Source organism: Bradyrhizobium sp. USDA 327 (assembly GCF_041262065.1).
Lineage (GTDB): Bacteria > Pseudomonadota > Alphaproteobacteria > Rhizobiales > Xanthobacteraceae > Bradyrhizobium > Bradyrhizobium liaoningense.
Genome location: NZ_JBGCCW010000001.1, coordinates 4,262,568 through 4,376,970, shown reverse-complemented (window position 1 = coordinate 4,376,970; position 114,403 = coordinate 4,262,568). Strand labels below are relative to the sequence as shown.

Annotated in this window: 98 protein-coding genes and 3 pseudogenes (2 of these 101 only partly in view); 60 read left to right on the top strand and 41 right to left on the bottom strand. The window is 65.5% G+C overall.

Annotation, left to right across the window (positions count from 1 at the left end):
- The 3 genes from ABIA42_RS20560 to ABIA42_RS20550 all read left to right on the top strand — a co-directional run.
- Positions 1–1,856: the 3' portion of a xanthine dehydrogenase family protein molybdopterin-binding subunit gene (locus tag ABIA42_RS20560; protein WP_370121846.1), read on the top strand. It extends 454 nt beyond the left edge of the window; only the last 1,856 of its 2,310 coding nucleotides appear in the window; its start codon lies beyond the left edge, outside the window; the stop codon is at positions 1,854–1,856.
- Positions 1,857–2,016: 160 nt separating this feature from the next.
- Positions 2,017–2,463 (top strand): cytochrome c, encoded by a 447-nt coding sequence (locus ABIA42_RS20555; protein WP_271533249.1) that lies wholly within the window; start codon positions 2,017–2,019, stop codon positions 2,461–2,463.
- Positions 2,464–2,745: 282 nt separating this feature from the next.
- Entirely contained in the window at positions 2,746–4,029 is a 1,284-nt protein-coding gene (locus ABIA42_RS20550) for a cystathionine gamma-synthase family protein (protein WP_370121849.1), read from the top strand.
- Positions 4,030–4,102: 73 nt separating this feature from the next.
- Here ABIA42_RS20550 and ABIA42_RS20545 read toward each other — a convergent pair whose 3' ends face one another.
- Positions 4,103–4,519 (bottom strand): CHRD domain-containing protein, encoded by a 417-nt coding sequence (locus ABIA42_RS20545; protein WP_028182282.1) that lies wholly within the window; start codon positions 4,517–4,519, stop codon positions 4,103–4,105.
- Positions 4,520–4,674: 155 nt separating this feature from the next.
- On the opposite strand from ABIA42_RS20545, the pseudogene ABIA42_RS20540 reads away from it, so the two are divergent.
- Positions 4,675–5,602: pseudogene (locus ABIA42_RS20540) on the top strand (c-type cytochrome).
- A gap of 101 nt (positions 5,603–5,703) precedes the next feature.
- Here the strand turns inward: ABIA42_RS20540 and ABIA42_RS20535 are convergent.
- On the bottom strand, positions 5,704–5,949 hold the full coding sequence (locus ABIA42_RS20535; protein WP_018642903.1) for an Lrp/AsnC family transcriptional regulator: 246 nt from the start codon (positions 5,947–5,949) through the stop codon (positions 5,704–5,706).
- A 127-nt stretch (positions 5,950–6,076) separates the two neighbouring features.
- On the opposite strand from ABIA42_RS20535, the gene thiD reads away from it, so the two are divergent.
- From thiD to ABIA42_RS20515, 4 genes and pseudogenes are all read left to right on the top strand, one after another.
- A complete protein-coding gene (gene thiD / locus ABIA42_RS20530; RefSeq protein WP_370121856.1) occupies positions 6,077–6,877 on the top strand; it encodes a bifunctional hydroxymethylpyrimidine kinase/phosphomethylpyrimidine kinase in 801 nt (266 codons plus the stop codon).
- Between the two features lie 319 nt (positions 6,878–7,196).
- Positions 7,197–8,010 (top strand): annotated as a pseudogene (locus ABIA42_RS20525) (UDP-2,3-diacylglucosamine diphosphatase).
- Between the two features lie 13 nt (positions 8,011–8,023).
- Positions 8,024–9,067 (top strand): glycosyltransferase family 4 protein, encoded by a 1,044-nt coding sequence (locus tag ABIA42_RS20520; protein WP_370124025.1) that lies wholly within the window; start codon positions 8,024–8,026, stop codon positions 9,065–9,067.
- Positions 9,068–9,131: 64 nt separating this feature from the next.
- Positions 9,132–10,115: a threonine/serine dehydratase gene (locus tag ABIA42_RS20515; RefSeq protein ID WP_271533245.1), complete on the top strand. Its 984-nt coding sequence runs from the start codon at positions 9,132–9,134 to the stop codon at positions 10,113–10,115.
- Between the two features lie 366 nt (positions 10,116–10,481).
- Here the strand turns inward: ABIA42_RS20515 and ABIA42_RS20510 are convergent, their stop codons facing one another.
- Positions 10,482–12,227, bottom strand: coding sequence for a caspase domain-containing protein (locus tag ABIA42_RS20510; RefSeq protein WP_370121861.1), 1,746 nt, complete (start codon positions 12,225–12,227; stop codon positions 10,482–10,484).
- 165 nt (positions 12,228–12,392) lie between these two features.
- Here ABIA42_RS20510 and ABIA42_RS20505 point away from each other — a divergent pair, with 165 nt between their 5' ends.
- On the top strand, positions 12,393–12,836 hold the full coding sequence (locus ABIA42_RS20505; protein ID WP_370121863.1) for an RbsD/FucU family protein: 444 nt from the start codon (positions 12,393–12,395) through the stop codon (positions 12,834–12,836).
- A 138-nt stretch (positions 12,837–12,974) separates the two neighbouring features.
- Positions 12,975–13,334: a hypothetical protein gene (locus ABIA42_RS20500; RefSeq protein WP_370121866.1), complete on the top strand. Its 360-nt coding sequence runs from the start codon at positions 12,975–12,977 to the stop codon at positions 13,332–13,334.
- A 167-nt stretch (positions 13,335–13,501) separates the two neighbouring features.
- On the opposite strand, the gene ABIA42_RS20495 is transcribed toward ABIA42_RS20500, so the two are convergent.
- Positions 13,502–14,866, bottom strand: coding sequence for a hypothetical protein (locus tag ABIA42_RS20495; RefSeq protein WP_370121868.1), 1,365 nt, complete (start codon positions 14,864–14,866; stop codon positions 13,502–13,504).
- 75 nt (positions 14,867–14,941) lie between these two features.
- Between ABIA42_RS20495 and ABIA42_RS20490 the strand changes: the two genes are divergently transcribed.
- Complete coding sequence (locus ABIA42_RS20490) at positions 14,942–16,138, top strand: MFS transporter (protein ID WP_370121871.1); 1,197 nt, start codon at positions 14,942–14,944, stop codon at positions 16,136–16,138.
- Here ABIA42_RS20490 and dgcA read toward each other — a convergent pair.
- A complete protein-coding gene (dgcA, locus tag ABIA42_RS20485) occupies positions 16,108–17,103 on the bottom strand; it encodes an N-acetyl-D-Glu racemase DgcA (RefSeq protein ID WP_370121874.1) in 996 nt (331 codons plus the stop codon). The two genes, ABIA42_RS20490 and dgcA, sit on opposite strands and share 31 nt — an antisense overlap.
- A 134-nt stretch (positions 17,104–17,237) precedes the next feature.
- Between dgcA and ABIA42_RS20480 the strand changes: the two genes are divergently transcribed.
- The 3 genes from ABIA42_RS20480 to ABIA42_RS20470 are packed head-to-tail and all read left to right on the top strand — an operon-like array spanning position 17,238 to position 20,040.
- Positions 17,238–18,371: an ABC transporter permease gene (locus tag ABIA42_RS20480; RefSeq protein WP_271533238.1), complete on the top strand. Its 1,134-nt coding sequence runs from the start codon at positions 17,238–17,240 to the stop codon at positions 18,369–18,371.
- 2 nt (positions 18,372–18,373) lie between these two features.
- On the top strand, positions 18,374–19,144 hold the full coding sequence (locus ABIA42_RS20475; protein ID WP_271533237.1) for an ABC transporter ATP-binding protein: 771 nt from the start codon (positions 18,374–18,376) through the stop codon (positions 19,142–19,144).
- Between the two features lie 29 nt (positions 19,145–19,173).
- The gene (locus ABIA42_RS20470) at positions 19,174–20,040 is read left to right on the top strand and encodes an MlaD family protein (protein WP_271533236.1); all 867 of its coding nucleotides are present in this window, start codon (positions 19,174–19,176) and stop codon (positions 20,038–20,040) included.
- A 556-nt stretch (positions 20,041–20,596) separates the two neighbouring features.
- Here ABIA42_RS20470 and ABIA42_RS20465 read toward each other — a convergent pair.
- Together ABIA42_RS20465 and ABIA42_RS20460 are read right to left on the bottom strand one after the other, a co-directional pair.
- On the bottom strand, positions 20,597–21,796 hold the full coding sequence (locus ABIA42_RS20465) for an IS256 family transposase (RefSeq protein WP_370121878.1): 1,200 nt from the start codon (positions 21,794–21,796) through the stop codon (positions 20,597–20,599).
- Between the two features lie 333 nt (positions 21,797–22,129).
- The gene (locus ABIA42_RS20460; protein ID WP_370121881.1) at positions 22,130–27,769 is read right to left on the bottom strand and encodes a negative regulator of septation ring formation; all 5,640 of its coding nucleotides are present in this window, start codon (positions 27,767–27,769) and stop codon (positions 22,130–22,132) included.
- A 396-nt stretch (positions 27,770–28,165) separates the two neighbouring features.
- Between ABIA42_RS20460 and ABIA42_RS20455 the strand changes: the two genes are divergently transcribed.
- Together ABIA42_RS20455 and ABIA42_RS20450 are read left to right on the top strand one after the other, a co-directional pair.
- Positions 28,166–28,540, top strand: coding sequence for an Hpt domain-containing protein (locus ABIA42_RS20455; RefSeq protein WP_370121884.1), 375 nt, complete (start codon positions 28,166–28,168; stop codon positions 28,538–28,540).
- Between the two features lie 170 nt (positions 28,541–28,710).
- On the top strand, positions 28,711–29,031 hold the full coding sequence (locus tag ABIA42_RS20450) for a 2Fe-2S iron-sulfur cluster-binding protein (protein ID WP_008143731.1): 321 nt from the start codon (positions 28,711–28,713) through the stop codon (positions 29,029–29,031).
- 15 nt (positions 29,032–29,046) lie between these two features.
- On the opposite strand, the gene ABIA42_RS20445 is transcribed toward ABIA42_RS20450, so the two are convergent.
- A complete protein-coding gene (locus ABIA42_RS20445) occupies positions 29,047–29,514 on the bottom strand; it encodes an acyl-CoA thioesterase (RefSeq protein ID WP_370121887.1) in 468 nt (155 codons plus the stop codon).
- A gap of 182 nt (positions 29,515–29,696) precedes the next feature.
- Here ABIA42_RS20445 and ABIA42_RS20440 point away from each other — a divergent pair, with 182 nt between their 5' ends.
- The 3 genes from ABIA42_RS20440 to ABIA42_RS20430 all read left to right on the top strand — a co-directional run bounded on the left by ABIA42_RS20440 (position 29,697) and on the right by ABIA42_RS20430 (position 32,127).
- Positions 29,697–30,725 carry an NAD(P)/FAD-dependent oxidoreductase gene (locus tag ABIA42_RS20440; protein ID WP_028177428.1) on the top strand — a complete coding sequence of 343 codons (1,029 nt, stop codon included), beginning with the start codon at positions 29,697–29,699 and terminating at the stop codon, positions 30,723–30,725.
- A 105-nt stretch (positions 30,726–30,830) separates the two neighbouring features.
- Positions 30,831–31,421, top strand: coding sequence for a DUF2147 domain-containing protein (locus tag ABIA42_RS20435; protein ID WP_028177427.1), 591 nt, complete (start codon positions 30,831–30,833; stop codon positions 31,419–31,421).
- Between the two features lie 349 nt (positions 31,422–31,770).
- A complete protein-coding gene (locus ABIA42_RS20430; RefSeq protein WP_028177426.1) occupies positions 31,771–32,127 on the top strand; it encodes a hypothetical protein in 357 nt (118 codons plus the stop codon).
- 141 nt (positions 32,128–32,268) lie between these two features.
- Here ABIA42_RS20430 and ABIA42_RS20425 read toward each other — a convergent pair whose 3' ends face one another.
- Together ABIA42_RS20425 and ABIA42_RS20420 are read right to left on the bottom strand one after the other, a co-directional pair.
- Positions 32,269–33,633, bottom strand: a complete 1,365-nt coding sequence (locus ABIA42_RS20425) for a sensor histidine kinase (RefSeq protein WP_370143629.1) — start codon at positions 33,631–33,633, stop codon at positions 32,269–32,271.
- On the bottom strand, positions 33,630–34,310 hold the full coding sequence (locus tag ABIA42_RS20420; protein ID WP_370143628.1) for a response regulator transcription factor: 681 nt from the start codon (positions 34,308–34,310) through the stop codon (positions 33,630–33,632). The genes ABIA42_RS20425 and ABIA42_RS20420 overlap by 4 nt, the downstream gene beginning before the upstream one ends.
- A 343-nt stretch (positions 34,311–34,653) precedes the next feature.
- Here ABIA42_RS20420 and ABIA42_RS20415 point away from each other — a divergent pair, with 343 nt between their 5' ends.
- Together ABIA42_RS20415 and ABIA42_RS20410 are read left to right on the top strand one after the other, a co-directional pair.
- A complete protein-coding gene (locus ABIA42_RS20415; RefSeq protein WP_370121894.1) occupies positions 34,654–35,541 on the top strand; it encodes a MipA/OmpV family protein in 888 nt (295 codons plus the stop codon).
- Between the two features lie 6 nt (positions 35,542–35,547).
- Positions 35,548–36,288: a hypothetical protein gene (locus ABIA42_RS20410; protein ID WP_370121897.1), complete on the top strand. Its 741-nt coding sequence runs from the start codon at positions 35,548–35,550 to the stop codon at positions 36,286–36,288.
- A 4-nt stretch (positions 36,289–36,292) separates the two neighbouring features.
- On the opposite strand, the gene garD is transcribed toward ABIA42_RS20410, so the two are convergent.
- The 6 genes from garD to ABIA42_RS20380 form a co-directional block, all read right to left on the bottom strand.
- Positions 36,293–37,834 carry a galactarate dehydratase gene (gene garD, locus ABIA42_RS20405; RefSeq protein WP_370121900.1) on the bottom strand — a complete coding sequence of 514 codons (1,542 nt, stop codon included), beginning with the start codon at positions 37,832–37,834 and terminating at the stop codon, positions 36,293–36,295.
- A 119-nt stretch (positions 37,835–37,953) separates the two neighbouring features.
- The gene (locus ABIA42_RS20400; protein WP_370121903.1) at positions 37,954–39,402 is read right to left on the bottom strand and encodes an aldehyde dehydrogenase family protein; all 1,449 of its coding nucleotides are present in this window, start codon (positions 39,400–39,402) and stop codon (positions 37,954–37,956) included.
- A gap of 79 nt (positions 39,403–39,481) precedes the next feature.
- Positions 39,482–40,825: a glucarate dehydratase gene (gene gudD, locus ABIA42_RS20395; protein WP_370121905.1), complete on the bottom strand. Its 1,344-nt coding sequence runs from the start codon at positions 40,823–40,825 to the stop codon at positions 39,482–39,484.
- 26 nt (positions 40,826–40,851) lie between these two features.
- Positions 40,852–41,796 (bottom strand): 5-dehydro-4-deoxyglucarate dehydratase, encoded by a 945-nt coding sequence (gene kdgD / locus ABIA42_RS20390; RefSeq protein WP_370121908.1) that lies wholly within the window; start codon positions 41,794–41,796, stop codon positions 40,852–40,854.
- 124 nt (positions 41,797–41,920) lie between these two features.
- The gene (locus tag ABIA42_RS20385; protein ID WP_028177417.1) at positions 41,921–42,826 is read right to left on the bottom strand and encodes a LysR substrate-binding domain-containing protein; all 906 of its coding nucleotides are present in this window, start codon (positions 42,824–42,826) and stop codon (positions 41,921–41,923) included.
- 121 nt (positions 42,827–42,947) lie between these two features.
- Positions 42,948–44,300, bottom strand: a complete 1,353-nt coding sequence (locus ABIA42_RS20380; RefSeq protein ID WP_370121912.1) for an MFS transporter — start codon at positions 44,298–44,300, stop codon at positions 42,948–42,950.
- Positions 44,301–44,362: 62 nt separating this feature from the next.
- Here ABIA42_RS20380 and ABIA42_RS20375 point away from each other — a divergent pair, with 62 nt between their 5' ends.
- Positions 44,363–44,821 carry a hypothetical protein gene (locus ABIA42_RS20375; RefSeq protein ID WP_370121915.1) on the top strand — a complete coding sequence of 153 codons (459 nt, stop codon included), beginning with the start codon at positions 44,363–44,365 and terminating at the stop codon, positions 44,819–44,821.
- A 37-nt stretch (positions 44,822–44,858) separates the two neighbouring features.
- On the opposite strand, the gene ABIA42_RS20370 is transcribed toward ABIA42_RS20375, so the two are convergent.
- Both ABIA42_RS20370 and ABIA42_RS20365 read right to left on the bottom strand, forming a co-directional pair.
- Positions 44,859–46,811 carry a hypothetical protein gene (locus ABIA42_RS20370; protein WP_370121918.1) on the bottom strand — a complete coding sequence of 651 codons (1,953 nt, stop codon included), beginning with the start codon at positions 46,809–46,811 and terminating at the stop codon, positions 44,859–44,861.
- 84 nt (positions 46,812–46,895) lie between these two features.
- A complete protein-coding gene (locus ABIA42_RS20365) occupies positions 46,896–47,978 on the bottom strand; it encodes a YbhN family protein (RefSeq protein WP_370121921.1) in 1,083 nt (360 codons plus the stop codon).
- Positions 47,979–48,406: 428 nt separating this feature from the next.
- Here ABIA42_RS20365 and ABIA42_RS20360 point away from each other — a divergent pair, with 428 nt between their 5' ends.
- Complete coding sequence (locus ABIA42_RS20360) at positions 48,407–48,913, top strand: ferritin-like domain-containing protein (RefSeq protein ID WP_370121924.1); 507 nt, start codon at positions 48,407–48,409, stop codon at positions 48,911–48,913.
- A 97-nt stretch (positions 48,914–49,010) separates the two neighbouring features.
- On the opposite strand, the gene ABIA42_RS20355 is transcribed toward ABIA42_RS20360, so the two are convergent.
- Positions 49,011–49,445 carry a hypothetical protein gene (locus tag ABIA42_RS20355; RefSeq protein WP_035671880.1) on the bottom strand — a complete coding sequence of 145 codons (435 nt, stop codon included), beginning with the start codon at positions 49,443–49,445 and terminating at the stop codon, positions 49,011–49,013.
- Positions 49,446–49,510: 65 nt separating this feature from the next.
- On the opposite strand from ABIA42_RS20355, the gene ABIA42_RS20350 reads away from it, so the two are divergent.
- Together ABIA42_RS20350 and ABIA42_RS20345 are read left to right on the top strand one after the other, a co-directional pair.
- On the top strand, positions 49,511–50,092 hold the full coding sequence (locus ABIA42_RS20350) for a hypothetical protein (protein ID WP_370121927.1): 582 nt from the start codon (positions 49,511–49,513) through the stop codon (positions 50,090–50,092).
- A gap of 62 nt (positions 50,093–50,154) precedes the next feature.
- Positions 50,155–50,754, top strand: coding sequence for a YdcF family protein (locus ABIA42_RS20345; RefSeq protein ID WP_370121929.1), 600 nt, complete (start codon positions 50,155–50,157; stop codon positions 50,752–50,754).
- A gap of 1 nt (position 50,755) precedes the next feature.
- On the opposite strand, the pseudogene ABIA42_RS20340 reads toward ABIA42_RS20345, so the two are convergent.
- A pseudogene (locus tag ABIA42_RS20340) lies at positions 50,756–52,100 on the bottom strand (PLP-dependent aminotransferase family protein).
- 184 nt (positions 52,101–52,284) lie between these two features.
- On the opposite strand from ABIA42_RS20340, the gene ABIA42_RS20335 reads away from it, so the two are divergent.
- Entirely contained in the window at positions 52,285–52,521 is a 237-nt protein-coding gene (locus ABIA42_RS20335; protein ID WP_271533179.1) for a DUF1127 domain-containing protein, read from the top strand.
- Positions 52,522–53,455: 934 nt separating this feature from the next.
- Here the strand turns inward: ABIA42_RS20335 and ABIA42_RS20330 are convergent.
- Complete coding sequence (locus ABIA42_RS20330) at positions 53,456–53,881, bottom strand: universal stress protein (RefSeq protein ID WP_035707892.1); 426 nt, start codon at positions 53,879–53,881, stop codon at positions 53,456–53,458.
- A 49-nt stretch (positions 53,882–53,930) separates the two neighbouring features.
- Positions 53,931–54,467, bottom strand: a complete 537-nt coding sequence (locus ABIA42_RS20325) for a histidine phosphatase family protein (protein WP_370121934.1) — start codon at positions 54,465–54,467, stop codon at positions 53,931–53,933.
- Between the two features lie 221 nt (positions 54,468–54,688).
- Here ABIA42_RS20325 and ABIA42_RS20320 point away from each other — a divergent pair, with 221 nt between their 5' ends.
- The 9 genes from ABIA42_RS20320 to ABIA42_RS20280 all read left to right on the top strand — a co-directional run bounded on the left by ABIA42_RS20320 (position 54,689) and on the right by ABIA42_RS20280 (position 68,392).
- The gene (locus ABIA42_RS20320) at positions 54,689–56,173 is read left to right on the top strand and encodes an FAD-binding oxidoreductase (RefSeq protein ID WP_271533175.1); all 1,485 of its coding nucleotides are present in this window, start codon (positions 54,689–54,691) and stop codon (positions 56,171–56,173) included.
- Positions 56,174–56,261: 88 nt separating this feature from the next.
- On the top strand, positions 56,262–56,774 hold the full coding sequence (gene msrB / locus ABIA42_RS20315; RefSeq protein ID WP_035671899.1) for a peptide-methionine (R)-S-oxide reductase MsrB: 513 nt from the start codon (positions 56,262–56,264) through the stop codon (positions 56,772–56,774).
- Between the two features lie 288 nt (positions 56,775–57,062).
- Complete coding sequence (locus ABIA42_RS20310; protein ID WP_028177405.1) at positions 57,063–59,315, top strand: flagellar hook-basal body complex protein; 2,253 nt, start codon at positions 57,063–57,065, stop codon at positions 59,313–59,315.
- Positions 59,316–59,350: 35 nt separating this feature from the next.
- Positions 59,351–61,234, top strand: coding sequence for a flagellar hook-associated protein FlgK (flgK, locus tag ABIA42_RS20305; RefSeq protein ID WP_370121939.1), 1,884 nt, complete (start codon positions 59,351–59,353; stop codon positions 61,232–61,234).
- Between the two features lie 21 nt (positions 61,235–61,255).
- Positions 61,256–63,139 (top strand): flagellar protein, encoded by a 1,884-nt coding sequence (locus tag ABIA42_RS20300; protein ID WP_370121942.1) that lies wholly within the window; start codon positions 61,256–61,258, stop codon positions 63,137–63,139.
- A 71-nt stretch (positions 63,140–63,210) separates the two neighbouring features.
- Complete coding sequence (locus ABIA42_RS20295; RefSeq protein ID WP_131872826.1) at positions 63,211–63,996, top strand: hypothetical protein; 786 nt, start codon at positions 63,211–63,213, stop codon at positions 63,994–63,996.
- A gap of 10 nt (positions 63,997–64,006) precedes the next feature.
- Positions 64,007–65,641, top strand: coding sequence for a hypothetical protein (locus tag ABIA42_RS20290; protein WP_370121944.1), 1,635 nt, complete (start codon positions 64,007–64,009; stop codon positions 65,639–65,641).
- A 1-nt stretch (position 65,642) separates the two neighbouring features.
- On the top strand, positions 65,643–66,896 hold the full coding sequence (locus ABIA42_RS20285) for a hypothetical protein (RefSeq protein WP_370121947.1): 1,254 nt from the start codon (positions 65,643–65,645) through the stop codon (positions 66,894–66,896).
- Positions 66,893–68,392, top strand: coding sequence for an aspartate aminotransferase family protein (locus ABIA42_RS20280; protein ID WP_370121950.1), 1,500 nt, complete (start codon positions 66,893–66,895; stop codon positions 68,390–68,392). The genes ABIA42_RS20285 and ABIA42_RS20280 overlap by 4 nt, the downstream gene beginning before the upstream one ends.
- 87 nt (positions 68,393–68,479) lie before the next feature.
- Here ABIA42_RS20280 and flbT read toward each other — a convergent pair whose 3' ends face one another.
- Positions 68,480–68,920, bottom strand: coding sequence for a flagellar biosynthesis repressor FlbT (gene flbT, locus ABIA42_RS20275; protein ID WP_035671936.1), 441 nt, complete (start codon positions 68,918–68,920; stop codon positions 68,480–68,482).
- 321 nt (positions 68,921–69,241) lie between these two features.
- Between flbT and ABIA42_RS20270 the strand changes: the two genes are divergently transcribed.
- The 5 genes from ABIA42_RS20270 to flaF all read left to right on the top strand — a co-directional run bounded on the left by ABIA42_RS20270 (position 69,242) and on the right by flaF (position 79,840).
- Positions 69,242–71,488: a DUF1522 domain-containing protein gene (locus tag ABIA42_RS20270; protein WP_370121953.1), complete on the top strand. Its 2,247-nt coding sequence runs from the start codon at positions 69,242–69,244 to the stop codon at positions 71,486–71,488.
- A gap of 360 nt (positions 71,489–71,848) precedes the next feature.
- The gene (locus tag ABIA42_RS20265) at positions 71,849–74,095 is read left to right on the top strand and encodes a DUF1522 domain-containing protein (protein WP_370121955.1); all 2,247 of its coding nucleotides are present in this window, start codon (positions 71,849–71,851) and stop codon (positions 74,093–74,095) included.
- 327 nt (positions 74,096–74,422) lie between these two features.
- Entirely contained in the window at positions 74,423–76,669 is a 2,247-nt protein-coding gene (locus ABIA42_RS20260; protein ID WP_370121958.1) for a DUF1522 domain-containing protein, read from the top strand.
- 219 nt (positions 76,670–76,888) lie between these two features.
- On the top strand, positions 76,889–79,177 hold the full coding sequence (locus ABIA42_RS20255) for a DUF1522 domain-containing protein (protein ID WP_370121961.1): 2,289 nt from the start codon (positions 76,889–76,891) through the stop codon (positions 79,175–79,177).
- A 294-nt stretch (positions 79,178–79,471) separates the two neighbouring features.
- Positions 79,472–79,840 (top strand): flagellar biosynthesis regulator FlaF, encoded by a 369-nt coding sequence (flaF, locus tag ABIA42_RS20250; protein WP_028181463.1) that lies wholly within the window; start codon positions 79,472–79,474, stop codon positions 79,838–79,840.
- Positions 79,841–79,991: 151 nt separating this feature from the next.
- On the opposite strand, the gene ABIA42_RS20245 is transcribed toward flaF, so the two are convergent.
- The 4 genes from ABIA42_RS20245 to ABIA42_RS20230 all read right to left on the bottom strand — a co-directional run bounded on the left by ABIA42_RS20245 (position 79,992) and on the right by ABIA42_RS20230 (position 82,510).
- Positions 79,992–80,351 (bottom strand): hypothetical protein, encoded by a 360-nt coding sequence (locus ABIA42_RS20245; RefSeq protein WP_028181462.1) that lies wholly within the window; start codon positions 80,349–80,351, stop codon positions 79,992–79,994.
- Between the two features lie 157 nt (positions 80,352–80,508).
- Positions 80,509–81,006, bottom strand: coding sequence for a hypothetical protein (locus ABIA42_RS20240; protein WP_271533151.1), 498 nt, complete (start codon positions 81,004–81,006; stop codon positions 80,509–80,511).
- An 11-nt stretch (positions 81,007–81,017) separates the two neighbouring features.
- Positions 81,018–81,386 (bottom strand): flagellar assembly peptidoglycan hydrolase FlgJ, encoded by a 369-nt coding sequence (gene flgJ, locus ABIA42_RS20235; RefSeq protein ID WP_271533149.1) that lies wholly within the window; start codon positions 81,384–81,386, stop codon positions 81,018–81,020.
- A complete protein-coding gene (locus ABIA42_RS20230; RefSeq protein ID WP_028181459.1) occupies positions 81,386–82,510 on the bottom strand; it encodes a flagellar basal body P-ring protein FlgI in 1,125 nt (374 codons plus the stop codon). Before ABIA42_RS20230 ends, flgJ begins: the two co-directional genes overlap by 1 nt.
- Positions 82,511–82,792: 282 nt before the next feature.
- On the opposite strand from ABIA42_RS20230, the gene ABIA42_RS20225 reads away from it, so the two are divergent.
- On the top strand, positions 82,793–83,209 hold the full coding sequence (locus ABIA42_RS20225; RefSeq protein ID WP_370121967.1) for a flagellar assembly protein FliX: 417 nt from the start codon (positions 82,793–82,795) through the stop codon (positions 83,207–83,209).
- 39 nt (positions 83,210–83,248) lie between these two features.
- On the opposite strand, the gene ABIA42_RS20220 is transcribed toward ABIA42_RS20225, so the two are convergent.
- Positions 83,249–83,620, bottom strand: coding sequence for a helix-turn-helix domain-containing protein (locus tag ABIA42_RS20220; RefSeq protein WP_061023262.1), 372 nt, complete (start codon positions 83,618–83,620; stop codon positions 83,249–83,251).
- Positions 83,621–83,767: 147 nt separating this feature from the next.
- Here ABIA42_RS20220 and ABIA42_RS20215 point away from each other — a divergent pair, with 147 nt between their 5' ends.
- Both ABIA42_RS20215 and dksA read left to right on the top strand, forming a co-directional pair.
- On the top strand, positions 83,768–84,379 hold the full coding sequence (locus ABIA42_RS20215; protein WP_370121971.1) for an NAD(P)-dependent oxidoreductase: 612 nt from the start codon (positions 83,768–83,770) through the stop codon (positions 84,377–84,379).
- A 216-nt stretch (positions 84,380–84,595) separates the two neighbouring features.
- Complete coding sequence (dksA, locus tag ABIA42_RS20210; protein ID WP_085966600.1) at positions 84,596–84,961, top strand: RNA polymerase-binding protein DksA; 366 nt, start codon at positions 84,596–84,598, stop codon at positions 84,959–84,961.
- Positions 84,962–85,241: 280 nt separating this feature from the next.
- Here the strand turns inward: dksA and ABIA42_RS20205 are convergent, their stop codons facing one another.
- Positions 85,242–85,640 carry a winged helix-turn-helix transcriptional regulator gene (locus ABIA42_RS20205; protein WP_370121974.1) on the bottom strand — a complete coding sequence of 133 codons (399 nt, stop codon included), beginning with the start codon at positions 85,638–85,640 and terminating at the stop codon, positions 85,242–85,244.
- Positions 85,641–85,736: 96 nt separating this feature from the next.
- On the opposite strand from ABIA42_RS20205, the gene ABIA42_RS20200 reads away from it, so the two are divergent.
- Entirely contained in the window at positions 85,737–86,765 is a 1,029-nt protein-coding gene (locus ABIA42_RS20200; RefSeq protein WP_370121977.1) for an SDR family oxidoreductase, read from the top strand.
- Between the two features lie 78 nt (positions 86,766–86,843).
- Entirely contained in the window at positions 86,844–87,623 is a 780-nt protein-coding gene (locus ABIA42_RS20195) for a 2-keto-4-pentenoate hydratase (protein ID WP_271533138.1), read from the top strand.
- A gap of 302 nt (positions 87,624–87,925) precedes the next feature.
- Here the strand turns inward: ABIA42_RS20195 and flgH are convergent, their stop codons facing one another.
- The 4 genes from flgH to flgF are packed head-to-tail and all read right to left on the bottom strand — an operon-like array spanning position 87,926 to position 91,416.
- Entirely contained in the window at positions 87,926–88,690 is a 765-nt protein-coding gene (flgH, locus tag ABIA42_RS20190; protein WP_370121980.1) for a flagellar basal body L-ring protein FlgH, read from the bottom strand.
- Between the two features lie 3 nt (positions 88,691–88,693).
- Complete coding sequence (gene flgA, locus ABIA42_RS20185; RefSeq protein ID WP_370121983.1) at positions 88,694–89,839, bottom strand: flagellar basal body P-ring formation chaperone FlgA; 1,146 nt, start codon at positions 89,837–89,839, stop codon at positions 88,694–88,696.
- Positions 89,840–89,849: 10 nt separating this feature from the next.
- Positions 89,850–90,638: a flagellar basal-body rod protein FlgG gene (gene flgG, locus ABIA42_RS20180; protein ID WP_271533132.1), complete on the bottom strand. Its 789-nt coding sequence runs from the start codon at positions 90,636–90,638 to the stop codon at positions 89,850–89,852.
- A 16-nt stretch (positions 90,639–90,654) separates the two neighbouring features.
- Positions 90,655–91,416 (bottom strand): flagellar basal-body rod protein FlgF, encoded by a 762-nt coding sequence (flgF, locus tag ABIA42_RS20175; RefSeq protein ID WP_370121986.1) that lies wholly within the window; start codon positions 91,414–91,416, stop codon positions 90,655–90,657.
- A 383-nt stretch (positions 91,417–91,799) separates the two neighbouring features.
- Between flgF and fliL the strand changes: the two genes are divergently transcribed.
- From fliL to ABIA42_RS20150, 5 genes are all read left to right on the top strand, one after another.
- Positions 91,800–92,297: a flagellar basal body-associated protein FliL gene (gene fliL / locus ABIA42_RS20170; protein WP_131874774.1), complete on the top strand. Its 498-nt coding sequence runs from the start codon at positions 91,800–91,802 to the stop codon at positions 92,295–92,297.
- Between the two features lie 19 nt (positions 92,298–92,316).
- Positions 92,317–93,519: a flagellar motor switch protein FliM gene (gene fliM, locus ABIA42_RS20165; RefSeq protein ID WP_061883026.1), complete on the top strand. Its 1,203-nt coding sequence runs from the start codon at positions 92,317–92,319 to the stop codon at positions 93,517–93,519.
- The gene (locus ABIA42_RS20160; RefSeq protein WP_035675328.1) at positions 93,516–93,962 is read left to right on the top strand and encodes a DUF6468 domain-containing protein; all 447 of its coding nucleotides are present in this window, start codon (positions 93,516–93,518) and stop codon (positions 93,960–93,962) included. The genes fliM and ABIA42_RS20160 overlap by 4 nt, the downstream gene beginning before the upstream one ends.
- A 9-nt stretch (positions 93,963–93,971) precedes the next feature.
- Positions 93,972–94,727, top strand: a complete 756-nt coding sequence (locus tag ABIA42_RS20155) for a MotE family protein (RefSeq protein WP_370121991.1) — start codon at positions 93,972–93,974, stop codon at positions 94,725–94,727.
- A 102-nt stretch (positions 94,728–94,829) separates the two neighbouring features.
- Positions 94,830–98,537: a tetratricopeptide repeat protein gene (locus ABIA42_RS20150; RefSeq protein ID WP_370121994.1), complete on the top strand. Its 3,708-nt coding sequence runs from the start codon at positions 94,830–94,832 to the stop codon at positions 98,535–98,537.
- 9 nt (positions 98,538–98,546) lie between these two features.
- Here ABIA42_RS20150 and fliP read toward each other — a convergent pair whose 3' ends face one another.
- Both fliP and ABIA42_RS20140 read right to left on the bottom strand, forming a co-directional pair.
- Positions 98,547–99,305, bottom strand: coding sequence for a flagellar type III secretion system pore protein FliP (gene fliP / locus ABIA42_RS20145; protein ID WP_239625093.1), 759 nt, complete (start codon positions 99,303–99,305; stop codon positions 98,547–98,549).
- Positions 99,302–100,276 carry a flagellar biosynthetic protein FliO gene (locus ABIA42_RS20140; protein ID WP_370121998.1) on the bottom strand — a complete coding sequence of 325 codons (975 nt, stop codon included), beginning with the start codon at positions 100,274–100,276 and terminating at the stop codon, positions 99,302–99,304. The genes fliP and ABIA42_RS20140 overlap by 4 nt, the downstream gene beginning before the upstream one ends.
- A gap of 353 nt (positions 100,277–100,629) precedes the next feature.
- On the opposite strand from ABIA42_RS20140, the gene flgB reads away from it, so the two are divergent.
- The 9 genes from flgB to ABIA42_RS20095 all read left to right on the top strand — a co-directional run bounded on the left by flgB (position 100,630) and on the right by ABIA42_RS20095 (position 109,058).
- On the top strand, positions 100,630–101,034 hold the full coding sequence (gene flgB, locus ABIA42_RS20135; protein ID WP_271533118.1) for a flagellar basal body rod protein FlgB: 405 nt from the start codon (positions 100,630–100,632) through the stop codon (positions 101,032–101,034).
- A gap of 36 nt (positions 101,035–101,070) precedes the next feature.
- Positions 101,071–101,496 carry a flagellar basal body rod protein FlgC gene (gene flgC / locus ABIA42_RS20130; protein WP_028180906.1) on the top strand — a complete coding sequence of 142 codons (426 nt, stop codon included), beginning with the start codon at positions 101,071–101,073 and terminating at the stop codon, positions 101,494–101,496.
- Between the two features lie 16 nt (positions 101,497–101,512).
- On the top strand, positions 101,513–101,821 hold the full coding sequence (fliE, locus tag ABIA42_RS20125) for a flagellar hook-basal body complex protein FliE (RefSeq protein WP_028180905.1): 309 nt from the start codon (positions 101,513–101,515) through the stop codon (positions 101,819–101,821).
- A 107-nt stretch (positions 101,822–101,928) separates the two neighbouring features.
- Complete coding sequence (fliQ, locus tag ABIA42_RS20120) at positions 101,929–102,192, top strand: flagellar biosynthesis protein FliQ (RefSeq protein ID WP_028180904.1); 264 nt, start codon at positions 101,929–101,931, stop codon at positions 102,190–102,192.
- A 17-nt stretch (positions 102,193–102,209) separates the two neighbouring features.
- Positions 102,210–102,980, top strand: a complete 771-nt coding sequence (gene fliR, locus ABIA42_RS20115; protein ID WP_194393047.1) for a flagellar biosynthetic protein FliR — start codon at positions 102,210–102,212, stop codon at positions 102,978–102,980.
- 13 nt (positions 102,981–102,993) lie between these two features.
- The gene (gene flhB, locus ABIA42_RS20110; protein WP_370122004.1) at positions 102,994–104,073 is read left to right on the top strand and encodes a flagellar biosynthesis protein FlhB; all 1,080 of its coding nucleotides are present in this window, start codon (positions 102,994–102,996) and stop codon (positions 104,071–104,073) included.
- A 154-nt stretch (positions 104,074–104,227) separates the two neighbouring features.
- The gene (gene cckA / locus ABIA42_RS20105; RefSeq protein ID WP_271533111.1) at positions 104,228–106,807 is read left to right on the top strand and encodes a cell cycle histidine kinase CckA; all 2,580 of its coding nucleotides are present in this window, start codon (positions 104,228–104,230) and stop codon (positions 106,805–106,807) included.
- A 285-nt stretch (positions 106,808–107,092) separates the two neighbouring features.
- On the top strand, positions 107,093–108,100 hold the full coding sequence (locus ABIA42_RS20100; protein WP_370143627.1) for a Tim44 domain-containing protein: 1,008 nt from the start codon (positions 107,093–107,095) through the stop codon (positions 108,098–108,100).
- Between the two features lie 250 nt (positions 108,101–108,350).
- Positions 108,351–109,058, top strand: coding sequence for a glutathione S-transferase (locus tag ABIA42_RS20095; RefSeq protein WP_370122008.1), 708 nt, complete (start codon positions 108,351–108,353; stop codon positions 109,056–109,058).
- 28 nt (positions 109,059–109,086) lie between these two features.
- On the opposite strand, the gene ABIA42_RS20090 is transcribed toward ABIA42_RS20095, so the two are convergent.
- The 3 genes from ABIA42_RS20090 to ABIA42_RS20080 all read right to left on the bottom strand — a co-directional run bounded on the left by ABIA42_RS20090 (position 109,087) and on the right by ABIA42_RS20080 (position 110,836).
- Complete coding sequence (locus tag ABIA42_RS20090) at positions 109,087–109,761, bottom strand: isoprenylcysteine carboxylmethyltransferase family protein (protein ID WP_370122011.1); 675 nt, start codon at positions 109,759–109,761, stop codon at positions 109,087–109,089.
- 116 nt (positions 109,762–109,877) lie between these two features.
- Positions 109,878–110,051, bottom strand: coding sequence for a hypothetical protein (locus tag ABIA42_RS20085; protein ID WP_194393053.1), 174 nt, complete (start codon positions 110,049–110,051; stop codon positions 109,878–109,880).
- Positions 110,052–110,362: 311 nt separating this feature from the next.
- Entirely contained in the window at positions 110,363–110,836 is a 474-nt protein-coding gene (locus ABIA42_RS20080; RefSeq protein ID WP_271533103.1) for a hypothetical protein, read from the bottom strand.
- Between the two features lie 210 nt (positions 110,837–111,046).
- Here ABIA42_RS20080 and ABIA42_RS20075 point away from each other — a divergent pair, with 210 nt between their 5' ends.
- Entirely contained in the window at positions 111,047–112,702 is a 1,656-nt protein-coding gene (locus ABIA42_RS20075; protein WP_370122016.1) for a fumarate hydratase, read from the top strand.
- A gap of 170 nt (positions 112,703–112,872) precedes the next feature.
- On the opposite strand, the gene ABIA42_RS20070 is transcribed toward ABIA42_RS20075, so the two are convergent.
- The 3 genes from ABIA42_RS20070 to ABIA42_RS20060 form a co-directional block, all read right to left on the bottom strand.
- Positions 112,873–113,796, bottom strand: coding sequence for an SH3 domain-containing protein (locus ABIA42_RS20070; protein ID WP_370122019.1), 924 nt, complete (start codon positions 113,794–113,796; stop codon positions 112,873–112,875).
- A gap of 17 nt (positions 113,797–113,813) precedes the next feature.
- Positions 113,814–114,110, bottom strand: coding sequence for a hypothetical protein (locus tag ABIA42_RS20065; protein WP_370122022.1), 297 nt, complete (start codon positions 114,108–114,110; stop codon positions 113,814–113,816).
- A gap of 205 nt (positions 114,111–114,315) precedes the next feature.
- Positions 114,316–114,403, bottom strand: partial view of an inner membrane-spanning protein YciB gene (locus ABIA42_RS20060; protein WP_028181201.1) — the 3' end only. It continues 467 nt past the right edge of the window; the window shows 88 of its 555 coding nt (coding positions 468–555); the start codon falls outside the window, past its right edge — the gene reads right to left on this strand; it ends in the stop codon at positions 114,316–114,318.

Genomic DNA, 114,403 nt, shown 5'->3' with positions numbered 1-114,403 from the left:
AGGTCTGGCCGGACAAGCCCGGCAACGTGCTGTTCGACGTCTCGATCGGCGACAAGGCTGCGACGGAAGCCGCCTTCGCCAAGGCGCATGCGGTGGCCGAAATCTCGATCGTCAATCCGCGCGTGGTTGCGAGCTTCATGGAGACGCGCGCGGCCGTCTGCGAATACGATGCCAAGCGCGATCACCTGACGCTCACCATCGGCAGCCAGGGCAGCCATCGGCTACGCGACATCCTGTGCCAGAACGTGCTCAAGATCCCGACCGACAAGATGCGGGTGATTTGCCCCGATGTCGGCGGCGGCTTCGGCACGAAGCTGTTCCCGTACCGCGAATACGCCCTGATGGCGGTCGCGGCCAAGAAACTGAAGAAGACGGTGAAATGGGCGGCCGACCGCACCGAGCATTTCATGGGCGACGCGCAGGGTCGCGACAACGTCACCACCGCGAAGATGGCGCTGGCCGAGGACGGCAAGTTCCTGGCGATGGATTGCGACCTGATGGGCGACATGGGCGCATATCTGTCCACCTTCGGGCCCTACATCCCGCATGGCGGCGCCGGCATGCTGCCGGGCCTCTATGACATCCAGGCGTTCCACTGCCGGGTGCGCACCATCTTCACCAACAGCGTTCCGGTCGACGCCTATCGCGGCGCGGGCCGGCCTGAGGCGGCCTATGTCATCGAACGCCTGGTCGATGCCTGCGCGCGAAAGCTCGACATGACGCCGGACGCGATCCGCCGCAAGAACTTCATCCAGCCGAAGGCGCTGCCGTACAAGACCGCGACCGGCAAGGTCTATGATTCCGGTGACTTCGCCGCGCATCTGAAGCGCGCGATGGAGATCGCCGAGTGGAAGGAGTTTCCCAAGCGCGCGAAACTCGCCAAGAAGCATGGCCTGATCCGCGGCATCGGCCTTGCGAGCTATGTCGAGGTGTGCGGCACCATGGGCGAGGAGACCGCCAATGTGCGGCTCGATCCCAATGGCGACGTCACTGTCCTGATCGGCACGCAATCGAGCGGGCAGGGGCACCAGACAGCCTATGCGCAGATCGTCGCCGAGCAGTTCGGCGTCGCGCCCGAGCGCGTCCACATCCACCAGGGCGACACCGACGAGATCGCAACGGGCCTCGGCACCGGCGGCTCGGCCTCGATCCCCTCGGGCGGCGTCAGCGTCGAGCGCGCCACGCGCGAGCTCGGCCAGAAGCTGAAGGAGATCGCGGCGCAGGCGCTGGAGGCCAGCGCGGGCGACCTCGAGATCTCCGAGGGCGTGGTGCGCATCGCCGGCACCGACCGCTCGATCTCGTTCGCCGATCTCGCCAAGCGGCCGGGCGTCGATCCATCGAAGCTGAAAGGCAGCGCGACCTTTGCCAGCGCCGACGGCACCTATCCGAACGGCACCCATGTCGCGGAGGTCGAGATCGATCCGGCCACAGGCATCATCAAGATCGTCAACTACGTGATCGTCGACGATTTCGGCAAGACGCTCAATCCGCTGCTGCTGGCGGGACAGGTGCATGGCGGCGCCATGCAGGGTATCGGCCAGGCGCTGATGGAGCAGGTGGTGTATGGCGCCACCGACGGCCAGCTGATTACCGCGACCTTCATGGACTATGCGCTGCCGCGCGCGGCGGATGGGCCGGCCTTCGTGTTCGAGACCAACAACATCCCCTGCAAGACCAATCCGATGGGGGTGAAGGGGGCGGGCGAGGCCGGCGCGATCGGCTCCTGCCCGGCGATCGTCAACGCCATCGTCGATGCGCTCTGGCGCGAATACAAGATCGACCACATCGACATGCCGGCAACGCCGGAGCGGGTGTGGATCGCAATCAACGAGCACCATCGCCGCCACAGCCTGTGATACCAAGCAAACGCGGAGCGCGTTTGCAGGGAAATCATCCTCAACAATCATCCGGAGCGTGACGATCTGTCGTCGCGCTCTGGATGGAATGAAACCTGCCAAACGGTGTTGGCCCATTGAGGGGTCGGCACGATCATGCATCGGGAGAAGGATTTTGCGAATGAAGCGAGTGTTGGTTGTCGGGGGCGCGCTGCTGCTCGGCATGGGTGCGGTTTGGGCGCAGCAGGATTCCGTGAAGGAGGTCCAGACCCTGATGAAGGGCAACGGCAAGAACGCCGGCGCGATGTCGGCGATGGTCAAGGGCGACAAGCCCTACGACCAGGCCACGGTGAACAGTGCGCTGGCGCAGTTCGAGGATACCGCCAAGAAGCTGCCGAACCTGTTTCCGGCCAGCGCCAAGGGCGTGAAGCTCGACGGCGACTACAGCCCCTCGCCGAAGGTCTGGGAGGACAAGGCCGGCTTCGATGCGAAGATCGCGAGCTTCGCCAAGGTCGTCGGCGAAGCCAAGGCCAAGATCAAGGATCTCGACTCGCTCAAGGCGAACATGTCTGCGATCGGCAAGGAATGCGGCGGCTGCCACGAGACTTATCGCGTGAAGAACGGCTGAGGCGGGGCCCGTCGCCCGGATGAGCGAAGCGATATCCGGGAGTCCAGCGAGCTGATCGTCTGTCCCGATGTCGCTTCGCTCATCCGGGCTACTGGAATCGAAGGGCGGTTGCGAAGGCAATCGCCCTTTTTCTGTCCGCAAGGTCTGACGGGCCGCTGTCGGAGTGGCTATCTTTGCGCCCAACGGCCGCGGCGTTCGTGCGAGTCGGCGCATCTCTTTCCCGACTGCTTCATGACATCAGGAGTTTCAACCGCGGCACCTGAATCAACAGCGAGACAGGCCATGGCAAAACCGTTCCCGTCCAAGACCCACATCGGCAACCACATGCTGCATCCGGAAACCTTGATGCTGACCTATGGCTATGATCCGCAACTGTCCGAAGGCGCCATCAAGCCGCCGGTGTTCCTGACTTCCACCTTCGTGTTCAAGACGGCCGAGGACGGGCAGGACTTCTTCGACTACGTCGCCGGCCGGCGCGAGCCGCCGGAAGGCATGGGCGCGGGCCTCGTCTATTCGCGCTTCAATCATCCCAACAGCGAAATCGTCGAGGACAGGCTCGCGATCTACGAGCGCACGGAGAGTTGTGCGCTGTTCTCATCCGGCATGGCGGCCATCTCAACCACGATCCTGGCCTTCGTTCGCCCCGGCGACGTCATCCTTCACTCCCAGCCGCTCTATGGCGGGACGGAAACCCTGCTGACGAACACGCTCGCGCGCCTGTCGATCGGCGCCGTCGGCTTTGCCGACGGCATCGACGAGACGGCAGTCAAGCAGGCGTCGGAGGAGGCCATGGGCAAGGGGCGGGTTTCGATGATCCTGATCGAGACGCCGGCCAATCCGACCAACGGCCTGGTCGACATCGCGATGATCCGCCGTGTTGCCGACGCGATCGGAAAGGCGCAGGGACACACACCGGTCATCGCCTGCGACAATACGCTGCTCGGACCGGTGTTTCAGCGGCCGATCGAGCATGGTGCGGACCTCTCGCTGTATTCGCTGACCAAATATGTCGGCGGTCATTCCGACCTGATCGCGGGCGCCGCGCTCGGCTCGAAGGCGATCATGAAAGGCATCAAGGCCTTGCGCGGCGCCATCGGGACCCAGCTCGATCCGCATTCCTGCTGGATGATCAACCGCTCGCTCGAGACGCTGAGCCTGCGGATGGAGAAGGCCAACGACAATGCGCGCCTCGTGGCGGACTTCCTGCGCGATCATCCGAAGGTCGCCAAGGTCCATTACCTCGGTCATCACGAGGAGGGCTCGCCGGCCGGGCGCGCGTTTGCGAGGCAGTGTCTCGGTGCCGGGTCCACCTTCTCCTTCGACATCGAAGGCGGCAAGGAGGCGGCGGTGAAGTTCCTCAACGCGCTGCAGATCCTCAAGCTGGCGGTGAGCCTTGGCGGAACGGAATCGCTTGCGAGCCTGCCCGCAACCATGACCCATTCCGGCGTCCCCGCCGACATCCGCCGCAAAATCGGCGTCCTCGATTCCACGATCCGGCTGTCGATCGGCATCGAGAACCCGTCGGACCTGATCGCCGACCTCGCGCAGGCGCTGAACGCGGCTTGAGCGCCCCTCGGATCGAAGAGGCCGGACGCCCCCTCCAGCGCCCGGCCTTCGCGCAACGAAGCAGCCTCGAGGCTTACTTCGTCACCTGGCCGCGGATCTCGCCGCCCGGATTGGCTGCGGTGTGGATGTTGATGTAGTATTTGCCGCCGAGCAGATCGGCGGCCTGCGCGTCGGTGAGGGTCGCTTCGCCCTTGACCGGGCTCGAGGCCGCGTTCGGGATCGGGACAGCAACGCCTGCGTTCTTGCCGGCCTCGGCGGGCCCGTGGAAATGCGCGGCTGTGGCAGGGCCGGAGAGGCCGGAATAGGTGACGGTCCAGGACAGTTTCTTGCTGGCGGCATCGTAGTTCAGATCGGCCGTTCCCGTGGCGCTGCTGGTCGTCGCCGGCACCTCGGCCTTGCCGTCCAGCGTCGCTTTCAGCTTTTCGGCGTTCGCGGACCCCGCAAAGGCAACGGCACCGAGCGCGAACACGGCAATGACGGACTTGTTCATGACATTCTCCCTGTTGAACCCGACGGGGCTGCCAAACTTCCAACAGCCGGCATTTCAGTTTATTCCCGTCTCCGGCCAGGGCGGGCTAAATTCTTCGTGGTTGGAGCCGCGACAACATCGGTCATAAGTTCGCCGCAACGAGTGAATGGGTCCGCATGTTGCAACGAACAATTCTGGTGGTGCTGCTCGCTGCGGTCTCTGCTGTTGGCGCCTATTGGTGGATCAGCGCGCCGGTGGTGGCGTCCGCGGGCAAGGCACCGGCCCATGTGCCCGATCTCGCCAATGGCGAGGTGATGTTCAACGCCGGCGGCTGCGCGTCCTGCCATGCCGTTCCCAATCAGCCCGATCGTCTCAGGCTTGGTGGCGGCGTCGCGATCAAGTCGCCGTTCGGAACGTTCTACGCACCGAACATCTCGCCCGATCCGAACGACGGCATCGGCAAATGGACGGACGCCGATTTCGTCAACGCGGTGATGCGCGGGGTCTCGCCATCGGGCCAGCACTATTTTCCGGCCTTTCCCTACACCTCCTACCAACACGCGAGGCGCGAGGATGTGCTCGATCTCTTTGCCTATCTGAAAACGCTGCCGGCGGTTGCAGGCAAGGTGCGTGATCACGAGGTGAGCTTTCCCTTCGACATCCGGCGCAACATCGGCATCTGGAAGTTCCTGTTCATGGACGGCAAGCCCTTCGTCGCCGACGGCAGCAAAGTCGCCGCAGTGGAATCGCGGTGCCTATCTCGTCAACAGTTTCGGCCATTGCGCCGAGTGCCACAGCCCGCGCAATGCGCTCGGCGGCATCATCTCCGGCGAGCGCTTTGCCGGAGGGCCCAATCCGGAAGGCGAGGGATGGGTTCCGAACATCACCCAGAAGCGCCTTGGCGAGTGGAGCGCGAAGGATCTCGCCTATTTCCTCAAGACCGGTGAATTGCCTGATGGCGACAGTGTCGGCGGCGCGATGACGCGCGTGATCAAGAACACCTCGCAATTGCCGGACGAGGATCTGGCGGCGATGGCGGAGTACCTCAAATCGCTGCCGCCGGTGGACGGGCCGACGCCGCCGAAACGCAAGCAGGGGAGCTAGTACAACTCAATCGGATGGCGGAGGTTCACCTCTCCCCAGCGGGGAGAGGTGACATCCTCGGCTTGCATCGATGCAACCAACCCAACTTTAGTGTTGCAGGTCTAGCCGGTACCGAACGCCTTGAAGGTGATGATGGTGAGGGTGTCCTGGATGCCCGGCAGCACCTGCACCTTCTCGTTCACGAAATGGCCGATGTCGGTGTCCTTGTCGACGTAGAACTTCACCAGGAGGTCGTATTGGCCGGCCGTGGAGTAGATCTCGGAGGCGATCTCGGCTTCGGCAAGCGCATTGGCCACCGTGTAGGACTGGCCGAGCTTGCATTTGATCTGGACGAAGAAGGGAACCATCGCGGGCACTCCGAAGCGTATTCTTCCGGCTAATAGGCCAAAACCAGCCGGATTTAGCAAGCGAACTTGCTGGGTTCGGCGCGAGCTTGCTAAGACGGGTCATGGCTCGAAATCGCGGAAAATCGTCATGACGACCCCGGTCGCACTCACCATCGCCGGCTCCGATTCGAGCGGCGGCGCTGGCATCCAGGCGGACCTGAAGACCTTTGCCGCGCTCGGCGTCTACGGCGCCTCCGTGATCACGGCGCTGACGGCGCAGAACACGCGCGGCGTCACCGGCATCCATGCGGTGCCGGCCGAGTTCGTCACCGGACAGATCGACGCGGTGTTCTCCGATCTCGAAGTCGGCGCGGTGAAGATCGGCATGGTGGCCCAGGTCGCCAGCATCGATGCCATCGCGGCCGCGCTGTCGCGCTGGGCGCCCCGGCACGTCGTGCTCGATCCCGTCATGGTCGCGACCTCCGGCGACCGCCTGCTGGCTGCGGAAGCCGTCGACGCCCTGCGCACCAGGCTGATTCCACTGGCCGCCGTGATCACGCCCAACCTGCCGGAGGCCGCGGCTCTGCTCGACGAGCCGGTCGCGGCAAGCGAGGCCGAGATCGAGAGCCAGGGGCGCCGCCTGCTGGCGCTCGGCTGCCGCGCCGTCCTGGTCAAGGGCGGGCATGGCGAAGGCGCCGAGAGCATCGACTATCTGGTCGATGCGGACAGCACGATCACGCTCGCCGCGCCGCGCATCGCCACCCGCAACACCCATGGCACCGGCTGCTCGCTGTCCTCGGCGATCGCGGCGGGGTTGGCCAAGGGCGAGAACCTGGAAAACGCCGTGCGCAATGCCAAGGCCTGGATCAGCGCGGCGATCGCCGCCGCCGACCGCTTCAGCGTCGGCCACGGCCATGGGCCGATCCATCATTTCCACAGGTTCTACTGACTCGGGGCTCGTTCACCTCTCCCGCTTGCTTGCGGGAGAGGTCGGCGCGAAGCGACGGGTGAGGGCTTTCTCCTCTTGAGGAATCCCACCGGTGAAACACCCTCTCCCCAACCCTCCCCCGCACGCGGGGGAGGGAGCGCACCTACTTCCGGAGGGACAAGGCGATCTGCCTTTGCGCCTCCTGCGGCGCCATGTCGCCTGATTGTCGCATGCGACTGATATTCGCGGGGAGGGCGAGGCGAAGTTTGATTCGTATCTGAGGTGCCTCAAGGTTCAATCGGTCATCCCCCTGTCACGGGACATTGTTACAGGCTGGCGCATGGGAAGTTACGCTGTGAGTGACGAGAGCCCGGAGCGGCGCTTTCGTACCTTGTTCATCTCCGACGTCCATCTCGGAGCCCGCGGTTCTCAAGCCGATCTCCTGCTCGACTTCCTGCGCTACCACGATGCCGACACGATCTATCTCGTCGGCGACATCGTCGACGGCTGGGCGCTGAAATCGAGCTGGCATTGGCCGCAATCGCATAACGACCTCGTCCAGAAGCTGCTGCGCAAGGCGCGCAAGGGCGCCAAGATCATCTACATCCCCGGCAATCACGACGAGTTCCTGCGCAACTATTACGGCACGCATTTCGGCGGCATCGACGTGGTCGAGAACACGGTTCACGCCGGCGCCGACGGCAAGCGCTATCTCGTCATCCACGGCGACATCTTCGATCTCGTGGTGCAGAACGCGCGCTGGCTTGCCCATCTCGGCGACAAGGCCTACGACTTCGCGATCCAGATGAATCGCCTCGTCAACTTCTTCCGCCGCCTGTTCGGCGTGCCCTATTGGTCGCTGTCGCAATGGGCCCAAGCAGAAGGTCAAGAACGCCGTCAACTATATCGGCGCGTTCGAGCAGGCGCTCGCCGCCGAGGCGCGGCGCCACGAAGCGGACGGCGTGATCTGCGGCCACATCCACTACGCCGTGATCCGCGACGAGGCCGGCATCCGCTACATGAATTGCGGCGACTGGGTCGAGAGCTGCACCGCCCTGGTCGAGCATGACGACGGCCATTTCGAGATCATCACCTGGGCGGATCATCTGCAAAAGCCGGCAGCCGTCCCGCAGGTCGCGGCAAGAGCCGCATGACAAAGGCCGCATGATGCGCATCCTGGTCGCGACCGACGCCTGGCACCCGCAAGTCAACGGTGTGGTTCGGACGCTGACTAAGCTTGCTGACGCGGCCAAGGATCTCGACGTCGAATTCGCGTTCCTGACGCCGCAATCGTTCCGCACCTTCGCGATGCCGAGCTATCGCGACGTGCGGCTGGCCATGCCGCGCCCGGCCCGGATCGCAAGGCTGATCGAGGAAGCGCGTCCGGACAGCATCCACATCGCGACGGAAGGGCCGATCGGACTGATGGTCCGCCGCTATTGCCGCCAGCGCAAGCTGCCGTTCACGACCAGCTTCCACACCCGTTTCCCCGAATATGTCCGCGCCCGCGTGCCGGTGCCGGGCTCGCTGATCTGGCACGCGCTGCGCCGTTTCCACGCGCCCAGCCGTGCGGTGATGGCGGCAACCCCGGCGCTGGCCCGCGAACTGACCGACCGCGGCTTCGACAATGTCGTGCTGTGGCCGCGCGGGGTGGATACCGGCCTGTTCCATCCCCGTGCCATCGATCTCTGCCTGCCGGCACCGGTGTTCCTGTCGGTGGGCCGGGTCGCGGTGGAGAAGAATCTCGAGGCCTTCCTCGACCTCGATCTGCCCGGCACCAAGGTCATCGTCGGTGACGGCCCGGCGCGTGCCTCGCTGGAGGAGGCCTATCCCGATGCGATCTTCCTCGGCGAGAAGCAGGGCGAGGCGCTGGCGGACATCTACGCGGCCGCCGACGTGTTCGTGTTCCCCAGCAAGACCGACACGTTCGGCCTGGTCCTGCTGGAAGCGCTCGCCAGCGGCCTGCCGGTGGCGGCCTTTCCGGTGAAGGGCCCCCGTGACGTGATCGGCGATGCGCCGGTCGGGGCGCTCGATCACGATCTGGGCAGTGCCTGCTTTGCCGCGCTCGACGTCTGTCGGCAGGACTGCGTCGCGTTCGCCGCCAACTACACTTGGGAAGCCTCGGCGCGGGTCTTTATCGACAGCATCAGGGCGGCTGGCGCGGTGCTGCCCGGCGGGAACGGGACGGAACAGCCGCGCTTCGTGGCCTGATCGGGAGAAATCCTCGCGCGGAGGTGTCTTGCCGGGGCCTCGTCGGCCGCGATACCATTCCGCCATGACCGAGCAGCTCCTCCCGGTCGGCCCTGCCGACATCGATGCCGCAGCGCGCGTGATCGCGCCTTACGCCATCCGCACCCCGCTGTTGTCCTTCCCCGTGCTCAACGAGCGCGTCGGTGCGAAAGTGTTCTTGAAGCCGGAGATGCTCCAGCGCACCGGCTCGTTCAAGTTCCGCGGCGCCTTCAACAAGGTGTTCTCGATTCCGCAGGACAAGCGCGCCGGTGGCGTGGTTGCGTTTTCCTCGGGCAACCATGCCCAGGGCGTGGCAGCCGCGGCAAAGATCCTCGACATGCAGGCCACCATCGTGATGCCGGCGGATGCGCCGCTGTCGAAGCGCGAGCGCACCAAATCCTACGGCGCCGAGGTCGTGCTGTACGACCGCGATCGCGACGACCGCGAGGCGATCTCCCGCGGCATCGCCGAGAAGCGCGGCGCGACGCTGGTGAAGCCCTATGACGATCCCTTCGTGATCGCGGGGCAGGGCACCGCCGGCCGTGAGATCGCCGAGGACATGGCGAGCCTCGGTCTCGCTCCTGATATCGTGGTGGCGCCGGCCTCGGGCGGCGGCCTGATTGCGGGCGTCGCGACGGCGGTGAAGGCGCGCTATCCGCTCGCCGAAATCGTGGTGGCCGAGCCGGAGGCATTCGACGATCACGGCATCTCGCTGACCGCCGGCCACCGCGAGCCGCATCCACCCGCAGGCCGCACCATCTGCGATGCGCTGATGGCCTTGATACCCGGCGAGATGACGTTTGCGATCAACAGCAAGCTGCTCGCGCGCGGCGTCACTGCATCGGACAAGGAAGTCGGCGCGGCCGTCGCGTTCGCCTATCGCGAGCTCAAGCTCGTGGTTGAGCCCGGCGGCGCCGTCGGCCTCGCCGCGCTGCTCGCGGGGCGTCTCGACGTCGCCGGAAAGAACGTCGTCATCGTGCTCTCGGGCGGGAACGTCGACGCCGATCTGTTCGCCGAGCTGGTGGCTTAGCGCCGTCATTCCGGGGCTCGCGAAGCGAGAGCCCCGAATCCATTTCTCCACCGACTCTGCCGCACAATGGATTCCGGGCCTGCGCCTCTCGGCGCATCCCGGAATGACGAAGCTCAAGAGCTGACATGAAGAAGGGGCAGAGCGCTGCGGCTCTGCCCCTTCTGGTTTGTCGATCTTGTGGTTCGAACTATCTGCGTGCTCGGTGCAACCTCTCCCGCTTGCGGGAGAGGTCGGCACGCAGTGCCGGGTGAGGGCTTTCTCGAAACGGGGATATTCTCAGTAGTCCACCAACTTTCCCATTGCGGAGGCACCCTCACCCCAACCCTCTCCCGCAGGCGGGAGAGGGAGCGCACCTTCTGCGTGGTTTCAGCGCATGAAGCCGCCGCGACGGTTGCCGCCGCCGTTCATGTTCGGCGCCTGGTTCATCGACTGCCGGAAGTTGTCGTTGCTGTTGACCATGCGGTTCGGCTTCGCATTGAACTGCGGACGATTGTTCAGGACCTGCACCTTGTTCACCGGGTTGCTGTTGGGCTTCACGATGCCGGTGTTGCCGTTGGTGATGCGGATCGGGCGGTTCTGCGTCTGAACATTGATCGGCTTCGCGTCGATCTTCGATCCGCCCTTGCCGACATTCACCGGCATGCTCACGATCTTGCCGGGGATGCGGTTGCTCTTGCTCATGTTGCTCGGCGCGGGCAGGGTGACGATCTTGCCCGGGGTCTGCGACGGCGTGCCGTTCTGCTGGTTCGGCGGGTTGCCCGCAGGCAGGGTGACGATCTGACCGCCATTGCCGAGCTTGCCGAGGACGTTGCCGTTGCCGTCGATCGGCTTCTGCACGACCGGCAGGTTGCCGTCCATCTGCGACGCACCATGACCCTGCTGCATCAGCGGCATATATTTGGGCTGGCCGAGATTGCCGATCTTGAGGGTCGGAGCAATGTTCTGCGGCGCCAGGAACTTGGTCGCCTGCATCAGGGGGATCTGCTTCGGCTGCGCCTGCAGCTTCAGCGCGACCTGCGCATATGGGCTGTTGCCGTAGCTGTCATGGAAGCTCTTGTAGGCAAGGGGCGAGTTCGCGAGCACCGCCTTGTGCCAGGCCTGCGAGATCAGGAGGTTCTTGAGCAGCCAGCGGACGTGGTCGCACAGCGGATCGTGCGGATACATCTGGATGAACTCCTGATAGTATTCCGGACGGCCCTCGGACACGACGTAGTCATAGGCCTGGCGTGTCGAACGGCTCGGCAGGTTGGAGGCCATCTGCACGACAGGCGCCTTCACCGGCGCGCGGTTGGCGGCAACCGCGGTGTCGCCGAAGAAGGTGAAGTCACTCGTCAGCGAGGAGCTCTCCCACGGGATCTGCGCGCCGCTCGTGGTCTGGTTGACCTGCAGGCGCACGCGCTTGAACAGCTGCTCGATCGGCACGTTGGGCTCGCGCGCGACGTTCAGGAACGCCTGCGTATAGGGGCTGTGACCGCCCGTACCGTCGAGCGCCTCGGCGCCCGGCGCAGTCGAGTAGCCGACGATCGATCCGTTCGGCGCGTCGACGATGGCGAGGCCGCGGCCGGCATCGTTGACCTCGGGGAACGGGTTGTTGCGGCAGGCATCGAGAATGACGATGCGCATGCGGCTCGGGATCGTCTCCAGCGTGGACATCACGTCGACGAGGCGCACCGAATTGTTGACGAGCTCGGTCGGGCTGGAGACCTTGGCGTCGACGGGAACGAGATAGTTCTCGCCGGCGAGCTGCACGCCGTGACCGGCGTAATAGACCATCGCCACCGTGTTGGGACCGCGCGAGGCGACCTTGGCGGAAAAGTCCTGGACGACGCGGAGCATGTCGTTCTGGGTCAAATCGGTCGCTGCGACCACTTCGAAGCCGGCGGAGTTCAGGAACTGCGCCATCGACTGCGCGTCATCGTCGGGGTTCGCAAGCTGCGGCGCGTTCTGGTAGTTCGCATTGCCGATCACCAGCGCCACCCGCTGCTCGGGGCCTTGCAGGGCGGTGGGGGCGGGTGCAACCGGGGCGACCTGCGCGGAAACGGGCCCGCAGGCGAAGCCGAACAGGCTTCCCAGCAGGCTCGCCGTCATCAGGAAAGGCTTTAAGCGGAACATGGCGTGCTCCTTTGGCACTCATCTCGATGCGAGATTGGTTGCGAGGAAGCCTGGCCGCGTTCGAGCCTGTGGTCCGTGATCCCTATCACCATGGCCGCGTACGTGATCTGAATCACGCTTGGAACCTGCTATGGTTAGCGATCGATTGGGAGGATAGTGCGCCACATGCTGAAATCGATCGATCCGATCCTGACGCCCGACCTTCTCTGGCGGCTCGCCTCGATGGGCCATGGCGACGACCTCGTTTTCGTCGATGCCAATCACCCGGCCACCCGCATCGCGCAGGGCACCTCATCGCAGCGCCTGATCCAGCTGCCGGGCATGAGCATGGAGGTCACCATCCGCGCCATCATGTCGGTCTATCCGCTCGACGATTTCGATCCCGATCCGGTGCGCGTGATGATGCCGGTCGACGATCCCGACCGCGTGCCCGAGGTGCAGTATGCGGTGCTGGCGGAGATCGCGCGCGCGGCCGGTCGCCCCGTCACTCCCGGCAAGCTGTCACGGGCGGATTTCTATCGTGCGGCGGCGGCAGGCTTTGGCGTCGTGCAGGTCGGCGACAGCAGAGGCTATGGCTGCTTCCTGCTCCGCAAGGGCGTGATCAGCTAGCGGGGCCGCGTTCGATTGACGCACGGCTTGATGCAAAGCGGATGCGGTCATCGTGTGCGATGATCCTGTGCATGGCCACGTTCATCCAGCACTCGAATTTGAATGGCGTTCTCGCGGCCGACTGTTTAGAGTCAACGTATGTCGCGCCTTGTGTGTCTATCTGTTGCTATCGTTCTGTCGCTGCTGCCGGCCGTCGCGCTCGCTGAGGCCGCGCAAAAGCGTCCCAAGCCGGTCTGGAAGGGCTACGGCTTCCTGCCGGGCTATCGGCAGCCGCTGAGCAACAGCATTCCGCTCTACAAGCAGAAGGACGCGATGCGGCGCCTTGCGCGCAACGACCGCCGCCATTGGTACATCGACCCGGTTCCGCAATATTACCGCTGGGATGGCGAGTGGCATTATTTCGGCCGCCCAGGCTTCAACGGCGGCCGCTACAATGGCGGCAGTTTCGGTCCGTGCTGGACGCGAACACCGATCGGGCCGATCTGGAATTGCGGGTAAGCTGACAGCGGCGGTGTCGTGCCCCGGACGCAGCGCAGCGTCTCTTTGACGGTGCGCTGCAGAGCGGGGCCCAAGTGGCAGTAGAACTCGTGGCTCCTGGGTCCCGGATCTGCGCTTCGCTTGTCCGGGACACGAGAGCGAACGGCGCGGGAAAGAGCGCGCGCCCCTTACGAGAAGAACGCGATCTTCTCGGCCTGGGTCATGCGGCGGATCGGGGCGAGCGGGTCGTTGGCCGGCGCGCGCGGCTTCTGCAGGATGCCGCTGGCGAGGATGGTGGCGCCGAGCGAGGGTTCGGGTGAGGACGCGGACAGCGGCGAGGGCATCGGCAGCGTCGCGGTCGACGCTGCGGCGAATGTTGCCGTGGCCGCCATGGCCGGGGCCTGCTGCTCCATCACCTCGGCGGCGGCTTCGGCAATCGCGTCGGTGAGGCGCGCGAGCGAGTCCATCGCGATCGGTGCGTCCGCGGCGGGCTCTTCCGCGACGACAGGCTCGGAAGCGATCGATTCCGGAATCTCGGCGGCAACGGGCGCTGCGACGTCCGAGGCCATCGGTTCTGGCGTCGTCGCGGCCAGCTCGACCGGCTCGATGATCTCGTCGAACTCCGGATCGGGCGCGGCCATCTCCAGCGCGATGGCGTCGAGGATGGCTTCGTCCTCGGCTTCCGCGGCGGCATCGGGCGAGAACGCGTCGGCGGCCTCCGCGAGTGCGGGTTCGGCGGTCGGCTCCTCGATAGCGACGTTTTCAACCGCGACCTTGTCGGGCGCGATGTCGCTTTCGGCAGCCGTCTCCGGCACGGCGACAGCCTCGACAGCCTGTTCGGCCATGGCGAGCGCTTCGGTGGCGCCGGCCTTCTCAGCGGCTGCCTCGGGCTCGGGAGTTGCTGCGATGTCCTGCGGCGTTTCCGTAAAAGCCACGGGGGCTTCGCTGGCCGTCTCGGCGGGCGCGGCGGCCTGCGCAGGCGCAGCGTCGGCGGACGGCGCGGCCTGCGGCGTTGCGCCGCCGTCAAGCTGCTCGACACGATCCCTCAGCAGATCGAAGGCGGCTTTGAGCTCCACTCGGGGGTCGATGGTCGACATCTGTCCGCAGGCGGCCTCGATCGAGGCAAGCTGCGAATCAATGAGGTCGCAGATTCGCCCGTCGGCGCCGATCTCGCGCCAGCGCCAGGAGATCTCCTTGATGATGCGCACCCCGCGCGGGATCGGCGCGAGGCTCGCCTCGATCGCCGCGGGATCGAACGCCGCGATCGCGATCGTCTCGGCCTCGCGGATGGCGCGGCGGATCTCGACCAGCGCTTCGGGCAGGCGGTCCTCGACGACGGGTTGTCGCTGCGCCGCAAGGGTTTCTTCGATTCTGGCGACCGCATCCAGGACCATGCTTGTGTCGGCATTGCGGTTGCGCTTGGCGTATTCGCCGAGGAACCAGCGGCCGCGCGCGGTCTCCATGAAGGCTTCGCGGATCGCGTCGTAATCCTGCTCGTTCGGCTCGGCCGCGCGGGCAGACATGGGCGAAAGGGCGAATGCTTCGTTGGCCATGACAATCTCGTCGCGCAAATCAGTGCGCGCTACTGTAACGATCACCACGATATCGACCGAATCGCAATTGGTTTGATGCAGTCCGAATCACAAATCCCCATCGCGGCAGCCAGGAAGCGGCGATTCGCCGTGAGCCTCGCCCTGTTCTATTCGGCCGTGTTCGCGGTCTCGGGCACGCATCTGCCGTTCTTCCCGGTCTGGCTCAAGGCGATCGGCATCGACGCAGCCTGGATCGGGCTCATCAACGCGCTGCCGGCGATCACGCGCTTCACCACGCTGCCGCAGGTCACGGCGTTCGCCGAAAAGCGGCATGCCATTCGCGCTGCCATGATGGTGTCGGTGCTGGCGACCGCGATCGGCTTCACGGCGGTCGGCTTGCAGCAGCAGCCGCTGGCACTGTTCCTGATCTATGCGCTGACCTGCATGATGTGGACGCCGACGATGCCGCTGACCGATGCCTATGCGCTACGCGGTGTCGCCCGCTACGGGCTCGACTACGGACCCCTGCGGCTGTGGGGCTCGGCGGCGTTCGCCGCCGGCTCGCTCGCCTGCGGCTATCTCGTCGACGTCATCGCGGCGCGCGATCTGATCTGGGTCATCGTGGCCTGGGCGGTCGTTGCGGTGCTCGCCAGCTTGCTGCTTCAGCCGCTCGACGATGTCAGGCACAGGACGACCGAGAGGCATGCCAGCACGGCGCTGCTGCGCGATATCGGCTTCTGGGCGGTCATCGCCTCGGCCGCGCTGATCCAGGGCAGCCATGTCGCCTATTACACCTTCTCGGCCATCAACTGGCAGCTCCATGGGATCAGTGGGCTGACGATCGCGGGGCTGTGGACGCTGGGCGTGATCGCCGAGATTTTCGTGTTCGCGCTGTCGCCGCGCTTCTCGCTGCACCCGTCCACGATGATCGCGATCGGCGGGCTCAGCGCCGTCGTGCGCTGGGTCGTCACCGCGAGCGAGCCGCCGCTCGCGCTGCTCGCGATCGTGCAGCTCGGCCATGGTCTCACCTTCGGCATGACCATCGTCGGCACCATGAATCTCCTGGTGCAGCGCGTCCCGGCGCATCAGATCGCGCGGGGGCAGGGCTACTATGCCGCCTGCAACGGGCTCCTGGGCGCTGCGACCTCGATCGCGTCAGGCGCGATCTACGCCCGCATCGGCGATAGCCTGTACTACGTGATGGCCGCGATGGCCGGCCTGGGGGCGCTCGTGATCTGGTCAGCGCGGCACCGCCTCACGGCTCATCCCCACAGCGCGGAATCAGGCGGATAGACCAGGCTTCCGTCGTAACGCAGCCCATGATCGCGATCGCGCGCGAGCAGCAGGGGCCCGTCGAGATCGACGAAGCGCGCCTGCGGCGTCACCAGCATCGCCGGGGCCATCGACAGCGAGGTCGCGACCATGCAGCCGATCATGATCTCGAAGCCGAGCGCCTGTGCGGCATCGGCCATGGCAAGCGCCTCGGTGAGGCCGCCGGTCTTGTCGAGCTTGATGTTCACGGCATCGTAGCGTTCGCGCAAAGGCGCGAGCGAGGAGCGGTCATGCACGCTCTCGTCGGCGCAGACCGCGATCGGGCGCCTGATCCGCGCCAGCGCCTCGTCCTTGCCTGATGGCAGCGGCTGCTCCACCAGGGTGACGCCCGCTGTGGCGCAGGCGGCGAGATTGTGCTCCAGATTGGCTTCGGTCCAGGCCTCGTTGGCGTCGACGATCAGCTCGGATTCGGGAGCGGCTTTGCGTACCGCCGCGATCCGCTCCGGGTCGCCGTCGCCGCCGAGCTTGATCTTGAGCAGCGGCCGGTGCGCCGCTTTGGCGGTCGCCGCGGCCATGGCCTCGGGGGTCGCTAACGAGATCGTGTAGGCGGTGATGCGCTCTCCGGGCGTCGGGCGGTTCAGCAGGTTCCAGGCCCGCAGGCCGGCCGACTTGGCCTCGAGGTCAATCAGGGCGCAATCCAGGGCGTTGCGGGCCGCACCCGGCGGCATGGCCGCCTGGAGGGCCTGCCGGGTGAGACCGCCCGCGAGGGCCTGCTGCATGGCCTGGATGGCGGCAAGGGTCGCCTCCGGTGTCTCGCCGTAGCGGGAATAGGGCACGCACTCGCCGCGGCCGGTCAGGCGGTCGTGGCTTACCTCCACCACGACGGTCACGGCCTCGGTTTTGGCGCCCCGGCTGATGGTGAAGCTGCCGGCGATCGGGAAGCGCTCGATTCGCGCCGCCAAAGTTACTAATTTCATGGAAGTCATTTTGAACTCTGGCGAAATCTGAACCTGCTAGTTACCTCTATCAACTAACATTAACCACTTGGGGATACCTTCTCTGGGTAAGGGCGCGTGCGCAACCATCTGATTTTCTCCGCCCCGGTACGGGAGCGGACATTTTGAGCAGCGATCCGAAGCTCGAACGGATTGCCAAAGGCAACGCGCTGGCACTTTGCGCTACCGGGACCTGGACCGCGAGCTTCGCGCCGGTCCTGGAGCGGATGGTGGCTGACGCCGAGAAGCTCGCCGGCGGTCCGCAAAGCATCTTCATCGACGTCTCCGAGGTCGCCAAGCTCGACACTTTCGGCGCCTGGCTGATCGAGCGGCTGCGCCGCAGCCTGACCCAAGGCGCTGTCGAGGCGCAGATCGCGGGCCTCTCCGCCAATTATTCCAGCCTCGTGGACGAGGTGCGGCGGGTCAGGGCGACCCAAGTGGTCGACAGCAGCACGATCACCATCTCCGGCATGCTGGAGCAGATCGGCCGGACCGTGGCCGGTGTGGCCGGGACCGTGACAGGCCTCGTGGATATGCTCGGCGCGGTGCTCGCGGCGGGTTTTCGCGTCTTGATCCACCCCCGCTCGTTCCGCCTGACCTCGACCGTGCACCACATGGAGCAGGTCTGCTGGCGCGCGGTGCCGATCATCGTGCTGATCACCTTCCTGATCGGCTGCATCATCGCGCAACAAGGCATCTTCCATTTCCGCCGCTTCGGCGCCGACATCTTCGTCGTCGACATGCTGGGCGTCCTGGTGCTGCGTGAGATCGGCGTGCTGCTGGTCGCGATCATGGTCGCGGGCCGCTCCGGCAGCGCCTACACCGCCGAGCTCGGCTCAATGAAGATGCGCGAGGAGATCGACGCGCTACGCACCATGGGCTTCGATCCGATCGAGGTCTTGGTGCTGCCGCGCATGCTGGCGCTGGTGCTGGCGCTGCCGATCCTTGCTTTCCTCGGCGCGATGGCTGCGCTCTATGGCGGCGGTCTGGTTGCCTGGCTCTATGGCGGGGTCGAACCCGAGGCCTTCCTGCTGCGCTTGCGCGACGCCATCTCGATCGATCATTTCATCGTCGGCATGGTGAAGGCGCCCGTCATGGCCGCCGTGATCGGCATCGTCGCCTGCGTCGAAGGGCTCGCCGTGCAGGGCAGCGCGGAATCGCTCGGTCAGCACACCACCGCATCGGTGGTGAAGGGCATCTTCTTCGTCATCGTCATGGACGGCGTGTTCGCCATCTTCTTCGCCTCGATCGGGATGTGACGATGGCGGGCGAGATTCAGGATCCCATCATCCGCGTCCGCGACATCACCGTGCAGTTCGGCACGACGCGCGTGCTCGACGGGCTCAATCTCGACGTCAAGCGCGGCGAGATCCTGGGCTTCGTCGGCCCTTCCGGCGCGGGCAAGTCGGTGCTGACGCGCACCATCATCGGCCTGGTGCCGAAGGTCGCAGGCTCCATCGAGGTGTTCGGCGTCGACCTCGATTCCTCCAGCACGTCGGAGCGGCGCAACGTCGAGCGGCGCTGGGGCGTCCTGTTCCAGCAGGGCGCGCTGTTCTCCTCGCTCACCGTCGGGCAGAACATCCAGTTTCCGATGCGCGAATACTTGCGCGTCTCGCAGCGGCTGATGGACGAGATCACCATGGCCAAGCTCACCATGGTCGGGCTCAAGCCTGAGGTCGCCGAGCGTTTCCCGTCCGAGCTCTCCGGCGGCATGATCAAGCGCGTGGCGCTGGCGCGCGCATTGTCGCTCGATCCGGACCTCGTCTTCCTGGACGAACCGACCTCGGGCCTAGACCCGATCGGTGCCGGCGACTTCGACGAACTGGTCAGGACCCTCCAGCGCACTTTGGGGCTGACCGTTTTCATGGTAACCCACGACCTCGACAGCCTATACACAGCATGTGATCGCATCGCCGTTTTAGGGAACGGTAAGATCATTGCGGCAGGGTCGATCGCCGACATGCAGGCCTCGCAGCATCCCTGGCTGAGGCAGTATTTTCATGGCAAGCGCGCCCGCGCGGTCATGGGTTGAATAGCTGGGTTGAGTAGCCGGAGCACCTGATGGAAACGCGGGCGAATTACGTATTGATCGGCTCGTTCACGCTGGCGGTGATCGCCGCGGCGATCGGCTTCGTGCTGTGGTTCCAGTCGCTGCACACCACCAAGCAGCGCAGCCCTCTGCGCGTCGTGTTCGAGGGGCCTGCCGCGGGCCTGCGCAACGGCGGCAGCGTCAATTTCAACGGTATCAGGGTGGGTGAGGTGGTCTCGGTGAAGCTGGACAACCCGCGGCGGGTTGTCGCACTCGCCATGATCGAGAACAACGCCCCGATCCGCAAGGACACCCTGGTCGGCCTCGAATTCCAGGGCCTCACCGGGGTCGCCGCAATCTCGCTCAAGGGCGGCGACGAGGCCGCGGCCCCGCCGCCGCTCGACCAGGACGGCATCCCCACGCTCACCGCCGATCCCAACAAGCTTCAGGACGTCACCGAGGCGATCCGCGGCACGCTGCAGAACATCAACAAGATCGTCGCCGACAATCAGGAATCGGTGAAGAACTCGCTCAAGAACCTCGAGACCTTCACCAACTCGCTGGCGCGCAATTCCGAGAAGATCGACGCTGTGATGGCCAAGGTCGACGGCGTCATGCTCAAGGCCGACAGCCTCATGCTCGGCCTCAACACGCTGGCCGGCGGCAAGGATGGCGGCGAGCTGTTCCAGGCGGTGAAGTCGATCCGCGAGCTCGCCGACGATTTCGACAAGCGCTCCGGCGCGCTGATGGCCGACGGCCGCCGCACCCTCGGCGATATCAGCCGCGCCGTGAACAATTTCGACCGCAACCCGACCCGCGTGCTGTTCGGCGCCAGCAACTCGTCGCAGCCGGCCCCGCCGCCCGAGCCGCCGAAGCCGGCGGCGGCGCCGAGGCGGTAGCAGGCCTTCTTCCCTTTGGGAAAAGGTTGCGCGCGTAGCGCGTCGAATGAGGGGCTCTCTCTTGAATCGAGATGACACGCATGCGCCGGCCGGTAGGATGGGGATCTAAGCGGTAGCCCACCCTGCGGTGCCAGACCTGACGGGCTTCGCAAAGGCCGATCCTGCGATCTGCAGCGGGAGATCCAAATGCGCCTGCCCCGAGCCGTCCTATTGCTGGCGCTGGCGAGCCTATTGGCCTGCGGGCCGGCTCACGGCGCCAAACGCCCGAAGAGCCCGCCAGCGGCCGCGCCGAAAGCTAACGACTCCGGCATCATCCTGTGTACACCTGCCATCGGCTGTCGGCCGATTCGAAAAGGATGCCGTCTCGAACGCGTCGGGTCCGCGCAATTCCCGGAAGAGGTCTGCAGCTAACCGCCTGCAGGATCGCCGACGCTGATTTGGAAGATGCGCATTGGGCACTGAGCTCCAAGTCGACATCGCGGTGATAGAGATCGTGTCCCTTAGCGTGGTGTAGCTGGCGGCGGGTCACCGCGTTCGCCGGCGAGAGCCGGGCAGGTCAGCTGGCGATTGCCTGGAGGCTGACGGCGGGATCATCGCTCAACGGCGCGATGGTTTCCAGCGTCATGTAGCGGGCGCGCTGGACGGCCCATTCATCGTTCTGCTCGAGCAGGATCGCGCCGATGAGGCGGACGATGGCGTCTTCGTTGGGGAAGATGCCGACCACTTCGGTCCGGCGCTTGATCTCGCCATTGAGGCGCTCAATCGGATTGGTCGAGTGCAGCTTGGTCCGGTGCTGCGGCGGGAACGTCATATAGGCGAGCACGTCAGTCTCGGCCTCGTCGAGGAAGCCGGCCAGCTTGGGCAGCTTGGGGCGGAGCTGATCGGCGACCTTGCGCCATTGAGCGCGGGCAGCCTCGGCATCGTCCTGGGCGAACGCGGTGGCGATGAAGGCGGAGACGACGCGACGGCCGCTCTTGCCGGCGTGCGCCAGCGCATTGCGCATGAAGTGGACGCGGCAGCGCTGCCAGCTGGCGTTGAGCACCTTGGCGACGGTGGCCTTGATGCCCTCATGAGCGTCGGAGACGACCAGCTTGACGCCGCGCAGGCCGCGGCGGGCAAGCTTGCGCAGGAACGCGGTCCAGAACGTCTCGGCCTCGGAGGGGCCGATGTCCATTCCAAGCACTTCCCTGCGGCCGTCACTGTTGACGCCGACGGCGACGATCACCGCGACCGACACGATGCGCCCCTGCTGGCGCACCTTCACGTAGGTGGCGTCGATCCACAGATAGGGCCAGTCGCCCTCGATCGGGCGGGCGAGGAAGGCCTTCACCTTGTCGTCGATCTCGCTGCACAGCCGGCTGACCTGGCTCTTGGAGATGCCCGTCATGCCCATGGCCTGCACCAGGTCGTCCACCGAGCGGGTCGAGACGCCCTGCACATAGGCTTCCTGCACCACGGCGGTCAGCGCCTTCTCGGCCATCCGGCGCGGCTCTAGGAAGGCCGGGAAGTAGCTTCCCTTGCGCAGCTTGGGGATGCGAAGCTCGACCGCGCCGGCCCGGGTCTCCCAGGTCCGGTCGCGGTAGCCGTTGCGCTGGGCCAGGCGCTCCGGGTTCTTCTCGCCATAGCCCGCCCCGGTCTGGCCTTCGACCTCCAGCTCCATCAGGCGATGGGCGGCAAAGCCGATCATCTCGCGCAACAGATCGGCATCAGGGGTCTTCTCTACGAGCGTGCGCAGGTTCATCATGTCGTCGGTCATCGGTGGTTCCTCGGTTGCGTTGGCGTGTCGCAACCCGATCCTACCGGAGAACTGCCGGTGACCACCGCAAAGCCACCCGCCCGCTACGGCGCTATGTGAGGCGCGCGTCCGGGCGGCTTTGCTCTAACCAGTTACACCACCACCGGGGACACGACCGTGATAGACCCTGAAGCGCGGCTTGATCTTGCGGTCGCGAGCGGTGGTCTGACCCTCGATAGATCGGTCCCGATCGACGGCGAATTCACATGCGCTGTGAGGGTCCGCGCAACAACTCCCAAACAGAAACGGAGGCCCCGAGGCCTCCGTTCCTGTTCGTTATCGTCTAAAAGCCGCTCACCCCAGCCGGCCCGCCGCGTGCGCGAGGAGCGTGTACACCAGCCCCGTCTCCGAGGTGAGGTGGCTGCGCAGCTCCTGCGGGCCGCGGCCGTCGCGGGCGACTTCGTCGAGCAGGCGCTCGAACTCGGCGACATAGCGGTCGACCGTGCCCTTGAAGTTGCGGTCGGCGCGGTACTTGCGGGCGACCTCGTCGAAGGCCTTCTGGCCGGCGGGCGTGTAGAGGCGCTTGGTGAAGGCCTTGTTCTCGCCGCGCTGGTAGCGGTCCCACATCTCGGCGGCGAGGTTGCGGTCCATCAGCCGGCCGATGTCGAGCGACAGCGATTCCAGCGGATTGGCGCCAGCCTGCGGCGCCGGTGGCTGCGGAGCGGGCGCAGGGCGGCCGCGCAGCGCCTCACGTCCGGTCGGAGCGCCCTGGTTGGCGTCCGTGCGGCTCAGCAGGTCCGACAGCCAGCCGTCGCGGCCCTGGTCGTTGCTGCTAGGCGCAACCGGCGGCGCTTCGGTACGGCGCGAAGGAGCCGGCATGCCGAGGTCCGGCGGCGGCAGCGTCGAGGCGCTGCCGGTATCGCGCACGCGCGTCTCGGCGGCCCGGCCGCCGACGGCTGCCAGCACCGGCTCTTCCTGGCGCTGCACGCTGGCGCGGCCCGCCGTGGTGACGTCGAGGCCGCGGCCATGCTGGGCCACGATGCGGTTGAGCTCGGCGAGGGCCTCGATCTGGTCGACGATCACCTTGCGCATCTGCGCCGTGCTCTCGGCAGCCTCCTGCGGCATCTCGAGCACGCCGCGGCGCAGCTCGTTGCGGGTGGCCTCGAGCTCGTTGTGCATCTCGAAGGCCATCTGCTTCATGCTGGAGACGAGATTGGTGAACTTTTCCGTCGACTGCTTGAACATCGCATCCGCCTCGTCCGTGGTCTGGCGGTAGATGTCGTGCATCGCCTCGATCGTCTGCCGGTGCTCCTCCTCGGACGCCGAGCGCACCGCCTCGAACTGGCGGGTGATCGCGGCCGAGCCTGCGCCGGCGGTCTCGGCGACGACGCGGGCGATGTCGCGGGCGCGCTCTTCGGCGGCCGCAAGGGATTCATCGAGCAGTCCGGTGAAACGCGACAGCCGCTGGTCGAGATCGGCCGTGCGCAGGTCGATGGTGGTGACGAGCGATTCCAGCGCCTGCTTGCGTTCTGCGAGCGAGGCGGTGGTGTTCTTGTTGCTCTGCTCGACGACCTGGGCGGCCTCGACGAGCGCCTTGCCGTGCGCGTCGAACTGGGTCGACAGCTCGCCGAGATCCTGCAGCGCCTTGGTGGTCTTGCTGTTGAAGACGTTGAGCTGCTCTTCCAGGTTCTGCGTGGCCTCACCGTTGCGCGAGGTGACGTCGTTCATCGCCGAGACGAAGTCGGCGACGCGCGTCACCAGCGCCCGCTCGAGCGAGTTGAGGTTGTCGTGCGCACCGGTCAGCACCTCCTGGAGCAGGATGTTGCCTTCGCGCAGGCGCTCGAACAGGGCCACCGTGTCGGTGCGCAGGATCTTGCTGGTCTCCTGCATCTCGGTGACGGCCGCGATCGAGACCTGGCGCGACTGGTCGATCGCGGAACGCGAGGCCTGCTCGAGGTCCTTGAGCGACTTGCCGACCGCGCTGGTGGCGATCTCGCTCGCCACGTTGATGGTGCGGGCGACTTCCGAGCCGTTGCCCATCATGGTCTGCGAGAAGGCCTGGCCGCGCGTCTCGATCGACTTCAGCGCATCGGAGGTGACGCGGTCGATGTCGAGCGTGAGCTGGCTGGTCTTCGAGCCGATCGCGTCGACCAGCGCGCCGCGCTTGGCGTCGATCATGTTCGACAGGCGGTCGGCCTGCTGCTGCACGTAGGTGACGATCTCGTCGGTCTTGCCGGTCATGGCCTGGCCGAAGCTGCTGCTGGCGGCGAGCACCGAGCGCTCGACGTCGGACGAGCTCGACTTGACCCGCGAGCTCGCCTCGTTGGAGGCCGAGATCAGCGCGTTCTGGGCGTCGAGTGCGCTGGTCTGGATGTCGTTGGTCGCGTTGGCGGCCGCCGCGCTCAGCGTCCGCTCGATCTCGGTCGAGATCGTGCGGATCTGGCTCGCAGCGTCGGCCGAGGTCGAGGTCAGCGAGATCTGCGCCTCACGCGCGCTGCTGAGGATGGTCGAGGCGGTGTCGGCGCCGACCGCGGTCAGCGTGCGCTCGATGTCCGTCGTCAGCGACTTGATCTGGCTCGCCGCATCGCTCGAGGCGGAGATCAGCGAGCCCTGGGCCTCGCGAACGCCGCTGGTGAGCGCCTCGATGGTGGCGCCGCCGGCGGTCGCCAGCGCGCGCTGCATCTCGGCCGCGAGCGAACGGACCTGGCTGGTCTGTTCGGCCGAGACCGCGAGCAGGGTGCTCTGGGCGTCGCGGGCGCTGGTGGTGATCGTCTCGGCGGTCGACTGGCCGACCTGCGAGAGCGAGCGATGCACTTCGGCCGCGAGCGACTTGACCTGGCTCGCCGCATCCGAGGACGCCGTGACCAGCGTGCTCTGGGCCTCGCGGGCGCCGCTCATGATGGTCTCGGCCGTCGAGGTGCCCGCCATCGTGAGCGAGCGCTGCACGTCGGAGGACAGCGCCTTGATCTGGTTGGCGGTCTCGGTCGAAGCCGCGACCAGCGCGCTCTGCGCATCGCGGGCGCCGGCGGTGATCGATTCCGCCGTGGTGGTGCCGGCCATGGTGAGCGAACGCTGCACGTCGGCGGTGAGAGTCTTGACCTGGTTGGCCGCGTCCGAGGAGGCGGTGACGAGGGTGGTCTGCACCTCGCGGGCGCCGGCCAGGATCGAGGCTGCGGTGGCAGCGCCTGCCGCCGACAGCGTGCGTTCGACGTCGGCCGCAAGCCCCTTGATCTGGTTGGAGGCATCGCCCGATGCCGCGACCAGCGTCGACTGCGCTTCGCGGGCGCTGGTCAGGATCGAGTTCGCCGCACCGGTGCCGACCGCGGTCAGCGCCTGCTCGACCTCGGCTGAGGTCATCTTGAGCTGGGCGTTGACGTCGGAGGAGACCGTCAACAGCGACTGCTGAGCGGTGCGCGCGCCGGTCTGGATCGTCTCGCTGGTGTTGACGACGAGGTTGGTGAGCGAGCGTTCGGCGTCCTCGACATGCGAGCGGATCGCGGTCGAGATCATCTCGGCGCGGGACATCATGTCCTCGCTGGCCTGGCGTCCGCTGTTCTCGATGCGGCCGGCGACGGCCTCGACGCGCGAGCCGAGCAGGTCCTCGAACTGCGCCACGCGTACGTCGATGTCGCTGGCGACCGAGCCGACCTTGGTCTCGATGGCCTGATGGATCTCCTGGAAGCGCGCCGTGACCGTGTCGGTCAGGTGCGTGCTGCGTCCGTCGATGATCTCGGTGACGCCGGTGATGCGGCGGTCGACCGCCTCGATCGCCTGCGCGGTGCCGTCCGTGAGCGTCGAGCTCAGCAGCGTCAGGCGCGTGTCGATCGACTGCACCGCCTGCGAGGCGCCGTTGGTCACGGCGGTGGTCAGGTAGGTGAGGCGCGAATCGATGGATTCGAGCGCCTGCGTCGCGCCGCCGGTGAGCGTCGTCGTGAGGTGCGTCAGCCTCGTGTCGATCGACTGGATGGTCTGGGATGCGCCATCGGTCAGCGAGGTCGTGAGGTAGGTGAGGCGGCTATCGATCGACTGGATCGCCTGCGCGGCACCGTCGGTCAGCGACGTCGCCAGCGTGTTGATGCGTCCGTCGATGGTTTCGGTCATGGACTGCGCGCGGCTGTCGAACGACTGCTCGAGCGCGGCGACCCGGCCCACGAGCTGCTCGTCGAAGGTCCTGATGTGGCCTTCGATCGTGCCGTCGAGGCTGGCGATCTTGCCGTTCAGCGAGGCGTCGAGATTGCTGACGCGTTCGCCGACCGTGGTCTCGAATTGCACGAGGCGCTGGTCGAGCACCGCCGTGATCTCGCCGCCGTTCGCCGTGAAGCGGGTATCGAAATTGTCGACATAGGTCTTCAGCGTCTCGGCGATGTCCTGCGTGCGCTGGCCCATGCGCTCGACGATCTCGCCGCCGAAGGTCTTCACGGTGCGGTCGAACTCGGAGATGTGGCGCGTGATCAGCGCGCCCAGCGTGCCGGAGTCGCGGGCGAACTTCTCGACCAGCTCGGTGCCCTGGTTCCTCACCAGCTCGTCGAAGGCGCTCATCTGCAGCGACAGCGAGTCGTGCGCGGTCTCGGTCTGGCTGACGACCTTGGCGACCAGGGTGTTGACGGTGGCGTCGAGCGCCTCGCTCGCCTTGTCGCCGCTCGTCATGATGTGGTCGGCGAGCCGGTTGCCGGCGTCGTCGATCTTGGCCGAGAGGTCGTTGGAGCGCAGCTCGAGCTCGAGGAGAAGCGAGTCCGACGAATTCTTCAGGGAATCGTGCACCTGCTCGGTGCGCTCGGAGATGCCGTCGACGATCGCGGCGGAGCGCTGCTCGAATTCGCCGGTGATGCGGTCGATGCGCTCGTTCAGCATCTCGTGGACGCGGTCGGCGAGGTCGACGAACTCGTCGTGGACGTGGCCGGTCTTGAAGTTGAGGCTCGTGGTCAGCCGCTCGCTGGCGTCGAGCACCGCGCGTGTGGTCTCGTTGCTGGCTTCCTCGAGGCGGTCGAGCAGGTCGCCGCCGCGCTCGCCGAGCGCCAGGATCATGTTGTCGCCGGCATTGCTCAGCGCCTGGGTGATGTGCGCCCCGCGCTCTTCGAGCGCGCCGGTGATCGACTTCGCAACCTCGTCGACGCGGGAGGCGATCGCATCCGAGATCAGCGCGATGTCGTGGCGCAGATCGATCTGCACGCCGGAGATGGCGCTGCGGACCTGCTCGGCCTGGCCGACCAGATTGTCGCGCTGATGCGCGATGTCCTGGAGCAGGGCGCGGATGCGCACCTCGTTGTCGCTATAGGCGCGCTCCAGCGCGGCGACCTCGTTGGCGACCAGCGTCTCGAGCTCGCCGGCGCGCGCAATCGCGCGCTCGATGCCGTCGCCCATCGCCGCGACCTCGCGGCGGATGGCCTGGCCGACGGTGACCATGGAATCGGAGGCCGAGCCTTCGGGCTCGGAGAAGCGGATCGCGACCTGCGCCATCGCCTGCGCGATCATGCGCATTTCCTGGCCGCGCCAGACGAGGCTGGCGAGGAAGTAGAACAGCATGATCGGCGCGAAGACCATCGCGATCAGGCCGGCGATGACGAGGACGCCGCCGCTCTGGCCCATGGCGGCCTGGATCGAGGGCAGGAAGCCGACGGTCAGCGCGGCGCAGGCAGCGAGCCAGACGCCGGCGAAGATGGTGGCGAAGGTGTAGACGCTGCGGGCGGGGCGGCCCTTCTGAAGCGCCTGGAGCAGCTGGCCGATGGTCTCGCGGTCGTCATTCGCGGCGCGGCGCGATGAGAGCGGCTCCTCAACCGTATCGAACACGGTCGACCGCTCATTGGCGGCCGGTCGCGGCTCGAAGCTCGGCTCATCGAAGATCGGGGGCGCGGGCGGCACCGGGGGCGCCGCTTCGTTGCGCGCGGTGGCGTTGCGGCTGGTATCGGCAGCCGTGTCACTGATGTTCAGGGCTTCCTGGATCGCAGAAAGCGCAACTTCTGTGGGGTCTTTGACCTTTTTCGGAGTGTTCGCCATGTTCAGTCCGAGCCCTCGTTACTTGTACGCGTCCCCCCGCGAGCCCTGCGCTCGGCGCAAGCCCACAGACCGGATCATGCCGCTTGCGCGGATCTCCGAGCCATCCCTACCCGGACGGCTTGTCCGCCAATTTCCGCAACATCCTATTGGCAGAGCGTCGCGAATGAAATGCCTGCGATTAAGACAATCTTAATCATCGTTAACAGGATCGCGCCCTAACGCCTTAGCAATAAATGCAATTCTCCACCGGACTCGGCCAATTGCGGCAACTTTCCGTCAACAAGCGGGCGGATCTACGTCAAACGGCTCGAACATTTCGTTAACCATTTTCGTGCTTGGCTGGGGGGAACCTGACCGCCGGACCGGCGGCCGCCACGCGACGCCGGGGCCTGCGCCATGACGCCTGAACTGCAACGGATGGACTGGATGCCTTCGCCCCCGCTTGCACCGATCGACAGTCCGCTCGACCTCGATCACCTCTCCCGGATGACGCTCGGCGACACTGAACTGGAACGAGAAGTGCTGGCGATGTTCGCCGAGCAGGCGGACCGCCTGCTCGCGGCGATGGCTGCGAGTCCGGCCGAGGCCGGCGCGCTCACGCACAAGCTCAAAGGTTCGGCGCGCGGGATTGGCGCCTTTTCGGTGGCCGATGCCGCAGCCAGCCTGGAGAGTGCGATCCGGACCGGCCATGGCCGGTCCCATGCCTTCGCCGCTCTGAAAGAGGCGGTGACCGAGGCCCGCGCCGCCATCGAGGTGATCCTGAAGCCGTAAGCCGATACGGTCAGAGACGGGCCGGCCTAGTCTCTTGTTTTGACGCGTTTTCTTCCCGCAAAGCGGGATTCATTCTTCGCATCAAAACGCTATGGCGCCGGGCTAACCGACCCGTTATAGGACAGCCCGGACCCTCCTTCATTCCCAGCACCGCGGCAGTACGAGCACACATGGCCAAGATTCACTTTGTCGACCACAAGGGCGAAACCCGCACGGTAGAAATCGAGAACGGCGCAACCGTGATGGAAGCCGCGATCCGCAACAGCATTCCCGGTATCGAGGCGGAATGCGGCGGCGCCTGCGCCTGCGCGACCTGCCATGTCTATGTCGACGAAGCCTGGCGCGAGAAGGTCGGCAGCCCGACGCCGATGGAAGAGGACATGCTCGACTTCGGCTTCGACGTGCGCCCGAATTCGCGCCTGTCTTGCCAGATCAAGGTTTCCGACGAGCTCGACGGTCTCGTGGTGGCGACGCCGGAACGCCAGGCCTGATCGTCCCTCGCTATATCAACTGCGCGGTGCCGCGACCTCGATTCCGCGCTTGTGCCAGGGTCTGAGCTTCTCGATCACCTCCGCGGTGAGCGGCGCGGGTCGCCGCGTGGCCTCATCGAGCAGGACGCCGACCGACGTCGCTGACGCAATGCACTTCCCGTTCGAGAACACGACCTGTTCGAAGGTCACGGACGTCCGTCCAAGCTTCACCACCCCAAGGCCAAGCTCGATCGTATTGGGCCAGTGGAGCTCGGCGCGAAAATGCATATCGAGCCGCACCATGATCCAGGCGAGGCCCGGCGGGGTCAGCCCGTATTCGGGAAGCTTCATCAGCGTGACACGGCCGGTCTCGAAATAGGTGGCGTAGACCGCGTTGTTGACGTGCTCGTTGGGATCGAGATCGCCGAAGCGAACGTTGTCGCTGAGGCGGAAGGGATAGTCCTCCAGGCGTGGCGTCGTATCGAGGCGACTTGGTGCGTTCACCGATTGATCTCCGTCATATCCTTGCTCGTTACAACCCAGTTATTCTGCGGCGGCAAGTGGGCGCGGCTGCGGGGCGCTCCCGCTTTTATGCCTTCCCTGATCCATCCCCGTTGGCTAGACAGGCAGGGTCACCTCTGCCCGCCGGGCGCCGTCCAACCGATAACGATAGATAAAGAGACGACATGAGCGACGCGATCAAAACCGATGTGCTGATCATTGGCGCCGGCCCCTGCGGTCTGTTCGCCGCCTTCGAGCTCGGCCTTCTCGACATGAAGACGCACTTCGTCGACATCCTCGACAAGGTCGGCGGACAGTGCGCCGAGCTCTATCCGGAAAAGCCGATCTACGACATTCCCGGCATTCCGCAGGTCTCCGGGCAGGGCCTCACCGACGCGCTGATGGAGCAGATCAAGCCGTTTCACCCGACCTTCCATCTCGGCGAGATGGTCGAGACCGTGGAGAAGATCGGCGATCCCGCCTTTCGCTGCACCACCGATACCGGCAAGGTGTTCGAATGCAAGGTGGTGGTGATCGCGGCCGGCGGCGGCTCGTTCCAGCCCAAGCGTCCGCCGGTGCCGGGCATCGAGGCCTATGAAGGCACGTCAGTCCACTACGCCGTGCGCAAGATGGAGACGTTCCGCGACAAGAACGTGCTGATCGTCGGCGGCGGCGACTCCGCGCTCGACTGGACGCTCAACCTGCATCCCCTGGCCAAGCGCATCACGCTGTTGCACCGACGGGACGAGTTTCGCGCCGCACCCCACAGCGTCGAGCAGATGCGCGCGCTGGTTGCCGGCGGCAAGATGGATCTGCGGCTCGGCCAGGTCACCGCGCTCTCCGGCGCTGACGGCAGGCTCGCCGGCGCGACCATCAAGGGCAATGACAACAGCGTGAGCGAAATCGCCTGCGATACCATGCTGCCGTTCTTCGGGCTGACCATGAAGCTCGGCCCGGTCGCGAACTGGGGCATTGCGCTGGAGAACAATCTGGTGCCGGTCGAGACCTCCGCGTTCGAGACCAACGTATCAGGCATCTTCGCCATCGGCGACATCAACACCTATCCGGGCAAGCTCAAGTTGATCCTGTGCGGCTTCCACGAGGGCGCGCTGATGTCGCAAAAAGCCCATCGCTACGTCTATCCGGAGAAGCGGCTCGTGTTCCAGTACACGACTTCGTCCTCTAGCCTGCAAAAGAAGCTCGGTGTCAACTGAGGGAACGCAGTGGGGAGGCGATGCCCCATGTTTCTGGTGCTGGAACCGTTCGCGAAATCGCCGTAGTCTGCGGCCATTCCGGTTGTGGAATAGCAAGGTGATCTCATGCGGATTTTTTCCAGCTTTCGGCTGCTCTCCTTCCTCGCGCTCGCATTGTCGCTCGCGACGGTGAGCCCGTGTGCGGCGCAGACCACCGAGCCCACGGCGGCGGGCCTCTGGCAGAAGGTCGAAGACGGCAAGACAGTCGGATGGTTCCTCTTCATCGACCGCAACGGCGTCTTCGAAGGCGTGATCGCAAAGACCTTCCCGCGGCCAACCGACAATCCGAACGAGGTTTGCAGCAAGTGCACCGACGATCGCAAGAACGCGCCGGTGCTCGGCATTTCATTCGTCCGCAACATGAAGCGCGAAGGATTGAAGTACGAAGGCGGCAACGTGCTTAATCCGCGCGACGGTCAGATCTGGAAGGCCAACATGCGGATCAGCCCCGACGGCCAGACCCTGACGCTGCGCGGCTATCTCGGCATCGCGCTGCTCGGCAAGGACGAGACCTGGACGCGCCTGCCGGATGCCAACATCGCGCAGATCGATCCTGCCATCGTGGCAAAATATCTCCCTGCGCAGGCCGCCGCCGCAAAGCCGGCGGCACCGGCGGCGAAGAAGGGCGGCGCGATGATGGCGCCGCCGAAGCAGTAGAGGCGTACTTCGCACTGTGCCGCCTCGACAGCCGTAGCTTCGGCGCAAGCTCGTTCCCGCCACCGGCTCTCGCCTTCGGCGAGCCCGGTGACAGGCTCCAGTGGCGAAGCCGGTGCGGTATCGCTCCCTCCTCATCCCTGAACGGCCCGTGCGGCCACGTTCGCCCAAAGGGGAACGTGTGCCGGCTTCGCTCCAGTAGTTCCCCGGAATGCGCGCTGGCGCCGGATTTGCATAGCTGTCGGCAAAGCTGCTGGGGGAGCGAGTCGCCGTCTCCACGCCCGCCGCGCACCACGCGGAGGGCGGACGGCAGCGTTTGCCTCGCGGCGATCACTTCGACCGCGGAGACGACATGAGACCTGCCATATCAGGCGCGGCCACGCTGCTGGGGTTGACGACGCTACTCGCGGCTTCGGCGCTGGCGCGCGACGACGGCCGCTACGCCAACTCGCCCCTGAAGCCTTGGTTCGAGAGTCTGCACAGCGAATTCGGGCAGTGCTGCTCGGATGCCGACGGCTACGTCATTGCCGACGTCGATTGGGAGTCGGATCGCGGCCGCTACCGCGTGCGGATCGACGACGAATGGGTCGTGGTGCCCGACGGTGCCGTGATCACCGTGCCGAACAAGTTCGGCCGCACCATGGTCTGGAAGCACTATATCGACGGTCATCCGCGCGTGCGCTGCTTCATGCCGGGCAGTATGACGTAGCCGCCGTCAATCTTCGATGTCGTTCCGGGGCGGCGCGGCAGCGTCGAACCCGGAATCCGGACGTTGTTGCGCGAGATTCTCAGGTGCGCAATTGCGCACCAGAGTTCGCACGCCATGCGTCCCGGAACGACGATAACCAGCTCAACGCTCTTGCAGATCGAGCTGCGAAGATCTGACCGGGGCGGCGGCCGCGGGAAAGCGCAGGCTCATCGTCGTGCCGCGGCCGGGCGTGGAAGAAGCGAGCAACTCGCCGCCGTGGGCGGCCATGATCTCGCGGACGATCGACAGGCCGAGGCCTGCGCCGTCGCCGGCGGCGTTGCCGGTCTGAAACGGCTCGATCAGCTTGTGTCCGGCGCCATCGGGCAGGCCCGCACCGTCATCGTGGATCGAAACGCCATCGCGGCTGAGCATGGCGACGATGCGGCGCGCGCCACGGGCGTGGATGAGGGCGTTGCCGACGAGATTGGCGAGGGCGCTGCGAACCGCGGCGTCCACGCCCTGGACCAGGAACGGACCATCCCCGTCGCGCTCCAGCGCAAGCTCGATGCCGGCATCCAGCGCCGAGGGACTGAAATCGGCGAGTACCTCCAGCGTGATCTGGGCCAGGTCGATCGGTCTGGTCTCGATCGCATGATTTTGCAGCCTCGCCAGGTCGAGCATGGCGGAGACCAGCGAGGTGAGGCGGCGGACATCGCGTACCAGCTCGGCCTTCAGGCCCGGCTCGGGCACGTCCTCGATCTTCGCGCGCAGCAGCGTCAGGGGCGTGCGCAGCTGGTGCGCGGCATTGCCGAGGAAGCGGCGCTGCATCCTGATATAGGCATCGATCTCACCGAAAGCGCGGTTCAGGGCCTCGACCAGGGGCTTCAACTCGGAGGGGACCTCGGAAAGCGATATCAAACCTTGCGGGGCCGAGGGATCGATCGCGAGCGCGCGGCGCGCGACCCGTTCGATGCCGCGCGAGACGAAACGTGCAGCGAGCGCCGAGCCGATGGCGACGGTCGCCGCAAAGGCCAGTGCCACCAGCAGGATTGAAAAAATGCGGCGGGCGAGGAAGTTTCTCGCGATTCGGCCGAAGCGGACCTGAGGCTCGCCGAACATTATCGTGAGCCGCAACGAGCCCCGTTGCGCAACGGCGAGACAGAAGGTGCTCTTCTGGTCGAGCGTGCTGAAGACGGACGAGCCGACGGGCCCGCGATACGGAAAGGCGAAGGGGAGGGCAGGCCGGTGTTCGCTGCCATACTCGCTGACCAGATCGCCCGCCGACACCACGTACCAGAGGTTCGGGCTGTCCCCCTTCAATTCCTCGAGTGCGGGAGTCGAACGTACCGTCAGGGTCTGCGCGTCGATCACCGTGGCGCGGTCGAGAAGGTTCGCTACGACCCCGCAGGCCCTGAACTCGCGTTCCTCCATCGGGTATCGCCAGACGAAGATACCGACCATAATCAGAAAGATCGCTGTGGCGGCGATGCCGAGCGAGAACGCAAACGTCCGGGCGATCGATCTCATCGCGGTGTCGCCAGCCGCAGGATGTATCCAATGCCCCGCATGCTGCGGATCTCGACGTCGCCGCCGAATGCGGCCAGCTTCTTCCTCAGGCGGGAAACCTGCGCTTCGAGCGTGTTGGACTCGATCTCGTCGTCGAAGCCGTAGATCTCCTCGATCAGCGCGGCGCGGGTGATGACGCGGTCGCGGCGCATCAGGAGGGCGGCGAGGATCAGTGCCTCGCGCCGCCGCAGCAAGATCTTCCTGTCGGCGACCACGACTTGGTTGCTGTCGAGATGCAGCTCGACATTACCTAGCGAGAGCACGGAGGGCGCGAGCAGCCGGGGCCGTCGCAACACGGCGCGCACGCGCGCGATCAGTTCCTGAGGCTCGAACGGCTTGCCGAGATAGTCGTTGGCGCCGCCGTTGAGGCCCTCGACGACGTCTTCCTTGGCGTCCTTGGACGTCAGCATGATGATCGCCGGGCGCTCCGGCGACTGGCTCAGCGCCGTGACGACCTGGAGCGCATCGCCGTCGGGCAGCATGCGGTCGACGATCGCGAGGTCATATTTGAAGTTCTCCAGCGCCTGACTGGCCTCCGCAATCGAGCCGACGAGGTCGACGATACCGTGCAGTTGGCCGAGCAGCCGGCTGATATAGGCGCCGATCTGCGGTTCGTCTTCGATCACGAGGGAGCGCACGCGGGTCGTCCTTGACTCTGCTGGGGTAACAAAACCCTGACCGTGACGCTCCCTGGCCGACGCCTGGCGTTTCGGCTCGTGCGCTAGGGTTCCCATTAGGGTAGCGAGCTTGGCGAATAAAAGGCAGGAACGGGAGAGTTCGCGGGCACCGCCCGTCAAGATTTGAGGGCGTGACTGCGGCGCGGCAATGTTCGGGCAATGTTGATCCGGCGGCGCCTGGCGCGCGACGTCTCGGACGACGGCTCTCGCCTTGCAATCTTGGGGCAATTTTGCGGGACCACATGCTGTGGCTCTGAACCACACGAGTCGACCAGGCCCGCAAGGCCGGTCCGGGGGCCCCGCAATGATGTTTTTCGAAGAAGCCGCTCTCCGCCTCACGGCGACCGCGCGGCGGACGACTGCCTGTCTCGCTGCGCTCGGTGCGATCTTGACGAGTGCGCAATCTGTATCGGCGCAGAGCGCGTTCACGCTGCCAGCACCACCGTTCGAATTGCCGATGCTGCCTTCACCGTCTGGAAATTGGACCGTCATGGTCGGCATCGGCGGCGAATACACGCCTGACTTCGTCGGATCGAAAAACAGCAAGTTTGTTCCAATCCCGATCTTCGCCATTCGCCGTGCCGGATCGATCGACCAGTTTCGGGGGCCGCGCGACAGCGCCAGCATCGCGTTGCTCGACGTCGGCAATTTTCGCGCCGGGCCTGCGTTCAAATACGTCTCCTCGCGCAAGAGCGACAAATATTCCGAACTGACCGGCCTCGGCGACGTCAAGGCCGCCTACGAACTCGGCGGCTTCGTCGAATATTATCCGGTGGACTGGTTGCGCCTGCGCAGCGAGTTGCGTCAGGGTTTCGGCGGCCATACCGGCACCGTGGCCGACGTCTCGGCCGACGTCATCGTCCCGCTCATCCAACGGCTGACGATCTCGGCCGGCCCCCGCTTCACCTGGAAGGGCACCAACGCGACCGCGCCGTATTTCGGCGTCGACGCCGTGCAGGCCCTGGCATCGGGGTTGCCGACCTACAATGCCAAGGGCGGCGCGCACTCGGTCGGCTTCGGCAGCCAGATCTCCTATCGCATCAATCCGCAGTGGGAGGTGCACGCCTATGTCGAGTACGAGAAGCTGCTCGGCGATGCGGCGGACAGCCCGCTGGTGAAGCTGCGGGGATCGTCGAACCAGACCACCGTCGGCCTCGGTGCGTCCTATTCGTTCGATTTTAGAATCCGATAGGTCGTCATGCGCCGTATTGCTTTTCTATGGGTTGGCCTCGCGGCCGCGTGTATCGCCCTCGGCGCCGCCGCGGCGTTCGAGACGCGCGCGACGAAGCTCCAGGCGATCAAGACCGTCGGCATCGTCTCGGCGATCGGCGAGGAGATGAGCCTGACGCAAGCCGGCCTGACCGCGCTCGGCAACGCCGCGCAAAGCGTCTCGATCAGCGCATGGGGGCTGGACGAGCTGATCGTCCAGCAGGCGACGAAGCTGCTCAGTGGACGTTTTCGCGTGCAGCCGGTGAACTACAGGCGCGCAGCCTTCGCTGCGATCAGGGATTCGGCGGTTGCGCCCGTCAATCTGCTGCGCAGCGATCCGTTCAAGGAGCTGGTTCGCAGCGATGTCACGCCGCAGGGACTGGATGCGTACATCGTCATCACCCGGGCGAGATCGAAGCTTGGAAACGGCCGCAACGTCGAGGGCGTCGGGCTCGCCGAATACCGGACGCTGCTTGCGGACTACGGCCTGATCCACGCGCTGTACGAGGTTCGCGTCATCGACGGCAAGACGTTCGACGTGATCGAGAAGCGCGCGGCCGCGCCGCTCGACAACACCGGCACGGTGAGGATCGCCGGCCCGAGCGGTGCGGTCGACGAGCCGTTCGAGGGCTCGGCTTCGAGCGAACGGCTGCGCTCGGCGATAACGGACCTCATCATCCGCAGCCTGCCGCTGACGCTGGGCGACATGCACCTGATCGACGGTCCGTGACCCCTCAGGTCACCGGCGCCGGATTGAACAGCGTCAGATCGTTGTGGATGCCCCAGCGGTCCGACCACGGCTTGGTGCGGCCAGAGGCGACGTCGAGGATCAGGCGGAACAGGTCCCAGCCGCATTCCTCAATGGTCTTCTCACCGGTGGCGATGCTGCCTGCGTCAAAGTCGATCAGGTCCTTCCAGCGCCGCGCGAGCTCGCTGCGGGTGGCGACCTTGATCACGGGCGCGGCGGCAAGGCCATAGGGCGTGCCGCGGCCGGTGGTGAACACCTGCAGCGTCATGCCGGAGGCGAGCTGCAGCGTACCGCAGATGAAGTCGGATGCGGGCGTTGCCGCGAACAGCATGCCCTTCTGCGTTGCCTTCTCGCCGGGCGAGAGCACGCCGGTGATGGCGCTCGATCCGGACTTCACGATCGAGCCCAATGACTTCTCGACGATGTTGGCGAGTCCGCCCTTCTTGTTGCCCGGCGTGGTGTTGGCGCTGCGATCGGCGCCACCGCGGGCAAGATAGGAATCATACCACGCCATCTCGCGCACCAGCGCGCGGCCGACATCCTCGTTGACCGCGCGCCGGGTGAGCAGCTGGATGGCGTCACGCACCTCGGTGACTTCCGAGAACATCACGGTGGCGCCGGCGCGCACCAGGAGGTCCGCGGCAAAGCCGACGGCGGGGTTGGCGGTGACGCCGGAGAAGGCATCGCTGCCGCCGCATTGCAGGCCGATGACGAGATCGGAGGCCGGGCAGGTCTCGCGCTTGCGGGTGTTGAGCACCTTCAGCCGGGCCTCGGCCTGGGTCATGATCGCATCGACGATGGCGCCGAAGCCGTCGAAGGCTTCGTCCTGCATGCGCACGATGGCATCGCCCACGCCTTCCGGCACCAGCCGTTCCGGCGCCAGCTTCTCGCAGCCGAGGCCGACGACCAGGATCTCGCCGCCGAAATTCGGATTGAGCGCGAGGTTTTGCAGGGTGCGGATCGGCACCACCGCGTCGGGCGCATTGATGGCGACGCCGCAGCCATAGGCATGGGTCAGCGGCACGACGTCGTCGACGTTCGGGTATTTCGGCAACAGCTCGGCGCGGATGCGCTTGACCGCATATTCCATCGTGCCCTTGACGCATTGCACGGAGGAGGAGATGCCGAGGATGTTCTTGGTGCCGACCGAGCCGTCGGGATTGCGGTAACCCTCGAAGGTGAAACCTTCGAGCGGCGGCAGCGGCGCGGGGACGGCGGTGGAGATTTCCAGTCTGTCGAGGGCAGGGGCCTCCGGCATGCGGATGCGGGCTTCATCCACCCATTCGCCGGCCTCGATGGGAGTGAGTGCGTAGCCGATGATTTCGCCATAGCGGATGATGGGCGCGCCTTCCGCGATGTCGACCAGCGCCGTCTTGTGGCCCTGTGGAACGAAGGCGCGCAGCGTCAGCCCGCAGGCGAACCGGGAGCCAGCGGGAAGCCCGAAATCATTGACCACGATCGCGACATTGTCGCGCTCGTTCAGCTTGATGTAGCGGGGCTGCTCTTTCGCTGCGACGTCCTGGTCCATCTGCGCTTGCCTCCAAAGCCGTAGGGTGGGCAAAGGCGCAATGCGCCGTGCCCACCATCTTCATACCGAACGTAAGCGGTGGGCACGCTTCGCTTTGCCCACCCTACGATATCAGCTTCTCAGCCTGGATAGGTATAAGCCGTCTTCACCGTCGTGTAGAACTCGCGCGCATAGGAGCCCTGCTCGCGGGCGCCGTAGCTCGAGCCCTTCCGGCCGCCGAACGGCACGTGATAGTCGACGCCGGCGGTCGGCAGGTTGACCATCACCATGCCGGACTCGCTGTTGCGCTTGTAGTGCGAGGCGTATTTCAGGCTGGTGGTGCAGATGCCGGAGGCGAGGCCGAACTCGGTATCGTTGGAGATCGCGAGCGCCTCCTCGTAGTTCTTGGCGCGGATGACGGCGGCGACGGGGCCGAAAATCTCCTCACGCGCGATGCGCATGTTGTTGCTGGCTTCGGTGAACAGCGCCGGCTGGAGATAGTGACCGGGGTTCTCGCGCTTGAGCAGCTCGCCGCCGAAGGCGAGCTTGGCGCCCTCGTCCTGGCCGATCTTGATGTAGCGCAGGTCCTGGTCGAGCTGGCTCTGGTCGACGACGGGGCCGATATGCACGCCGGCCTTGAGCGCGTCGTCCACCGACAGGCCCTTCAACCGCTCGGCCATCGCCGCGACGAAGCGGTCGTGGATGCCTTCGGTGACGATCAGGCGGGAGGAGGCGGTGCAGCGCTGGCCGGTGGAGAAATAGGCGCCGTTGACGGCGACCTCGACGGCGGTCTTGAGGTCGGCGTCGTCGAGCACGACCAGCGGATTCTTGCCGCCCATCTCGAGCTGAAATTTCTTCATCGGATTCGAGAGTACGCAGGCCTGCGCGATCTTGCGGCCCGTCTGCACCGAGCCAGTGAAGGAGATCGCGGCGACGTCGGGATGCTCGAGCAGCGTCTGGCCGACCACGGAGCCGGAGCCGACCACGAGGTTGAACACGCCGGCCGGAAGCCCGGAGCGGGTGATGATCTCGGACAGCGCATGCGCCGAGCCGGGCACCAGCTCGGCCGGCTTGAACACCACCGTGTTGCCGTAGCAGAGCGCGGGCGCGATCTTCCAGGCGGGAATCGCGATCGGGAAATTCCAGGGCGTGATCATGCCGACGACGCCGACCGGCTCGCGCGTGAGTTCGACATCGAGGCCGGGACGGACCGAGGCGCCCTTCTCGCCGATCAGGCGCAGCGCTTCACCGGCGAAGAACGCGAAGATCTGGCCGGCGCGCGCGACCTCGCCGATGCCTTCCGGCAAGGTCTTGCCTTCCTCGCGGGCGAGCAGGCGGCCGAGCTCTTCCTTGCGGGAGAGGATCTCGGCGGAGATCTTGTTCAGCGCGTCATAGCGCTCCTGCGGGGTCGAGCGCGCCCAGGCCGGGAAGGCGGCCTTGGCGGCGGCGATCGCCTTCTCGGTCTGCGCCTTGTCGGCCTTGGCATATTCGCCGACGACGTCGTTGGTGTTGGAGGGGTTGATGTTCCTGGTGACGCCGGAGCCGTCGACCCATTCGCCGCCGATGAAGTTCTTCAGGATCGCTGTCATCTTTTTTCCTCCCTGTTCAAGGGGCATGATCCTATCGGAAAACCGGTGTCCACTTTTCCGGGATCATGCCTGACGTTTCTTATCGCACGAGGCACGGACGCTTGTCGTCGAATGTCCAGCCCGGGATCAGGTCCTGCATGGCCATAGCGTCATCTCGGGCGCCAAGTCCATGCTTCTTGTAAAGCTCATGCGCGGCCTCGATGGCCGCGCGGTCGATCTCGATGCCGAGGCCGGAGCGATCCGGCACCGCGATCTTGCCGCCCCTGATCTGGAGCGGCTCTTTCGTCAGCGCCTGACCGTCCTGCCAGATCCAGTGGGTATCGATCGCGGTCACGTTGCCGGGGGCGGCTGCCCCGACATGGGTGAACATGGCCAGCGAGATGTCAAAGTGGTTGTTGGAGTGCGAGCCCCAGGTCAGGCCGTTGTCACGGCAGGTCTGGGCTACGCGCACGGAGCCTTGCATGGTCCAGAAATGGGGATCGGCCAGCGGGATGTCCACCGACCCTAAGCGCAGCGCGTGGGAGAGCTGCCGCCAATCGGTGGCGATCATGTTGGTCGCTGTCGGCAGACCGGTGGCGCGGCGGAACTCGGCCATGATCTCGCGGCCGGAGAATCCGGCCTCGGCGCCGCAGGGGTCCTCGGCATAGGCGAGGATGCCGTGCATGCCCTTGCAGAGCCTGACGGCCTCGTCCAGCGACCAGGCGCCGTTCGGGTCCAGTGTGACGCGCGCGTTCGGGAAACGCTTTGCGATGGCGGTGACGGCCTCGATCTCCTGTTCGCCGCGGAGCACGCCGCCCTTGAGCTTGAAGTCGGCGAAGCCGTAGTGGTCGTGGGTGGCCTCCGCGAGCCGCACCACGGTCTCGGGCGTCATCGCCTCCTGATGTCGGAGGTTGAACCATTCCGCCTTGCCGCTCTCGCCCGCGACATAGTCGAGCTTCGACTTGCGCCGATCGCCGACGAAGAAGAGATAGCCGAGCGTCTCGACGTTCTTGCGCTGCTGGCCCTCGCCGAGCAGGGCTGCGACGGGCAGGCCGAGATGCTGGCCCAGCAAATCAAGCAGTGCGGATTCGATCGCCGTGACCGCGTGGATCATCACGCGCAGGTCGAAGGTCTGCTTGCCGCGGCCGCCGGCGTCGCGGTCGGCGAAGGCGGTGCGGACATCGGCCAGGATGTTGTTCATCGCGCCGACGGTCTTGCCGATGACGAGATCGCGGGCATCCTGCAGTGTCTGCCAGATCCTCTGCCCGCCCGGCACCTCGCCGATGCCGGTGTGACCGGAATTGTCGGTGAGGATGACGATGTTGCGGGTGAAGAACGGCGCATGCGCGCCGCTGAGGTTGAGGAGCATGCTGTCGCGGCCCGCGACCGGGATCACCTGCATCGCCGTGACAACAGGTGCGCCAGAGATATCAGTCCGGGCCATCGCATGCTCCTCCCTGTCGTCGTCCGTTATTCTGCCGCCTGTTGTGTCGATCGGAAGGCGGGCAGATTCTTCACCAGCGCGGTCAGTTCCGCCAGCTCCTGCTCGGTGAGATCGGTCAGCGGCGGCCGGACCGGGCCGGAGTCGCGGCCGATCACCTTCATGCCGGCCTTGATGATCGAGACCGCATAGCCCTTCTTGCGGTTGCGGATTGCGATCAGCGGCAGGATGAAGTTCTTCAGGCCGGCATGGATGGTCTCATGGTCGCGCCTGCGCACCGCGGCGTAGAAGCTGGTGGCGAACTCCGGAACGAAGTTGAATACGGCCGAGGAATAGGTCGTCACGCCCATGTCGAGATAGGGCAGCGCGAAGGTCTCCGCAGTCGGCAGGCCGCCGATATAGGTGAGGCGATCGCCGAGCTTGGTGTAGACGCGGGTCATCAACTCGATGTCGCCGATGCCGTCCTTGTAGCCGACCAGGTTCGGGCAGCGCTCGGCGAGGCGGGCCAGCGTGTCGGGCTGGAGGATGGCGTTGTCGCGGTTATAGACGATGACGCCGATCTTCACGGAGGCACAGACCGCCTCGACATGGGCGGCGAGGCCGTCCTGCTCGGAATGGGTGAGATAGGGCGGCAGCAGCAGCAGGCCATCGGCACCCGCCTTCTCGGCACCGATGGCGATCTCGCGCGCGATTGCGGTGCCGTAGCCGGTGCCGGCAAGCACAGGCACGCGGCCCTTGGTTTCCTCGACGGCGATCCTGACGATGTGCGGAACCTCTGTCGGGGTCAGCGAGAAGAACTCGCCGGTGCCGCCGGCGGCGAACAGGCCGGCAACGTCGTAGCCGCACAGCCAGTCCATGTTGGCGCGGTAGGTCGCCTCGTCGAAGGAGTAGTCAGCCCTGAACGGCGTGACGGGGAAGGACAGGAGGCCGGATCCGATCTTTCGGGCCATGTCCTGCGGGGTCATCTTGCTCACGGGCGCTGCTCCCTTCGTGCGTGTTGCGGAGGACGCAAAGCCTGCGCGTCCATGCGCCGTGGTTTAGGAGACCGTTCGATGCGCGTCCAAGCCAAAGCCTATATCGACCGATGCGGATTGAGCATCAATCTTCCGGCAGCTCCGCGGAGGACAATTCGCCGGCGGTTTTGACCAGCGCCGCCAGCAGCGGATTCTCGTCCTCGCGCCGCCAGACCATGAACAGCTCGACGGGTACGCGGTTGCGCAGCTTCAGCGGCCGCAGCCGCACGTCGGAGATCTTCAGGTTCGCGGCTGCGGCCGGCACGATGGCAAGGCCGAGGCCGGCGCGCACCATCGCGAGGATCGAGTGGATCTGGCTGAGATGCTGGACGTAGCGCGGCAGCACGTCGGCGCGGGTGAACAAGGCGACCAGGAGGTCGTGGAAGTAGCGGCTCTCATAGGGCGAGTACATCACGAAGGGCTGGTCGTCGAAATCCTTGATGGCGATGCTGTCGGCGTTCGCCAGCGGATGCTTTCTCGGGATCGCCGCCAGCAGCGGCTCTGCAACGACGCGGCGGCTGGCGAGTTCGGGACGCGCGATAGGCGGCCTCAGCAGGCCGGCATCGATCTGGCCGGAGGTCAGTGCCTCGAACTGGTCGCCGGACACCATCTCCTTCAGCGAGAAATCGACCTCGGGCAGCTTGGCGCGGCAGGCGGCGACGAGCTCGGGCAGGAAGCCGTAGGCCGCGGCCGCGGTGAAGCCGATCTTGAGCGAGCCGATCTTGCCGAGCGCGATGCGGCGGGCGACTTGCGAGGCGCTTTCGGCAAGCTTGAGGATGCGCCGCGCCTCCGGCAGAAAGCTGCGCCCGGCAGGGGTGAGGCGCACCGAGCGGCTGGTGCGTTCGAGCAGCGGCGCATCGATGATGTGCTCGAGCACCTGGATCTGCCGCGACAGCGGCGGCTGCGTCATGTTCAGCCGCGCAGCGGCGCGGCCGAAATGCAGTTCCTCCGCCACCGTGACGAAGCAGCGGAGCTGGTTGAGGTCGAACATCGATACATGCCTTAGATGGATAAGGCGTTTCCCCGGCACTTCTAGCATCGATCACCCCCAATACAAAGACGGCGGCTGGTGAGCCGCCGCAAGTTGCCTGGTCAAGCTCCCGTGAGAGCCCTCAGGAGGAACCTTTGAGCACCACCCGCTCGATCTTGCCGACGATGACGAGATAGGCGAACGCCGCCACCAGCGCGTTGAGGCCGACGAACACAAGCGCGCCGTTGAACGAGCCGGTCGCGGCCAGAATGTAACCGATGACGATCGGAGTGGTGATCGAGGAGAGATTGCCGAAAGTGTTGAACAGGCCGCCGGAGACGCCGCCGGCCTCCTTCGGCGAAGTGTCGGAGACGACGGCCCAGCCGAGCGCGCCGATGCCCTTGCCGAAGAAGGCGAGTGCCATGAAGCCCACCACGAGCGCCTGTCCGTCGACATAGTTGCAGGCGATGATCGACATCGACAGCAGCATGCCGCCGACGATCGGGATCTTGCGCGCCATGGTCAGCGAGCCGGTCCCGCGCAGGATCGCATCGGAGATGATGCCGCCGAGCACGCCGCCGATGAAGCCGCACAGCGCAGGAAGCGTCGCGACGAAACCGGCTTGCAGGATCGACAGCCCGCGTTCCTTGACGAGGTAGACCGGGAACCAGGTCAGGAAGAAATAGGTCAGCGTGTTGATGCAGTACTGGCCGAGATAGACGCCGAGCATCATGCGGTTGGAGAGCAGCTGGCGGATGTGGTCCCACCCGGAGCCGGATTGCGCTGCGCGCACCTGCCTCAGATCGTTCCTGGGCGCATCGAGATCGACCAGCGCACCGCCGTTCCTGATGTAGTCGAACTCGGCCTCGTTGATCGAAGGGTGCTCCTTCGGGCCGTAGACGGTCTTGATCCAGGCGAGACCCATGACGATGCCGAGCGCACCCATCACGAAGAACACGAAGCGCCAGCCATAGGCGTGCGCGATCCAGCCCATCAGCGGCGCGAAGATCACGGTCGCGAAGTATTGTCCCGAATTGAAGAAGGCCGACGCGGTGCCGCGCTCATTTCCCGGAAACCAGGTGGCGACGATTCGAGCGTTGGCGGGGAAGGAGGGCGCCTCGGCAATGCCGACCAGGAAGCGCAAGCCGAACAGCACGATGATGGCGGTGCCGGCGCTGAAGAAGCCGACCCAGCCCTGTAACATCGTGAAGAGCGACCACACGATGATGCTGAAGGCATAGACGAGGCGCGAACCATAGCGGTCGAGCAGCCAGCCGCCCGGCACCTGCGCGATCACATAGGACCAGCCGAAAGCCGAGAAGATGTAACCCATGGCGACGGGATCGAGATGCAGCTCCCTGGAGAGCGCAGGGCCCGCGATCGACAGCGTGGCGCGGTCGGCGTAATTGACTGTCGTGACCAGGAACAGCATGGTCACGATGAACAGCCTGACGCGAGACCTCCTCACGTCCGCTGTGGACACCACTGCGCTCATCATGCGCCTCCTTAGAACTTGAACATTTCCTCGAGGCGAGTCCTAGAGGCGCGCGCGGCAGAGTGTCCAAGTTCAAGGGAGTATCGATCGATGCCGTCTTTGGATCGATGGGCCCAAGGCGCTGCGTGCGTTGTGGTACGGCGGTGCCACCGCCGTCAGTCTCGCATTTCGTCGCGTCTCGGCGATCACTGGACGGCGACGGCGGTCAGCTTGGCCGCATCCGGGAACATCTTGGAGCCTGGCAGATTTACCCTGAAGTCGAAACAGCCACGGTGATTGACATGCGCGTTCGTCTTCAAATCTCGGCCATGGTGTTCATGATGGCGCAAGCTGTGCTGTTCGGTGCAGGCATGCTGGGGATTCTGCTCAGTCCCCTTCGTGATGAGGCTTCGTTTTACATCCCGGTCATGATCGTCCTGAGCGCAATTGCCTCAGTTGCGATCGCTTGGGAAATCGCGCCGCGGCTGCAGATGCGTTACTGGCACAGCCGGGGCGTCGACCACGATTTCATTTCTGGCTGAGCTCCCAGCCGTCGCGCCGAAGCAACGGTGCCCGCCGCTACTGCCGCGCGCCCGGCAGCAGCGGCGCGAGCAGTCCGCGCGTTACGCCGGGCGGCACCGCATCGAGCCCCAGCACGGCGCTCGCGGCCGGCAGCGCCGCATCCGCCATCGCGGCGTGGCCTTCGGCGCTCGGATGCACGGCGCCGCCGTAGACGGCGGAGAGCACGCCCCAGGTCGCGTCGTGGATGTCGGTGGGCTGGCTCGCGGCCGGCAAGCCCTGCGGATAGGTCATCGCTGCGAAATAGCTGTCATTGGCGTCGCGGATCCAGCGCGCGCGGGGCAGGTAGGCGCGATATTCCGAGGCGCCGCGGCCGCACAGCATCGGCTGGCTCGCTGCGCTGACAATGTCCGGATTGAAGCTCTGGCCGTTCTCGGCAAAGCAAGCCCGGTCGAATTCGGGGTCATTGCCCGAATGGGCGCAGAAGCCATGATCGGCGAACGTGGCCTGGTGCGCATCGACGAAGGTCATGCGGTCGGATTCGGGATCGCGGCACAGCGCACCGCGGGTGCAGGTGGCGAGCCCTTTCAGCTGCGGCAGGAATTCCGTGTCGACGAAGGTGGAGACGCGGGCAAGGCGCTGCGGATCGGCGTTGAAGGACGGATGGATGTCGAAGCCGGCGCGGCCGCCGCGGCAGGGCACGCCGCCGTCGGCGAGCGCAGGATTAGCGTAGGAGACATAGACGACGCGCGAGAGGTCGCCGCCGACGAGCGGCTTCAACGCCTCGCGCAGCTTGACGAAGCTTTGCGGCAGCTCACGCGTCAGCGCATCGCGGGAATCATCGACACTGGCCATCACGCCGGAGCGGCGGAATAGCGTCCGCTCGGTCGCGGTGTCGACGATGACGTCGGCGACGAGGCCGGAGAAGTAGACATCGTTGGCGCCGACCGAAAGCAGCACGAGATCGAGCGTCCGATCGGGCTGGCGCTTCTTTGCCGCGGTGAGCGCTTCGCGCAGCTCGGCGACCTGCGCGTTCACGCTGGTGTTGCAGACGCCGGTCTTGCCGGGCGGGCATTCGCGGGCGCGCTGCGAGCCAAGCAGCCCGTCGGCAATGCTGGCGCCGGTGCAGGCGAGCGGCAGGAAGGTCACGGCGATGTGGGTGTAGCGCACCGCGAGCGCCAGCGCGGTGCGGGCTTGGTAACTATAGAGCGAGCGGTGGCAGGGCGCGTTGAACCAGAGCGCGCTGTAGCGCTGCCAGTTGGCGAGCGTATCCGGCGCCTCGCAGGCGCGGCCGCCCTTGAAGCCGTGGCGGCTCGGCCGGTAGTACTGTGCGCCTGCGGTACCGAGATAGGAGCGGAAGCAAAATCCTTCGTCCGAGAGTGCCAGCGGCCGGTCCGGATTGCCCTCGCCGGAGGCGATGCTGTCCCCGAGGCCAGCGACGAAAATGTCGCGGACACGGATCTCGGTCTGGAGGCGCTGGGTCGGATCGGAGCCGGCGGAGACATCGACGGTCGCGACCGTCTGCCTGCCGTAGCGGACGCGCAGATTGATCGGCTCGGCGCAGTCGAAGGTCGATTGTTGCGGCCCGTCGCCGTCGTCGAACGACCAGGCGCAGGTGGCGCCCACCGGCACCGCGCCGGTCAGTCGCACCGTCACCGGATGGTCGATCGGGGTGATGTAGTTCTCTTTGACGTTGTCGCGGGTACAGGGCTGGTTGACCCGGCCCTGGAGGTCGATGCAGAGCCGGTTGACCATGTTGCGGGCCCAGCCGCGGCCCTCGCTCTGCAGCTCCAGCGATTGCTCGGCGGCGAGGATGCTGCGGTTGCGCGCGTTCTCGACATGGAGCAGGAAGTCGCGTTCCTCGCGGAACAGCCGGAAGCGGTTACGCACCTCCCAATCGATCTGCATGGCCCCCGCATCCTGCGCGGCGGCGCGCTCGGACGGCAAGGCGGTCAAAAGCCCGGCGAGCAGCAGAGCGCCCGCGGCGAGAGTACGTAGGGATAGAGGGATCATGGCCCGGGTCTTCAACGGCAAAGTTGAGGCGGAAATAAGAGAGCATTGCTCCGCCGCCCGCAACCTTTGTCTGCGCCGGCTGACTTAGCGTTTGTTGGCCTGCCGCAGCAACCGCTCGCGCTCCATCGGTGTCACCTGCTTGGGCAGGTTGGCCTGCGCGCAGGCCTCGGCCAGCCGCCGCCGCTCCTGCCAGGGCTCGACCACGTTCATCCAGAGCTCGCGCGTGCCCATGATGGAGATGGCGAGGCCGAACGGGATCACGAAATAGAGGATGCGGAACACCAGCAGCGTTGCCAGAAGCTGCTCGCGGCCGAATTCGGGCAACGCCACCAGCATGGCAGCATCGAACACGCCAATCGAGCCGGGCGCGTGGCTGGCAAAGCCGATCAGGGTCGCCAGAATGAACACGACCGCGAGCGACATGAAGTCGATCGGCGGGTTGGCCGGCATCAACAGGTACATGGCCGTGGCGCAGAAGCCGAGATCGACCACGCCGATCAGGATCTGCACGAGCGTCAGGGGGGCCGAGGGCAGCACCACCTTCCAGCCCTTCTGGCCGAGCTCGCGGCGCTTGTCGCCCATACAGAGCCAGACCAGATAGGCGCCGATCGAGGCGAGGCCGCCGAGAGCGATCAGACGGTTGATCGACGAGGGGAGCTGATCCATCGCGGAGGCGGCATCCGGATGGATGGCCATGCCGATCGAGAGCACGAAGATGTTACCGAGCCAGAAGGTCAGGCCCGACAGGAAGCAGATTTTGGCGACGTCGATCGCGTTGAGCCCGTAGTCCGAATAGATCCGGAAACGGATGGCGCCGCCGGTGAATACCGTCGCGCCGATGTTGTGGCCGATCGAATAGGACGTGAAGCTGGAGAGCGCCGCGATGCGATAGGGCACGTGCTTCTTGCCGATCGTTCGCAGCGCAAAAAAGTCGTAGAAGGTCAGCGTGCAGAACGCGAAGAAGACGCAGATCGCCGCCAGCCCGATATTGCCGCGGGGAATCTCCGTCAACGCAGTCAGGATGACGCCGGTATCGATGCCCTTGAGGGTCCGCACCAGCGTGGTGATCGCGAAGGCGATGATGAAGATGCTCGCGGCAATTCCGAGCCGTCGCCAGCCGATCCATCTCTTGAAGCCGCGTTTCAGCGCGGGCAGCAGTCCGTGCATTCATCCTCCCGGCGGGGGGCAAAGACCGACCGGGCCAGGCATTGGCCGGTCGGACGCGATCATGGCCAAAGGCAGGCATCGATCGCTAGGCATGATCAAGTTCATTTAAGGCAAAATCAGCGGCTTGTGCAGCCCTTGACAACAATAGGTTCTGCGTTGGGCGGCCACTTTTGTCATACGTGGTTCACATCGGATGCGCGTTAAGCATATGAGTCGTGAAACCGGCGCCGCTCGCGCGTTTGGTGCGCCGACACGATTTCAGATCCTGGCGCCGTCCGCATTGTTCCAGCGCAAGCGGCTTCGGCGCTTTTTGGAACGTCGATGCCACGTGCTCGTTAGGCTTCATTAGCAATCGAACATGGCGGAATACGCGGCTTTTCGTGCAAGCCGGCGCCGCCGTGTTCCCGAAACCCGAGAGGATCGGAACGATGGGACTGTTCACAAAAGACATCAAAACCATGAACGACCTGTTCGTGCATCAGCTTCAGGACATCTATTACGCCGAACAGCAGCTCACCAAGGCGCTGCCGAAGATGGCAAGCAAGGCCACCGATCCGCAGCTGAAACAGGGCTTTTTGACGCACCTCGAGGAAACCAAGGAGCACGTCGCTCGACTTGAGGAAGTGTTCAAGATGCACGGCGTCGCCGTGAAGGCGGTCGACTGCCCGGCCATCGACGGCATCATCGAGGAAGCCGACGAGACCGCCGGCGAAGTCGCCGACAAGGCGGTGCTCGACGCCGCACTGATCAACGCCGCGCAGGCCGCCGAACACTACGAGATCGTGCGCTACGGCAGCCTGATCGCCTGGGCCAAGCAGCTCGGCCGCAACGACTGCGCCAGCGTCCTCGCCAAGACGCTGGAGGAGGAGAAGGCGACCGACAAGAAGCTGACGACGCTCGCCGAGAGCAAGGTCAATCTGCGCGCGGCGAGCTAGCCGTCACGGTGCAGCCGGGAAAGCGCTGCGCGGTCACGCGCGGCGCTTTCTTTTGACGTCTATGCGATGAGCGCGCTGGCGTGGGAGACAGAGCAGGTCAGCCGCGTCGCAACGCGAAATGCGCGCCGCAAAACGCCATTACGGCACCGAGGCAGAGCGCGGCGAGCCCGGCCAGCACGCCCGAGACGGTCGGGATCGGGCTCGGCGCCGAGGCCGCCTGGCCTGCTCCCGCAAGCAGCAGCACGCCGACCGCGATCAGGAATTGCCGCATCCTGTGCGGGATCTGTCCGGAGACGGCGCTCTGCATCAGGCTCGCCGTGAAATAACCGCCGGAGAAGCCGACCGTGGCGATCAGCCACCACGCGATCGCCGCGCCCGCGGGCATGAACTCATGCGTGTCGGAGCGCCAGAGGCCGCCGAGATCGAGACCATAGCGGGCGCCCAGCATGTGGACCGCGAGCGCGAGCAGCACGCCGGAGATCATAGCGGCGCCGAGAATCAGCCGGCGCGGAAAAAACGTCGTCTCAGCCATGCCTCGCTTGTAGGATGGGCGAGGGCGATCGCGCAAGCGGATCGCGAACGGGACCTGTGATCGATATGCCGGGAGCTGAAGCTGGTTCGGCCACGAGCTACGCCTACAAGGCCTCGCTGATCGGGTCGGCGCATCGTTTCGAGCTGACGGAGCAGGGGCTGTCCTGGCACATCGCCGGACGCTCCGGCCTGTGGCGCTACGACGAGATCTCGGCGATCCGGCTGTCGTTCCGCCCGGTCTCGATGCAACAGCACCGCTTCCGTGCCGATGTCAGCCGCACCGGCGGCGGGCGCATCGTGATCCTCTCGACGAGCTGGCAGACCGCGGCGCTGATGGCGCCGCAGGACAGCGGCTTCCGCGATTTCATTCTCGCGCTGCACGCGCGGATGGCGCAGGCCGGCAGCCGGGCCGAATTGAGCGCCGGCCTTGGCCGCAAGACCTATGCGGCGGCGCTGGCTTTCCTGGCGGTGCTGACGGTGGCGATGACGGGGCTGTTGATCCGCGCGCTTCTGATCGGCGAGTTCGCCGGCGCGCTGTTCATTGTCGGCTTTGCCGCGCTGTTCGCCTGGCAGGTCGGCGGCTTCGTGCGGCGCAATCAGCCGCAGAGCTACAGTTTCGATCGCGTGCCGAAGGCTCTGCTGCCTTAAGTGCAATCGGCCGCAATCAAACGTGACTTCGCCTCGCGGCGCCGGCGTCGCATCTTGCATTCATGTCAGTCATGGACCGCAGCAGCCGTCTGCCGACGGCAGAGGAGATCGCCAGAATCAATCGCACGCATCTGATCGACACGCCGCTCCGGCCAGCCGACCTGCTGTTCATGTTCGGCACCCGCGAAGATGTTGGCTTGCGGGCAGACACTGCCGCAAGGCTCTGGCGCGAGGGTCTGTTCCGCTGGTCGATTGTCAGCGGCGGTGTAACGCCGGGCTCGGAGCAATCCGAGTGCACGATCATCAAGGCAGCGATGATTGCGGCGGGCATTCCGGGCGACGTTATCCTCGAGGAGCATCGCGCGATGAACACCGGCGAGAACGTGATCTTCTCGCTGCCGATCATCGACGCGGCGCTCGGACGGCAGAACATCCGCAGCGTGATCTGCCTCGGCAACACCTGGACCGCGCGGCGTTACCCGATGACGCTTCAGCGGCACTGGCCGGAGGTCGAGAAGATGCTGCTCACTGTCGATAGCTTCGAGACGCCGCGTGCGCTCTGGCATACCGATGTCGAATTTCGTCGCCGCATGCTGCACGAATGGGACAAGATCGAGCCTTACAAGGCGAGGGGCTTTATCGCGGATTGGCCGGAGGTCTGAGCTACTCCGTCGAGTCGAAATCCTCTTCCTTGGTGCCGAGCAGCGAGGCGATCGTGCGCAGGCCGGAATCGAGCTGCTCGGGCGACGGCGGGGCGAGGGCGAGCCGCACCGCGTTTGGTGCATGACCATGCGCGATCGCGAAGGTCGAGGACGGCGTCAGCGCGATGCCGCGCCTTGCCGCCGCGGCGACGAAGGTCTGCGAGCGCCAGTGCGGCGGCAGCGTCAGCCAGAGATGATAGGAGCGCGGATCGGCGGCGAGCTGGTAGCCGGCCAGCAGCCTTGCGGCGGTCTGCTGGCGGCGCGCCGCGTCGATGCGCTTCAGGCGCGTCAGCTCGGCGACGGTGCCGTCGGCCATCAGCCGCTGCCCGGCCGCCAGCGCGTGGCCGGAGGCGATCCAGCCGCCGGTGCGGACCGCGCTCATGACGCTTTCGCGCAAGTGAGGCGGCGCGACCAGGATGCCGAGCGCGAGGCCGGGGCGCGACCTTCTTGGACAGGCTGTCGATCACAATGCAGCGGTCCGGTCCGAGCGCGGCCAGCGGCGTGTCGTCGGCGAGGAAGCCGTAGACGGTGTCCTCGATGATGGGAAGATCGAGCTTTTCGGCGACGCGCATGATGTCGGCGCGCCGCGTCGCGTTCATGGTGACGCCGAGCGGATTCTGGATGATGGGCTGGAGATACAGCGCCGACAGGTGCGCCTCGCGATGCGCCTTCTGGATCGCATCCGGCCGCGCGCCGTGCTCGTCCATCGGAATCGGGACCAGCGTCACACCTAGCCGCGCGGCGATGCTCTTGACGTATGGATAGGTCAGCGCCTCGACGCCGCAGCGGCCGCCGGTCGGAACGAGCGCCGCAAGCGCGGCCGCGAGCGATTGCTTGCCGTTGGCGGTGAAGAAGATCTGGTCCGCCTGCGGCGCAAAATCCTTGCGCGCGAGATAGGCGGCGGCCGCATTGCGCGCGCTCCTGGTGCCGGTGCTGGTGGAAACGCGCAGCGCGGACTCCAGTGCGTCGACGCGCTCCAGCCCCGCAAGGCTCTTGGCGATCATCGCCCATTGCTGCGGCAGCAGCGGGTAGTTGACCTCGAAATTGATGCGCGCCTCGGCCGGCTCGCGCGTCGTCTCGACCTGGCGCCTGATGTCGCCGGAGATGAAGGTGCCGCGGCCGACCTCGCCGACCACGAGGCCGCGGCGGAGCAATTCCGTATAAACCCGGCTCGCGGTCGAGACCGCGATGCCACGGTCATAGGCAAAATTGCGCTGCGGCGGCAGCCGGTCGCCGGGCCTTAACGTGCCGTTAGTGATATCGGCCGCAATGGCATCGGCAAGCTTCACGTACTCGAACTTGGACATTATTGCACCGAGAGCAATGTTTTGCTTGCTCCGAGAAGTGTACCGGAGCATTTAAGTTCCATCAAGTTCCGCGATTGAGCCGAGGAGAGCGAGAGCAATCCGACGGCAAATGAGGTGCAGGCGCTGACAGCGTCCGCGCCAACGACACTGCTTCGCCGCGCGGGACGACAGGCCGGAGAAGAAAATGACCACGATCTCGCAAACTGCCGGGCGGAGTTTACGCCCATCCTCGTCGGGCGGATTTTTCGGTACGCTCGCTCACGGCGTCACTGCGCTGTTCGACCGCATCGAGCGCCGCTCCGCCGTCAAGACGCTGAACGAGCTCGACGATCGCGCCTTGCGCGACATCGGCATCACGCGCAGCCAGATCGAGGACGCGGTGTACGGGCAGTTCAAGGCCGAGCTGACGCGGTATTTGTAAACCCCCACTCCCGTGTCCCGGACGCGCAGCAGCGCGTGAGCGTTGCGGCGCAGAGCCAGGACCCGGCAAGTCGTGCACTCGCTGCGGCATGGGCCCCGGCTCGGCAGCGCATCACTTCGTGCTGCGCAGCGTCCGAGGCACGAAACTTTCGTTTTGGCGCGGACGGCCTCAACATCGGCATTGCGTGGCAGGTCACCTGTCATTCGCATCTTCATTGCAGACACACCTTCGCATCCTCGCGGCTCATCTCGCCCGAGCTTTGCCTCAGTGCCTCACCCTCTGAAATGAAAGAGGGCGCAGGGAAGGCCGGGAGCCGGCTGGCACCCGCGGTCCACTGTGCGAGGTTTGCAGTCAGAAAATCTGCACAGCGGCATACAGGTGAAGCCAGGACATCCCGGCCTTCCCTGCGCAGTGGTTTTACGGCTTATGTCGCGCTCTCCCCGGGGAGCGATGCACTATTGCCCCCGTCGCCTTGCGGATGACTGACGCGCGTGCCCGGTCGGGCCGCCACATCACCGCAACACTTGGCGCACAGACCCCGGGCGCCAGGACCACACGATTTTGCCGTACGCTGGAATCACACCGGTCGTGTGCGCGACGGCTTTGCTCACAGTTGCCTGCCCTGCAAAACCCTTCGCGCCGATGTGACCCACGTCCACCGCCGTCCGGCCCGCGTTCGTGACGATCGCGATACGCCCCTCTTCCTTGGGCCGGGTCGCGCAACACATACGCCGTTTCCGAATTTCGGTAAAGCGGAATATTTTCGGTGAAGCGGATTGACCGGCATCTTGGGGGTTTGCCCGACAGGAAACGCAAAGTCTCGTAGCCCGGATGAGCGAAGCGACATCCGGGGAAGCGGCGTGAGCTGTCCTGGGTATCGCTTCGCTCACCCGGGCTACGAGCTGCACTCGCAATGACGGGGATCGATGGGTGCCTAGTGCCTGACCACCAGCACCGAGCATTTGGCGTAGCGCACGACGTGTCCGGCGTTGGAGCCGAGGAAATAGGTGCGCATCGCCGGCCGGTGCGAGGTCATCACGATCAGGTCGGCCTTCATCTGCGCGGCTTCCTCCAGGATCTCGTGGTAGATGCCGCCCTGGCGCACCACGCTGGAGATGCGGCTCGGTTCGATGCCGGACTCGCGCGCGACGATGGCGAGGGCCTCCTCCGAGGTCTGACGCTGCTGCTCGTCGAAATCGGCCGGTACGTACTCGGCCAGCATCACCGGCGTCATCGGCAGCACGTTGAGCAGGCGCACCGTGCCGCTCCAGGTCTGCGACAGCGTCGCCGCGGTTGCGATCGCCGGCTTGGCGAGATCGGTGTCGGCGAGGTCGATGGGCACGAGGATGGACTTGAACATCTGCGCCTCCATATCTTTCGGTCAGCACGTCTTGCCGTAGGTCGCGCGATCATCCCGATCGAAGCAGCTTGGGGCTGACGAACAGCACCAGCTTGCCGCGGCGGTAGGCCACGTCACCCCAATCCTTGACGTCAAAGTCGAAGATCGCAAGCCCCGCGGTGGGCAGGTTGTTGCTGAGCGCCTTGGCGCCGGCCGGGTCGCCGCCGCCTATCAGCATCAGGGCGACCTCGTGCATGCCGGGGTTGTGGCCGATCAGCAGCAACCGCTTTGGGTCGGCCGGGGCGGTTGCAGTGCGAATGGCTTCAAGGATTTCCGCGGAATCGGCGCCGTAGAGTTCCGGCAGGATCTCGACCTGCGGCACGGGGACGCGGTCCTTCATCGCCTCCCAGGCGATGTCCCAGGTCTGCCGGGCCCGCACGGCATGTGACACCAGCACGGTATCGGGGAAGGGGGGATGGGCGGCGATCCAGTCGCCCATCCGCGCAGCATCCTTGTGGCCGCGTTCGTCGAGCCGGCGGTCCTGGTCACGGCCGCTCGGCGCGTCGGTCTCGGTCTTGGCGTGACGCAGCAGCATCAAACGGCGCATGGCATTCTCGAATCGTTGTGTGTCCAGAATAATCTACGGGCGCGGGTCGAGAACAAGGTGACAAGCGCCGGACAGGTCCAAAAGCGCGATGAGATTGGGACGAATCGCCATCGCGCTTTAGAGTTATTGTTTTGAGCATGATCTCCGCACAAACGCATTTTGCGTTCGTCGCGAGGGAAAACCGCTGCACACTTCTCCGGATCATGCTCTAAGAAAACGACATGAGCGAGACTTTCACAAGCGTGTCCCAGGAAGAAGCCGGTCTTCGCGACCGCATGCGGCTGTCGTTCGATCTCGACGCCGACATCTGCGTCATCGGCGCGGGCCTTGCCGGCCTTTCCATCGCGCTGGAGGCGGCCCGGCTCGGGGCCAGCGTCGCGGTGCTCGAGGGCCGTCATATCGGTTGGAACGCCTCCGGCAACCAGCTCGGCACCGTGATGCCTGGCTTCGCGCTGCCGCTCGCCGACCTGATCGAGCGCATCGGCTTCGAGGACGCGCGCGAGTTGTGGGCCCTGTCGAAGGAAGGCGCAGAATTCGTCCGCGCCAACGCCACGGAAGAGAACATGCCGGGAATCGGCCTCAGCGAGGGCGTGCTGGAGGTCTCCAACGTCGATACCGGCGACCGGCTGATCAGCCGGTTGCAGATGCTGAACGAGGATTTCGATACCGAGGTCGAGGGCTGGCAGGCCGATCGCGTCCGCGGGCTGCTCAAGACCGACCGTTACTTCCACGGCGTGTACTATCCCAAAGCGTTCCAGGTCGACGGCCGGAAATATGTGCACGGCCTTGCGGCGCTGGCGCGGCGGGCAGGCGCCCGCATCTTCGAGGACACGCCGGTCGTCAGCATCGATCATTCCGGCATCCGCAAACGCATCGTCACACCCTCGGCACGGCTGCGCGCAACCCACATCGTGCTCGCCGGCAACATTCATCTCGGCGCGCCCCTGAAGCGCCTTTCGGAGACGCTGCTGCCGGTCTGGCGCTATGCCGGCATCACCGCGCCGCTCGGCGAGCGCCTTCATGAGATCATCGCCTTCAAGGGATCGGTGATGGATTCCGACGGCGTCGATCATTTCAAGATCGTCGACGGCGACCGGCTGATATGGGAGAGCCCGGAGACCACCTGGGCGGCACGTCCGCAGCGCTTCGCGGGCGCCGTCAGGCGGCGGATCCGCACGATCTTTCCCGAGCTCGGCAATGTCGAGATCACCGACATGTTCGGCGGCGCCACCGGCCAGACCGTGCACGGCATGCCGCAGATCGGCCAGTTGCGCAAAGGCCTGTGGGTGGCGAGCGGGTTCGGCCGCCAGGGCATGAACACCTCCGCCATGGCCGGACAGATGATCGCGCGCAGCATTCTGCGGGGCGATGAGCGCTGGCGGCTGTTCTCGCCGTTCGAGCTGGTCTGGGCGGGCGGCGCCACGGGGCGCGTCGCGGGCCAGCTGGTCGGGATCTGGAGCAGGGCGAGTTCCGCCGCGGCGGGCTCGCTCGCCCGCTATCGCGAACGTGCCAGGCTCAAGGACAGGGAACGCGAGGCCCGCCTCGCCAAAGCCAACCGGGCCGCCGGCACCGGCCCGCGCCGTCCGCCGCCCGGCGTTCGGCCGCGGCCAACCTCGCCGCCGAAACCTGCGGCCCAACGCACAGAACAGGGCAACATAGAACAGGGCACGGAACCGGCCCCTCACGAAGCCGGCATCTCGCGATAAGCGCCAAGAAAAATCCCGCCCGGAAGTGTAACGTCGACCGTTAGAGCCCGTATCTCAGGGCGTGGACTCCCCGCGCACGGAGAATGAGATGGTTGACCGCCGCATCCTGTTGACGACTGTCGCCGGCCTGTTTGGCCTTTCGGCCTTTCGCTGGCTGAGAGCATCCCCCGCCGAGGCCGGCGAGAAGGCCGCGGAAAAGTTCGAGATTGTGAAGACGGAGGCCGAATGGCGTGCCCAGCTCACGCCGCAGCAATATGAGATCCTGCGCAATCACGGCACCGAGCGGCCCGGCTCAAGCCCGCTGCTGAAGGAGCACCGCAAGGGCATCTTCGCCTGCGCCGGCTGCGACCTGCCGCTGTTTGCGTCCGAGACCAAGTTCGAGAGCGGCACGGGATGGCCGAGCTTCTACCAGCCGATCGAGGGCAATGTCGGCAAGACCGAGGACCGGACCTACGGCATGGTCCGCACCGAGGTGCATTGCCGCCGCTGCGGCGGCCACCTCGGCCACGTCTTCGACGACGGTCCGAAGCCGACCGGCTTGCGCTATTGCATCGACGGTTTCGGGCTGGTCTTCCATCCCGCGGCGGCGTCGGCGACGTAAGTCTTTCTCGTCGTCATTCCCGGACGGTCCGCAGGACCGAACGATGGTGCAACCGCGCACCTGAGGATCTCGAGGTTCCGGATTCGATGCTGACGCATCGCTCCGGAATGACACTCGCCCCGGCAATTGTTGCCGGCCCGGCAATTGTGCCCCGGTCGTCCGACCGGGGCCTTTTTGTTTAAGTCATTGATTTCCTAAAGATCCCTGCATTGGCATAGGCCTTGCGACGTCTCTCCCGACTGCGGCCATGGTCGACCGGCCGCCGGGATCGGATTTGGAGACAAAGTTATGGGTATCTTCGATGCAATGAACACCTCGGTGGGTGGCCTGCAGGCGCAGTCGTTCGCGCTGCAGAACATTTCCGGCAACATCGCGAACTCATCCACCACCGGTTACAAGGGCATCGGCACCAGCTTCGTCGACCTCATTCCCGACTCATCCGTCCCGAGCAAGCAGGTCGCAGGCGGCGTGCAGGCCAACGCGAAGGCCACCATCACCACGCAGGGCACGATCTCATCCTCTACCGTCGCCACCAACATGGCGATCACCGGCGACGGTTTCTTCTCGATCCAGAAGGCGAGCGGCGTCGTCGACAACGTGCCGGTGTTCACGGGGGTCACCTACTACACGAGGCGTGGCGACTTCCAGCTCAATGCCAACGGCAACCTGGTCAACGGCGCCGGTTATTACCTGATGGGCGTCACGGTCGACCCGAAGACCGGCAACCCGACCGGCAGCGTGGCGAACGTCCTGCAATTCCAGAACAACTTCATTCCGGCGCAGGCGACCACCTCGATCCAGTACGCGGCGAACCTGCCGACCCAGCCGAACACGGTGGCGAAAACCACCGCCTCGACCGGCACGTTGCTGGCGGCCGGTGGGCTCAATCCGTCCGATTTCGCCGCCAACCCGCTGCCGGTCGGCACGCCGCCGGCGCCCTATGCCAACGCAACGGTGTCAGGCGCGGCTGCAACCGGCAACATCCGCTCGGCCTATTCGTCGACGGCGGCGACGGGCACGGTTGCGCTCCAGAACAATTCGTCGGCGGTCGCCTCGACAACCACGTCCCTTGACAACGCCGCCGGCACACATCTCGCCTCCAGCATTCTGACCGCGTTGAGCGGCCAGACGCTGACCATCAACGGCAACACCATCACGTTCAACGGCGGCACCACGGTCTCGACCGTCGGCAGCAATACGACGATCGGTCTCGGTGCGGGCACGACGGCGACCGTGGCCGACATCCTGAATGCGATTCAGACTGCAGGCGGCGCCGGCGTCACCGCTTCGCTCTCGGTCAGCGGCAATATCCAGATCTCGACCGGCACCGGCACTGACGTCGCGGTCGGCAGCGGCACGGCCGCCACCGCGCTCGGCATCAGCAGCGTGACGCGCGGCGGCAACGTGCTGTCCTCGCCCGCGATCTCGGGCGCGACCGTGCTGAGCGGCACTGCGACCGCCGGCGGCGCCCAGGTGCTCTCGTCCGGCTTCTCCGCCGGCGACACCATCACGGTCAACGGTCAGACGCTGACATTCATGAACTCGGGCGCCGCGGGACCGAACCAGATCAACATCACCGACAACGTCACGACCCTGCTCGGCAAGATCGACGCGCTCTCCGGCGCCTCGGGGTCGTCGGTCAGCAGCGGCGGCGTGATCACGCTGAACACCGGCACTGTCTCCAACCTGTCGGTGTCGAGCTCCAACAGCGCTGCCTTCTCCGCGCTCGGCTTCACCTCGACCATCACCAAGAATCGCGACGGCGGCGGCACGGCCGGCACCGGCGGCGTGATCGGCAACGACATCGCCACGTTCACCAAGGAATCGATCAGCGGTGGCGCGGTGACCGCCTACAACGCCGCCGGCACGCCGGTGAACCTGCAATTGCGCTGGGCCAAGACCGATAGTGCCTCGCTGGGCGCGGGCCATTCGGATAGCTGGAACCTGTTCTACCAGACCGACCCGAACGCAACCGGCACGACCGTCGGCTGGGTCAACACCGGTCAGACCTTCACCTTTGCCGCCGACGGCTCGCTGACCTCGCCGAGCGGCTCGGGCATCACCATCAACAACGTCACCGTCAGCGGTCAGTCGCTCGGCTCGGTCGCCTTCAACATCTCCTCGGGCGGGCTGACGCAATATGCCAGCACGAGCGGCGCGGTGACCATCAACACGATCACGCAGAACGGCTATGCCGCCGGTCAGCTCCGCTCGGTTGCCGTCAACAACAATGGCGTCGTGGTCGGCACCTTCTCGAACGGCCAGAACCTCAACCTCGCTCAGGTGCAGCTGTCGCATTTCAACGGCACCAACTATCTGAAGGCGCTCGACGGCGGCGCCTACGCTGCGACTGAACAGTCGGGAGACGCCATCGACGGCGCCTCGGGCACCATCAGCGGCTCGTCGCTGGAGGGATCCAACACCGACATCGCCGACGAATTCACCAAGCTGATCGTGACCCAGCAGGCCTATTCGGCCAACACCAAGGTGATCACGACCGCGAATTCGATGGTGCAGGATCTCTTGAACGTATTGCGCTGATCGGCGCGTAACGTAACCAAAGGCGGGTCAGTGACATGGGTTTGAGTTCAGCCCTCGCCAGCGCGATGAGCGGCCTGCGTGCCAACCAGGCCGCGCTCTCGATCGTCTCATCGAACGTCGCGAATTCGCAGACGCCGGGCTACGTCGTCCAGACGCCGAACCAGATCGAGGTCACCACCGGAGACTTTGGCTCGACGGTGATGACCACCGGTGTCAGCCGCGAGCTCGACAGCTACGTGCTGAACCAGCTGCGGACCGAGACCGGCGGCAGCGGTTACGCCGACCAGATGGCCAACATCCTGAAGCAGCTTCAGAGTGTCTATGGCACGCCCGGCAACAGCGGCACGCTCGAAGCCGCGCTGAACAAGTTCACCACGGCGCTTCAGGCGCTCTCGACCAGTTCGGGGGCGTCGTCGGCGCAGACCGTCGCGCTCGGCGCGGCGCAGGCCCTGGCGCAGCAGCTCAACGTCACCACCACGGGCATCCAGTCGCTGCGCTCCAACGTCGAGCAGGATCTCGGCAACTCGGCGCGAGCCGCCAACGCGGCGATGCAGCAGATCGCCGACATCAACACCAGGCTTCAGGGCCTGTCGGTCAACGATCCCTCGGCCGCCACGCTGATGGACCAGCGTGACCAGGCCATCAACACGCTGTCGAAATATGTCGACGTGCGCGTCACCACAGACGGTTCGAACCAGACCAACATCTACACCACGACCGGTATTCAGCTCGTCGGCGCCGGGCTGGCCTCGGAATTCTCCTTTGCCTCCGCCGGCGCGCTGTCGGCGACCTCGCTTTACAACATCGACCCGGCCAAGTCCGGCGTCGGTGCGTTCAACATCAAGCTGCCGAACGGCTCGCAAGTCGACGTCGTCGCCAACAACGTGGTGTCGTCCGGCCAGATCGCGGCCGACCTGAAGCTGCGCGACCAGACCCTGGTGCAGGCGCAGGATCAGATCGACCAGCTCGCCGCCACGATGGCGAGCGCGCTGTCCGACAAGACCACGGCCGGAAGCACGGTCTCCGGCCCGCCGGCCGGGTTTGATCTCGACCTTGCCGGGGCGGCGCCGGGCAACACCGTCAACATCACCTACACGGACACGGCCACCAACACGCAGCGCCAGATCACGCTGGTCAACGTGACCGATCCGGCCGCGCTGCCGCTTCAGAACGCGACGAACGCCAACCCGATGCGGATCGGCGTCAACTTCTCCGGCGGCATGGGAGCGATCGCCTCCGCGCTCAACACCGCGCTGCCAGGCGCGCATCTGTCGTTCTCCGCCGCCCCGGCGCCGGCGAGCGCCACGACGCTGCGGGTGACCGACGACAACACCGGCCTTGCCAAGGTGAACTCGGCGTCGGCCACGAAGACGATCACGTCGCTGACCTCGGGCAATCCGCAGCTGCCGCTGTTCACCGACGGCGGCCAAGCGCTCTACACCGGCGCGATCACGGCGTCCGGCTCGCAGATGACCGGCCTTGCCGGGCGCATCGCCGTGAACACGCAGCTGGTTTCCGATCCGAGCCGGCTGTCGGTCTACAACACCTCGCCGGTGACGCCCGCGGGCGACACCACGCGTTCGGACTATCTCTATTCGCAGCTCACCAATGCGGTGTTCTCCTATTCGCCGCAGACCGGCCTCGGCTCGGCGAACCAGCCCTTCACCGGCAGCGTCTCGAACTACCTCCAGCAGTTCCTGAGCGTCCAGGCCAACGCCGCCACCCAGGCGACCCAGCTCCAGCAGGGCCAGAGCGTCGTGGTCTCGACGCTCCAGGCCAAGTTCGATTCGACCTCCAGCGTCAACTTGGACTCGGAGATGTCGAACCTGATCCAGCTTCAGAATGCCTACGCCGCCAACGCCCACGTCATGTCGGTGGTGCAGAGCATGATGAACACGTTGCTCCAGGCTCAAGTGTAACAAGTAACAGGGCTCTGAAAGATGTCGATCAGCAGCATCAACTACTCTTCGTCGATTCTCGGCGCACAGATCCGCAACATCAATCAGCAGCTCACCGACCTGTCGACCCAGCTTTCGACCGGCAAGCTGTCGCAGAACTATTCCGGCATGGGCACCAACGAGGGCTTTGCGATCGCCGGGCGCGCGCAGCTCTCCAACATCGCCGGCTATACCGACACGATCACCAACGTCAACGTCAGCATCAACCTCGCCAATACCGCGCTGCAGTCGCTGACGAAGATCCGCAACACGGTGCAGACGGGCTCGGCCAACACCGCGCAGGACCTCAACGTCAACGGCCAGACGATCGCGCAGAACACTGCCGCGGCGCAATTCGGCTCGATGGTCGGCGTCCTCAACACGCAGACCGGCAGCCGCTATCTGTTCTCCGGGACGGCCGTCAACACGCAGTCGGTTGCGGATGCCGGCGACATCATCAACGGCACCACGACGCAGGCCGGCTTCAAGACCGTCATGGCGGAGCGCCAGGCCGCCGATCTCGGCGCCAACGGCATGGGGCGGCTGGTGCAGACGCAGCCGACGCCGAGCTCCGTGCAGGTATCGGAGGACGTCGCCGGGTCGCCGTTCGGGCTCAAGATCAAGGCGGTGTCCTCGACGCTGACGGGCGCGACCGTCACCGGCCCGAGCGGCTCGCCGGTGTCGTTCTCGGTCGATCTCAACGGCGTCAACCCGAACAACGGCGACAAGCTCAGCATTCAGTTCACCCTTCCGGACGGCACCACCGAGCAGATCGACCTGACCGCCTCGACGGCGACGCCGACGCCGCTCGGCAGCTTCGCGATCGATGCGAGCACCCCCGTCAATCCGAACAACACCGCGACCAACCTCAATACCGCGCTGAACACCGCGATCACCAAGCTCGCCAACACCTCGCTGGTGGCGGCATCCGCGGTCGTCGCCGGCGACAACTTCTTCAACACCGCGAGCTCCGCGATCGGCACGCCGGTCAACAACCAGGCGGCGCCGCCGGCCCCCGTCACCGGCGCGACGGCGCTGTCAGGCGCGAGCCCCTCGGACTCGATCTCGCCGGGCTTCGTCGCCGGCGACACCATCACCGTCAACGGCACCACGCTGACCTTCGTCAGCTCGGGCGCGACCGGCGACCAGCTCAACGTCACCGACAGCATCCAGACCCTGCTGAGCAAGATCGACCAGATCACGGGGACGTCGAAGCCCTCGACGGTCCATGGCGGTTCGATCACGATCAACACCGACGACGCGGCGAGTCTCAGCATCACGAGCTCGAATACGGGGGCGCTGGGTTCGCTCGGCTTCGCCGCGACGCCCGTGACCGCCACGCAACCGCCGCTGCGCGTCGGCTCCTCGCCCGCGAGTTCGGCGACGACGCTGGTGAACGGCTCGGCCACCACCGTGAAGTGGTACCTGGGCAATGACGGGCCGGGGTCGCCGCGTTCCACGGCGACGGCCCGGGTCGACGATGCCGTCACGGTGCAATATGGCGCCCAGGCGAACGAGGACGCGATCCGCCGGCAATTGCAGGCGATCGCGGTGTTCGGGACCTTCTCGACTTCGCCGACCGGCCAGTATTCGGGCGGGCAGGTGTCGGCGCTGAGCCTGCGGGTGACGCAGGCGCTGACGCAGCAGCCCGGCCAGCAGCGCATCGAGGACATCCAGACCGACATCGCGATGGCCCAGAACACGATGAAGGACGCCACCACGCGCCAGACCCAGGCCAAGGCGCAGCTTCAGGGCATCATCGACCAGGCGGAATCGGCCTCGCCGGACCAGGTCGCGAGCGAGATCCTGGCGCTCCAGAACGCCCTCCAGGCGTCCTACCAGGTGACCTCGAACCTCGCGCAGCTCTCGCTCGTCAAGTTCCTGTAAGGGGGCGTTAAGGCGCCGTTAACCATGCCTGTTTACCTCTTGGTGAGGATTGGAGCGGGGCGGGGCGGTCGATGTCGGACAGGATGCAGCTGGTGGTGGCAACGCCTTGCTTCGGCGGGCAGGTGTCGAGCATTTATGCGAGCTCGATCTTCGCGCTGCAGCGCGCCGTGCACGGCATGTCCAACCTCGAGCTCAAGGTGCACCTGCGAGACGGCGACGCCCTGATCACCCGCGCGCGGGCTAATTTGGTCGCGATGTTCCTGGACGATCCCAGGGCGACGCATTTCCTGTTCATCGATGCCGATATCGGGTTCAGGCCGGAGCAGGTGTTCCGGCTGATCGAGTGCGGCGCGGACGTCGTGGCCGGCTGCTATCCGATCAAGCGGGTCAACTGGGACAAGGCCGCGCGTGCGATCCAGTCCGGTCGGGCCGACGTGCCGGCCGCCTCGCTCGACTATGTGCTCGAGATCGAGGATCCCGACCGCATCGTCGTGGTCAACGGCTTCACCCGCGTGCGCTACGCCGGCACCGGCTTCCTGATGATCCGGCGCCACGTGCTGGAGGCGATGTGCCGCCACCCGGCCTATGCGAACCTGCAATTCTTCCGCGAACATTCGCACGACACGCTGACGGCGAGCCAGAACCGGTTCGCGCTGTTCGAATGCATGATCGACCCGGCGACCGGCACGTATCTTTCCGAGGATTTCGCCTTCTGCAAGCGCTGGACCGATATCGGCGGCGAGATCTGGGCCGATATCCAGAGCTCGCTCGATCACGTCGGGCCGTCGGTGTTCCGCGGCGATATCGCCTCGCAATTCGCAGCCGTGCCCGCGGCGGCGGCCGATGCCGCGGCGTGAGGCTGCCGGGATGAGCGGCGGCGCATCCCGTTGGTCAGAACCGGAGCACGCGTCCGACGGCGGTTCGCGCTATCGCCTGCGCGATCTCTTCACGCCGCTCGACACGCTGCTCGTCTCCGGCGGAGATCCGCGGCTCGCGCTCGATCCCGAGGACCGCGTCAACGCCTATGGCTGCGCGGCCTCGCCGGAACCGGAGATCTGGAATTTCGCCTCCGCGACCGCATCGACGATCTCGCAAGCGGCCTATGACCGCGCTGCGCTGGCGCGCGAAGAGCTGATGCACAAGTGCCTGTTCGACGAGGTCGAGGTCGCCTTCGACGCAAGATGCGAGGACATGCGCGACGAGCTGCGCAGTCATCTCCAGCTCTCGCCGCGCGTCGACGTGGTGTTCTCGCCGTCCGGCACGGACTCCCAGCTCCATGCCCTGTTCCTGGCGCGGACGATCCTCGGCGCGCGGCCGGTGACGATCGTGGTCGGCGCCGACCAGACCGGAAGCGGGACGATCCATACTGCCCGCGGACACCATTTCAGCTCCATGGCGGCGAGCGGCGTAGCGGTCCGCAAGGACGGCGCGGTTGCCGGGCTCGCCGGTACCAGTCTTGCGTTGCCACTGCGCGAGGCCGCACCCGGGATCGCGATGCGCGCGGACGCCGATGCGGCGGTGCTGCATGCGGTCGAGGCCACGATCGCGCAAGGCGCGCCCGTGCTGCTCCAGATCATGGATTCCTCGAAGCTCGGATGGCGTGCGCCGAGCACGGCCTGCCTCGACGAGATCGCGCGGCGCTGGCCGCGCAAGGTCCAGATCGTTGTCGATGCCTGCCAGGCCCGGCTCGGCCGCCGCCGGCTGCGCTCCTATTCGGACCGCGGCTATATGGTGCTGATCACCGGCTCGAAATTCTTCGGCGGGCCTGCCTTCAGCGGTGCGCTGCTGGTGCCGAAGGGCCTTTCGCGCTCGCTCGACCGGGGTGAGGGGATCGCGCCCGGTATCTTCGACTATGCCGGCCGTTGCGATTGGCCGGTGGCCTGGACGGCGCTGCGTTCGCGCTTCGAGCGCCGCCCGAATTTCGGTCAATGGCTGCGCTGGGAGGCGGCGCTGGCCGAGATCGGCAGCTACTACGCCGTGCCCGCGGTTTCCCGCGCCGAGATGCTCGCTGAGCTCGCCACCGGCATCGACAGCATGATCGCGTTGTCGCCGTCGCTTCGCTCTATTCCAACTCCAACCGCGATCAACACGGCCGACGCGGATGACGAGGAATTCGCGCAGGCCACGATCTTTCCGTTCACGCTGCTGCGCGACGGCAAACCGGTCTCGATCGCCGAGACCTCGGCCGTTCACCGTGCACTGGCGCGGGACATGAGCGATGAGATCAGCGGCAGCACGGCGGACCGAGAGGTCGCCGCGCAGCGCTGCCTGGTCGGCCAGCCAGTCCGGCTGGAGCGGCAGGACGAGACGCCGCAGGCCGTGCTGCGCCTCTGCGTCGGCGCACGGCTCGTGACGGAAGCCTGGTCGCCGGACATGACGAAGGCGCGACGCAATGTGCAGCACGTTCTCGACCGCATCGCCCATGTCCTGGTGAAGATCGAGCTGCTGCTCGACCGTGGTGCAGCCGCGACCGTGCCGGTCAAGTCCGCGTTCGAGGTGTGAAATGCAGCATCCAGTTTCCGCTCCGATCGGTTTGACTGCGGCGAACTATGCCGACCGCATCGGCTTTGCGCAGCTGACGCGCCAGGCCTTCGAAGGCGTCGATCTGCATCCGTTGCGCGACCAGCTCGTGGCGCGGATCGCGGCGGGGACCGCGTTGGCGGGCGAAGGGCTGGATCTCTCCTTGATCAGCCAGCTTCTGGGCGACAAGGATCAGGGGCTTGCAATCCAGTCCGAAGTGCTGACCTTCCATCAACTCTTCCGTACGCCCAGTGCGGCTCCGCAGCCCGGCTTGCGCGTGCTCGCGCTTGCGGCCGACATCGACATGGGCGGCAACACGCCGATCGATTTCCTGCTCGAAGGCTCCGACATCGAGCTGCTGACGCTCTATGTGGTCAAGGGCGTCGGTCTGCCGGAAACCTTGCCCGAGCACGACGTCGCCATCGTGGTCGCGTCCGATTCCGAGGAATGCCGCGAGGCGCTCGCGCTGATCGAAAAGGCCGCGCCGCACTGGCCGCGGCCGCTGCTCAATCCGCCCGATCGCATCGGCAATCTCGATCGCGACAAGCTGTATCGGCTGCTGGCTGGTGTGCCGGGTCTGGACATTCCCGCGACCATCCACGCGACGCGCGCGCAATTGTCCGATCTCGCCCAGGGCCGGATCGGATGTGACGACATCGCGGGCGAATTGCACTTTCCGATCATCGCGCGGCCGCGCGGCTCGCATGCCGGCGTCGGCCTCGCGAAGCTCGACGATGCGGCGGCGCTCGCGGCCTATCTCGCCGAACGGAAAGAGCAGGACTTCTTCGTCGCACGCTTCGTCGACTATGTGAGTCCCGACGGGCTCTACCGCAAATATCGCCTCGCCATGATCGACGGCAAACCCTACGCCTGCCACATGGCGATCGCCGACCGCTGGGACATCTGGTATCTCAACGCCTACATGGCGTTCAGCGAGGAGAAACGGGCCGAGGAAGCCGTCTTCATGCGCGACTTCGACAGCGACTTCGCCGAGCGCCACAGGAGCGCGCTCGACGAGATGAGCCGCCGCGTCGGCCTCGATTATTTCATCGTCGATTGCGCCGAGAACGAGAGGCGCGAGCTTCTGGTGTTCGAGGCCGACAACACCGCCGTCGTGCACAACATGGATTCGCCAGCCGTGTTTCCTTACAAGCCGCCGCAGATGCGCAAGATCTTTGCCGCGTTCACGGCGATGCTGTCGCGGCATGCAAGGACGGGCAAGGGGAGCGCAGCATGAACGAGATCATCCGCAACACGCAAAGCGCCGTCACGGGCACTTCGCTCGATCCGCAGGACTGGACCGAGTTTCGCGCGCTCGCCCATCGCATGCTGGACGAGACGATCGACGGCATCGCCAACGTTCGGGTGCGGCCCGTCTGGCAGCCGATCCCCGAAGACGTCCGTGCGGCATTCAGGGCCGACCTGCCGCGCGAGGCGAGCGATCTCGCCGAGGTCTATCGCGAATTCGCCGAGCATGTCGCGCCCTATGCGACCGGCAACGTCCATCCCGGCTTCATGGGCTGGGTGCATGGCGGCGGCACCGCGGTCGGCATGCTCGCGGAAATGCTTGCGGCAGGCCTCAACGCCAATCTCGGCGGGCGCGACCACATGCCGATCGAGGTCGAGCGCCAGATCGTCGACTGGATGCGCCGCCTGTTCGCCTTCCCCGACAGCGCGAGCGGCATCTTCGTCACGGGCACGTCGATGGCCAATCTGATGGCGGTGCTGGTGGCGCGCACGAGTGCGCTCGGCACGCTGGCGCGGCAGCACGGCATCGGCAATGACGGTGCGCTGCTCACGGCCTACACCTCGCGGGCGGCGCATGGCTGCGTCTCCAGGGCGATGGATATTGCCGGGCTCGGCACCGATGCGCTGCGCAAGATCGATGTCGATGCCGATCATCGCATCGACGTCGCAGCGCTGCGCGCGCAGATTGCCGTTGATCGCGAGGTCGGCTTCAAGCCTTTCCTGGTGGTCGCGTCCGCCGGCACGGTCGATATCGGCGCGATCGACGACCTCAGGGCGATCGCGGAGCTGTGCCGCGAGGAAGGAATCTGGTTTCACGTCGACGGCGCTTTCGGTGCGCTGGCGATCCTGTCGCCCGAGCTTGCGCCGCTGCTCGGCGGCATCGAGCTCGCGGATTCGATCGCGCTCGACTTCCACAAGTGGGGACAGGTACCCTACGACGCAGGCTTTCTGCTGGTGCGCGACGGCGAGCGGCATCGGCAGGCCTTTGCCCAGCCGGCGGCCTATCTGCGCCGCGAGGCGAGGGGACTCGCGGCGGGCGCGGTCTGGCCCTGCGATCTCGGCCCCGATCTGTCGCGTGGCTTCCGTGCGCTGAAGACGTGGTTCACGCTGAAGACGTTCGGCACCGACCGGCTTGGTGCGGCGATCGCGCGAAGCTGTGCGCTGGCGAAATATCTGGAGGCGCGCGTGTTGGCCGAACATCGGCTGGAGTTGCTGGCGCCGGTCAATCTCAACATCGTCTGCTTCCGCTACCGTGCCGATGATGCGGTCAATCGCGAGATCGTCGCCGACGTCCAGGAGTCCGGCGTCGCAGCGCCGTCGAGCACGACGCTGGACGGCAGGCTCGCGATCCGCGCCGCGATCGTCAATCACCGCACCGAGGAGACGGACATCGATGCGCTGCTCGCGGCCGTGCTGGAGTTCGGCGAACGGCAGAGCAGCGGCGGACTGATCGAGGTCGATGCGCCGCCGCTCGCGGCGCAGTAGCATCGATGTGTGCCTGAAACGACGACGGCCCCGGAGATGATCCGGGGCCGTCATCGTTTACAGCTTGGGCGAAGCGAAAGCGTGTGGTCAGGCGGCAGAGCTCACGTCGGCCTTGTCCGCTTCGGCCTTGGGATGCGCGGCCGCGTACTGATCCCGCAGCTTCTCTTCATAGGCAATCAGCTTGCGGGCGTCCTTCAGCGCCCGGTAGAGGTCGCCATTCAGGATGTTGTTGTTGATGCCTTCGATGATCGGCCAGGAGCTCGGCACCGCAGTGACGATGTCGCGCACCAGGTTGAAATAGGTGCCGTGCTGGGTCTGCGGATCCGGTGAGATGTACATGAGCTGGACCGCAAGATAGACGAGCTTGGCGGGCGTATTGGCGGTCTCCGGCGTGAGGATGTCGCGCTCGCGCAGGATCGGCACGTTGTCGCCGTCGATCAGGAGGCGGGCACGCTGGTCCGTGTTGGTAATCACGCAGTTACCGACGATGATGCGTTCGTGCGGTCTGAGCTCGACCTTGAGGGCCATGCCTGTTCTCCATCAACGCTTTCGTAACCGAGCGTTCGTTGCGGCTCATCAAGGCCTGATTCTCGCCCGGAATTAGTTAACGAGCTGTAAATCTCCGACATTCGCGAGAAAAAGCTAAATCTTTTCAATGTCATGTCTGTGCGGCGGTGTGGCGATGTGCGTGGCTTCGGCGCCCCGAATCACGCGTGATCCGGCAAAAGCGCGGGTTTCATTTCATGGTTCGTTAGAAGTCTCGGCGCCACGGTCCGCCGGTCGCTGGGTCAATCTCGATCCAAGCAGACGCGTAACAGTAGCGTCGTTTACCAGAAAGGTAACAGAGTCATGTCCGGTATCGTCCTCTCCTCGTCGGTTCGTCAGAACCTGCTCTCCCTCCAGTCCACCGCTGACCTTCTCGCCACCACACAGAACCGTCTGTCGACCGGCAAGAGCGTCAACTCGGCCCTGGACAATCCCACCAACTTCTTCACCGCCCAGTCGCTCGACAACCGCGCCAGCGACATCAACAATCTGCTCGACGGCATCGCCAACGGCGTGCAGGTGCTGCAGGCCGCCAACACCGGCATCACCTCGCTGCAGAAGCTGATCGACAGCGCCAAGTCGATCGCCAACCAGGCGCTGCAGACCACCGTCGGCTACTCCACCAAGTCCAACGTCTCCACCACGATTGCTGGTGCGACGGCTTCGGACCTGCGTGGCACGACCAGTTTCACCAGCGCGGATGCGCTGAGCAACGTGCTCTATAGCGGCGCGGCCGGCGGTACGACCGCTGCAGCGTCCGGCACCACGCTCGGCGGCGTCCAGGGCACGAACACAGGAACCGTTATCAATGCTGCGACGACCGGTGCGAGCCTGCTGAACGGCACGGCGAGCGCTGGCGATGCCAACGCCGGCGTTGCTGCGGGCGACACGCTCACCGTCAACGGCAAGACCATCACCTTTGCTGCCGGCGACGCCCCCACGACGGCTCCGACCGGTCAGACCCAGGTTGCCGCGACCGGTATCACGACGGGTAATGTCTTCACTGACAACTCCACGGGCAATGTGACCGTCTATCTCGGCTCGGGCACGAAGGCTGCGGTGGGCGACGTCCTGACCGCCATTGACCTTGCCAGCGGCGTGCAAAGCAACGTTGCGGGCACCCTGACGGTCAACAGCGGCCAGACCATCTCGTCCGTCAGTGGCGGCGGTGCGCTCGTCCTGAAGAGCACGTATGGTTCGGATCTGAGCGTGACCGGCAAGGCCGACATCCTCAACAAGCTCGGCCTGACCACCGCGACCGGCGCCGGCAACGTGACCGCCACGGCCTCTCGCACCACGAGCTCGGCGACGGTGTCCTCGCTGGTTACCTCGGGCTCGACCCTGAACGTCGATGGTCATGTCATCACGTTCAAGGACGCGCCAACGCCTTCGGCCGCTTCGCTTGGAGCCACCCAGGGTGTGTCCGGTAACGTCGTCACCGACGGTAACGGCAACTCGACGGTCTATCTGCAGAGCTCGACGATTGCCGACGTGCTGAAGGCCATCGACTTCGCCACGGGCGTGCAGACGTTTACGCTCAACGGTAGCGGCGGTGGTACGCTTGCGACCGCTTCGGGCCAGACCGCCTCGTCGATCAACGCCTCCGGCCAGCTCAAGATCTCGACCGGCGTCAACGCCGACCTGTCGATTACGGGCACCGGCAATGCGCTGTCCGCGCTCGGTCTCGCCGGCAACACCGGTACGTCCTCGGCGTTCACCGCGTCCCGCACGTCCGGCACCGGCGGCATCAACGGCAAGACCTTGACCTTCACGTCCTTCAACGGCGGTACGGCGGTCAATGTCACCTTCGGCGACGGCACCAACGGTACGGTCAAGACGCTCGATCAGCTCAACACGCAGCTCCAGGCCAACAACCTCTCTGCGACGATCGATGCCAACGGCCTGCTCACCATCACCGCGACCAACGATTACGCATCCTCAACGCTCGGTTCGACGGCGGCCGGTGGTGCGATCGGCGGCACGTTGACGAGCGCGCTGACGTTCTCGACCGCTTCCACTCCGGTCGCCGACAGCGTTGCCCAGACGGCGCGTGCCAATCTGGTCAACCAGTATAACAACATCCTGAACCAGATCGACACGACCGCGCAGGACTCCTCGTTCAACGGCGTCAATCTCTTGAATGGCGACCAGCTCAAGCTGGTGTTCGACGAGACCGGCAAGTCGAGCCTGAACATCACGGGTGTGACCTACAACTCCAAGGGGCTGGGCCTGGCCGCGCTGACCAACGGTGTCGACTTCATCGACAACGCTGCGACCAACAAGGTGCTGACGAACCTGAATGCCGCATCGAGCACGCTGCGCTCGGAAGCGTCGGCCCTCGGTTCGAACCTCTCGGTGGTGCAGGTGCGTCAGGACTTCAACAAGAGCCTGATCAACGTGCTGCAGACCGGTTCGTCCAACCTGACCCTGGCCGATACCAACGTCGAGGCGGCCAACAGCCAGGCGCTGTCGACCCGCCAGTCGATCGCGGTCTCCGCGCTGTCGCTCGCCAACCAGTCGCAGCAGAGCGTGCTGCAGCTGCTCCGCTAAGTCGCGGACCACATCGCAAGCAGGATCCGGCGGCGGGGCTTCGGCCCCGCCGCTTTGTTTTTTGCGTCGGCATCTGAATGCCGCTTGCCAAGACGGAGGCAGCCCATTGAATGCAGCCAATTGCGTACTCTTAGTTATGGTTGACGAGTGGCAAATGCCTTCCCATTGGGCAGGAAAGCGCCGTCTTATCAGCGCGATATGCGCGAGCTCGACGGGGCGTCACGCTGCCATATGGTGAATCCACGCGAGGTTTGGCACGACACGCTTTATGCTTTGTTAGCCGTCTGCGTTCACCGTCCCGGGCATCGATTAATCCTAATCGAAGTTTTGTTGCGTTGCGTACCAGAAGGGTAACACTCAATGTCCGGTATTGTTCTCTCCGCGTCGGTTCGTCAGAACCTGCTCTCCCTCCAGTCCACCGCTGACCTTCTCGCCACCACGCAGAGCCGTCTGTCGACCGGCAAGAGCGTCAACTCGGCCCTGGACAATCCCACCAACTTCTTCACCGCCCAGTCGCTCGACAACCGCGCCAGCGACATCAACAATCTGCTCGACGGCATCGCCAACGGCGTGCAGGTGCTGCAGGCTGCCAACACCGGCATCACCTCGCTGCAGAAGCTGATCGACAGCGCCAAGTCGATCGCCAACCAGGCGCTGCAGACCACCGTCGGCTACTCCACCAAGTCCAACGTCTCCACCACGATTGCTGGTGCGACGGCTTCGGACCTGCGTGGCACGACCAGTTTCACCAGCGCGGATGCGCTGAGCAACGTGCTCTATAGCGGCGCGGCCGGCGGTACGACCGCTGCAGCGTCCGGCACCACGCTCGGCGGCGTCCAGGGCACGAACACAGGAACCGTTATCAATGCTGCGACGACCGGTGCGAGCCTGCTGAACGGCACGGCGAGCGCTGGCGATGCCAACGCCGGCGTTGCTGCGGGCGACACGCTCACCGTCAACGGCAAGACCATCACCTTTGCTGCCGGCGACGCCCCCACGACGGCTCCGACCGGTCAGACCCAGGTTGCCGCGACCGGTATCACGACGGGTAATGTCTTCACTGACAACTCCACGGGCAATGTGACCGTCTATCTCGGCTCGGTCACGAAGGCTGCGGTGGGCGACGTCCTGACCGCCATTGACCTTGCCAGCGGCGTGCAAAGCAACGTTGCGGGCACCCTGACGGTCAACAGCGGCCAGACCATCTCGTCCGTCAGTGGCGGCGGTGCGCTCGTCCTGAAGAGCACGTATGGTTCGGATCTGAGCGTGACCGGCAAGGCCGACATCCTCAACAAGCTCGGCCTGACCACCGCGACCGGCGCCGGCAACGTGACCGCCACGGCCTCTCGCACCACGAGCTCGGCGACGGTGTCCTCGCTGGTTACCTCGGGCTCGACCCTGAACGTCGATGGTCATGTCATCACGTTCAAGGACGCGCCAACGCCTTCGGCCGCTTCGCTTGGAGCCACCCAGGGTGTGTCCGGTAACGTCGTCACCGACGGTAACGGCAACTCGACGGTCTATCTGCAGAGCTCGACGATTGCCGACGTGCTGAAGGCCATCGACTTCGCCACGGGCGTGCAGACGTTTACGCTCAACGGTAGCGGCGGTGGTACGCTTGCGACCGCTTCGGGCCAGACCGCCTCGTCGATCAACGCCTCCGGCCAGCTCAAGATCTCGACCGGCGTCAACGCCGACCTGTCGATTACGGGCACCGGCAATGCGCTGTCCGCGCTCGGTCTCGCCGGCAACACCGGTACGTCCTCGGCGTTCACCGCGTCCCGCACGTCCGGCACCGGCGGCATCAACGGCAAGACCTTGACCTTCACGTCCTTCAACGGCGGTACGGCGGTCAATGTCACCTTCGGCGACGGCACCAACGGTACGGTCAAGACGCTCGATCAGCTCAACACGCAGCTCCAGGCCAACAACCTCTCTGCGACGATCGATGCCAACGGCCTGCTCACCATCACCGCGACCAACGATTACGCATCCTCAACGCTCGGTTCGACGGCGGCCGGTGGTGCGATCGGCGGCACGTTGACGAGCGCGCTGACGTTCTCGACCGCTTCCACTCCGGTCGCCGACAGCGTTGCCCAGACGGCGCGTGCCAATCTGGTCAACCAGTATAACAACATCCTGAACCAGATCGACTCGACCGCGCAGGACTCCTCGTTCAACGGCGTCAATCTCTTGAATGGCGACCAGCTCAAGCTGGTGTTCGACGAGACCGCCAAGTCGAGCCTGAGCATCACGGGTGTGACCTACAACTCCAAGGGTCTGGGCCTGGCCGCGCTGACCAGCGGTGTCGACTTCATCGACAACGCTGCGACCAACAAGGTGCTGACGAACCTGAACACGGCCTCGAGCACGCTACGCTCAGAAGCCTCCGCTCTGGGTTCGAACCTGACCATCGTGCAGGTGCGTCAGGACTTCAACAAGAGCCTGATCAACGTGCTGCAGACCGGCTCGTCCAACCTGACCCTGGCCGATACCAACGTCGAGGCGGCCAACAGCCAGGCGCTGTCGACCCGTCAGTCGATCGCGGTCTCCGCGCTGTCGCTCGCCAACCAGTCGCAGCAGAGCGTGCTGCAGCTGCTCCGCTAAGTCGCGGACCACATCGCAAGCAGGATCCGACGGCGGGGCTTCGGCCCCGCCGCTTTTTTCGTGCGTCACGCGACGTTTCGATCGGACAGGCGACACTCGGAAAAAGTAACCGGCGGTTATGGTTAACGCAGCGTAAGCGCAGAGAAACGCCAATCGTTTCAAGCCGATTGCCGATGCCATAAGCGCCTTCCACGCGCTTATGGTGAACCGGCGCTTATGCCCGGCGATGTTCGTTTCACCCTTTGTTAGCCATGTCCGCGCAGGCTGTTCCCGTCACTCGATCCGAAGCGATCGAACGAAGACGCGTAAGCCAGAAGGGTAAGAGTCATGTCCGGTATTGTTCTCTCTGCGTCGGTTCGTCAGAACCTGCTCTCCCTCCAGTCCACCGCTGACCTTCTCGCCACCACACAGAACCGTCTGTCGACCGGCAAGAGCGTCAACTCGGCCCTGGACAATCCCACCAACTTCTTCACCGCCCAGTCGCTCGACAACCGCGCCAGCGACATCAACAATCTGCTCGACGGCATCGCCAACGGCGTGCAGGTGCTGCAGGCCGCCAACACCGGCATCACCTCGCTGCAGAAGCTGATCGACAGCGCCAAGTCGATCGCCAACCAGGCGCTGCAGACCACCGTCGGCTACTCCACCAAGTCCAGCGTCTCCACCACGATTGCTGGTGCGACGGCTTCGGACCTGCGTGGCACGACCAGCTTCGCGAGCGCCATCGCGAACAGCAACGTGCTCTACAGCGGCGCTAGCGGTGGTGTGACCGCCGCGACTTCCGGCGCCACGCTCGGCGGCGTCCAGGGCACGAACACAGGAACCGTTATCAATGCTGCGACGACCGGTGCGAGCCTGCTGAACGGCACGGCGAGCGCTGGCGATGCCAACGCCGGCGTTGCTGCGGGCGACACGCTCACCGTCAACGGCAAGACCATCACCTTTGCTGCCGGCGACGCCCCCACGACGGCTCCGACCGGTCAGACCCAGGTTGCCGCGACCGGTATCACGACGGGTAATGTCTTCACTGACAACTCCACGGGCAATGTGACCGTCTATCTCGGCTCGGTCACGAAGGCTGCGGTGGGCGACGTCCTGACCGCCATTGACCTTGCCAGCGGCGTGCAAAGCAACGTTGCGGGCACCCTGACGGTCAACAGCGGCCAGACCATCTCGTCCGTCAGTGGCGGCGGTGCGCTCGTCCTGAAGAGCACGTATGGTTCGGATCTGAGCGTGACCGGCAAGGCCGACATCCTCAACAAGCTCGGCCTGACCACCGCGACCGGCGCCGGCAACGTGACCGCCACGGCCTCTCGCACCACGAGCTCGGCGACGGTGTCCTCGCTGGTTACCTCGGGCTCGACCCTGAACGTCGATGGTCATGTCATCACGTTCAAGGACGCGCCAACGCCTTCGGCCGCTTCGCTTGGAGCCACCCAGGGTGTGTCCGGTAACGTCGTCACCGACGGTAACGGCAACTCGACGGTCTATCTGCAGAGCTCGACGATTGCCGACGTGCTGAAGGCCATCGACTTCGCCACGGGCGTGCAGACGTTTACGCTCAACGGTAGCGGCGGTGGTACGCTTGCGACCGCTTCGGGCCAGACCGCCTCGTCGATCAACGCCTCCGGCCAGCTCAAGATCTCGACCGGCGTCAACGCCGACCTGTCGATCACCGGCACCGGCAACGCGCTATCAGTGTTCGGTCTTGCCGGCAATACCGGGACGGCCTCCGCGTTCACGGCTGCTCGTACCTCCGGCATCGGCGGCATCGCTGGCAAGACCTTGACCTTCACGTCCTTCAACGGCGGTACGGCGGTCAACGTCACCTTCGGCGACGGCACCAACGGCACGGTCAAGACGCTCGATCAGCTCAACACGCAGCTCCAGGCCAACAACCTGGCCGCGACGATCGATGCCAATGGTCAGCTCACCATCACCGCATCCAACGACTACGCGTCTTCTACGATTGGCTCGGCCGCGGCTGGCGGTGCCATTGGCGGTACGATCACCAGCACATTGACCTTCACGACTGCCTCCACTCCGGTGCAGGACGTTGTGGCCCAGTCAACCCGGGCAAACCTGGTCTCACAGTACAACAACATCTTGAACCAGATCGACACCACTTCGGTTGACTCCTCGTTCAACGGTGTCAATCTTTTGAACGGCGACCAGCTCAAGCTGGTGTTCGACGAGACCGGTAAGTCGAGCCTGAACATCACCGGCGTGACCTACAACTCGAAGGGCCTCGGCCTGGCCGCGCTGACCGTCGGCGTCGACTTCATCGACAATGCCGCGACGAACAGGGTGCTGACCAATTTGAACGCGGCCTCAAGCACGCTACGCTCGGAAGCCTCGGCGCTCGGTTCGAACCTCTCGGTGGTGCAGATCCGTCAGGACTTCAACAAGAACCTGATCAACGTACTGCAGACCGGATCGTCCAACCTGACCCTGGCCGACACCAACGTCGAGGCGGCCAACAGCCAGGCGCTGTCGACCCGTCAGTCGATCGCGGTCTCCGCGCTGTCGCTCGCCAACCAGTCGCAGCAGAGCGTGCTGCAGCTGCTTCGCTAATAAGCACTTGAAATAACTGTATAAAGCCGAGCGGCGGGGCCATTTGCTCCGCCGCTCTTTTTGCATTTGGAGGCGGGCAGGAGCCTTCACCCGCCATTAACCCTATCCCTTAAACCGGCGTTAACCATACTTTAAAGGACACCTTCTAAAACTGGACCAAAGCCCCGCTTTGCAGACGGCGCGGCCGATTCGTATCCGGTTCAAGAGGAAGACTCGCCAATGTCCAACATCGTTCTCTCGGCGTCCGTTCGCCAGAACCTGTTGTCGCTGCAGTCGACGGCCGACTTGCTGGCCACGACGCAGGAGCGGTTGTCGACCGGCAAAAAGGTCAATACGGCGCTCGACAATCCCACCAACTTCTTTACGGCGCAGGGGTTGGACAACCGGGCGAGCGACATCAGCAACCTGCTCGACGGCATCAACAACGGTGTGCAGGTGCTCCAGGCCGCCAACACCGGCATCACCTCGCTGCAAAAGCTGATCGACAGCGCGAAATCGATCGCCAACCAGGCGCTGCAAACCACCGTCGGCTACTCCACCAAGTCGAACGTCTCGACCACGATTCCCGGTGCGACGCCGGCCGATCTGCGCGGCACGACGTCGTATGCAAGCGCAACCGCCAACAGCAACGTGCTCTACACCGGCGCTCCCGGTGGCGTGACACCGGTGACGGCCGCCGCCGCACTCGGTGCATCATTGGGCTCGACCGCGGGCACGTTGACCGGCGCCGCCACCAACGCGGCCGACGGCGCCACTGCACTGACCGGCACCGCGACGCTGATCGGCACAACGGCAGCCAGCACCCTCGGCTCGTCGCCTGCCGACGGGGACTCGATCACGGTCAACGGCAAGACCATTACCTTCCGGACCGGCGCGGCGCCCGCGACGCAGCCGACCGGCTGGGGCCTCGATGCCAGCGGCCACATCGCCACCGACGGCAACGGCAACTCGATCGTCTACATGGGGACGGCCGCCGCGCCCACCGGCACCGTCAACGACCTGTTGAGCGCGATCGATCTGGCCAGCGGCGTCAAGAGCGCGACGATCAGCGCCGGCGCCGCGACTATCTCGGTCAGCGGCTCGGCCGGCCCCGTCGGCACGCTGCAGGTGGCATCGTCCATCACGGGCGGTCAGGTCACGCTGAAGAGCTCGACCGGCGCCGATCTGAGCGTGACCGGAAAGGCCGACTTCCTCAAGGCGCTCGGACTGACGTCCGCAACCGGCGCTGGCAATGCCAATGTCACTGCGGCCCGGTCGACTACCGCGGGTTCGCTCGGCACCCTCGTTCAGGACGGCTCGACGCTGAATATCGACGGCCACACCATCACCTTCAAGAATGCGCAAACGCCGCAATCGGCGGCGAGCGTCACGTCGGGTGGCGTCAGCGGCAACATCGTCACGGACGGTAACGGCAACTCGACCGTCTACATCCAGAGCGCGACGCTGACCGACCTGCTCAACGCCGTCGACCTCGCGACCGGCGTCAAGACGGCCAGCATCTTCAACGGCGCGGCGACGCTGTCGACCACGGCGGGCCAGATCCCGTCGTCGGTCAACAGCAGCGGCCAGCTTGCGCTTTCCACCGGCGTCAACGCCGATCTCTCGATCACCGGCACCGGCAATGCCCTCAGCGCATTCGGTCTCAGCGGCAATACGGGAACGGCGACCGCCTTCACTGCGGCCCGCACGTCCGGCGTCGGCGGCATCAGCGGCAAGACGCTGACCTTCACCTCGTTCAACGGCGGCACCCCGGTGAACGTCACTTTCGGCGACGGCACCAACGGCACCGTGAAGACGCTGGACCAGCTCAACGCGCAGCTGCAGGCCAACCACCTGACGGCGACGATCGATGCCAACGGCGTGCTCACGGTGACCACCGTCAACGAATACGCCTCGTCGACGCTCGGTTCGACCCTCGCGGGCGGCGCAGTCGGCGGCACCATCACCGGTGTTCTGGCCTTCACCACCGCGCAGCCACCGGTCCAGGATCCCGTGGCGCAGACCGCGCGCTCCAACCTGGTCAACCAGTTCAACAACATCCTGGCCCAGATCGACACGACGTCGCAGGACTCCTCCTTCAACGGCGTCAATCTGCTCAACGGCGACACGCTGAAGCTCGTCTTCAACGAGACCGGCAGCTCCACGCTGAGCATCAACGGCGTGGTGTTCAATGCGGCGGGCCTCGGTCTCAGCAATCTCGTCAACGGCGTCGACTTCATCGACAACGGCGCCACCAACAAGGTGCTGGCCAGCCTGAATGCGGCCTCGAGCACGCTGCGTTCGGAAGGCTCCACCCTCGGTTCGAATCTGTCGATCGTGCAGGTGCGTCAGGACTTCTCCAAGAACCTGATCAACGTGCTGCAGACCGGCTCTTCCAACCTGACGCTCGCCGACACCAATGAGGAAGCGGCGAACAGCCAGGCGCTTTCGACTCGCCAGTCGATCGCGGTCTCCGCGCTGTCGCTGGCCAACCAGTCGCAACAGAGCGTGCTGCAGCTGCTCCGCTAATTTCGCAGCGCAAGTTCGCTACTCGAGATTTCGCGGCGGAGCTAACGCTCCGCCGTTCTTTTAAGGGAGATCGCTAAGACAAGATTAGCTGAGATCGATGCGCATCACGCCGAGCGAGTTTACTTCGTGCGTGCGTGCATCTAGCGTTGCGCCGACGAAGAGCTCCGTGCCCCGTAATTGTCCGGAGTGCTTCCAAGCACAACACGTAAGCAAATCTTAAGCGGTGCTGCCTAGGGTTGGGAAAGAAATCCTTAAGCGCGTATAACGCGCTAGGTAACGTCCAGGGTGTGATTGATGTCGAATTCCGCTGCCTCGGCTTATGCGCGTGTTGCAACGACCACCGCATCTCCTCGGGACATCGAGGCGCAGACCCTGCTCAAGGCCGCCAACAAGCTCCAGGACGCGGTGAACAACGCCGATCCGCTCAGCGAGCAGACCATGCAGGCCCTGATGTTCAACCGCAAGCTCTGGACCATCTTCCTGAGCGAGGCGATGCGTGACACCAATCCGCAGCCGATCGACGTCCGGCAGAAGATCGCCAACATCAGCGTGTTCGTGCTGAGCCAGACGGCCGCGCTGCAGATGAGCCCCCAGTTCGATCATTTCCGCCCGCTGATCGAGATTAACCGCAACATCGCTGCAGGCCTGTCCGGACGGCCGTGACGGAGAGCGGCCGTGGTCGAGCATTTGCCGACCGCGGACCAAGTCGACGCTGACGGAAGCCGGCGCTGGGGCGGATCAATGACATCGCCACCGAACTTGCGGCGGACTCGACTGGTGTCGATCCGCCGTCGTGACGGTCGACACCTGGTCGTCAGGCGCTGACGTCCGTGCTGAGCGGACGCGAGGGCTCGGACTGCATATCCAGCGCATGGAAATAGGCGCGCCGGCGCAGCATCGCCTCGTCGGGGAATTGGGTCACCACCGCGTCGGTCTTGGCGTTGACGACCTGGAAGACGAAGGACGCGGCCGCCTGGTCGAACACGACCTGGCGCGAGACGTTCTCGTGGTTCGGCAGATCATTGCGCACAGGCGCGCCCGTATCGCTCGCGGCGACCGTCTGGCTCACCGGAAGATCCGTTTGCACGGCCTCGTTCGCCGCCACGTTGGACGTCGGTACGATCTGCGCGGGTGCCGGGATCCCCACCGGCCTGATGCTGAAATCTGTACTCATGGCAGCCTCCTGGTTGCCTTACTTGAGTCAAATCCCAACCCCTCTAATAGCGCAACCATGGAACACCAGGTTTGAAGACCTGGTAAGGAAACGTGACTAACCGCGCGACGCTGTCGCCGCGCAATATTTCGTAAAAGTGTCGCTTGTTCCTGCGCGCTCAGAGCGAGCGGCTGACCGCAAGCGGGGTGATGTGGCGCGGACCCGGCGCGGCGCGACGACCCGCAGCCGTATAGGTGTTCGGCACGTTACGCTTCTGGATCTCGGCGTTGACGCCGCGCACGACGCTCTCGGAGACAGCGTGCGCGGTCGCGAGCACGGTGAGATTGACCTGGAGCATCGCGCGAAACGCATCGTGGTGGCGGTGCAGCGTCGAGAGCAGCTCCGGCGCGGATTTCGCGAGCTGGGCCTGGTTCGCCTTCAGCTGGCTGACGGCGCCGACGTAATTGCGCGACAGCTCCTGCTTCTTGCTCTCGAGCGTCATCGCCTCGCGGACCTTGCCGGCGCGAACGAGCTCGGTCTCGCGCTCGATCAGTCCGAGCAGGGCGCTCATCGCGTCCATCAGGCCTTCGGCGAGCTTGCGCGCCTCGGTGCTGCCGGTCGCGGTGTTCGGACTCTGGGCTTGCATCGGCTGACGTGAGGCGTGGAAATGGTTCATTTCGTTTGACCTTATGCCGTGCGGATCGTTTTCGCCTGCTGCATGATCAGGGTGCGGTAGACTTCGGTGGCGACGCCGACGCCGCCGGCCTGAGCAAAGCTCTTGGAATATTGCTCGGTCAGCATCGAGCGCCACACGCCGGTGCCGGGCGTATCGCCGAACGGACCTTCGCCCTTCAGGCCCGAGGTCATCTGCGAGAACATGCTGTTGAGGAACATCGCTTCGAAATCGGTGGCGGTCTTCTGCGCCTTGGCTTGCTGCTGCGGCGAGACTTTCTGCAGCGCGGCGGCGAGCTCGAAGTCCGGCCGGCCGTTGCGGCTCTCCACCGAGAACGCCGAAGCGGTGGTGACGCGCGGGGTGTTGATCGAGCCCGCCTGCATCACATCACCTCGATGTCGGCTTCGATCGCGCCGGCGGCCTTGATCGCCTGGAGGATGCTGATCATGTCGCGGGGACCGATGCCGAGGCCGTTGAGGCCGTCGACGAGCTGCTGGAGCGAGACGCCGTCCTTGACGACGGCCAGCTTCTTGCCGTCCTCGGTGACGGTGACGCTGCTGCGCGGCGCGACCACGGTGCGGCCGCGCGACAGCGGGTTGGGCTGGCTGACCTGCGGGCTCTCGGAGATGGTGACGGTGAGGTTGCCCTGCGCCACAGCGACGGTGGCGACGCGGACGTCGCGGCCCATCACGATGATGCCGCTCCGTTCGTCGATGATGATCTTGGCGGCGAGATCGGGATCGACCTGGAGCTGCTCGATCTCGGTGAGGAATGCGACGACGTTGCCCTTGAACTCGGGCGGGACCGACAGCTGCACCGTCGAGGGGTCGATCGGCTCGGCGGTCTTGACGCCGAGATAATCGTTGACCGCGGCCGCAATGCGCTTGGCGGTGGTGAAGTCGGCGTTGCGCAGCGCCAGGCGCACGTTCGGCAGCCGATTGAGCGCGAACTCGATCTCGCGCTCGATGATGGCGCCGTTGGCGATGCGTCCGACCGTCGGAACGCCGCGCACGATCTTGGCCGCCTCGCCCTCGGCCTGGAAGCCGGAGATCGCGAGCGAACCCTGCGCCACCGCGTAGACGTTGCCGTCGGCGCCCAGCAGGGGGGTCACGAGCAGGGTGCCGCCCTGGAGGTTCTTGGCGTCGCCGAGCGCAGAGACGGTGACATCCATGCGCGTGCCCTGGGTGGCGAAGGCCGGCAGGTTGCCGGTCACCATCACGGCCGCGACGTTGCCGGTACGGATGGTGGCGCCGCGGATGTTGACGCCCATGCGCTCGAGCATCGCTTGCAGCGATTGCTTGGTGAAGGGGATGTTGTTGAGCGTGTCGCCGGTGCCGTTGAGGCCGACGACGAGGCCGTAGCCGATGAGCTGGTTCTGCCGCACGCCCTCGATGTTGGCGAGGTCCTTGATGCGCGATGTCGCGCTTGCAGGCGTGACTGAGAGCGCCAGCGCTGACAGCGCGGCGCAGGCCACCCCAACAATCCTCACCCAACGAACGCCTGGCATCCTCTGCTCCCCAAGGCTCCTAAAGAGGCTCCTCAAATCGGAAGGACCTGCACGACACTCCCATGACGAGCTGGTCCGGCGCTTTCCTTGCGAGCGCTGTGCCAACCCGGGGCTTCGGGATAGATCGCTGAATAGGTTGAATAAATCTGTTTCGACCGGTGTCAGCGGGTGTTGTGCCTGAGGAGCGAAACTGCCGCCTGTCGGCAGATTTTGCCGGGCTGTTTACGCGCCGTTAACCATAAGACGGCGAAGGTGAGGCATCGATCACCCGGATTCTTTCCGATGCGCATCTACGGACCGAACGGCACCACGCTTGGAGCGCCGGCCAACCAGGCCAGGCGGACCGGCTCCGGCACCTTCGTGCTGCCCGACACCTCGTCGGCGCAGGAGACGCGGAGCGCTGCTGCACCGAAGGCCGCCGCCAACATCGACGCGCTGCTGGCATTGCAGGGTGTCGAGGAGGATCCAGTCGAGCGCCGCAAGCGCTCGGTCGCTCGCGGCAGGACGGCGCTCGACGTACTCGACGATCTCAAGATGGGACTGCTGTCCGGAAACCTCGACGCCTCGACCGTGATGCGTCTGCGTGATGCTGCGGCGAACCTGAAATCGTCCTCGGGAGATCCAGGTCTCGATACGGTGCTTTCCGAGATCGAGCTGCGCGTCGAGGTCGAGCTCGCCAAGGCCGGGCAGGCTTACTAGTCATCCGTCTCTCAGGATGACTGTCTGCTACTCGTCCTGTTACGCCGCTTCCTCCTTCTGCTGCGCATCGTAGCGGCGTTGCGCCGCGAGCACGTCCTTCAGATTCTGCTCGGCCCAATCGCGCAGGGGATCGACCGCTGCGGCCAGCGTCAGCCCGAGCGGCGTGATCGAATATTCCACCGTGACAGGCACGGTCGCGATGGCATGGCGCCTGATCAGGCCGTCGCGTTCGAGCGACTTGAGAACCTGACTCAGCATCTTCTGCGAGATGCCTTCAATCGTGCGGCGCAACTGATTGAAGCGCATCGGCTCCTCGCGCAGGAGCAAGAGGATCAGCACCGCCCATTTGTCGCCGACGCGATCGAGGATTTGGCGGGTGGGGCAGTTCGCTGCGTAAACGTCGGGTTTCATCGTCGGTCCTCGGAGAGTCTGGTCGCTTGCGAATATGCATGCCGGTTACTCCAGCGTAATCAGGTAAGCACAAAGTGCTCTCTTAACACCAGCATCCTTTACGATATCTAGTCACTGATAGTTACTATAGAAGCAAAGGAGCCTTCCATGAAAATCGCAGTCGCCGGCGCCTCGGGCCGGGCCGGGTCGGAGATCACCAGGGAACTGTCCCGCCGCGGCCACGCCGTCACAGCCATCGCCCGGAACCCCGAGAAGATCGCGGCCCTGCCTAACGTCACCCCGACCAAAGGGGATGTGCTCGACCAGGCCGGCCTCGCCAAGCTGTGGGCCGGGCACGACGTCGCCGTGAGTTCCGTGCACTTCCTTGCCAGTGACCCGCTCAAGCTGATCGGTGCGGCGAAGGACTCCAAGGTCGGTCGCTATCTCGTGGTCGGCGGTGCCGGCAGCCTCGAGGTCGCCCCAGGCGTGAAGCTGGTCACAACTCCCAACTTTCCCGCCCAATACAAGGCTGAAGCGGAGGCGGGCTCGACCTTCCTCGACCTGCTGTGGCAGGAAAAGAACCTGAACTGGACCTTCATCTCGCCGTCGGCCTTGTTCGTCGAGGGGGAGCGCACGGGCAAGTTCCGGCTTGGGACCGACCAGCTTCTCGCAGATGCGAACGGAAAGAGCTGGATCACCTTCGCCGACTACGCCATAGCGCTCGCCGACGAGATCGAACGGCCCGCCCATCTGAGGCAGCGCTTCACGGTCGGCTATTGAGCCGTCAGCCGCCCCCGGTCCCTCCAGGATAAAGCTTCCTGTGCAAGGGCTTGGGGGCGGCACCCGGGCGATGAGAGGAAATATTGTCTGTCACAGGAGGCCGCTATATAACGCCCCGCTCGACGGACCCCGTTCCGTTTGCGAGTCGTTGCTTAGACAGATAGGCCTCCCTTGGAAAAGTTGAAAAACTACCGACCGACCGACAAAGAGCCTTTCATGAACGACCGGCAGAAGGAGTACTTCCGTTTGAAGCTCCTCGCCTGGAAGGATGAGATCCTCAAAGAGTCCAAGCTCACCCTGCAGGCTTTGCAGGAGGAGAATGTGAACCACCCCGATCTCGCCGATCGGGCATCATCCGAAACCGACCGCGCCATCGAGCTCCGCGCCCGCGACCGCCAGCGTAAGTTGATCGCCAAGATCGACGCCGCGCTCCAGCGCATCGAGGACAACACCTACGGCTATTGCGAGGAAACCGGCGAGCCGATCTCGTTGAAGCGGCTCGAAGCCCGGCCCATCGCGACGCTCTCGGTGGAAGCGCAGGAGCGCCACGAGAAACGCGAGAAGGTTTATCGCGACGAATAGAGCCCGGGCCGCCAAGTGCGGCTCTTTGTTTTTGGGACGCAAGGCGCCGGTTGGCGCCGTGATCAGCATTTTGCCTGCCGCTTGCGGCCGCACGGCAACGCGCGAGCGTGATCGCGAAAAGTGAATCACGATCAATGGGCTAGACTCGATTCCTCCGAGCTCACGTGAGTTCGGATCAGAAACAGCCTTCACTTCAGGTGGGGCGAGTTTTGCGAGTCGCATCAACGACATCGGCTTGAATGGTGAGACGCTGATCCAGCTGCATCAAGCATCGGTGCAATCAGGTCTGCCGCGACGCCATGAGGCGCGCGTCCCCATAAAGCCTGGACCAGCTCAACATTTCCTTAAAGGCCGGCAAGAGGCCGTAAGCCGCATCCGTCAGTTCGTACTCGACCCTCAAGGGTTTCTCCGCGAGGACGATGCGCGATACGAGGCCATCCTCCTCGAGCTCGCGAAGCTGCGTGGTCAGCATGTGCTGGGTGATGCCGCCGATCGATCGTCGCAAGGCACCGAAGCGAACCGCACCGTTCATCAGCGAAAACAGGATCTCCAGTTTCCACTTGCCGCCGAGGGCGTCGATGGCCCGCTTGAAGTCACCGAGCAGGGCAGGATCTCGGCTGCAATCGCAGTCGTCGTCGCAGTTGGTGGTCAGGTTTTCCATACCGGTCTCGAAATCCATTCTACTTGTCCCCTTGGAGATAGTGACCAGATGCGGCCTTGGGCAGGGCCGCGGCGGAACCGATCCGCCGGACCTCGCATCGAGGGGAATTTGGCAATGAGCACTGTTCTGGTCACCGGCGGGTCGGGCTTCGTCGGCATTCACGTCGTCCTGCAACTTCTGGCCGTGGGCCATGCCGTGCGGACGACGGTACGTCGGCCTGATCGTCGGGACGACGTGCTGGCGATGCTGCGAGAGGGCGGGGCGGCTTCGCCGGAAACTGTGTCCTTCTTCACGGCGGACCTCACGGCAGACGCGGGCTGGCGCGAGGCGATCGCCGGGTGCGACTACGTCCTGCACGTCGCCTCGCCGCTGTCGACCAGCGTGCCCGAGGACGAGAACGAGATGATCGTCCCGGCCCGCGACGGCACGCTGCGGGTGCTGCGTGCCGCACGCGCGGCCGGCGTCAGGCGCGTCGTCATCACCTCGTCGCTTGGCGCGATCGGCTACGGACATCCGCCGCGTCAAAAACCGTTCGACGAGACCGACTGGACCAATCTCGATGGTCCCGGCCTGCAGCCCTACATCAAATCCAAGACGCTGGCCGAGCGGGCGGCCTGGGATTTCATCGCGCGCGAGGGCGGCGGCCTCGAACTGTCGGTGGTCAATCCCGCCGGCATTTTCGGTCCCGTGCTGGGGCCGGACTTCTCCGGCTCGATCGAGATCGTCAAATCGCTGCTCGACGGCGCCATGCCGGCGGTGCCGCGGGTTTATTTCGGCGTGGTCGACGTGCGCGATGTCGCCGATCTGCACCTGCGGGCGATGACGGCGCCCGAGGCCAAGGGCGAGCGCTTCATCGCGGTCTCCGGTGAAACGATGTCGATCCTCGATATCGCCAAGGTGCTGCGGCGGGAACTCGGGCCGTCCGCACGCTGGGTTCCGCGGCTTCAAGCCCCCGACTGGCTGGTGCGGCTGGCCGCGACCCGGATTCCCCTGCTGCGTGCGGTCGTGCCGATGCTCGGCAGGGTGCGGCATTCCACCAGCGCCAAGGCGAGGTCGCTGCTCGGCTGGGAGCCCCGTTCCAACCACGAGGCGATCCTTGCGACCGCCGAGAGCCTGATCCGGCTCGGCCTGGTCAAGGTGTGAGGTTGCCCCTGGCTTGTCACGCCCGGGCGGGGATGCTCAAGTGCCGCCTTCGAATGCGTAGCGTGGGAGGCGGCGCCGATGGACAAGATACTCCAGGCCGCAAAGGCGATCGCGCTGGCGCGCCGCAATCATGCGCCGCTCGCGGCGCTGGAGCGTCCTCCTGCTGATGAAGCCGAGGGCTATCAGGTCCAGCGCGCCCTGCACGATCTCCTGCTGCCGCATCTCGGCCCGCTCGTCGGCTACAAGATCGGCTGCACCAGCCAGGTGATGCAGGACTACATCGGCATTCCGCACCCCTGCGGCGGCGGCGTGTTCCAGAAGGGCGTCCACGACAGCGGCGCCAAGCTCGCCACCTCCAACTATGTCCGGGTCGGAGTCGAGTGCGAGATCGCGGTGCGGCTCAAGCGCGACCTCGCCGCCGGCGAGGCGCCGTTCACGGCCGAATGGGTCGGCGAGGCGGTCGAGGCCTATCATCCCGCGATCGAGATCGTCGACGATCGCTACGTGAAGTGGGAAACGATGGGCGCGCCGACCTTGATCGCCGACGACTTCTTCGCCGCAGGCTGCGTGCTGGGTCCGTCGGTGCCGCGCTCCTCGGTTCCGGACCTGAAGGCGGTCAAGGGCCGCGCCCTCGTCAACGGCGAGGAGGTCAGCCAGGGCACCGGCGCCGACGTGCTCGGCCATCCCCACAACGCTCTCGCCTGGCTCGCCAACCATCTCGCCGCCGAGGGCAAGGGACTGCATGCGGGGCAACTCGTTCTCACCGGAAGTCTGGTGAAGACTCTCTGGCTGAAGGCCGGCGACAAGGTGCGGATGGAGCTGGACGGGCTCGGGACGGTGGAGGCCGAGTTTACGTGAGCTCTCGCCACCGTCATTGCGACCGAGTGTAAAGCAGCGGCATCGTTACGATTCGCGGATCATGAGCCGCAGCTCGCAGCCTGTAGTCGGTCCCAAAGGCAAAACACATGCGGCCTCCGGCAGGGGAGCTACCGGAGGCCGCGTAGTACATCGTCGTTCGCGCCTAGGTTCGCGAACACGATGTGGGAGCTCGGGAGAGGACTAAAGCGCGATGAGATGAGGACGAATCGTCATCGCGCTTTAGGTTATTGTTTGAGCATGATCTTTTCGGAAAACCGCTGCGCACTTTTCCGGATCATGCTTTAGAAGGGCAGCAGCACGTCCATGACTTGCTGGCCGTAGCGCGGCTGCTGCACGTCGGTGATCTGGCCGCGGCCGCCATAGGCGATGCGGGCCTGGGCGATCTTGGTGGAGTCGATGGTGTTGTCGCTCTGGATGTCCTCGGGGCGCACGATGCCGGCCACGATCAGTTCGCGGATCTCGAAGTTGACGCGTATCTCCTGCTTGCCTTCGACGACCAGGTTGCCGTTCGGCAGCACCTGGGTCACCACGGCGGCGACGTTGGTCTGCAGGGCTTCCTTGCGGTCGACGCTGCCCTTGCCCTCGCTGGACGAGGTCGAGTCGGCGGTCAGGATACGGCCGGGCAGGATCTTGTTGGCCTGGGTGATCGTTTGGGAGCCAATGAAGTCCGTGATCCCGGAATCTTCCTTGTTGGTGCGGCTGCGCGAGGTGTCGTTCTCGATGTTGGCCTTGTCCGTGATGTTCACGGTCACGGTCAGGAGGTCGCCGACCTGGCGGGCGCGCTGGTCCTTGAAGAACGCGCGGCTGCCGTTGCGCCACAGCGAGTTCGGATTGTAGGAGGCAACTTCCGGCTTCGGCATCGGCATCTGCACCGGCTTGTAGCCGGGCTGCGTCGTCGGATTGTCGATCGCCGACAGCTTCGGCTGCTCGCCGATCTGCGACAGGCGGTCGATCGAGGAGCAGCCGCTCGCCAGCGCACAAGTTGCCAGCAGCAGGGCAGAGGTCGCAATGCGACGAAGGCGGAAAGCCGAACTGAACTTGGACATGACCTACTCTGACTTGGCTGGAGCTTGCGGGAGACGAACTTGCGGGATCTGGGCTTCGGGGATCTGGGCTTGGGCGATCTGGGCCGCAGACGCGGGCTTCTGGATCAGGCTCTGCGCCAGGGCTGCGGCCGGCGGCACGTCGTCACGCTTGATCGACGAGGTCTGCTCGACGGCCGGCGCCATCGGCGCGGACTGACTTCCGCCCTGGACCGTCACTTGGCCGCGGCCGGTGACGACGCCGGTCAGCGTGCGCTTGGATTGCAGATTGAGCACGCTGACGGTGTCGCCCTCGGCGCCATTCTCGATCGCCTTGCCGCGCGTGGTGAGATAGAGGCCGGGCACCTGGTAGATGATGGTGACGGCCTGATCGCGCAGCACGAAGTCGGGCTTGACGATGTCGGCGACGCGGAGCGGCGTGCCCGCGCGCATCGGTCGGCGCAGCTGCATGCCGATGCTGCGGTCGCGCGTGGCCGGTTCCCCGGTGACCTCGGTCTTCGGCCGGCGCTCCAGCGAGACGTCGGAGGATTTCAGAAGCTCGGCGCGGTCGATGTCGCGGGTCAGCACGGCCACTTCCACGGTCTCGATCGCGGTGCCGGTGAAGCGCAACTTGGTCGGCGCCACATGGGTGTCGTTTGCAATCTCGAAGGCGATGTCGAAACGGCCGCTGCGGGCGTCGTAGCGGGTTCCGACCGGCTCGAGCGCACCGGTGTTGGAGGCATCGAGCCGCATCTCGGCGACGCTGCGGTCGAACGTGACGGTGATGTTGGCAGCTTCTCCGAGGCCGAAGCGGCGCTCGAGCGCAGCGGTGACCGCGTTCTGGATATCCTTGCTCGCGAGCGTGCGGGCGAGGCGGGTGACCTGGACCTCCTTGATGTCGCCGGTCGTGACGCCGATCACCTGTTTTGCCCGCAGCACCGAGAGCACTTGGCCGACCGTCAGCGTGCCGGTGGTGCCGAGATCGGGCGAGCGGTAGACCGGGATCAACGCGGCGGATCCCGCGTTCTCGATGAGATCGCCGATCCGCACCACGTCCGCCGTGACGGTGACGCTTGCGCGCAGCGCCGGCGAGGCGATGAATTCGTCGGCGGCCGCTGCCGGCAGCGCCAGCAGGAGAAGGGTGGAGATCGAGGCGAGCGTGGTGCGGATCATCGTCATCACCTCAGCGGAACAGCGCCGTGGTCGACTGCATCATCTGGTCGGCCGCGCTGATGACCTTGGCGTTCATCTCGTAGGCGCGCTGCGCGGCGATCAGGTCGCTCATCTCCGAGACGACGTCGATATTGGCCTGCTCCAGGCTGCCCTGCGTGATCTTGCCGTAACCCTCGGAGTTGGCGGTGCCGTCCTGCGGCGCGCCGGAGGAGGGGGTCTCGATGAACTGGTTGTTGCCGACGGGCTGAAGGCCTGCCTTGTTGATGAAGCGCGTGACGCCGAGTTGGCCGATGATCGACGAGGTCGTTGAACCCGGCAGCGTCACCGAGACCTGGCCCTGCTCGCTGACGGAGATCCCCGAGGCGTTGTTCGGAATGGTGATGGTCGGCTGCACCGGGTTGCCCTGCGCGGTGACGACGCGGCCCTGATTGTCCATCTGGAAGGTGCCGTCGCGGGTGTACTGGTAGGTGCCGTCGGGCATCAGGATCTTGAAGAAGCCATCGCCCGAGATCGCGAGATCGAGGTCGTTGCCGGTCTGCGACAGCGTTCCCTGCGTCATGCTGCGCGGCGTGCCGACGGTCTTGACGCCGCCGCCGATGTCGACGCCGACCGGCAGGATGGTGCCCTGGTCGGACGACTGGGCGCCAACGCGGCGGACGTGCTCATAGATCAGGTCCTGGAATGCCGCGGTCTGCTTCTTGAAGCCGGTGGTGCGCAGGTTGGCGATGTTGTTGGAGATCACCTGAACGTTGAGTTCCTGTGCCGCCATTCCGGTCGCCGCGGTGTGAAGCGCCTGCATGTCAGTTCTCCTTCAATCAGGCCGGAACGTCGGCGAGCTTGTCGATCGCCGATTTGTGGAGGTCGCTCTGCTGCTGGAGCAGGCTGGCGATCGCGGTGTAGCTGCGCATCACCTCGACCATGCGGGTCATCTCGCCGACCGCATTCACGTTCGACTTCTCGATGTAACCCTGCTGCAAGGTGGACTTGGTGTCGGCCTGCTGGTTGGCCGAGCCGGCGCCATAGAGATTGCCGCCGAGCTTGGTCAGCTTGGCCGGATCGTCGAACGACACCATGCGGATCTTGCCGCGGATCGAGTCGGTTCGCGCCGTGCCCTCGAGCACCGTGACGGTGCCGTCGGGCGCGACATTGATGTCGTGGTCGGTCGGCTGGAAGGTAATCGGGCCGGCATTGCCGAGCACGAGATTGCCGCTCGCGGTGACGAGCTGGCCGGTGCTGTTGAGCGAGAACTTGCCGTCGCGGGTATAGAGCTCGCCGCCATTGGCCTGCACCGCGAAATAGGCGTTGCCGTTGATCGCGATGTCGAGCGGATTGTTGGTCGCCTCCATCGGCCCCTGGCCGACGTCGCGGAAGGTGCCGCGATCCTGCACATAGGAGATCCGGCGGTCGCGACCGATGAAATTGTCATGACGTGCGTTCGAGTTGAGATACTCCTCGAACATCGAATGGTCGGCCTTGAAGCCGTTGGTGTTGGCATTGGCGACGTTGTTGGCGATGACGTCCATCTGCCGTTCCAACGTCATCTGCCGTGACAAGCCGATCAGAAGCGCGTTCTGCATCGGAAATCTCCCCTGAGTGAGATCTGCCATTTCGCTCTCCCAAGCGCCTTGGCGGATCCCGTGAACGAGACCTCGGGTTCTCCCAAACCGTGAGGTCTCGATCCTCTCTCAGCGAAAGCCGTGCCAACTCGAAAAATTTCGTAATTTCAAATGGTTGTTGATTTTTGATGGGCGCGGAAGGGCGGCAGAAAGGTTCTGTTAGCCATGTTTGCCCGGCAGATTTTTCCTAGCGGAGGCCCAATCGAAAGGTTCCGTTAACCATTATTACCGTAGCGTTTGCGCATCAGAGGAGCGCATTGCGCTGGGGCATTTGTATCGCGTCACTGTCTGCCAGGAGGCTTCGCTCTTTCGACCCCTTTGAGAAATGAACGAGCGCGGCAACCATGGCAGAGAATGAGGAGGGCGGCGCAGCCGCCGACGGCGCGGAAGCCGCTCCGCCGAAGAACAAGCTCAAGCTCATCATCATGGCCGTCGGCCTGCTCGCCGTCCTCGGCGGCGGTGCGGCGACCTGGTTCTTCTTCTTCCGTCACGGCGAGGGCGAGCACCATGCCGAGGCCGCGCCGCCGCCGAAGCCGCCGGCCTTCGTCGACGTGCCCGACCTGATGGTCAACCTCGCCGGCTCGCCCGGCGAGCGCGTGCAATATCTGCGCCTGAAGATCGTGCTGGAGCTGAAGGAAGAGAAGCAGATCGAGGCGATCAAGCCGACGATGCCGCGCGTCACCGACATCTTCCAGACCTATGTGCGCGAACTGCGCCCCTCCGACCTCAACGGCTCCGCCGGCATTTTCCGCCTCAAGGAGGAGCTGACCAAGCGCGTCAACGCGGCGGTCGCCCCGATCCAGGTCAGCGCGGTGCTGTTCAAGGAAGTCGTGGTCCAGTGAGCATGGCGGACTAGGGATCATGGCGGGCAACGACCAGGTCGACCAGGATGCAATTGCCGCCCAGTGGGAGGCCTCGCTCGATTCCGAGGATCCCGCCGAGGCCGCGAAGGCTGCCGCCGAGAACGAGCTGTCGGAAACCATGGCCCTGCAATGGGCGGCCATGGTCGAGGACGGCAGTCGCGATCTCGGCACCGGCAAGAACTCCGGCGAGCGGGTGTTGTCGCAGGAGGAGATCGACAATCTCCTCGGCTTCACCGTCGGCGACGTCACGCTCGACGATCATTCCGGCATTCGCGCGATCATCGATTCGGCGATGGTCTCCTACGAGCGTCTGCCGATGCTCGAAATCGTCTTCGACCGCCTGGTGCGGCTGATGACGACGTCTTTGCGCAACTTCACCTCGGACAATGTCGAAGTCTCGCTCGACCGCATCACCTCGGTGCGTTTCGGCGACTACATGAATTCGATCCCGCTGCCCGCCGTCCTCACTGTCTTCAAGGCGGAGGAGTGGGAGAACTTCGGCATGGCGACGGTCGATTCCAACCTGATCTATTCGATGATCGACGTGCTGCTCGGTGGCCGCCGCGGCACCAGCCAGCTCCGCATCGAGGGACGGCCCTACACCACGATCGAGACCGAGCTGGTCAAGCGGCTGGTCGAGGTGGTGCTGGCCGATGCCGAGCAGGCGTTCCGGCCGCTGTCGCCGGTGACCTTCACGATCGACCGGCTCGAGACCAATCCGCGTTTCGCCGCGATCAGCCGTCCCGCCAACGCCGCGATCCTGGTCCGCCTGCGCATCGACATGGAAGACCGCGGCGGCAATATCGAGCTGCTGCTGCCTTACGCGACCATCGAGCCGATCCGGGGCGTCCTGCTCCAGATGTTCATGGGCGAAAAGTTCGGCCGCGACCCGGTCTGGGAAGGCCATTTCGCCACCGAGATCGTGCAGGCCGAGATCGCCGTCGATGCGGTGCTCTATGAAGCCGACATTCCGCTCAAGCAGCTGATGCGGCTCAAGGTCGGCGACACGCTGCCGCTGGACATGCGCGCCGACGCCAACGTCACCGTGCGCTGCGGCGACGTCACGCTGACCGAGGGGCGGATGGGCCGGGTCGGCGACCGCGTCGCGATCCGCGTGACGAAACCCTTGCGCAAGCCAAGTACGACACTGGCGATGTTCGAGAAGGTGGACGAGCAGAACAAGATGATGGAGGCCCCATGAACCACTCCCTGGGAATGGCGATCGAGACGCTGGTGGCTATCCTGCTGATGCTGACGATCGTCTACTGCGTCATGCTCAACAAGCGGCTGACGCGGCTGAAGGCGGACGAGCATTCGCTGAAGGCGGTCATCGGCGAGCTGATCACGGCGACGGAGATCGCCGAGCGCGCGATCGGCGGGCTGAAGCTGGCCGTGCGCGACGTCAACGAGAACCTGGGCAGCCAGCTCGCCGCCGCGACGCAGATGTCGGACCAGCTCTACAAGCAGCTCGGCGAGGCCGACAACGTGGTGCGGCGCCTGTCCAAGATCGCGATCGCCGCGCGTCCCGTGACGAACCCCGAAACAGCTGCCGCGCCTGCGGCCAAGCCGTCGACGGCGAAGGCGGTGGCGGCTGCGGCCGAAGCCTTCTCCGAGCGCCGGCGATCCAACGGCCTTGCCGCATAAAGCCTGGGTATGAAGTCCTTTCGTAACATCCGCGTCATTCCGGTCGTCCTGGTCGCCGTCGCAGGCCTCGCCACGCTGAAGGTGGCGGGCCTTGCGATCAATGGCGGCTATGTCTTCGACTACAAGCCGAACCAGAAGTCCTGGGCCGAGGAGAACCTGAACTTCCCGACCGGTCGCGCGGACCCCGACATCACCGGATCGACCCATGGTGCGCCGAAGGAAGCGCCGAAGCCCGCCGCGCCCGAGACCAAGCCCGAGGGCACCGTGGTCAAGGTGGAGGAAGGCCAGCCGCAGGTCTCGGCCTCGGAACGTGCGATCCTGGAACGGTTGCAGGCGCGGCGGCAGGAGATCGAGGCCCGCCAGCGCGAGATCGACATTCGCGAAAGCCTGCTGAAATCGGCCGAGAAGCGCATCGAGAACAAGGTCGAGGAGATGAAGGCGGTGGAAACCCGCATCTCCGCGACGCAGGCCGAGCAGAAGGCCGCCGAAGCCCAGCGCATGAAGGGCCTCGTGACCATGTACGAGGGGATGAAGCCCAAGGACGCCGCGCGGGTGTTCGATCGGCTTGAGATGGGCGTGCTGATCGAGATCGCCTCGGCCATCGCGCCTCGCAAAATGTCGGACATCATGGGATTGATGTCGCCGGAGGCTGCAGAGCGGCTGACGGTCGAGATGGCTCGCCGCGCCAATGGCGGCGGCGATCAGTCGGCCTCGGCCGGCGATCTTCCCAAGATCGAGGGCAAGCCGACGCAAAAGCCGAATTGAGGGCTCATACTTAAGAAGTCCTTAATTGGGAAAACCTTAGATTCGACGGCACGGGCCGGCGCCAGTGCCGGCACGCCCGCCGAACCGGAAGAAATGCCGCCAATGGCGCGAGAGGCTGCCGCTGGATTTGTGTCGCGAGCCCGCGCAGTGGCGCGGGGGTTGTCGCGTCATGTCCGAAAGGCGCGCGTGCTGGCGGCCTGTGTCCTGATTGGCCTCACGGCGCCGGCCCGGGCGGCCGATCCGATCCGGGGCGAGGCGAGTTTTTCCGCCGGCGGCGGCTTTGCCCGTCTTGTCATCAAGCTCGGCGAGGACGTTCCCTCCGAGGTGACGACCGCAGGCTCCATCCTCGTGATCCGCTTCGACCGGCCCGTCGACGTTCCCGTCGACCGAATTCCGGAAGGCGCGCCCGACTACGTGAACTCCGCCCGCCGCGACCCGGATGGGAGCGCGATCCGCCTGTCGCTGGCGCGGCGCGTCACCGTCAACACCATGAACGCCGGCGAGCGCACCTTCGTCGACCTGCTGCCCGAAGGCTGGAAGGGACCGCCGCCGAGCCTGCCCATGGACGTGGTCAAGGAGCTCGCCGAGCGCGCCCGCGTGGCCGAGCGCGCGCTGCGCGCCCAGCGCGCCGCGGCCGAGGCCAGGAAGCGTCCGCAGATCCGCGTGCGCGCCTCGGTGCAGCCGACCTTCGTGCGCTTCGTGTTCGAGATGCCCGACGGCGTCGGCGTCTCCTCCGTGCTCAACGAGCAGAAGCTCACGCTCGTCTTCAACGCCAACCTCAATTTCGACCTGGCGGACGCCGTCGTCGCGGCGCCGCCGAACGTCGCCTCGATCAAGCAGAAGGCCGACATCGATCAGACCAATGTCGAGATCGCGCTGATCGGCGATTCAGACGTGCATTCGTTCCGCGACGAGAAGAACTACGTCGTCGACGTCGCCTTTCAGCCCGACAAGGGCAAGGCGGCCGCGACGCCCGAGGCGGCGATCGCGCAGATGAAGCCCGCCGGTCACGCACCTGCGCCGGAAAAGCCGGCGGCCGAGAAGCCGAAGGACCCCCGCAGCGAGATCGCGCCGCCGACCTCGGAGACGATCGCACGCGAAGCCAAAATCGACATCAAGCCCGCGGTGAAGCCGGAAGCGTCCGCCGCGCTGCCGTCCACTGAGGCGCCGAAACCGGCAGCCGCTCCCGCGGTCGAAGCTGCGCCTGCTCCGGAAGTGCCCAGGGACGCTGCGAAGCCGGCGCCCGCTCCCGAAGCTGCGGCGGCGGTTGCCAAGCCGGCGCCGGCCGATGCGCCGAAAGAGGCCGCGAAGGAGCCGGTCAAGGAAGTTGTCAAGGCTGCGCTCGCGGCCCCGGACGCGCCGCCGGCCGTCGCCGGCGTCGATGCGCGCCGCGACAGCGACGGCCTGCGCGTGACGTTCCCGCTTCAGGTCGCAACGCCGGCGGCGGCGTTCCGCCGCGGCGACACGGTATGGCTGGTGTTCGATACGCCGAAGCCGATCGATGTCGAGGCGATCCGCACCAAGGGCGGCGCGATGATCGGCGAGGTCGGCCGCATCCCGCTCGACAAGGGGCAGGCGGTGCGCATCCGTCTCACCCGTCCGCTGGTCTACTCGCTGACGAGCGAGGAGGTCGGCAAGGAGACCAACTGGCTGTTGACGCTCGCCGACAAGATCCAGGCGACGCCGCTGCCGCTGATGATGTCGCGCAACATCACCGATCCGGCGCTCGCCAACATCGCGATTCCCTTCGCCAATCCGGGCCTCCTGCACAAGCTCACCGACCCCGATGCCGGCGATACGCTCTACGTCGTCACCGCGCAGCGGCCGGTGCGCGGCTTCATCAAGCGGCAGGACCTCGTCGATCTCTCGCTCCTGGAATCCGCGCACGGCATCGCGATCCGGCCCAACTCCGACGAGGTCGGCGTCGAGGTCGGCTCCGACAAGGTGATTGTCGGCAAGAAGGGGGGATTGACGCTCTCGCCGGTGGACATCTCGGCCGAGCGGGCGCCGACCGCGGTGCGCCCGATCTTCAGCCCGGAAGGCTGGCGCAAGGGCCAGTCGGAAAACTTCATGGCGCGCCAGAGCGAGCTGATGATGGCGATCTCGGCGGTCGAACCGGCGTTGCGTTCGCTGCCGCGGCTCGACCTCGCGCAGTTCTACATGTCGCGCGCCATGTATCACGAAGCCAAGGCCGTCACCGACGTGATGCTGACCGATCCCCTCAACAAGGAGGAGAGTGGTGCGCTGATCATGCATGCGATCGCGAGCATCCTGATCGGCCGGCCGGCGCAGGGCCTGAAGGACCTCGCCAATCCCGTGATCGGCAACAGCCACGATTCCCAGCTCTGGAAGGCGCTCGCCTATGCGCGCCAGGGCAAATGGGCGGACGCGCGCGAGAAGTTCAAGAACGTCGAATTCGCCATCGCCTCTCTGCCACTCGACATCCAGCGCATCGTGACGATGGACGCGATGCGCGCCTCGCTCGAGGTGAAGGACTATGCCGGCGCCTCCAAGCGCCGCAGCGAGCTCGAGGTGGTCGGTGTCCCGCCTGAGGCTGCGCCCGGATTCGCCGTGCTGCGCGGCCGGCTTGCCGAGGCGCTCGGCCACGACAAGGATGCGCTGGACGACTACAAGTTCGCGGTCGCCTCGAGCGACCGGCAGGCCGCGGCCGAGGCCAAGCAGCTCGACGTCGCGCTGCGTCAGAAGCGCGACGAGATCAGCAAGGAAGAGGCGCTGCGCGAACTCGAGACGTTGTCGATGACCTGGCGCGGCGACACGACGGAGGTCAAGACGCTCCAGATGCTGTCGCAGCTGTATGCCGAGAACGGGCGTTACCGGGATGCGCTCACCGCCGCGCGCACCGCGACGAGGCTTCAGCCGAACGCCGAAGCTTCGCGTCAGGCTCAGGATCTCGCCTCCGAGCTGTTCACGCAGCTATTCCTCGGGCCGAAGGGCGACGAGCTGCCGCCGGTCGAGGCGCTCGGAATGTTCTACGAGTTCCGCGAGCTGACGCCGATCGGCCGCCGCGGCGATGAGCTGATCCGCCGGCTCGCCGACCGCCTCGCCTCGATCGATCTGCTCGACCAGGCCGCCGAGCTCCTGCAATACCAGGTCGATCATCGCCTTGAAGGCGCGGCACGCGCCCAGGTCGCCGCGCGCCTGTCCATGATCTATCTCGCCAACCGCAAGCCCGACATGGCGATCACCGCGCTGCGCGCGAGCCGCATCAGCGATCTCTCCGGCGAGCTCCGGCAGCAGCGCCTGCTCCTGGAAGCGCGCGCGCAGAGCGACGTCGGCCGCCACGATCTCGCGCTCGACATCGTCTCCAACGTCTCCGGGCGCGAAGTGCTCCGCCTTCGCTCCGACATCTTCTGGGCGGCGCGGCGCTGGCGCGAGTCCGCCGAGCAGATCGAACTCTATTACGGCGACCGGTTCCGCGACTTCAAGCCGCTCAATGCGGTCGAGAAGAGCGACATCATCCGCGCCGCCGTCGGCTATGCGCTCGCGGATGACTCGATCGGCCTGTCGCGCTTCCGCGAGAAATATGCGCCGCTGATGAGCGAGAGCGCCGACCGTGTCGCCTTCGACATCGCCAGCAAGCCGGCCGCAGCCTCGAGCGCCGAATTCGCCGAGATCGCCAAGCTGGCTGCCAGCGTCGATACGCTCGACGGCTTCCTGCGCGAGATGAAGCAGCGCTTCCCCGACGCCACGGCGCGCGCGCCCGGCGCGCCACAGGCCAAGGACGAGTCCGACCACACCGGCTCGCTGTCCACGATCCCGGTCGTGCGGCAGATCAAGATGACGCGGTAGAGGCCCGCCTCACCCCCCGTAGCTCTGCACCAGACTTCCTGCGACCAGCGACCAGCCGTCGACCAGCACGAAGAAGATCAGCTTGAACGGCAGCGAGATCGTCGCCGGCGGCAGCATCATCATGCCCATCGACATCAGCACCGAGGCGACGACGAGGTCGATGATCAGGAAGGGGAGGAACAACAGGAAGCCGATCTCGAAGGCGCGCTTCAGCTCGGAGATCATGAAGGCGGGAACGAGGATGCGTAAGGCGAGTTCGTCGGGGGTGGCCGGCGGGGGCTCGCCCGACAGATCCAGGAACAGCTTGAGGTCTTTCTCGCGCACGTTCTTCTGCATGAAGCCGCGCAAGGGGACGGAGGCGCGCTGGAGCGCATCCTCGACGCCGATCTGGTTGGCGACAAGCGGGCGGATGCCTTCGTCGTAGGACTTTTGCAGGACCGGGCCCATCACGAAGAAGGTGAGGAACATCGCGAGCGCAATGATCACCGAGTTCGGCGGGGCGGTCGCGGTGCCCAACGCGGTGCGCAGCAGCGACAGCACCACCACGATGCGCGTGAACGAGGTCATCATGATCAGGATCGACGGCGCGATCGACAGCACCGTGAGCAGCGCGATCAGCTGGATCGCGCGCTCGGTGACGCCGCCGCCGCCAGCGCCGCCGCCGAGATTGATGCTGATGTCCTGGGCATGCGCCGGCATCGCGAGCGAGGCCGCGCCGATCAGGACAGAAAGGAAAAGAACTCTACGCGGGAGGGCCGGCAACCTCACGAAGACGGCTTCGGACGGCCGAGCAGAGAGGCCATCTCGTCTTCGAGATTTTCAAAGCTGGTCTTTTCCGCGGCCGGCTTCGCTGCCGGGGCAGGTGGCGCCGGCGGCTCGCTGCGTGCGGCACGCGGGGGCGCGGCCGGCGGCTCCGGCGCAACCGGAGGTGCGATCGTTTCCCCGGCCGGGCGGCGCAGGGCAGCCTCCAGCCGCTGCGCCATTTCGGCGAGATTCTGCTCGGCGCTCGAGGGCACAGGGGCCGGTGCCGGCGGCGGAACGGGCGCAGCCTGCGGCACGGGCGGAGGCGGCGGCGGTGCTGCGGCGCGCTCGGGGCGCAGTGGCGGCATCTTCACCGGCTCACTCTGGCGCGGCGGACGCGGCATCAGCGGCGGTTCGCCGCGGGCGATGCGCGGCGGCAGGGGCTCGGGCCGTGGTTCGCGCTCGGGACGCGGCGCGATCGGCTCGGGTGTAAAGCCTCCCAAGGGCGGTTCGCTGCGACGTTCGGCCAGCGCAGGAGCAGGCCGGCGCACCTCATCGGCGAAGGATGGGCGGGCGGGGCGCGGTGGGGGCTCGGGCATTTGCGGCTCGGGATGATCGAGCAGTTCCGGCCGCGGCGCCTCGTCGGCCCAGCTGCCGACGTCGGGCATGGGGGCAAGGCGCGGCGGCTCGGCGGCGTTGGGACGCTGCGGGAGCTGGTCGCGGCTGGGCGCGGCGCGAACGATATTGGGCTCGACGACGATGTCGGTGGGGCCGCCGATCATCAGGAGATGCTCGACATTGTCGCGCCGTACCAGCACCAGACGGCGCCGGCCGTCGACCGCGGCGGCGTCGATCACGGCGAGCCTGGGCATCCTGCCGCGCTGGGTGTTGGCGCCCAGCCGACTGCTGCCGAATCGGCGAACCAGCCATGCAGCGACGCCGATCAACGCCAGAACGACGATGAACGCGACGATGAAGGTGATAGGGCTGCCTTGCATACTTGTCCCCGACAAATGGCGCTCTTCTCGTAGCCATGGTCAGATTTGCCAACCACCGGCGTACGATGCCCCAAGCTGCGATTTCTTAACGTTCCACGGCAAGTTTTGCCGTCCCCAACTCTTAATAACCCATGAATCGCCCGATCCAAAACGACTTCTTGGCCTGTGCACGCCCCGCCAAACGGTTGGGTTAATGCCACTTTTCGAGGCGTAGAATCACGGGCGCGCAAAATCGTGTCTCGCTCGGGGAAATGCATCGAGAGCGTCCTTAACCAGCTGTTAACCATACAGGCGGCAAATTCTGCCTAGCTTCGGACCTCGGGTCCGCAAGGGTGGCGGAAGGAGCCGCGACGATGTCCATCAACGACCTCCCGGTGCTGTCGGCGCTTCGCACCAAGATGCAGTGGCACCAGGAGCGCCAGCGCGTTCTGTCCGAGAACGTCTCCAATTCCGACACGCCCAAATTCCGGCCGCGCGACCTGGTCGAGCCGAAGCTCGACAGGACCGGCGCCGTCACGGGGTCCATGGGGCCGCTGGCCCTGACCCGTACCAGCGCCTCGCACATGACGCCATCGGGCGCCACCTCCGCATTCGACCAGGACAAGAACGCCGGCTTCGAGACCCGCCCTGCGGGCAACGCCGTCAATCTCGAGGAGGAGATGATGAAGGCCGCCAGCAACCAGATGGACTACGCGGCGGCGACCTCGCTCTATTCGAAGAGCCTGCGCCTGCTCAAGACCGCGATCGGCAAGGCCTAGGCGTGATCCCGCAACCAGGAGAGCTAGAGGCGCATCATGGCGAATGACAGCAGCGACTTTGCCCGCTCGATGGCGATCGCCACCTCCGGCCTGCGCGCGCAGGCCGGGCGCATGAGGGTGATCTCGGAAAACATCGCCAATGCCGACTCGACGGCGCAGACCGCCGGCGGCGATCCCTATCGGCGCAAGGTTCCGACCTTCTCCTCCGCGCTCGACCGCACGCTGGACGCGCAGGTCGTCACTCTCGGCAGGATCAAGCCCGACCAGTCCGACTTCCGCGTCAAATACGAGCCGAACAATCCGGCCGCGGATGCGAGCGGCAACGTCAAATATCCCAACGTGAACTCGGTGGTCGAGATAACCGACATGCGCGACGCGCAGCGGTCCTACGAGGCCAACCTCAACATCATCAGTGCGACGCGCCGGATGATCCAGCGCACGCTCGACATCCTCAAGAGCTGAACAGGACATCTGAGTCATGGCATCACCGACAATCGCCGCGAACGCCTATGCCAACCTTGCCCGCGTGCTCGAGAACGGCGGCGCCGGCAAGGGCAGCGAGCCGACCGGGCAATCCTTTGCTTCGCTGCTGAAGGACGCCGTCGGCAGCGTCATGGAGTCCGGTCGCAAATCCGATGCGCAGACCGTGGCGATGGCCGCCGGCAAGGCCAACGTGATGGACGTGGTGACGGCGGTCGCAGACACCGACGTCGCGGTATCCACGCTGGTCTCGGTCCGCGATCGCGTGATCGCGGCGTATGAAGACATCATGAAGATGCCGATCTGAATTGGGGAGTGGCGAATGGTGAGTAGCGAGTGGGGGCGTTTCCCATTCGCCGTTCGCTGCTCGCGATTCGCCTCCTTCGAGCCGTCAACGAACAGCGGAATTGCCAAATGACCGGACCTGAAACCCTCGACGTCGCACGCGATGCGATCTGGACCATCGTGATCGTGTCCTCGCCGCTGATGGTGGTCGGCCTCGTGGTCGGCGTCATCGTGTCGCTGTTCCAGGCGCTGACGCAGATCCAGGAGCAGACGCTGATCTATGTGCCGAAGATCCTGGCCATCTTCGCCACGATGCTACTGGCGCTGCCGTTCATGGCCGACTCGCTCCACGCCCACATGATGCGTATATCGTCGCGAATCATCGGCGGCTGAGGCAAGATGCGTGAATTATGCGCATCGACGTCTCGCTGTTGCCGGCGCTCGCCGCTTCCTTCATGCTCGCCTTCGCCCGGGTCGGCGCGATGGTGATGCTGCTGCCAGGGCTGGGCGAGACCAACATCCCGACGCGGATAAAGCTGTCGATCGCGCTGATGCTCACGCTGATCATCCTGCCGCTGCATCGAAACGCCTACCAGGTCGACATGGGCTCGCTCGCGCCGCTGCTGGTCCTGATGCTGCATGAGATCGCGATCGGTATCGTGCTGGGCGCGACCGCGCGCGTGACGCTGTCGGCGCTCCAGGTTGCGGGATCCGTGATCGCGCAACAGATGGGGCTCGGTTTCGTCACCTCGGTCGATCCGACGCAGGGACAGCAGGGCGTGCTGGTCGGCAACTTCCTGACCATTCTTGGCGTGACGCTGCTGTTTGCCACCGACAGCCATCATCTGGTGATCGCCGCGCTGAACGACAGCTATACGATCTTCTCGCCGGGCGAGACCGTATCGAGCGGCGATGTCGCCTCGCTGGCGACGCGCGCCTTCACCGCCGCGTTCCGCCTGGGCTTGCAGCTCTCGGGACCGTTCCTGGTGTTCGGCCTCGTCTTCAACATCGGGCTCGGCGTGCTTGCGCGGTTGATGCCGCAGATGCAGGTCTATTTCGTCGGCGTGCCGCTGTCGATCTTCGCAGGCTTCCTGGTGCTCGCCGTGGTGCTGACCGCGATGATGGGCACGTTTCTCGATTATTTCATCGGTGTCATGCACCAGATGATGCCGCTCAAGTAACAGGGATCGGTCGATGGCGGAAGACAACGATCCCGAGAGTCAAACAGAAGACCCGACGCAAAAGCGCCTCGACGATGCGCTCGAACGCGGCGACGTCGCCAAGAGCCAGGAGATCAACACCTGGTTCATGATGGCGGGCGGCACGCTCGTGGTCTCGACCTTCTCGGGCTCGGTCGGCAGCGGGCTGCTGACGCCGATGCGCAACCTGCTCGCCAATTCCTGGATGATCAAGACCGACGGCAAGGCTCTGCTCGCGCTGATGCAGCAGATCGAATTCGTCGTGCTCGCGGCCGTCGGCGTCCCCCTCTTGATGCTGATGCTGGCGGCGATTGCCGGCAACATGCTCCAGCACCGCCTGGTGTGGTCGGCCGAATCCCTGAAACCCAAATTCAACAAGATTTCGCCCGGCGCCGGCTTCAAGCGCATCTTCGGCAAGCAGGCGGCCGCCAATTTTCTCAAAGGCATCGGCAAGCTGGTCTTGCTCGGCGCGGTCATGACCATGATCCTGTGGCCGGAGCGGCACCGCATGGAGGCGATGGTCCGGCTCGATCCGGCCGCCATGCTCGGCGCGACCACCAGCATGACCATTCATCTGCTCGGAGCGGTGGTCGCGGCGCTCGCGATCGTCGCCATCGCCGATTACTTCTTCCAGTACCGAAGCTGGTTCCAGCGGCAGAAGATGTCGCTTCAGGAGATCAAGGAAGAATTCAAGCAATCCGAAGGTGACCCGCACATCAAGGGCAAGATCAGGCAGTTGCGGCAGCAGCGCGCCAAGAAGCGCATGATGGCGGCGGTTCCCAAGGCCTCGGTGATCATCACCAACCCGACCCACTATTCGGTGGCGCTGTCCTACGAGCGGGGCATGTCCGCGCCGATCTGCGTCGCCAAGGGCGTCGACAACCTCGCCTTCAAGATCCGGGAGATCGCGCGCGAGCACGATATCCCGATCGTGGAGAACGTTCCGCTGGCCCGGGCGCTCTACGCTACCGTCGACATCGACCAGGAAATCCCGACCGAGCACTATCATGCGGTCGCCGAAGTCATCGGCTACGTCATGCGGCTGAGGCGCGGATTCAGCGCCGGGCGGGGATAAAACACCCGAAAAATACCGGAAATGGCCGTAATCTGGGAATCAGCGTACCTTTCGCCGCTGCTGCCCTTGCACCTTTGGGTCCGATTCAGGCAGGGAGGACCCCACGCGCCCCGTAACGCGTTGATTCTCTGCCGACAGGCTGCGCCAGCTCGAGATGACTGCTGAGACCGACCACGACCTCACACGCGAGCCCGTTGCGGCGCACGAGCCGTCGCCGCGCTCGGGCAGCATTGCGCTGGTGCTGCTGGTGGCCGCCGGCCTCGTCGCGGTCGCCGTCGGGCTGATGACGCTCGGGCGCGCGCAGGCGCAGCCCTATATCCTGGGCATCCTCGCCGTGCTGGCGATGGTCGGCCTGTTCAACCTGTTCGCCTTCGCCGCCGGCATCATCCGCTTCGCGGACCGCAATCTCGATGATCCCATCATTGGCCACATCTCCGATCACGCGTTCGACGGGCTCGCAGTCACCGATGCGCGCGGACACGTGGTTTATTCCAACGCCGCCTATCTGACGCTGACCGGCGCCAGCGGCCCCCAGGACGTGCGTCCTGTCGAGCGTGTCTTCATCGGCAACCCTGATGTCTCCGAAGCGGTGTTCCGCCTGCTCAAGGCCGCCCGCGAAGGAAAGCGGCAGCAGGAAGAGGTGCGCATCTCCGGCCAAGACGGCAGCCAGGGCCGCTGGTTGCGCATGCGGGTGCGCCCGCTCGGCACCGGAAAGCGCGAGGCGAAATACGCGGTGTGGTCGATCGCCGACATCACCCGGGACCGCGAACGCCAGGAGGACGTATTCCAGGAGCTCCAGCACGCGATCGAATATCTCGATCACGCGCCGTGCGGCTTCTTCTCGGTCAATCCGGTCGGAGAGCTCGCCTATGTCAATGCGACGCTGGCGAACTGGCTCGACTACGATCTCGCCGAGATCGGTTCGGGCGGCCTCAAGCTCACCGACATCGTCTCCGGCGACGGCGCCTCGCTGCTGACCTCGATCGTGGCGGTGCCGGGCGAGGTGAAGACCGAGGTTTTCGACATCGACCTGCGCATGCGCACCGGCAAGACCATGCCGGTGCGGCTCTATCACAAGCTCGCCTTCGGCGCCGACGGTGCGCCAGGGCCGTCGCGCACGCTCGTGATCAGCCGCGCCCGCGACGAGCGCAGCGACCCCGACCGCGCCGCCGAAGTGCGCTTCATGCGCTTTTTCGACCACACGCCGATGGCGATCGCGACCGTCGATCGCGCCGGCAATGTCGTGCGAGCCAATGCGCGCTATGCCAAGCTCGGACAGGCGCTCGGGCTCGACAGTGCCAGCAAGTCGATCTTCCGCGCGGTCAGCTCGCGCGACCGGCAGCTTTTGATCGCCGCCATCAACCAGGCCGCCGAGGGCAAGGCCGACATCGCGCCGGTCGAGGTGGCGCTGGAGGGGGGCAAGGAGCGCTGGGGCCAGTTCTTCGTCACGCCGGTCGATACGGCCGAGAACGAGGCGGAAGCCGCCATCGTGCACATGCTCGAGACCACCGAGCGGCGCGCGCTGGAGAACCAGATCAACCAGTCCCAGAAGATGGAGACGGTCGGCCAGCTCGCCGGCGGCATCGCCCACGACTTCAACAACGTGCTGTCCGCCATCATGATGGCGAACGACTTCCTGCTGAACGCGCACAAGCCGACCGACCCGTCGTTCCAGGACATCATGCAGATCAAGCAGAACGCGACGCGCGCCGCGACCCTGGTGCGGCAGCTGCTCGCATTCTCGCGCCGCCAGACGCTGCGGCCGCAGGTGCTCGATCTCGGCGACGCGCTGTCCGATCTCACCATGCTGCTGCGCCGGCTGATCGGCGAGAAGGTCAAGCTCGACCTCGTCCACGGCCGCGACCTCTGGCCGGTGAAGGTCGATGTCTCCCAGTTCGAGCAGGTGATCGTCAATCTCGCGGTGAACGCGCGCGACGCCATGCCCGATGGCGGCAAGCTGATCATCCGCACCGCCAACGTCACCACCGACGACGCCGCGAAGCTCGCCTACAAGGGCATGCCGGCTGCGGATTATGTCCGGATCGAGGTCGCCGACACCGGCACCGGCATTCCCGCCGACATCCGCGACAAGATCTTCGAGCCGTTCTTCTCGACGAAGGAAGTGGGCAAGGGCACCGGCCTCGGGCTCTCCACCGTCTACGGCATCGTCAAGCAGACCGGCGGCTTCATCTATGTCGATTCCGAGCCGGGGCAGGGCACCTCGTTCCATATCTTCCTGCCGCGCCATCACGCCGAGCAGGACGTGCAGGTCGAGCAGCCGGCAGCCGCGGCCAGCGCGACCGGCGGCGTCGCGAAGGAAGCCGCGCCCGCCGAGGCCAAGCCGCGCACCGATCTCACCGGGCAGGGCACCATCCTGCTGGTCGAGGACGAGGAGGGCCTGCGCGCGCTCAACGCCCGCGGCCTGCGCTCGCGCGGCTACACGGTGGTCGAGGCCGAGAACGGCGTCGAGGCCATGGAGATGCTGGAGGAGCAGAGCGGCGCAATCGATCTCGTCGTCTCCGACGTCGTGATGCCCGAAATGGACGGCCCGACGCTGCTGAAGGCGATGCGGGAAAAGAACCCCGACATCAAGTTCATCTTCGTCTCGGGCTATGCCGAGGACGCGTTCGAGAAGAGCCTGCCCGAAGGCCAGCAATTCGACTTCCTGCCGAAGCCCTTCACGCTCAGCCAGCTCGTGGCGGCGGTAAAGGAGACGATGACGAAGCAGGGGTGAGAGCCTCGATGCCGTCACTGCGAGGAGCCGTTGCGACGAAGCAATTCAGGCTGCTCTCTCGGAGAGATTCTGGATTGCTTCCGCTGCGCACGCAATGAGAGGGAAAAAGCGGAATTTTCGTCGAAAGAGCGCCGGTAACCCGCGGCCACGGTTCCCTGCCACGCCCGGCCAAGCCCACGCCAAATATGGGCTTTTGCCACATCCCCGCGACTGAGGGCCGCAGTCACGGGCTCCGAAACCGGCTTCACTTTTCGGGAAGTCTGCCCATCTTAAGCGCACGTCCCCATGCCGGGGATTTGGGAAACGCACATGACTTTCTCGCTACGCTCCCGCAGTCTCTTCAAGGCGATCGCCGTCGTGCTGGCGCTTGCGCTGCCGACTGCACTCGCGATCTCGTCCGCCGACGCGCGCGCCGGCGGCGGCATGTCGTCGGGTTCGCGCGGTTCGCGCTCCTATTCGGCCCCGCCGTCGACCACGACCGCGCCGGGCTCGACCTCGCAGTTCAATCGCACCTACACCCAGCCGGGCGCAGGCATGAATTCGGCTGCCTCCGCGCCTGCGCGCGGCGGCCTGTTCGGCCGGGCTGGCGGCTTCATGGGCGGCCTTGCGGCCGGCTTCCTCGGCGCTGGCCTGCTCGGCATGCTGTTCGGCGGCGGCCTGTTCGGCGGCCTCGGCGGCCTGTCCTCGATCCTCGGCCTGATCATCCAGATCGCGCTCGTTGTGCTGGTGGTGCGGCTGGCCATGTCGTGGTGGCAGCGCCGTCACGCCCCGCGGGCGGCTTATGCCAATGCAAATGCTGATGCAGGCGCAGCGCCTGGACCGCAGACGAGCCATCGCAGCGGTCTTGCCGGTGGTCTTGGCGGCTTCGGCTTCGGTGCCAACAACGCGCCGCTCGAGATCAAGCCGGACGACTATGAGGCGTTCGAGCGTCTGCTCGGCGAGGTTCAGACCGCCTGGTCGAACGAGGACGTGGCCAAGCTGCACACGCTCGCGACGCCGGAAATGGTCTCCTATTTCGAGCAGGACCTTGCCCAGAACCGTGCGCGCAACGTCGTCAACAAGGTGACCGACGTCAAGCTGCTGCAGGGCGACCTCGCGGAAGCCTGGCGGGAAGGCGAGACCGAATACGCCACGGTGGCGCTGCGCTTCGCGCTCACCGACAAGACGGTCGAACGCAACACCGGCGCCATCGTTGCCGGCAGCGAGCAGCCGGGCGAGGCGACCGAGATCTGGACGTTTGCCCGCAGGCCGGGCAGCGGCTGGGAATTGTCGGCGATCCAGCAGACCAACTGATCGCAAGCGGTTTGCGAGGAAGGGCGTCGTGCCTCGGGCACGGCGCCCTTTTCGTTGGGCCCACCGCTCTCTTCGCGCCAGTGCGAGCATTGCAAAGCAATCCGGAATCCCTTCCGCGGAACGACTCCGGATTGCTTCGCTGCGCACGCAATGACGGAGTGTTTAGCGCCAGCCGTCGCTGCGGCGCTGACGGAACCTTGCGGCGAGTGATACATTGGTTCCGTCGCTCCACGTGCACGGATCCCCTCCCATGAAATACGAGCTCTATTACTGGCCCGAGATCCAGGGCCGCGGCGAATATGTGCGGCTGGCGCTGGAGGAGGCGGGGGCCGCTTACGTCGATGTCGCGCGCGGTCCGCGCGGGACTGCCGCGATGATGAAGATGATGGATGCGCACGAGGGCACGCCGCCTTTTGCGCCGCCGTTCCTGAAAGCAGGCAAGCTCGTCATCGGCCAGACCGCCAACATCCTGCTCTTTCTCGGTGCCCGCCATGGGCTTGCGCCGAAGACGGAAGCCGGCAGGCTCTGGGTGCACCAGCTTCAGCTCACGATCACGGACTTCGTCGTCGAGATCCACGACACCCATCATCCGCTCGGACCCTCGCTCTATTATGAGGACCAGAAGGCACCGGCGAAAAAGCGCACGGCCGACTTCTGGGAAGAGCGCGTGCCGAAATATCTCGGCTATTTCGAGCGGCTTCTCGAGGGGAGCGGCGGCACCTATGTCACCGGTCGCCGCCTGACCTACGTCGATCTCTCGCTATTCCAGATCGTCGACGGGCTGCGCTATGCCTTCCCCAGGCGCATGAAGGCGTTCGAAGCGGATGTCCCCGGCCTTGTCGGTCTGCACGATCGCATCGCCGCGCGGCCGAACATCAAGGCCTATCTCGAAAGCGAGCGCCGCATTCCCTTCAACGAGCAGGGTATCTTCCGCCGCTACCGCGAGTTGGATGGTTAGCCGGTCCGGACGGGACAATGATCAGCCCTCACCAGACGCCGGGGAGGAGGCGATAGTGTACCTGCGCCGCATATTCGGTATAGCCCGGCAGGCCCTCGCGCAGCGTGCGCTCCTCGATGGAGATGCGGACCGCGAGCAAGGCGATGAAGAGCGGCAGCATCGCAAGTCCCCACCACGACCCCAGCAGCAACGGCAGGCCGGCGAAGAACAGCACCATGCCGCTGTACATGGGATGGCGGACATGGGCATAGGGACCGGTCGAGATCACGTGCTGCGCACGCTCGGTCTGCAGCTTCACCACTGGGGCGGCGAATGAGTTCTCGCGGAAGACCCACATGATGAACAGTGTCGAGGCCAGAAACAGCACGAGGCCGAGCGCCTGCAACGTAGTCGGCACGTCGGAGGATTGAAGGCGCCGGTCAAGCCCCATCACGACCAGCCAGGCCAGCATCGCGAACACGAAGGCCGTCATGAACATCTTGTCCGCGGCGGGCTGATCCTTTTGCAGCACCGGCCGCAGACGTTCGGCCAGCAGCGCCGGATCGATCCGGTAGAGCCACCAGCCGCAGAGCGGGCCGAGGAGCGCGGAGGTGGCGAGGAACGTCCAGGCCGACGGCCACTGCAGTGTTCCGGCGCATGCGAACAGCACCGCGCCCATTGCGACGACGAAGACCGTGTTCTGCAACAGCAGGCGTGCGATCATGCGCAGGTCCCGGGTGAGCGGCGCACGATATTGGTGCAACTATCCGGCAAAGATGCGGCCGGACGCGCGAAAGGCCCGATCGACCGGATCGGGCGCTTCAGCCGTGGCAAGCCTGATCAGGCGAGCTGATCGATCCGCGTGCCCTGGCCCGGCGGCAGGGGCGCGGGCGGTTGCGGCTTGAAGGTCGGATCCTCGTCCTTGACCTTGGTCTGGTCGTCCTGCTGCTTGGTCGTGTCGTAGTTAGGGACCACGATCGCGATCGGCGGGGGCGCCACGGTGGAAACCTTCATCCACAAATCCTCACATATGGAAACAATTCAGCCTGCCCCGCGAGGAGCGAAATTTCCTTCAAGCCAATCGCTAAAATGCGAGGGAATGGTGCGGTGGGATGGGCTGCTTTTCAGCGTCACGTGCCGGTCTGCGTGAAACGACGAGACCTCTCCTCGCCATCGCGAGGGGCTCTTGCGACGAAGCGATCCAGGCTGCTTCTGCCGATGGACTTCCGGATTGCTTCGCTTCGCTCGCAATGACGGACCATGTGGCGAGTTGCGTCGCGCCACATGCGCATCGTGTCCGCAGCGAGAGCGGGGCTGCGCCCCGCCTATTCGTCCTTGCCGCGGGTGATCGCGATGGAAGCCTCCGTCTTGGAGCGGGTGCATTCCATGTTGAGCCGGCGATAGCGCATGCTGACCTTGTCGCCGCGCAACAGGCCCATCCGCTTCAGGCAGCGTGTCGCGCCCGTCGTCGTGTCGTCCTTCGTCACGGTGAAGACGATCGCGGCCATCGATCCCACCAGCGCATAGAACTCCGGCTTGGGCTTGCGATCACCTTTGGCATAGAGCTCGATCGAGTACTTGTCGCCGCGGCAGGCGACGGACAGTTCCTTGGCCGCCGGGTGCGTCATGTAGACGACGTTGGCCGCCCGGAAATTCACCTTCAGGCGATCGACCTGGTTTGCAAGCTCCTTGGCGCTGTCGTCGCAGCGGTCGGCGCGCGCGGGTGAGGCGAGGGCCACAAGGCCGGCGATGGCGGCGGCGACCAGGATCGCGCCGCGGACGTTCAAGTTCAATGTCATGATGAAAAGCCCCTTAGCGCGCGCATTCAAGCGTCGGCGGGCCCGAAGCGCAAGGGCGGGCGGAGGCATTTCCACGAGCTGTGCCAATGCCTTCCCGAGCCCGGCCAGCCTCTCCCATGCGCACCGCTCCCTTTCTTTTCTGGCCAAAATGCGCTTAGAACCCTTCTATGCCTAGAGGCCCGCGAGGCCCCGAAACCCGAGATCCGCCCCATGAACGCTCCCACCGCCTTTCCCGATCAGTCCAAGCCCGTTCCGCCCTACAAGCACACCCCGCTGTTCCCGCTGGGCAAGGACGAGACGCCCTACAAGAAGATTTCGTCCGAGGGCGTCAGGGTCGAGAAGGTCCTCGGCAAGGACATGCTGGTGGTGTCGCGCGAGGCGTTGCGGGCGCTGTCGGAGGCGGCTTTTGGCGACATCAACCATTACCTGCGGCCCGGGCATCTGAAGCAGCTCCGCGCGATCCTGGAGGACGGCGAGGCGAGCCCGAACGACAAGTTCGTTGCGCTCGACTTCCTGAAGAACGCTAACATCGCGGCCGGCGGCGTGCTGCCGATGTGCCAGGACACCGGCACCGCGATCATCATGGGCAAGAAGGGGTGCAACGTCATCACCGACGGTGACGACGAGGCCGCGCTGTCGGAAGGCGCGCGCGACGCGTATCTCCGGCGCAATCTGCGTTACTCGCAGGTCGCGCCGCTCTCGATGTACGAGGAGAAGAATACCGCCAACAACATGCCGGCGCAGTGCGAGATCTACGCCGAGGGCGATGATGCCTACAAGTTCATGTTCATGGCGAAGGGCGGCGGCTCCGCCAACAAGAGCTTTCTGTTCCAGGCGACGCCCTCGGTGCTGACCAAGGACCGGCTGCGCGCTTTCCTCAAGGAGAAGATCCTCACGCTCGGCACCGCGGCGTGCCCGCCCTATCACCTCGCCATCGTGATCGGCGGCACCTCGGCCGAGCTGTGCATGAAGACGGTGAAGCTTGCCTCAGCGCGCTATCTCGACGCGCTGCCGACGCACGGCTCGCCCGACGGCAATGCCTTCCGCGACGTCGAGATGGAGAAGGAAATCCATGAGATGACGCAGTCGCTCGGCGTCGGCGCGCAGTTCGGCGGGAAATATTTCTGCCACGACGTGCGCGTGATCCGTATGCCGCGCCACGGCGCATCGCTCCCGATCGGGCTTGGCGTGTCCTGCTCTGCCGACCGCCAGGTGCTCGGCAAGATCACCAAGGACGGCGTCTATCTAGAAGAGCTCGAGCACAACCCGGCGCAGTACTTGCCCCAGGTCGAGCAGTCGCTCGGCGGCGAGGTCGTCAAGATCGACCTCAACCAGCCGATGAAGGACATCCTGGCGACGTTCTCGAAATATCCGATCAAGACGCGCGTCTCGATGTCCGGGACCATGATCGTCGCGCGCGATAGCGCGCATGCCAAGCTGCGCGAGCGGCTGGAGAAGGGCGAGCCGCTGCCGGACTATTTCAAGAACCACCCGGTCTACTATGCCGGCCCCGCCAAGACTCCCGAGGGCTATGCCTCCGGCGCGTTCGGTCCGACTACTGCGGGCCGCATGGATTCCTTCGTCGACCAGTTCCAGGCCGCCGGCGGATCGATGGTGATGGTGGCCAAGGGCAACCGCGCGCCCGCCGTGCGCGAGGCCTGCAAGAAATATGGCGGCTTCTATCTCGGCTCGATCGGCGGCGCCGCCGCGAACCTCGCCGAGCACTGCATCAAGAAGGTCGAGGTGCTCGAATATCCCGAGCTCGGCATGGAAGCGATCTGGCGCATCGAAGTCGTCGATTTTCCGGCGTTCATCATCATCGATGACAAGGGGAACGACTTCTTCAAGGAGTTGAACCTGGGCTAGCCTTACATACCGCGCACGCGCGCAGTGATGTCACATGTGCCTTCGCAGGAGACCGTCATGCCCGGGCTTGTCCCGGGCATCCACGTTCTTCGTGCCGCGAGGAAGGCGGTGGATGGCCGGGACAAGCCAAGGTCAAGCCCGGCTATGACGATGCGGAAGCTTCCGCGGCCCTAACTGCAATTCGTGACCTGGTTCGAGCACAGCGCGCGCCACCAGCCGCGGACGCCGTCGTGGCTCTCGACGAGGCCCCAGAGGCCGCTGCACGCGAAGATGCGCCTCGGGCCGCCGTCGGTGTCGAGCGCGCCGCCGAGCTCGCGCTGCGCCGGCATCCATTTAGCATCGACGAAGGGTGCCTGGAACAGCCCGCCCATGCGCGTGGCGCCATTGGCATAGGCCGCACCCACCTTGTTGGAGGCGACCCAGCCGCGCCCGGCATAGGGCTTTGGCGCGCTGCGCGGATATCTCTTCTCGTCCTCGTAGTCCTTGCCCGGCGGTTTGGCGCCCTCGATCAGGAACCAGCCATCCTTGAAACCGATGATGCGGAATTCGGTGAGCCAGCCACCCTCGGGCGTGTTCTCGCTGCCGCCGAGCTTCAGCCGATAGGGCGGCGGCAATGTGCCGAGCACGCGGGCCTTCGTTGAGGGCTCGGCGCGCACATTGAGGCCGCCCGGGTCCTTGTCGATGGACCAGGCGCCGAGATCGCAGGGCTCGGTGCCTTCGGGCAGGCTGGCGCGCTTGGCGGCGACATCGGCGTGCAGCTTTGCGAAATCGGTGTCGTCATTGTCAGGATCGGGCCCGGTGCGCGGCTTCAACTCCGCCGAGACTGCGCGCGCCCCATCCGCCGTCAGCGTAACCACGAGCGCCTGGCGTGCGGCGAACACGCTTGCGGGCGTCTTCGGATCATTCGATCTCGCGGGGTCAACGGCGAGATAACGGGTCGAGCCATCGGTCCGATAGGCGGTGCCGGCCACAAAGCCTGGCGGCACCATGGCGAGCGCGCTTGCGCGCCACGCCGGTTCGGTGTCTTCCGCGTGCGCCGCCACCGATGCTGCGACACACAGCAACGTCGCCGCTACGAGGCGGATGTTGGGCATGTGCCGAAGCCGCGGCGTTACGCCCGTACGCCCGTAAACGGAAAGCTGCCCATCGGGCCGATGCCCATCTCGCCGCTCATGCTGTCGCCGGAGATCTTTCCGATGAACTCGAGGGTCAGCGGCATCGGATTGGTGATGGAAACCTTCCAGTTGACGGCGTCGCCACTGATGGTGCCGTCGAAGATCTCTGCGGTGTTGCCCTCTGCGCCCTGCGTGCCTGTCAGCGTGCCGCCGGAACTCAGCAGGGTCAGCGTCGCCTGGCGCTCGCCCATCGGCGTCGTCATCGTCAGATTCCAGTTGCCGTCTACGGCCATTCCCGTCTCCCGAACAGATTTCGGCGGTCCGCGACGATCCGCGGGCCGTCCTGAGCGAGGCTATAGCCCAACTTGCGGCTCCTGCCTAACCCTGCGCAAAAGCATGATCCGGAAAAGTGCGCAGCGGTTTTCCGAAAAGATCATGCTTAAACAACGACCTAAAGCGCGATGACGATTCATCCCAATCGCACCGTGCTTAGGGCATTTAGGCGCGGGCGGCGGCACGCCGGCGGCTGGTGACGATGAGGCGCAGGACGACGTATTGCACGGCAAAGGCCAGGATCTTGCCGCCG

Coding starts and splice junctions, on each gene's coding strand:
- ABIA42_RS20425 (WP_370143629.1), bottom strand. CDS start 33,633: ATGAGATCGATCGCCCGGACGTTTGCGTTCTCGCTCGGCATCGCCGCC.
- ABIA42_RS20330 (WP_035707892.1), bottom strand. CDS start 53,881: ATGTTCAAGTCCATCCTCGTGCCCATCGACCTCGCCGACACCGATCTC.
- ABIA42_RS20355 (WP_035671880.1), bottom strand. CDS start 49,445: ATGGCTGAGACGACGTTTTTTCCGCGCCGGCTGATTCTCGGCGCCGCT.
- dgcA (WP_370121874.1), bottom strand. CDS start 17,103: ATGACTTCCATGAAATTAGTAACTTTGGCGGCGCGAATCGAGCGCTTC.
- flgJ (WP_271533149.1), bottom strand. CDS start 81,386: ATGCAGGCGGGCTCGATCAACACCCCGCGCGTCACCACCGCTTCGGCG.
- ABIA42_RS20085 (WP_194393053.1), bottom strand. CDS start 110,051: ATGAAGGTTTCCACCGTGGCGCCCCCGCCGATCGCGATCGTGGTCCCT.
- fliL (WP_131874774.1), top strand. CDS start 91,800: ATGGCAGAGAATGAGGAGGGCGGCGCAGCCGCCGACGGCGCGGAAGCC.
- ABIA42_RS20150 (WP_370121994.1), top strand. CDS start 94,830: ATGGCGCGAGAGGCTGCCGCTGGATTTGTGTCGCGAGCCCGCGCAGTG.
- fliR (WP_194393047.1), top strand. CDS start 102,210: ATGCGCATCGACGTCTCGCTGTTGCCGGCGCTCGCCGCTTCCTTCATG.
- fliE (WP_028180905.1), top strand. CDS start 101,513: ATGGCATCACCGACAATCGCCGCGAACGCCTATGCCAACCTTGCCCGC.
- ABIA42_RS20155 (WP_370121991.1), top strand. CDS start 93,972: ATGAAGTCCTTTCGTAACATCCGCGTCATTCCGGTCGTCCTGGTCGCC.
- flgC (WP_028180906.1), top strand. CDS start 101,071: ATGGCGAATGACAGCAGCGACTTTGCCCGCTCGATGGCGATCGCCACC.
- ABIA42_RS20555 (WP_271533249.1), top strand. CDS start 2,017: ATGAAGCGAGTGTTGGTTGTCGGGGGCGCGCTGCTGCTCGGCATGGGT.
- ABIA42_RS20460 (WP_370121881.1), bottom strand. CDS start 27,769: ATGGCGAACACTCCGAAAAAGGTCAAAGACCCCACAGAAGTTGCGCTT.
- ABIA42_RS20370 (WP_370121918.1), bottom strand. CDS start 46,811: ATGATCCCTCTATCCCTACGTACTCTCGCCGCGGGCGCTCTGCTGCTC.
- ABIA42_RS20365 (WP_370121921.1), bottom strand. CDS start 47,978: ATGCACGGACTGCTGCCCGCGCTGAAACGCGGCTTCAAGAGATGGATC.
- ABIA42_RS20535 (WP_018642903.1), bottom strand. CDS start 5,949: ATGGTTCCCTTCTTCGTCCAGATCAAATGCAAGCTCGGCCAGTCCTAC.
- ABIA42_RS20380 (WP_370121912.1), bottom strand. CDS start 44,300: ATGAGCGCAGTGGTGTCCACAGCGGACGTGAGGAGGTCTCGCGTCAGG.
- ABIA42_RS20510 (WP_370121861.1), bottom strand. CDS start 12,227: ATGTTCCGCTTAAAGCCTTTCCTGATGACGGCGAGCCTGCTGGGAAGC.
- ABIA42_RS20200 (WP_370121977.1), top strand. CDS start 85,737: ATGAGCACTGTTCTGGTCACCGGCGGGTCGGGCTTCGTCGGCATTCAC.
- ABIA42_RS20065 (WP_370122022.1), bottom strand. CDS start 114,110: ATGGCCGTAGACGGCAACTGGAATCTGACGATGACGACGCCGATGGGC.
- ABIA42_RS20435 (WP_028177427.1), top strand. CDS start 30,831: ATGCGGATTTTTTCCAGCTTTCGGCTGCTCTCCTTCCTCGCGCTCGCA.
- dksA (WP_085966600.1), top strand. CDS start 84,596: ATGAACGACCGGCAGAAGGAGTACTTCCGTTTGAAGCTCCTCGCCTGG.
- ABIA42_RS20410 (WP_370121897.1), top strand. CDS start 35,548: ATGCGCCGTATTGCTTTTCTATGGGTTGGCCTCGCGGCCGCGTGTATC.
- ABIA42_RS20270 (WP_370121953.1), top strand. CDS start 69,242: ATGTCCGGTATCGTCCTCTCCTCGTCGGTTCGTCAGAACCTGCTCTCC.
- ABIA42_RS20240 (WP_271533151.1), bottom strand. CDS start 81,006: ATGAACCATTTCCACGCCTCACGTCAGCCGATGCAAGCCCAGAGTCCG.
- ABIA42_RS20080 (WP_271533103.1), bottom strand. CDS start 110,836: ATGACATTGAACTTGAACGTCCGCGGCGCGATCCTGGTCGCCGCCGCC.
- ABIA42_RS20490 (WP_370121871.1), top strand. CDS start 14,942: ATGCAGTCCGAATCACAAATCCCCATCGCGGCAGCCAGGAAGCGGCGA.
- ABIA42_RS20090 (WP_370122011.1), bottom strand. CDS start 109,761: ATGATCGCACGCCTGCTGTTGCAGAACACGGTCTTCGTCGTCGCAATG.
- ABIA42_RS20230 (WP_028181459.1), bottom strand. CDS start 82,510: ATGCCAGGCGTTCGTTGGGTGAGGATTGTTGGGGTGGCCTGCGCCGCG.
- ABIA42_RS20455 (WP_370121884.1), top strand. CDS start 28,166: ATGACGCCTGAACTGCAACGGATGGACTGGATGCCTTCGCCCCCGCTT.
- ABIA42_RS20205 (WP_370121974.1), bottom strand. CDS start 85,640: ATGGATTTCGAGACCGGTATGGAAAACCTGACCACCAACTGCGACGAC.
- ABIA42_RS20215 (WP_370121971.1), top strand. CDS start 83,768: ATGAAAATCGCAGTCGCCGGCGCCTCGGGCCGGGCCGGGTCGGAGATC.
- cckA (WP_271533111.1), top strand. CDS start 104,228: ATGACTGCTGAGACCGACCACGACCTCACACGCGAGCCCGTTGCGGCG.
- flgB (WP_271533118.1), top strand. CDS start 100,630: ATGTCCATCAACGACCTCCCGGTGCTGTCGGCGCTTCGCACCAAGATG.
- flgG (WP_271533132.1), bottom strand. CDS start 90,638: ATGCAGGCGCTTCACACCGCGGCGACCGGAATGGCGGCACAGGAACTC.
- ABIA42_RS20075 (WP_370122016.1), top strand. CDS start 111,047: ATGAACGCTCCCACCGCCTTTCCCGATCAGTCCAAGCCCGTTCCGCCC.
- ABIA42_RS20495 (WP_370121868.1), bottom strand. CDS start 14,866: ATGGCCAACGAAGCATTCGCCCTTTCGCCCATGTCTGCCCGCGCGGCC.
- ABIA42_RS20505 (WP_370121863.1), top strand. CDS start 12,393: ATGCTGAAATCGATCGATCCGATCCTGACGCCCGACCTTCTCTGGCGG.
- thiD (WP_370121856.1), top strand. CDS start 6,077: ATGACGACCCCGGTCGCACTCACCATCGCCGGCTCCGATTCGAGCGGC.
- ABIA42_RS20140 (WP_370121998.1), bottom strand. CDS start 100,276: ATGCAAGGCAGCCCTATCACCTTCATCGTCGCGTTCATCGTCGTTCTG.
- ABIA42_RS20290 (WP_370121944.1), top strand. CDS start 64,007: ATGAGCGGCGGCGCATCCCGTTGGTCAGAACCGGAGCACGCGTCCGAC.
- ABIA42_RS20470 (WP_271533236.1), top strand. CDS start 19,174: ATGGAAACGCGGGCGAATTACGTATTGATCGGCTCGTTCACGCTGGCG.
- ABIA42_RS20245 (WP_028181462.1), bottom strand. CDS start 80,351: ATGAGTACAGATTTCAGCATCAGGCCGGTGGGGATCCCGGCACCCGCG.
- gudD (WP_370121905.1), bottom strand. CDS start 40,825: ATGGCCCGGACTGATATCTCTGGCGCACCTGTTGTCACGGCGATGCAG.
- ABIA42_RS20385 (WP_028177417.1), bottom strand. CDS start 42,826: ATGTTCGACCTCAACCAGCTCCGCTGCTTCGTCACGGTGGCGGAGGAA.
- ABIA42_RS20450 (WP_008143731.1), top strand. CDS start 28,711: ATGGCCAAGATTCACTTTGTCGACCACAAGGGCGAAACCCGCACGGTA.
- ABIA42_RS20515 (WP_271533245.1), top strand. CDS start 9,132: ATGACCGAGCAGCTCCTCCCGGTCGGCCCTGCCGACATCGATGCCGCA.
- ABIA42_RS20300 (WP_370121942.1), top strand. CDS start 61,256: ATGTCGATCAGCAGCATCAACTACTCTTCGTCGATTCTCGGCGCACAG.
- ABIA42_RS20310 (WP_028177405.1), top strand. CDS start 57,063: ATGGGTATCTTCGATGCAATGAACACCTCGGTGGGTGGCCTGCAGGCG.
- flaF (WP_028181463.1), top strand. CDS start 79,472: ATGTCGAATTCCGCTGCCTCGGCTTATGCGCGTGTTGCAACGACCACC.
- ABIA42_RS20195 (WP_271533138.1), top strand. CDS start 86,844: ATGGACAAGATACTCCAGGCCGCAAAGGCGATCGCGCTGGCGCGCCGC.
- ABIA42_RS20285 (WP_370121947.1), top strand. CDS start 65,643: ATGCAGCATCCAGTTTCCGCTCCGATCGGTTTGACTGCGGCGAACTAT.
- ABIA42_RS20320 (WP_271533175.1), top strand. CDS start 54,689: ATGAGCGAGACTTTCACAAGCGTGTCCCAGGAAGAAGCCGGTCTTCGC.
- ABIA42_RS20545 (WP_028182282.1), bottom strand. CDS start 4,519: ATGAACAAGTCCGTCATTGCCGTGTTCGCGCTCGGTGCCGTTGCCTTT.
- msrB (WP_035671899.1), top strand. CDS start 56,262: ATGGTTGACCGCCGCATCCTGTTGACGACTGTCGCCGGCCTGTTTGGC.
- ABIA42_RS20100 (WP_370143627.1), top strand. CDS start 107,093: ATGCCGGGGATTTGGGAAACGCACATGACTTTCTCGCTACGCTCCCGC.
- flgK (WP_370121939.1), top strand. CDS start 59,351: ATGGGTTTGAGTTCAGCCCTCGCCAGCGCGATGAGCGGCCTGCGTGCC.
- ABIA42_RS20440 (WP_028177428.1), top strand. CDS start 29,697: ATGAGCGACGCGATCAAAACCGATGTGCTGATCATTGGCGCCGGCCCC.
- garD (WP_370121900.1), bottom strand. CDS start 37,834: ATGGACCAGGACGTCGCAGCGAAAGAGCAGCCCCGCTACATCAAGCTG.
- ABIA42_RS20255 (WP_370121961.1), top strand. CDS start 76,889: ATGTCCAACATCGTTCTCTCGGCGTCCGTTCGCCAGAACCTGTTGTCG.
- ABIA42_RS20225 (WP_370121967.1), top strand. CDS start 82,793: ATGCGCATCTACGGACCGAACGGCACCACGCTTGGAGCGCCGGCCAAC.
- ABIA42_RS20550 (WP_370121849.1), top strand. CDS start 2,746: ATGGCAAAACCGTTCCCGTCCAAGACCCACATCGGCAACCACATGCTG.
- ABIA42_RS20220 (WP_061023262.1), bottom strand. CDS start 83,620: ATGAAACCCGACGTTTACGCAGCGAACTGCCCCACCCGCCAAATCCTC.
- ABIA42_RS20415 (WP_370121894.1), top strand. CDS start 34,654: ATGATGTTTTTCGAAGAAGCCGCTCTCCGCCTCACGGCGACCGCGCGG.
- ABIA42_RS20430 (WP_028177426.1), top strand. CDS start 31,771: ATGAGACCTGCCATATCAGGCGCGGCCACGCTGCTGGGGTTGACGACG.
- ABIA42_RS20475 (WP_271533237.1), top strand. CDS start 18,374: ATGGCGGGCGAGATTCAGGATCCCATCATCCGCGTCCGCGACATCACC.
- ABIA42_RS20325 (WP_370121934.1), bottom strand. CDS start 54,467: ATGCGCCGTTTGATGCTGCTGCGTCACGCCAAGACCGAGACCGACGCG.
- fliQ (WP_028180904.1), top strand. CDS start 101,929: ATGACCGGACCTGAAACCCTCGACGTCGCACGCGATGCGATCTGGACC.
- ABIA42_RS20360 (WP_370121924.1), top strand. CDS start 48,407: ATGGGACTGTTCACAAAAGACATCAAAACCATGAACGACCTGTTCGTG.
- flgF (WP_370121986.1), bottom strand. CDS start 91,416: ATGCAGAACGCGCTTCTGATCGGCTTGTCACGGCAGATGACGTTGGAA.
- ABIA42_RS20345 (WP_370121929.1), top strand. CDS start 50,155: ATGTCAGTCATGGACCGCAGCAGCCGTCTGCCGACGGCAGAGGAGATC.
- ABIA42_RS20265 (WP_370121955.1), top strand. CDS start 71,849: ATGTCCGGTATTGTTCTCTCCGCGTCGGTTCGTCAGAACCTGCTCTCC.
- ABIA42_RS20465 (WP_370121878.1), bottom strand. CDS start 21,796: ATGACCGACGACATGATGAACCTGCGCACGCTCGTAGAGAAGACCCCT.
- flbT (WP_035671936.1), bottom strand. CDS start 68,920: ATGGCCCTCAAGGTCGAGCTCAGACCGCACGAACGCATCATCGTCGGT.
- flhB (WP_370122004.1), top strand. CDS start 102,994: ATGGCGGAAGACAACGATCCCGAGAGTCAAACAGAAGACCCGACGCAA.
- flgA (WP_370121983.1), bottom strand. CDS start 89,839: ATGATCCGCACCACGCTCGCCTCGATCTCCACCCTTCTCCTGCTGGCG.
- ABIA42_RS20500 (WP_370121866.1), top strand. CDS start 12,975: ATGTCGCGCCTTGTGTGTCTATCTGTTGCTATCGTTCTGTCGCTGCTG.
- ABIA42_RS20350 (WP_370121927.1), top strand. CDS start 49,511: ATGCCGGGAGCTGAAGCTGGTTCGGCCACGAGCTACGCCTACAAGGCC.
- ABIA42_RS20295 (WP_131872826.1), top strand. CDS start 63,211: ATGTCGGACAGGATGCAGCTGGTGGTGGCAACGCCTTGCTTCGGCGGG.
- ABIA42_RS20520 (WP_370124025.1), top strand. CDS start 8,024: ATGCGCATCCTGGTCGCGACCGACGCCTGGCACCCGCAAGTCAACGGT.
- ABIA42_RS20160 (WP_035675328.1), top strand. CDS start 93,516: ATGAACCACTCCCTGGGAATGGCGATCGAGACGCTGGTGGCTATCCTG.
- ABIA42_RS20400 (WP_370121903.1), bottom strand. CDS start 39,402: ATGACAGCGATCCTGAAGAACTTCATCGGCGGCGAATGGGTCGACGGC.
- flgH (WP_370121980.1), bottom strand. CDS start 88,690: ATGTCCAAGTTCAGTTCGGCTTTCCGCCTTCGTCGCATTGCGACCTCT.
- ABIA42_RS20095 (WP_370122008.1), top strand. CDS start 108,351: ATGAAATACGAGCTCTATTACTGGCCCGAGATCCAGGGCCGCGGCGAA.
- ABIA42_RS20280 (WP_370121950.1), top strand. CDS start 66,893: ATGAACGAGATCATCCGCAACACGCAAAGCGCCGTCACGGGCACTTCG.
- fliM (WP_061883026.1), top strand. CDS start 92,317: ATGGCGGGCAACGACCAGGTCGACCAGGATGCAATTGCCGCCCAGTGG.
- ABIA42_RS20335 (WP_271533179.1), top strand. CDS start 52,285: ATGACCACGATCTCGCAAACTGCCGGGCGGAGTTTACGCCCATCCTCG.
- ABIA42_RS20260 (WP_370121958.1), top strand. CDS start 74,423: ATGTCCGGTATTGTTCTCTCTGCGTCGGTTCGTCAGAACCTGCTCTCC.
- ABIA42_RS20070 (WP_370122019.1), bottom strand. CDS start 113,796: ATGCCCAACATCCGCCTCGTAGCGGCGACGTTGCTGTGTGTCGCAGCA.